Source organism: Pseudomonas sp. 3HC3 (assembly GCF_044904505.1).
Classification (GTDB): Bacteria; Pseudomonadota; Gammaproteobacteria; order Pseudomonadales; family Pseudomonadaceae; genus Aquipseudomonas; species Aquipseudomonas putida_Y.
In genome coordinates this window covers 1-92,631 of the sequence record NZ_JADDRH010000021.1, presented here as the reverse complement: position 1 = coordinate 92,631, position 92,631 = coordinate 1, and the positions used below count along the sequence as shown (strand labels likewise).

General features: G+C 61.9%; 89 protein-coding genes and 1 pseudogene. 46 read left to right on the top strand and 44 right to left on the bottom strand.

All coding sequences use genetic code 11. The features are described 5' to 3' along the window. Positions 1–131 precede the first annotated feature (131 nt). Positions 132–401 (top strand): annotated as a pseudogene (locus INQ47_RS22040) (EamA family transporter); the annotation flags it as partial. A gap of 60 nt (positions 402–461) precedes the next feature. Further along, positions 462–878, top strand: a complete 417-nt coding sequence (locus INQ47_RS22035; RefSeq protein ID WP_404702585.1) for an EamA family transporter — start codon at positions 462–464, stop codon at positions 876–878. Between the two features lie 322 nt (positions 879–1,200). Here the strand turns inward: INQ47_RS22035 and INQ47_RS22030 are convergent, their stop codons facing one another. The 9 genes from INQ47_RS22030 to INQ47_RS21990 form a co-directional block, all read right to left on the bottom strand. Then, on the bottom strand, positions 1,201–2,169 hold the full coding sequence (locus INQ47_RS22030) for a peptide ABC transporter ATP-binding protein (RefSeq protein WP_028697406.1): 969 nt from the start codon (positions 2,167–2,169) through the stop codon (positions 1,201–1,203). Beyond that, on the bottom strand, positions 2,169–3,137 hold the full coding sequence (locus INQ47_RS22025; protein ID WP_010952089.1) for an ABC transporter ATP-binding protein: 969 nt from the start codon (positions 3,135–3,137) through the stop codon (positions 2,169–2,171). Before INQ47_RS22025 ends, INQ47_RS22030 begins: the two co-directional genes overlap by 1 nt. A 10-nt stretch (positions 3,138–3,147) precedes the next feature. Beyond that, positions 3,148–4,074, bottom strand: a complete 927-nt coding sequence (locus tag INQ47_RS22020) for an ABC transporter permease subunit (RefSeq protein ID WP_009685150.1) — start codon at positions 4,072–4,074, stop codon at positions 3,148–3,150. A gap of 10 nt (positions 4,075–4,084) precedes the next feature. Beyond that, positions 4,085–5,095 (bottom strand): ABC transporter permease subunit, encoded by a 1,011-nt coding sequence (locus INQ47_RS22015; protein ID WP_021781800.1) that lies wholly within the window; start codon positions 5,093–5,095, stop codon positions 4,085–4,087. A gap of 91 nt (positions 5,096–5,186) precedes the next feature. After that, entirely contained in the window at positions 5,187–6,797 is a 1,611-nt protein-coding gene (locus INQ47_RS22010; RefSeq protein WP_404702584.1) for an ABC transporter substrate-binding protein, read from the bottom strand. A 78-nt stretch (positions 6,798–6,875) separates the two neighbouring features. Then, positions 6,876–8,255, bottom strand: coding sequence for an OprD family porin (locus INQ47_RS22005; RefSeq protein ID WP_021781802.1), 1,380 nt, complete (start codon positions 8,253–8,255; stop codon positions 6,876–6,878). Positions 8,256–8,483: 228 nt separating this feature from the next. Then, entirely contained in the window at positions 8,484–10,076 is a 1,593-nt protein-coding gene (locus tag INQ47_RS22000; RefSeq protein ID WP_404702583.1) for an ABC transporter substrate-binding protein, read from the bottom strand. A gap of 145 nt (positions 10,077–10,221) precedes the next feature. Then, on the bottom strand, positions 10,222–11,847 hold the full coding sequence (locus INQ47_RS21995; RefSeq protein ID WP_021781804.1) for an ABC transporter substrate-binding protein: 1,626 nt from the start codon (positions 11,845–11,847) through the stop codon (positions 10,222–10,224). A 388-nt stretch (positions 11,848–12,235) separates the two neighbouring features. Then, on the bottom strand, positions 12,236–12,952 hold the full coding sequence (locus INQ47_RS21990; protein ID WP_021781805.1) for an SIMPL domain-containing protein: 717 nt from the start codon (positions 12,950–12,952) through the stop codon (positions 12,236–12,238). A 202-nt stretch (positions 12,953–13,154) separates the two neighbouring features. Here INQ47_RS21990 and INQ47_RS21985 point away from each other — a divergent pair, with 202 nt between their 5' ends. The 7 genes from INQ47_RS21985 to INQ47_RS21955 all read left to right on the top strand — a co-directional run bounded on the left by INQ47_RS21985 (position 13,155) and on the right by INQ47_RS21955 (position 18,867). Further along, positions 13,155–14,411, top strand: a complete 1,257-nt coding sequence (locus INQ47_RS21985) for an ATP-binding protein (protein WP_252460151.1) — start codon at positions 13,155–13,157, stop codon at positions 14,409–14,411. Further along, positions 14,411–14,971: a response regulator transcription factor gene (locus tag INQ47_RS21980; RefSeq protein WP_003255244.1), complete on the top strand. Its 561-nt coding sequence runs from the start codon at positions 14,411–14,413 to the stop codon at positions 14,969–14,971. The genes INQ47_RS21985 and INQ47_RS21980 overlap by 1 nt, the downstream gene beginning before the upstream one ends. 108 nt (positions 14,972–15,079) lie before the next feature. Further along, positions 15,080–16,159, top strand: coding sequence for a serine hydrolase (locus INQ47_RS21975; protein ID WP_176683789.1), 1,080 nt, complete (start codon positions 15,080–15,082; stop codon positions 16,157–16,159). Then, positions 16,156–16,452: an amidase gene (locus tag INQ47_RS21970; protein WP_176683788.1), complete on the top strand. Its 297-nt coding sequence runs from the start codon at positions 16,156–16,158 to the stop codon at positions 16,450–16,452. The genes INQ47_RS21975 and INQ47_RS21970 overlap by 4 nt, the downstream gene beginning before the upstream one ends. A 44-nt stretch (positions 16,453–16,496) precedes the next feature. Beyond that, positions 16,497–17,078 carry a YceI family protein gene (locus tag INQ47_RS21965; RefSeq protein ID WP_176683787.1) on the top strand — a complete coding sequence of 194 codons (582 nt, stop codon included), beginning with the start codon at positions 16,497–16,499 and terminating at the stop codon, positions 17,076–17,078. Position 17,079: 1 nt separating this feature from the next. Beyond that, a complete protein-coding gene (locus INQ47_RS21960) occupies positions 17,080–18,237 on the top strand; it encodes a phosphatidylserine/phosphatidylglycerophosphate/cardiolipin synthase family protein (RefSeq protein WP_404702582.1) in 1,158 nt (385 codons plus the stop codon). A 51-nt stretch (positions 18,238–18,288) separates the two neighbouring features. Then, on the top strand, positions 18,289–18,867 hold the full coding sequence (locus INQ47_RS21955; RefSeq protein WP_252460157.1) for a DJ-1/PfpI family protein: 579 nt from the start codon (positions 18,289–18,291) through the stop codon (positions 18,865–18,867). A gap of 30 nt (positions 18,868–18,897) precedes the next feature. Here INQ47_RS21955 and INQ47_RS21950 read toward each other — a convergent pair whose 3' ends face one another. After that, positions 18,898–19,296 carry a nuclear transport factor 2 family protein gene (locus tag INQ47_RS21950; RefSeq protein WP_021781812.1) on the bottom strand — a complete coding sequence of 133 codons (399 nt, stop codon included), beginning with the start codon at positions 19,294–19,296 and terminating at the stop codon, positions 18,898–18,900. Positions 19,297–19,411: 115 nt separating this feature from the next. On the opposite strand from INQ47_RS21950, the gene INQ47_RS21945 reads away from it, so the two are divergent. Continuing rightward, positions 19,412–20,002 (top strand): GNAT family N-acetyltransferase, encoded by a 591-nt coding sequence (locus INQ47_RS21945; protein WP_003255235.1) that lies wholly within the window; start codon positions 19,412–19,414, stop codon positions 20,000–20,002. Then, on the top strand, positions 19,999–20,871 hold the full coding sequence (locus tag INQ47_RS21940; protein ID WP_404702581.1) for a carbon-nitrogen hydrolase family protein: 873 nt from the start codon (positions 19,999–20,001) through the stop codon (positions 20,869–20,871). The genes INQ47_RS21945 and INQ47_RS21940 overlap by 4 nt, the downstream gene beginning before the upstream one ends. 121 nt (positions 20,872–20,992) lie before the next feature. On the opposite strand, the gene INQ47_RS21935 is transcribed toward INQ47_RS21940, so the two are convergent. Together INQ47_RS21935 and INQ47_RS21930 are read right to left on the bottom strand one after the other, a co-directional pair. Next, positions 20,993–22,516 carry a fumarate hydratase gene (locus INQ47_RS21935; RefSeq protein WP_003255232.1) on the bottom strand — a complete coding sequence of 508 codons (1,524 nt, stop codon included), beginning with the start codon at positions 22,514–22,516 and terminating at the stop codon, positions 20,993–20,995. A 348-nt stretch (positions 22,517–22,864) separates the two neighbouring features. Continuing rightward, positions 22,865–24,112 carry a hypothetical protein gene (locus INQ47_RS21930; RefSeq protein WP_404702580.1) on the bottom strand — a complete coding sequence of 416 codons (1,248 nt, stop codon included), beginning with the start codon at positions 24,110–24,112 and terminating at the stop codon, positions 22,865–22,867. Between the two features lie 179 nt (positions 24,113–24,291). On the opposite strand from INQ47_RS21930, the gene INQ47_RS21925 reads away from it, so the two are divergent. Then, the gene (locus tag INQ47_RS21925) at positions 24,292–25,212 is read left to right on the top strand and encodes an iron-sulfur-binding ferredoxin reductase (RefSeq protein WP_404702579.1); all 921 of its coding nucleotides are present in this window, start codon (positions 24,292–24,294) and stop codon (positions 25,210–25,212) included. Between the two features lie 47 nt (positions 25,213–25,259). On the opposite strand, the gene INQ47_RS21920 is transcribed toward INQ47_RS21925, so the two are convergent. Then, positions 25,260–25,988, bottom strand: coding sequence for a phosphatase PAP2 family protein (locus tag INQ47_RS21920; RefSeq protein WP_404702578.1), 729 nt, complete (start codon positions 25,986–25,988; stop codon positions 25,260–25,262). Between the two features lie 183 nt (positions 25,989–26,171). On the opposite strand from INQ47_RS21920, the gene colR reads away from it, so the two are divergent. The 5 genes from colR to INQ47_RS21895 all read left to right on the top strand — a co-directional run bounded on the left by colR (position 26,172) and on the right by INQ47_RS21895 (position 29,878). Further along, positions 26,172–26,855, top strand: a complete 684-nt coding sequence (gene colR / locus INQ47_RS21915) for a two-component system response regulator ColR (protein WP_003255215.1) — start codon at positions 26,172–26,174, stop codon at positions 26,853–26,855. Continuing rightward, complete coding sequence (locus tag INQ47_RS21910; protein WP_404702577.1) at positions 26,845–28,155, top strand: sensor histidine kinase; 1,311 nt, start codon at positions 26,845–26,847, stop codon at positions 28,153–28,155. The genes colR and INQ47_RS21910 overlap by 11 nt, the downstream gene beginning before the upstream one ends. Positions 28,156–28,262: 107 nt before the next feature. Further along, on the top strand, positions 28,263–28,943 hold the full coding sequence (locus tag INQ47_RS21905; RefSeq protein ID WP_404702576.1) for a class I SAM-dependent methyltransferase: 681 nt from the start codon (positions 28,263–28,265) through the stop codon (positions 28,941–28,943). 6 nt (positions 28,944–28,949) lie between these two features. Then, a complete protein-coding gene (locus INQ47_RS21900) occupies positions 28,950–29,648 on the top strand; it encodes a lipopolysaccharide kinase InaA family protein (protein ID WP_404702575.1) in 699 nt (232 codons plus the stop codon). After that, a complete protein-coding gene (locus INQ47_RS21895) occupies positions 29,648–29,878 on the top strand; it encodes a hypothetical protein (protein ID WP_021781819.1) in 231 nt (76 codons plus the stop codon). Before INQ47_RS21900 ends, INQ47_RS21895 begins: the two co-directional genes overlap by 1 nt. Before the next feature lie 108 nt (positions 29,879–29,986). Here the strand turns inward: INQ47_RS21895 and INQ47_RS21890 are convergent, their stop codons facing one another. The 11 genes from INQ47_RS21890 to INQ47_RS21840 all read right to left on the bottom strand — a co-directional run bounded on the left by INQ47_RS21890 (position 29,987) and on the right by INQ47_RS21840 (position 44,418). Continuing rightward, a complete protein-coding gene (locus INQ47_RS21890; protein ID WP_404702574.1) occupies positions 29,987–33,031 on the bottom strand; it encodes a multidrug efflux RND transporter permease subunit in 3,045 nt (1,014 codons plus the stop codon). 12 nt (positions 33,032–33,043) lie between these two features. Then, positions 33,044–34,192, bottom strand: a complete 1,149-nt coding sequence (locus INQ47_RS21885; RefSeq protein ID WP_252460162.1) for an efflux RND transporter periplasmic adaptor subunit — start codon at positions 34,190–34,192, stop codon at positions 33,044–33,046. 218 nt (positions 34,193–34,410) lie between these two features. After that, complete coding sequence (locus INQ47_RS21880; protein ID WP_252458813.1) at positions 34,411–35,508, bottom strand: DUF1513 domain-containing protein; 1,098 nt, start codon at positions 35,506–35,508, stop codon at positions 34,411–34,413. 2 nt (positions 35,509–35,510) lie between these two features. Next, positions 35,511–36,575 carry an imelysin family protein gene (locus tag INQ47_RS21875; RefSeq protein ID WP_252458814.1) on the bottom strand — a complete coding sequence of 355 codons (1,065 nt, stop codon included), beginning with the start codon at positions 36,573–36,575 and terminating at the stop codon, positions 35,511–35,513. A gap of 19 nt (positions 36,576–36,594) precedes the next feature. Next, positions 36,595–38,022, bottom strand: a complete 1,428-nt coding sequence (locus INQ47_RS21870; RefSeq protein ID WP_404702573.1) for a di-heme oxidoredictase family protein — start codon at positions 38,020–38,022, stop codon at positions 36,595–36,597. 109 nt (positions 38,023–38,131) lie between these two features. Beyond that, the gene (locus INQ47_RS21865) at positions 38,132–38,518 is read right to left on the bottom strand and encodes a hypothetical protein (RefSeq protein ID WP_252458816.1); all 387 of its coding nucleotides are present in this window, start codon (positions 38,516–38,518) and stop codon (positions 38,132–38,134) included. Positions 38,519–38,531: 13 nt separating this feature from the next. Continuing rightward, positions 38,532–39,014: a hypothetical protein gene (locus INQ47_RS21860; protein ID WP_252458817.1), complete on the bottom strand. Its 483-nt coding sequence runs from the start codon at positions 39,012–39,014 to the stop codon at positions 38,532–38,534. 141 nt (positions 39,015–39,155) lie between these two features. Next, positions 39,156–40,490, bottom strand: a complete 1,335-nt coding sequence (locus INQ47_RS21855) for an imelysin family protein (RefSeq protein WP_252458818.1) — start codon at positions 40,488–40,490, stop codon at positions 39,156–39,158. A gap of 158 nt (positions 40,491–40,648) precedes the next feature. After that, positions 40,649–42,700 carry a putative bifunctional diguanylate cyclase/phosphodiesterase gene (locus INQ47_RS21850; protein WP_404702572.1) on the bottom strand — a complete coding sequence of 684 codons (2,052 nt, stop codon included), beginning with the start codon at positions 42,698–42,700 and terminating at the stop codon, positions 40,649–40,651. A 250-nt stretch (positions 42,701–42,950) separates the two neighbouring features. Then, positions 42,951–43,547 (bottom strand): superoxide dismutase, encoded by a 597-nt coding sequence (locus INQ47_RS21845; RefSeq protein ID WP_404702571.1) that lies wholly within the window; start codon positions 43,545–43,547, stop codon positions 42,951–42,953. Positions 43,548–43,818: 271 nt separating this feature from the next. Beyond that, positions 43,819–44,418 (bottom strand): LysE/ArgO family amino acid transporter, encoded by a 600-nt coding sequence (locus INQ47_RS21840; RefSeq protein ID WP_003255185.1) that lies wholly within the window; start codon positions 44,416–44,418, stop codon positions 43,819–43,821. 101 nt (positions 44,419–44,519) lie between these two features. On the opposite strand from INQ47_RS21840, the gene INQ47_RS21835 reads away from it, so the two are divergent. The 3 genes from INQ47_RS21835 (at position 44,520) to INQ47_RS21825 (ending at position 47,395) form a co-directional block, all read left to right on the top strand. Beyond that, on the top strand, positions 44,520–45,410 hold the full coding sequence (locus tag INQ47_RS21835) for a LysR family transcriptional regulator ArgP (RefSeq protein WP_176683769.1): 891 nt from the start codon (positions 44,520–44,522) through the stop codon (positions 45,408–45,410). A gap of 49 nt (positions 45,411–45,459) precedes the next feature. After that, positions 45,460–46,452, top strand: a complete 993-nt coding sequence (locus INQ47_RS21830; protein ID WP_404702570.1) for an NAD-dependent epimerase/dehydratase family protein — start codon at positions 45,460–45,462, stop codon at positions 46,450–46,452. A gap of 73 nt (positions 46,453–46,525) precedes the next feature. After that, on the top strand, positions 46,526–47,395 hold the full coding sequence (locus INQ47_RS21825; protein WP_404702569.1) for an ATPase: 870 nt from the start codon (positions 46,526–46,528) through the stop codon (positions 47,393–47,395). 109 nt (positions 47,396–47,504) lie between these two features. Here INQ47_RS21825 and INQ47_RS21820 read toward each other — a convergent pair whose 3' ends face one another. Beyond that, entirely contained in the window at positions 47,505–48,554 is a 1,050-nt protein-coding gene (locus INQ47_RS21820; RefSeq protein WP_176683766.1) for an alkene reductase, read from the bottom strand. 17 nt (positions 48,555–48,571) lie between these two features. Next, positions 48,572–48,874: a helix-turn-helix transcriptional regulator gene (locus INQ47_RS21815; RefSeq protein ID WP_003255178.1), complete on the bottom strand. Its 303-nt coding sequence runs from the start codon at positions 48,872–48,874 to the stop codon at positions 48,572–48,574. A 150-nt stretch (positions 48,875–49,024) separates the two neighbouring features. On the opposite strand from INQ47_RS21815, the gene INQ47_RS21810 reads away from it, so the two are divergent. Beyond that, positions 49,025–49,609, top strand: coding sequence for an ACP phosphodiesterase (locus INQ47_RS21810; protein WP_404702568.1), 585 nt, complete (start codon positions 49,025–49,027; stop codon positions 49,607–49,609). 108 nt (positions 49,610–49,717) lie between these two features. Here the strand turns inward: INQ47_RS21810 and INQ47_RS21805 are convergent, their stop codons facing one another. Together INQ47_RS21805 and olsB are read right to left on the bottom strand one after the other, a co-directional pair. Further along, positions 49,718–50,506: a lysophospholipid acyltransferase family protein gene (locus tag INQ47_RS21805; RefSeq protein ID WP_404702567.1), complete on the bottom strand. Its 789-nt coding sequence runs from the start codon at positions 50,504–50,506 to the stop codon at positions 49,718–49,720. Next, the gene (gene olsB, locus INQ47_RS21800) at positions 50,506–51,261 is read right to left on the bottom strand and encodes an L-ornithine N(alpha)-acyltransferase (RefSeq protein WP_404702566.1); all 756 of its coding nucleotides are present in this window, start codon (positions 51,259–51,261) and stop codon (positions 50,506–50,508) included. Before olsB ends, INQ47_RS21805 begins: the two co-directional genes overlap by 1 nt. A 160-nt stretch (positions 51,262–51,421) precedes the next feature. Here olsB and INQ47_RS21795 point away from each other — a divergent pair, with 160 nt between their 5' ends. The 3 genes from INQ47_RS21795 (at position 51,422) to INQ47_RS21785 (ending at position 54,863) form a co-directional block, all read left to right on the top strand. Beyond that, positions 51,422–52,309 (top strand): hypothetical protein, encoded by an 888-nt coding sequence (locus INQ47_RS21795; RefSeq protein ID WP_021781836.1) that lies wholly within the window; start codon positions 51,422–51,424, stop codon positions 52,307–52,309. A gap of 194 nt (positions 52,310–52,503) precedes the next feature. Continuing rightward, on the top strand, positions 52,504–53,445 hold the full coding sequence (locus tag INQ47_RS21790; RefSeq protein WP_176683762.1) for an AEC family transporter: 942 nt from the start codon (positions 52,504–52,506) through the stop codon (positions 53,443–53,445). A 56-nt stretch (positions 53,446–53,501) separates the two neighbouring features. Continuing rightward, positions 53,502–54,863 carry an amino acid permease gene (locus INQ47_RS21785; protein WP_404702565.1) on the top strand — a complete coding sequence of 454 codons (1,362 nt, stop codon included), beginning with the start codon at positions 53,502–53,504 and terminating at the stop codon, positions 54,861–54,863. 443 nt (positions 54,864–55,306) lie between these two features. Here the strand turns inward: INQ47_RS21785 and INQ47_RS21780 are convergent, their stop codons facing one another. The 5 genes from INQ47_RS21780 to gatC all read right to left on the bottom strand — a co-directional run bounded on the left by INQ47_RS21780 (position 55,307) and on the right by gatC (position 60,125). Beyond that, on the bottom strand, positions 55,307–56,350 hold the full coding sequence (locus INQ47_RS21780) for a calcium/sodium antiporter (protein ID WP_252461552.1): 1,044 nt from the start codon (positions 56,348–56,350) through the stop codon (positions 55,307–55,309). A 60-nt stretch (positions 56,351–56,410) separates the two neighbouring features. Further along, entirely contained in the window at positions 56,411–56,785 is a 375-nt protein-coding gene (locus INQ47_RS21775) for a septal ring lytic transglycosylase RlpA family protein (protein ID WP_404702564.1), read from the bottom strand. 128 nt (positions 56,786–56,913) lie between these two features. After that, positions 56,914–58,359: an Asp-tRNA(Asn)/Glu-tRNA(Gln) amidotransferase subunit GatB gene (gene gatB / locus INQ47_RS21770; RefSeq protein ID WP_252461554.1), complete on the bottom strand. Its 1,446-nt coding sequence runs from the start codon at positions 58,357–58,359 to the stop codon at positions 56,914–56,916. 11 nt (positions 58,360–58,370) lie between these two features. After that, positions 58,371–59,822, bottom strand: coding sequence for an Asp-tRNA(Asn)/Glu-tRNA(Gln) amidotransferase subunit GatA (gene gatA / locus INQ47_RS21765; protein WP_176683757.1), 1,452 nt, complete (start codon positions 59,820–59,822; stop codon positions 58,371–58,373). A 15-nt stretch (positions 59,823–59,837) separates the two neighbouring features. Beyond that, the gene (gene gatC / locus INQ47_RS21760; RefSeq protein WP_003255165.1) at positions 59,838–60,125 is read right to left on the bottom strand and encodes an Asp-tRNA(Asn)/Glu-tRNA(Gln) amidotransferase subunit GatC; all 288 of its coding nucleotides are present in this window, start codon (positions 60,123–60,125) and stop codon (positions 59,838–59,840) included. Between the two features lie 205 nt (positions 60,126–60,330). On the opposite strand from gatC, the gene mreB reads away from it, so the two are divergent. The 8 genes from mreB to tldD all read left to right on the top strand — a co-directional run bounded on the left by mreB (position 60,331) and on the right by tldD (position 71,436). Further along, entirely contained in the window at positions 60,331–61,368 is a 1,038-nt protein-coding gene (gene mreB / locus INQ47_RS21755; protein ID WP_003255163.1) for a rod shape-determining protein MreB, read from the top strand. A 166-nt stretch (positions 61,369–61,534) separates the two neighbouring features. Next, positions 61,535–62,587 (top strand): rod shape-determining protein MreC, encoded by a 1,053-nt coding sequence (gene mreC, locus INQ47_RS21750; protein WP_289711648.1) that lies wholly within the window; start codon positions 61,535–61,537, stop codon positions 62,585–62,587. Further along, positions 62,587–63,075, top strand: coding sequence for a rod shape-determining protein MreD (gene mreD, locus INQ47_RS21745; protein WP_404702563.1), 489 nt, complete (start codon positions 62,587–62,589; stop codon positions 63,073–63,075). Before mreC ends, mreD begins: the two co-directional genes overlap by 1 nt. 31 nt (positions 63,076–63,106) lie before the next feature. After that, positions 63,107–63,718, top strand: coding sequence for a Maf family protein (locus INQ47_RS21740; RefSeq protein ID WP_404702562.1), 612 nt, complete (start codon positions 63,107–63,109; stop codon positions 63,716–63,718). A 54-nt stretch (positions 63,719–63,772) separates the two neighbouring features. Next, the gene (gene rng, locus INQ47_RS21735; protein ID WP_021781845.1) at positions 63,773–65,230 is read left to right on the top strand and encodes a ribonuclease G; all 1,458 of its coding nucleotides are present in this window, start codon (positions 63,773–63,775) and stop codon (positions 65,228–65,230) included. 82 nt (positions 65,231–65,312) lie between these two features. Then, a complete protein-coding gene (locus tag INQ47_RS21730) occupies positions 65,313–69,134 on the top strand; it encodes a YhdP family protein (RefSeq protein ID WP_404702561.1) in 3,822 nt (1,273 codons plus the stop codon). A gap of 8 nt (positions 69,135–69,142) precedes the next feature. Beyond that, complete coding sequence (locus tag INQ47_RS21725; protein ID WP_404702560.1) at positions 69,143–69,994, top strand: carbon-nitrogen hydrolase family protein; 852 nt, start codon at positions 69,143–69,145, stop codon at positions 69,992–69,994. A 2-nt stretch (positions 69,995–69,996) separates the two neighbouring features. Then, positions 69,997–71,436 carry a metalloprotease TldD gene (gene tldD, locus INQ47_RS21720; protein WP_209967842.1) on the top strand — a complete coding sequence of 480 codons (1,440 nt, stop codon included), beginning with the start codon at positions 69,997–69,999 and terminating at the stop codon, positions 71,434–71,436. Positions 71,437–71,493: 57 nt separating this feature from the next. On the opposite strand, the gene yjgA is transcribed toward tldD, so the two are convergent. After that, entirely contained in the window at positions 71,494–72,015 is a 522-nt protein-coding gene (gene yjgA / locus INQ47_RS21715) for a ribosome biogenesis factor YjgA (RefSeq protein ID WP_003255152.1), read from the bottom strand. 109 nt (positions 72,016–72,124) lie between these two features. Here yjgA and pmbA point away from each other — a divergent pair, with 109 nt between their 5' ends. The 4 genes from pmbA (at position 72,125) to INQ47_RS21695 (ending at position 76,179) form a co-directional block, all read left to right on the top strand. Beyond that, on the top strand, positions 72,125–73,471 hold the full coding sequence (gene pmbA / locus INQ47_RS21710; RefSeq protein WP_404702559.1) for a metalloprotease PmbA: 1,347 nt from the start codon (positions 72,125–72,127) through the stop codon (positions 73,469–73,471). 244 nt (positions 73,472–73,715) lie between these two features. After that, entirely contained in the window at positions 73,716–74,117 is a 402-nt protein-coding gene (locus tag INQ47_RS21705; RefSeq protein ID WP_021781850.1) for a hypothetical protein, read from the top strand. Continuing rightward, on the top strand, positions 74,110–75,486 hold the full coding sequence (locus tag INQ47_RS21700) for a lyase family protein (protein ID WP_252461561.1): 1,377 nt from the start codon (positions 74,110–74,112) through the stop codon (positions 75,484–75,486). The genes INQ47_RS21705 and INQ47_RS21700 overlap by 8 nt, the downstream gene beginning before the upstream one ends. Positions 75,487–75,567: 81 nt before the next feature. After that, entirely contained in the window at positions 75,568–76,179 is a 612-nt protein-coding gene (locus INQ47_RS21695; RefSeq protein WP_404702558.1) for a superoxide dismutase, read from the top strand. A 112-nt stretch (positions 76,180–76,291) separates the two neighbouring features. Here INQ47_RS21695 and INQ47_RS21690 read toward each other — a convergent pair whose 3' ends face one another. The 10 genes from INQ47_RS21690 to INQ47_RS21645 all read right to left on the bottom strand — a co-directional run bounded on the left by INQ47_RS21690 (position 76,292) and on the right by INQ47_RS21645 (position 83,305). Then, the gene (locus tag INQ47_RS21690; RefSeq protein ID WP_010952144.1) at positions 76,292–76,564 is read right to left on the bottom strand and encodes an HPr family phosphocarrier protein; all 273 of its coding nucleotides are present in this window, start codon (positions 76,562–76,564) and stop codon (positions 76,292–76,294) included. Between the two features lie 19 nt (positions 76,565–76,583). Continuing rightward, positions 76,584–77,438 (bottom strand): RNase adapter RapZ, encoded by an 855-nt coding sequence (rapZ, locus tag INQ47_RS21685; protein WP_252461563.1) that lies wholly within the window; start codon positions 77,436–77,438, stop codon positions 76,584–76,586. Positions 77,439–77,440: 2 nt separating this feature from the next. Further along, the gene (gene ptsN, locus INQ47_RS21680) at positions 77,441–77,905 is read right to left on the bottom strand and encodes a PTS IIA-like nitrogen regulatory protein PtsN (protein ID WP_404702557.1); all 465 of its coding nucleotides are present in this window, start codon (positions 77,903–77,905) and stop codon (positions 77,441–77,443) included. Positions 77,906–77,917: 12 nt separating this feature from the next. Then, the gene (gene hpf / locus INQ47_RS21675) at positions 77,918–78,226 is read right to left on the bottom strand and encodes a ribosome hibernation-promoting factor, HPF/YfiA family (RefSeq protein WP_003255135.1); all 309 of its coding nucleotides are present in this window, start codon (positions 78,224–78,226) and stop codon (positions 77,918–77,920) included. A gap of 79 nt (positions 78,227–78,305) precedes the next feature. Then, positions 78,306–79,799 carry an RNA polymerase factor sigma-54 gene (locus INQ47_RS21670; RefSeq protein ID WP_252461564.1) on the bottom strand — a complete coding sequence of 498 codons (1,494 nt, stop codon included), beginning with the start codon at positions 79,797–79,799 and terminating at the stop codon, positions 78,306–78,308. 176 nt (positions 79,800–79,975) lie between these two features. Continuing rightward, on the bottom strand, positions 79,976–80,701 hold the full coding sequence (gene lptB / locus INQ47_RS21665) for an LPS export ABC transporter ATP-binding protein (RefSeq protein ID WP_252461565.1): 726 nt from the start codon (positions 80,699–80,701) through the stop codon (positions 79,976–79,978). Further along, entirely contained in the window at positions 80,702–81,226 is a 525-nt protein-coding gene (gene lptA / locus INQ47_RS21660; RefSeq protein WP_209967834.1) for a lipopolysaccharide transport periplasmic protein LptA, read from the bottom strand. Further along, complete coding sequence (gene lptC, locus INQ47_RS21655; RefSeq protein ID WP_252461566.1) at positions 81,213–81,785, bottom strand: LPS export ABC transporter periplasmic protein LptC; 573 nt, start codon at positions 81,783–81,785, stop codon at positions 81,213–81,215. The genes lptA and lptC overlap by 14 nt, the downstream gene beginning before the upstream one ends. Positions 81,786–81,793: 8 nt before the next feature. Next, complete coding sequence (locus INQ47_RS21650) at positions 81,794–82,318, bottom strand: KdsC family phosphatase (protein WP_392461947.1); 525 nt, start codon at positions 82,316–82,318, stop codon at positions 81,794–81,796. 12 nt (positions 82,319–82,330) lie between these two features. After that, positions 82,331–83,305: an SIS domain-containing protein gene (locus INQ47_RS21645; protein WP_252461568.1), complete on the bottom strand. Its 975-nt coding sequence runs from the start codon at positions 83,303–83,305 to the stop codon at positions 82,331–82,333. A gap of 247 nt (positions 83,306–83,552) precedes the next feature. On the opposite strand from INQ47_RS21645, the gene INQ47_RS21640 reads away from it, so the two are divergent. The 10 genes from INQ47_RS21640 to hisC all read left to right on the top strand — a co-directional run bounded on the left by INQ47_RS21640 (position 83,553) and on the right by hisC (position 91,640). Then, positions 83,553–84,362, top strand: coding sequence for an ATP-binding cassette domain-containing protein (locus INQ47_RS21640; protein ID WP_012270662.1), 810 nt, complete (start codon positions 83,553–83,555; stop codon positions 84,360–84,362). After that, on the top strand, positions 84,362–85,159 hold the full coding sequence (gene mlaE, locus INQ47_RS21635) for a lipid asymmetry maintenance ABC transporter permease subunit MlaE (protein ID WP_003255125.1): 798 nt from the start codon (positions 84,362–84,364) through the stop codon (positions 85,157–85,159). Before INQ47_RS21640 ends, mlaE begins: the two co-directional genes overlap by 1 nt. Next, positions 85,159–85,644 (top strand): outer membrane lipid asymmetry maintenance protein MlaD, encoded by a 486-nt coding sequence (mlaD, locus tag INQ47_RS21630; protein WP_003255124.1) that lies wholly within the window; start codon positions 85,159–85,161, stop codon positions 85,642–85,644. The genes mlaE and mlaD overlap by 1 nt, the downstream gene beginning before the upstream one ends. Positions 85,645–85,653: 9 nt before the next feature. After that, positions 85,654–86,301, top strand: coding sequence for a phospholipid-binding protein MlaC (locus INQ47_RS21625; protein WP_404702556.1), 648 nt, complete (start codon positions 85,654–85,656; stop codon positions 86,299–86,301). Further along, positions 86,298–86,600: a lipid asymmetry maintenance protein MlaB gene (locus INQ47_RS21620; protein WP_021781860.1), complete on the top strand. Its 303-nt coding sequence runs from the start codon at positions 86,298–86,300 to the stop codon at positions 86,598–86,600. Before INQ47_RS21625 ends, INQ47_RS21620 begins: the two co-directional genes overlap by 4 nt. 117 nt (positions 86,601–86,717) lie before the next feature. Continuing rightward, positions 86,718–86,957, top strand: a complete 240-nt coding sequence (locus tag INQ47_RS21615; protein WP_003255121.1) for a BolA family protein — start codon at positions 86,718–86,720, stop codon at positions 86,955–86,957. 23 nt (positions 86,958–86,980) lie between these two features. Further along, the gene (gene murA, locus INQ47_RS21610; RefSeq protein WP_176683737.1) at positions 86,981–88,246 is read left to right on the top strand and encodes a UDP-N-acetylglucosamine 1-carboxyvinyltransferase; all 1,266 of its coding nucleotides are present in this window, start codon (positions 86,981–86,983) and stop codon (positions 88,244–88,246) included. A gap of 90 nt (positions 88,247–88,336) precedes the next feature. Further along, positions 88,337–88,972, top strand: coding sequence for an ATP phosphoribosyltransferase (gene hisG, locus INQ47_RS21605; protein ID WP_021781861.1), 636 nt, complete (start codon positions 88,337–88,339; stop codon positions 88,970–88,972). A 293-nt stretch (positions 88,973–89,265) separates the two neighbouring features. After that, positions 89,266–90,591 carry a histidinol dehydrogenase gene (hisD, locus tag INQ47_RS21600; RefSeq protein ID WP_021781862.1) on the top strand — a complete coding sequence of 442 codons (1,326 nt, stop codon included), beginning with the start codon at positions 89,266–89,268 and terminating at the stop codon, positions 90,589–90,591. Positions 90,592–90,593: 2 nt separating this feature from the next. Further along, complete coding sequence (gene hisC, locus INQ47_RS21595) at positions 90,594–91,640, top strand: histidinol-phosphate transaminase (protein ID WP_404702555.1); 1,047 nt, start codon at positions 90,594–90,596, stop codon at positions 91,638–91,640. Positions 91,641–92,631 lie beyond the last annotated feature (991 nt).

Here is a 92,631-nt window from a genome sequence, read left to right as displayed (position 1 = left end):
TCCGACTTTTCAGTTTCGGAAAGGGTAATGACGGTTGCTGGCCGGCCCATGTCGATGCCCTTGGAGAGTTGGCTTCTACAGAGCCTAGCTCAGATTCTCGGCGGTATTTGTGAAACACCACACTAGGGCTTTTATTGATGGCAATCATTATTGCCACTTCAGCCGATCAGTGGCAAAAATTTACTTCTGCGCCCTGGCTCACGATAGGGTTAGGAATCGTCGCCTCTCTATGCACCGTAGTAGGAGCGCTGGCGCTTTCAAAAGCTTTCGCTATTGGCAAGACAGCAATCGTGGCGCCCCTGGTCACTTCGTATGGTGTTTTTACAACGCTGTTGGCATGGCTGGGTGGTGACGCCCTCTCCGCTTGGGAGGTGGTCGGTATCCTTGTCTGCTTTTTCGGCGTTCTGTTGGCCTGCCGCAGCGATAATGGTGGTGGTTTCGATCGTAAGGTTACCAGTGTGATGTCTGTGTGGTTTGCTTTGTTGGCGGCCATGCTTTACGGCATCAGCTTCTGGATTCAGGGGAAGTTTACCTTGCCGGCGCTGGGGCCGGTGAACATGCTGGCGCTAGGGTATGCGGTGGGGGTCATGTTCTTGATCCGTGAAGCCGTCAGGTTCCTGCGGGACCATACGACAATAATGCTGAAGACCTATGGCTCACTGTGCGGGGCCAGTCTTTTCAACTTGGGAGGGTTTTCTGCGTTTTCTTGGGGGGCTCTAAATGGCTCGGTGTCCGTTGTCACCGTCATCAGCACGTTATCGGGTGGTATCGCCGCGATCCTGGGGTACTTCTTTTTTCGCGAGCGGCTATCAGTTATCCAGATCGGTGGTGTTAGCCTAGTGTTGTCAGGGGCTTTGCTGCTGCACCTGTATGGGTGACATTTTCTTCGGTATATAAATTGTAGATTTTTGGGGGAATGTGCCAATGGCGTATTTCTTCGCCGTGGGCCTGTAGATATGAGTCATCATATTAATGGACTGTCAAATCTATCCTCGTCCACAAATGGATTCAGCTCCACAATCAAAAAGCCTTGGCACTTCAGCTGCGCTCCTCCCGCCGCATCCTCAGATGCTCGGCGCTGAAACGCATGCTCAGTCCTCCACTATTAGCCCTGCTAAGTGAGCGGTGGTCAGGAAGCGTGACTGGGCAGCGCAGCAAACTGCTGTTTTTCGCATTGAGGGCTGCCCAGTTTTCTAACAGTTAAAGAAACTGCTCGGCATAGTGACAAGCCACCTGCCGCGTACTCACCTGCCTCAGCGCCGGCACCTCCTTGGCACACCGCTCGGTCGCATGCGGGCAGCGTTTGTGGAATGCACACCCATCCGGCGGGTTCAGCGGGTTGGGCAGCTCTCCGGCGATGCGAATCTTCGGCTTCAACGGGTCTGGATGAATCGCCGGTGTCGCCGACAGCAACGCCTGGGTATACGGGTGCAGCGGCTTCGCGTAGATGTCCTCCTTCGGCCCCATCTCCGCCGGCCGCCCCAGGTACATCACCAGTACCTGATCCGCCACATGCCGTACCACCGCCAGGTTGTGCGAGATGAACACGTAGGCGGTGTTGAACTCCTTCTGCAGATCCATGAACAAGTTCAGCACCTGCGCCTGAATCGACACGTCCAGCGCCGAGGTTGGCTCGTCCGCCACCAGCACTTTCGGCTGCAGCATCATCGCCCGTGCCAGGGCAATGCGCTGGCGCTGGCCGCCGGAAAACATGTGCGGGTAGCGCTGATAGTGCTCGGGGCGCAGGCCGACCTGCTCCATCATCTTCTGCACCTTGTCGCGGCGCTCGGCCTTGCTCAGCGAAGTGTTGATCAACAGCGGTTCGGCCAGTTGGTCGCCGATCTTCTGCCGTGGGTTGAGCGAGGCATAGGGGCTCTGGAACACCATCTGCACATCGCGGCGCAGTTGCTTGCGCTCTGCTTTGCTGGCGCCCTTCACCTCGGTGCCGGCTATTTGCAGCGAGCCGGACGAAGGCTCTTCGATCAGGGTCAGGGCGCGGGCCAGGGTCGACTTGCCACAGCCGGACTCGCCGACCACGGCCAGGGTCTTGCCGGCCTCCAGTTCGAACGACACGCCATTGAGCGCGCGCACCAGCGCGTGGCCCTTGAACAGCCCGCGGGACACTTCGTAATGCCGGGTCAGCTCCCGTGCGGTAAGTACGACGGCCATCACGCCACCTCCTGATTTAGCGGGTAGAAGCAACGCACCAGGCTGTGGGCCTGTGGGTCGAGGGGCGGGCGCTGGCGCCGGCAATTGTCCTGTACATAGGGGCAGCGTGGTGACAGCAGGCAGCCGACCGGGCGGTCGTAGCGGCCGGGGACGATGCCAGGCAGTGTGGCCAGGCGCTCGGCGCCAATGCTGTGCTCGGGGATCGCGGCGAGCAGGGCTTCGCTGTAAGGGTGGGCGGGCACATCGAACAGTTCTGGCACCTGGCCGACTTCCACGGCTTGGCCGGCGTACATCACGCACACCCGCCTGGCGGTTTCGGCAACCACGGCGAGGTCGTGGGTGATCAGGATGAGCGCCATGTTGCGCTCCTTCTGCAGGTTGACCAGCAGTTCCATGATCTGTGCCTGGATGGTCACGTCGAGGGCCGTGGTCGGTTCGTCGGCGATCAGCAGCTTGGGCTCGCCGGCAATGGCCATGGCAATCGCCACACGTTGGCTCATGCCGCCTGACAGCTGGTGCGGGTAAGCGTCCAGGCGGCTTTCTGCGGCCGGGATCTCGACCTTCTTCAAGAGCTCCAGAGCACGCTGGCGGGCAGCCTTGCCCTTAAGGCCTAAGTGCTGGCGCAGCACTTCCTCGATCTGGAAGCCCACGGTGTAGCTGGGGTTGAGCGCGGTCATCGGGTCCTGGAAGACCATGGCGATGTCCTTGCCCACCACCTTGCGCCGCTGACGGCCGCTGAGCTTGAGCATATCAGTGCCGTCGAAGGTCAGTGAGTCGGCGGTGATGCGCCCGGGAGCGTCGATCAGGCCCATCAGGGCCATCATGGTGACCGACTTGCCCGAGCCGGACTCGCCGACGATGGCCAGGATCTCGCCAGCGTCCACTTTCAGGTCCAGGCCGTCTACCACCGGTACTGCATTGGCGTCGCCGAAGCGCACGTTCAGGTTGTTGATCTGCAACAGTGACATGGCGTTCTCCTCAGGCGGCGTTCTTGAGTTTCGGGTCCAGCGCATCGCGCAGGCCGTCGCCCATCAGGTTGATTGCCAGCACACTGAGCAGAATGGTCAGGCCAGGCAGGCTCACTACCCACCAGGCGCGCTCGATGTAGTCTCGGGCCGAAGCCAGCATGGTGCCCCACTCGGGGGTTGGCGGCTGTACGCCGAGGCCCAGGAAACCCAGTGCGGCGGCGTCAAGGATGGCCGAGGAGAAGCTGAGGGTGGCCTGCACGATCAGCGGGGCCATGCAGTTGGGCAGCACGGTGACGAACATCAGCCGTGGCAGGCCGGCACCGGCCAGGCGTGCGGCGGTGACGTAGTCGCGGTTGAGTTCACCCATCACCGCGGCGCGGGTCAGGCGCACATAAGAGGGCAGCGAGACGATGGCGATGGCGATCACGGTGTTGATCAGGCCAGGGCCGAGGATGGCGACGATGGCCACGGCCAGCAACAGCGACGGTAAGGCCAGCATCACGTCCATCAGGCGCATGATCGACGGGCCGAGCAACTGCGGGAAAAAGCCGGCCAGCAGCCCAAGGAGAATGCCCGGGATCAGTGACATCACCACTGACGACAGGCCGATCAGCAGCGACAGCCGTGCACCTTGAATCAGCCGCGAAAGCAGATCACGGCCCAGTTCGTCGGTGCCCAGAATGAACTGCCAGGTGCCGCCTTCCAGCCACACCGGCGGGGTCAGCAGGAAGTCGCGGTACTGCTCGCTCGGGTCATGTGGGGCGACCCAAGGCGCGAACAGTGCGCAGAACACTACCAGGCACATGAAGGCCAGGCCCATTACCGCGCCCTTGTTGCGCGCGAAGGCTTGCCAGAATTCTTTGTACGGGGAGGGGTAAAGCAGGCTCTGGTCCACCGGGCTGGCCGGCGACACGGATTTTGGAATCGGGCTAGTCATGGCAAAGGCCTCAGCGCTGATGACGGATGCGTGGGTTGGCCAGGCCGTAGAGGATGTCCACGACGAAGTTGACCAGAATCACCAGGCAGGCGATCAACAGGATGCCGTTCTGGACCACGGGGTAGTCACGGGCACCGATGGCTTCGATCAGCCATTTGCCGATGCCCGGCCAGGAAAAGATGGTTTCGGTCAGCACCGCACCGGCCAGCAGCGTGCCGACCTGCAGGCCGAACACGGTCAGCACCGGGATCAGCGCATTGCGCAGGCCATGCACGAACACCACTCGGGCCGGCGACAGGCCTTTGGCGCGGGCGGTGCGGATGTAGTCCTCACGCAGCACTTCGAGCATCGACGAGCGGGTCATGCGGGCGATCACTGCCAACGGGATGGTACCGAGCACGATGGCCGGCAGGATCAGGTGCATCACTGCGTCCTTGAACGCGCCTTCTTCATCGCTGAGCAGGGTATCGATGAGCATGAAGCCGGTTTTCGGCTCGATGTCGTAGAGCAGGTTGATACGCCCGGATACCGGGGTCCAGCCCAGGCTTACGGAGAAGAACATGATCAGGATCAGGCCCCACCAGAAAATCGGCATTGAGTAGCCGGCCAGTGATATGCCCATGACACCGTGGTCGAACAATGAACCGCGCTTGAGTGCAGCGATTACCCCGGCCAGCAGGCCGACGATGCCGGCGAACAGCAGGGCGGCGAAGGCCAGTTCAAGGGTGGCCGGGAACAGGGTGAGGAACTCGCGCCACACGCTTTCGCGGGTGCGCAGCGATTCGCCAAGGTCACCCTGGGCAAGTTTGCCGACGTAGTCCAGGTACTGGACCGGCAGTGGCTTGTTCAGGCCCAGGCGTTCCATGGCCTGGGCATGCATTTCGGGGTCGACCCTGCGCTCGCCCATCATCACTTCCACCGGGTCGCCGGGGATCAGGCGTATGAGCGCGAAAGTCAGCAAGGTGATGCCGAAAAAGGTCGGTATCAGCAGGCCAAGGCGCCGGGCAATAAAACTCAACATTGTCGGGGTTACCTCATCAGGCCGTGGGGCGATCAGCCCGCTACGGCAGTGCCGCCGGTCCCCGTGTGGGGTGCCGGCGGTCGTTGTTGTTCTACTTCACCTTGGTCGTGGCGAAGTTATTGTTGGTCAGAGGGCTGATCACGTAGCCCTCCACGTTGTCACGCATGGCCGTGAACACCTTGGGGTGGGCCATGCTGATCCAGGGTTGGTCGTCATCGTACACTTTCAATGCCTCGCTATAGAGCCTTGCGCGCTCGTCGTTGTCGATCACCTCGCGGGCACGGGTGATCAGCTCCTGGAATTTCGAGTTGCACCAGCGCGCGTAGTTCTCACCGTTCTTGGCCGCCTCGCAACTGAGCAGCGGGCCAAGGAAATTGTCCGGGTCGCCGTTGTCGCCTGCCCAGCCGGTTGACACCAGGTCGGCTTCGCCCTGCTTGGCGCGGCGTAGCATCTCGGCCCATTCCATTACGCGGATATCCAGCTTCAGGCCGATCTGCTTGAGGTCGGCTTGCAGCATTTCGGCGGACAGGCGCGGGTTGGGGTTGGTCATGCCGCCGCCGTTGCGGGTGAACAGGGTGATTACCGTGCCCTCGGGTACACCGGCCTGCCTGAGCAGGGCGCGGGCTTTATCGAGGTCGCGCGGTGGGTTCTGGTTGTGGGTGTTGTAGCCGATCATGGTGGGTGGGTAAGGGTTTACACCCACCAGTGCGTTGCCTTTGCCAAACAGTTGGTCAACATGGGTCTGGCGGTCGAAGGCCATGTTGATGGCTTTACGTACACGCACGTCGTTGAGGTATTTGTGCTGGGTATTCATGGCGATATAACCGGTGACCAACGCTTCGGTCTCTGCGACCTTGAGGTTGGCGTCGGCTTTTATCGACGGCACGTCCTCAGGTTTGGGGTACAACGCCACCTGGCACTCGTTGGCGCGCAGTTTCTGCAGGCGCACGTTGCTATCGGTAGCGATGGCGAATATCAGGGCGTCGGCTGACGGCTTGCCGCGAAAGTAATCCGGGTTAGGTTTGAAGCGGACCTGCGCATCCTTGTTGTAGCGCTGGAAGATGAACGGGCCGGTGCCGATCGGCTTGCTGTTCAGCTCTGCGGTCTTGCCGGCCTTGAGCAACTGGTCGCCGTATTCGGCGGAGTAGATCGAGGTGAACCCCATCGCCATGTCCCGCAGGAACGGCGCTTCCGGGCGGGAGAGGGTGATCACCACCGTGTGGTCGTCGGTTTTGTCCACCGACTTGAGCAGCTGCCTGAAGGCCATGCTTTCGAAATACGGGTAGCCGACGCTGGTCTTGTCGTGCCATGGGTGGGCGGGGTCGAGCTGGCGGCGCAGGCTCCACAGCACATCGTCGGCGTTGAATTCACGGGTAGGGGTGAAGTACTCGGTACTGTGGAACTTCACCCCCTGGCGCAGGTGAAACGTGTAGGTCAGGCCGTCGGCTGAAATGTCCCAGCGCTCGGCCAGGGCCGGCTGGATATCGGTGGTGCCGGGCTTGAAGTCGACCAGGCGATTGAACAGGGTTTCGGACGAGGCATCGAAGGTGACCCCAGTGGTGTACTGAACAACGTCGAACCCTTCCGGGCTGGCTTCGGTACACACCACCAGCGGCTTGGCGGCCAGATGCGTGGCACTGCCCAGTATCAGCGCGGCCAGGGTAAGGCGCAGTGCTGGCATTTTTCTGAAAGCTGTCTGCATAGGTTGAAGTCTCCCTGCGGGCATTGATTCCAGCGTAGCTGCCACGGCCGGCAGCGAATCCGGCCGTGGCGCCAGCGCTCAAAGGATGTTGAACGGAATGGTGGTGACCACGCGGAACTCATCCAGGCTGCCATCGCCCTGTGCCTTGCTGGCGCGATGGGTGGTGTAGGTGGCACGGATGCTGGTGTCTTTCAGCGGCCCGCTCTGCAGCGCATAGCTGGTGCCGATACCCCACTCATAGTGGGTTTCGCCATCCAGGCCATTCACGTCGTAGGCAGTGCCACGGTAGTGGGTGCCGTCGATACCCCAGCCGCGGGCGTTGTACAGGTTGAACTTCAAGCCAGGCACGCCATAGGGCGCCATGTTCAGCACATAGGAAATCTGCAGCGATTTCTCGTTGGGGCCGTTGAAGTCCGACAGCAGCGAGTTGGCCAGGAAGATGCCGTTGGTTTCGTGCAGGTAGTCAAAGTACTCGTTGCCGTTGACCTGCTGCCAGGAGGCGCTGAGGGTGTGGGCCTGATGGGTCAGGCCCAGTGACAGGCTGTAGGTGTCGTTGTCGATCTTGCCCATTTTCTGGCTGCCGGCGTCGACGGTCTTGTAGTAGTTCAGGCCGGTGCTCAGGCTGAGCACTGCGCTGTCGCCGAGCACATGGTTGGCGCCGAAGTAGTACTGGTTCCAGAAGTCGTCGACCTTGGTGGCGTACAGGCTGGTACTCAGGCTCTTGAACGGCTGGTAGTTGATGCCGGCGGTGCTGGCACGGTCGGTTTCCACGCCGGTGGCACTGTACTCGCTGCGGAACTTGCTGAGGCTCTGTTCGGTACGTGGCGAGACGCGGTCGAAAGTACCCAGGTCGATGCTGAGGTTGTCGAATTCGGCGCTGTGCAGGAATGCGCCCTGGAAGCTCGAGGGCAGGGCGCGGTTGCCGATGTAGGCGATCATCGGCGTGTCCACCGACTGGCGGCCGAGGGTAAGGGTGGTGTTCGACACACGCGCCTTGATATTGCCCAGGCCCAGTTTGCTCCACTGGCCGATGGGGTCGCCATCGCTGTGGGTGAGGGTGCGGTTGTTGGGGCCGGCAATGGCTTCGCGGCTCTGCTGCAGGGCGATGGCGTTGTAGCCGGCGGCCTCGACGGCGAAGCCCACGGTGCCCTGGGTGAAGCCGGAGCTGTAGTTGAGGATGGTGCCCTGTACCCAGTTTTCACGGCTGTGGGTGTCGTGGCGGGTGCCGTCGTTCTTGTAGTACTTCCACAGCGGCGCGCGTGCGGCGCGTTCGCGGGCATACCAGTTGCGGGTGCTGCCGGACAGGCTTTGGCCGTCGATGAAGCCGCTGGCTTGCGCTTGCTCGCTGGTGCTTTTGAGGGTGAGCGGGAGGTAGTCCTGGCTCTGCGGATCTGCCTGGGCCACAGTGGAAAAGGCACTGATGGATAACGCCAGTGCGGTCAAGGTGAATACTTTCAAGGTTAAAGCTCCCTTTCTTTTCTAGTTATGGCCGGCCTTGTGGGCCGGGTGATTGCTGCTGTGTTGCCAGGGTTGCCGCGGGATCACCGGGCAGAATCGGGGTGTTGTGTTGGCCGTACTGGCCTCTTCGCGGGCAAGCCCGCTCCCACAGGTAGGGCGCAGTGTCCGAACCTGTCGAGATCCTGTGGGAGCGGGCTTGCCCGCGAAGAGGCCGGTACTGGCTAACGCTTAATCAACACTCACACCGGAAAAATCATTGCGCCCAAACGGGCTGACCTTGAACTGGGAAACCTTGACGCTAAGCGGCTGGTTCACTGTGGAATGCGCCACCGGGGTAATCGGTACCTGCTGCTTGAGCCGCTGCTGGGCCTGCTGGTAGAGGGCGGTGCGCTGGGTACGGTCGGTCACCTGCTTGCCCTGCTTGACCAGGCTGTCGTACTGCGGGTCGCACCACTGCGAGTAGTTGTTGCTGCCGATGGCATCGCAGCTGTATAGGGTGCCCAGCCAGTTGTCCGGGTCGCCGTTGTCACCGGTCCAGCCGATCAGGGCGACGTCGTGCTCACCGTTTTTCATGCGTTTGAGGTATTCGCCCCATTCGTAGCTGACGATGCGCACCTTGAACCCGAGTTTGCTCCAGTCGGCTTGGAGCATTTCGGCCATCAGCTTGGCATTGGGGTTGTACGGGCGCTGCACCGGCATGGCCCACAGGGTGATCTCGGTGCCAGGTTTGACACCCGCCTGTTGCAGCAGCTGTCTGGCCTTTTCCGGCGCGTACGGGGCGTCCTTGATGTTGTCGTCATAGGACCACTGGGTCGGCGGCATGGCGTTGACCGCCAGTTGGCCGGCGTCCTGATAAACCGCCTGGATGATGGCTTTCTTGTTAACCGCCATGTCCATTGCCTGGCGCACTTCCAGGCGGTCGAATGGTGGGTGCTGGGTGTTGTAGGCGATGTAGCCGAGGTTGAAGCCTGGTTGCTGGAGCACCTGCAGCGTGTTGTCGGCCTTGAGCGCCGGCAGGTCGGCCGGGCGCGGGTGCAGGGTGACCTGGCATTCGTTGCGGCGTAGCTTCTGGATGCGCACCGAGGGGTCGGTATTGATCGAGAACACCAGGTTGTCGATCTTCACTTCGTTCGCTGCCCAATAGTCCTTGTTGCCCTTGTAGCGGATCTGCGAATCCTTCTGGTAGCGCTGGAACACGAACGGCCCGGTACCGATAGGCTGCTGATTGATGTCGCTGGGGCGTCCACTGGCCAGTAACTGCTCGGCGTATTCAGCGGAGAGAATGGAGGCGAAGCTCATGGCCAGGTTCTGGATGAACGCGGCATCGACCGTGTTCAGGGTGAACACCACGGTCATCGGGTCGATCTTCTCGACACGGGCGATGTTCTTGTCCAGGCCCATGCCGATGAAATAGGGGAACTCGGTAGGGTAGGCCTGACGGAACCGATGACCCTTGTCGAGCATGCGGTTGAAGGTGAACAGCACATCGTCGGCGTTGAACGCGCGGCTCGGGCTGAAGGCCTTGTTGCTGTGGAACTTGACCCCTTCACGCAGGTGGAAGGTGTAGCGCAGGCCGTCGTCAGACACCTCCCAGCGGGTCGCCAGGGCCGGGTGCACGGCGGTACCGCCACGTTCGAACTCGACCAGGCGGTTGTAGATGGGTTCGGCGGCGTCGTTGTCGGTGGCGCTGGTGTACTGAGCGGTGTCGAAGCCAGCTGGGCTGCCCTCGGAGCAGAACACCAGATTGTTAGCCAAAACGGCCGGGGATTGGCTGATCAGGCCCAGGGCCAGCAGGGTCGAAAAGCGTTTGGCGAAGCGCATGGCAGTTCCTTTTTCATCTGTTTGCGCCGCCTCGGGGTGCGAATGGCGGCAACAGTTAGCCGACCCCGCAGCGGATAGCTGCAGGACGACATGAAAGGGTGGCAAGGAGGGGGGCACCCGCCGCTCAGCGGGTGCCACGGTCAGCCTATTTGTCCACGCTTACGCCGTAGAAGGAATTCAGCGCAAACGGGCTGATCTTGAAGTCCTTCACCTTGGCGCTCATGGGTTGGTAGACAGTGGAGTGGGCGATCGGGGTGATCGGTACCTGCTCCTTGAGGATGTGCTGCGCCTTCTGGTACAGCTCGGTGCGCTTGGCCTGGTCGGACGTGGCCTTGGCCTGCTTGATCAGGTCGTCGTAGGGCTTGTAGCACCACTTGGAGAAGTTGTTGCCATCGACGGCATCGCAACCGTAGAGGGTACCCAGCCAGTTGTCCGGGTCACCATTGTCACCGCTCCAGCCAATCAGCATGGCACCCTGTTCGCCACCTTTGGAGCGCTTGATGTACTCGCCCCATTCATAACTGACGATCTTCGCCTTGATACCGATCTTGGCCCAGTCGGACTGGAGCATTTCGGCCATCAGTTTGGCATTGGGGTTGTACGGGCGTTGCACGGGCATGGCCCACAGGGTGATTTCGGTGCCTTCCTTGATGCCGGCTTCCTTGAGCAGTTGCTTGGCTTTCTCGGGGTCGAAGGCGGCGTCCTTGATGCTGTCGTCATAGGACCACTGCGTGGGCGGCATGGCGTTGACCGCCAACTGGCCGGCGCCTTGGTACACCGACTCGATGATCTTTTTCTTGTCCACGGCCATGTCCAGCGCCTGTCGGACTTTCAGCTGGGCCATGGGGTTGGCCTCGTTGCTGCCCTTGATCTTGTCCATCACGTTGTAGGCGATGTAGCCGAGGTTGAAACCGGCCTGCTGCGGCATTTGCAGGTTCTTGTCGGCTTTTAGCGGCTCGATGTCGGCCGGGCGTGGGAACAGGGTGACCTGGCACTCGTTCTTTTTAAGCTTCTGCATGCGCACCGAGGCGTCGGTGGTGATGGCAAAGATCAGGTTGTCGATCTTCACGTCCTCGGGCTTCCAGTAGTCCTTGTTGCCCTTGAAGCGGATCTGCGCGTCCTTCTGGTACTTGCTGAACACGAACGGGCCGGTGCCGATCGGCTTCTGGTTGATGTCGGCGGCCTTGCCGTTCTTGAGCAGCTGGTCGGCGTATTCGGCGGACTGGATCGAGGCAAAGCTCATGGCCAGGTTCTGGATGAACGCGGCGTCAACCTCGTTGAGGGTGAACCTCACCGTGTGCTCGTCAAGTTTCTCCACCTTGGCAATGTTCTTGTCCATGCCCATGTCGGTGAAGTATGGAAACTCGGTGGGGTACGCCTTGCGAAACGGGTTGTCCTTGTCGAGCATACGGTTGAAGGTGAACAGCACGTCGTCGGCGTTGAACGGGCGGCTGGGCTTGAAGTAGTCGGTGGTGTGGAACTTCACCCCTTCGCGCAGGTGGAAGGTATAGGTCTTGCCGTCGTCGGACACCTCCCATTTGGTTGCCAGGCCCGGGATGACCGCAGTGCCGCCGCGCTCGAACTGGGTCAGGCGGTTGAACACGGTCTCTGCCGAGGCGTCGAAGTCGGTCCCGGTGGTGTACTGCCCCGGATCGAAGCCGGCCGGGCTGCCTTCGGAGCAGAACACCAGGTTGGATGCGGCAACGGCCGACGGTGCGCCGCTGAGCAAGCCTGCACCCAGCAGGAACGGAATGACTGCGTGTTTGAGCATGGTGGCCTCATTGTTGTCATTTTTTGGATGAGGTGGCCTCGTGAGCCGACCTGCGGATACTTATGCAGGGGCTGTTCCCAATGCAACAGGTAGGAGGATAGTTGGCGCCAGAAAAGTGGAACGTCCGTACATGGATGTCGCATCGATATAACTTTTGGCGAAGTTAAACGTTTGCGTAGGCGCGATGATGGCATTTTGCGCGATATTTCGGATGGGCAGGAATGTAGGAAGGCACCTATGTGGTGCGTAGGAAACTTCCGAAAATCGTGAAATTGATGCGGTCACCTGTAGGAGCGGGTTTACCCGCGAACACGGGCGAAGCCCGTGCCATCCACCGCAGTGTCTTGTTCGCGAGCCCACCCGCTCCCACAGATGATGCATGGACGCCTTATGGCATCTGCACTTCGATCAGGCCATCGGCGTTCATGCTCACTTCACTGGTGCCCGCCTCGATATCCGGCGCGGGTGCTGCTTCATCAGCCCCCATGGCCTTCATCGCCATCGGCGCGCTACGCAAGTACGGGCGCGGGTAGCCGCTGCTGTTGAGGTTCAGGCTGACCACTTTGTAGCCTTTGCCGCCCAGCGCTTCGGTGGCCAGTTGCGCGCGCGCCTTGAAGGCATCGACCGCATCCTTGAGCAGTGCATCCTCGCTGGCCTTGCGCGTGGCCGGGGCGATGGAGAAGTCCATGCCGCCCATTTTCAGCTCTTGCAACAGATCGGCGGTAAGCTGGGACAAGGCCGGGAAGTTGGCGCTTTCCAGGCGCAGCTCGGCGCGTTCGCGCCAGCCGGTGATCTTCTGGCCCTTGCTGTCATACACCGGGTAGCTATTGCGGCTGCCCTGGCTGATCTTCACGTCCTTGACCTGGCGCGACTGCTGCACGGCCTTGTTCATGGTTTCGGTGATCTGCTTGGCGAGCTTGCCCGGGTCGCTGTTCTGCGCTTCGCTGTACAGGGTCACGACCATCAGGTCGCGCGCCACTTCCTTGCTGACTTCGGCCCGCAGCGATACCTGGTTGAAACGTGGTTCATCGGCGGCCAGTGCCGGCAGGCTGGCGAGCAGGCCACAAGACATGATCAGGGCGGCGCCGCGACGTGGGATTTGCATGTGATACTCCTTGGCATTGAAAGGCGTGGGGGCTGGACATCCATTCCACGCATGGCCCATCGGACCGGCAACAGTGTAGTGGGTTCAAAAGTGCCATCATGAACCTGTGACAAAGTGTGGCGCTTTGCCGCATCGCTGCAGTGAGGCGCCCGGCTTCGGTATACTCCAGCCGATTTTTCTGGAGCACTCATCAGGAGAGCTCATGCTCGCCGACGTACAACCGTTGTCCGCTACCCGCCAGAACCTCTGGCGCCTGACCCTTATTCGGGTCCTGGTCCTGGCTGCCCAGGCCGGCTCGGTGGGCGTTGCCTACTGGACCGAACTGCTGCCGTTGCCCTGGCTGTCGCTGGCCGGCACCTTGGCCTTGTCTTCGCTGCTGTGTGCCTTCACGGCCCTGCGCCTGCGCCTGTCGCTGCCAGTCACCGAACTGGAATACGCCCTGCAGCTGGCCTGTGACCTGCTGATCCATAGCGCCTTGCTGTATTACTCCGGCGGCTCGACCAACCCGTTCGTGTCGTATTACCTGGTGCCGCTGGCGATCGCTGCGGTGACCTTGCCGTGGCTGTATTCGCTGATCCTGTCGGGCATTGCGCTGACGGCCTACAGCTTGCTGCTGGTGCAGTTCTACCCGCTCGAAGGGCTGCCAATGGCGCGGGACAAGATGCAGGTCTACGGCATGTGGCTGAGCATTGCCTTGGCTGCCGCAGTGATCACCTTCTTTGCCGCGCGCATGGCCGAAGAGCTGCGCCGCCAGGAGCAGCTGCGTTCAGAGCGGCGTGAAGAGAGCCTGCGCGACGAGCAACTGCTGGCAGTGGCTACCCAGGCTGCCGGTGCCGCCCATGAGCTGGGTACGCCGCTGGCGACCATGAGCGTGCTGATCAACGAAATGCGCCAGGACCACACCGACCCGCTGTTGCAGGAGGACCTGCAGATCCTCCAGGACCAGGTAAAGCTGTGCAAAGAGACCTTGCAACAGTTGGTGCGCGCAGCCGAAGCCAACCGGCGCCTGGCCATCGTGGAGCAGGATGTGACTGCCTGGCTGGACGAGGCGCTCAACCGCTGGCACCTGATGCGCCCGGAAGCCAGCTACCGCTTCCAGCGCCTGCGCGACGGCAAAGTGCCGCGCCTGGCACCGCCGCCAGACCTGACCCAGGCGCTACTGAACCTGTTGAACAATGCCGCCGATGCCTGCCCTGATGATCTGGAGGTGCGCCTGGACTGGGACGCCCAGGACATCGTCATCAGTATCCACGACCATGGCCCTGGTGTACCGCCGGCCATTGCCGAAGCCATTGGCAAACCTTTTATTACCACCAAGGGCAAAGGCTTCGGCCTGGGCCTGTTCTTGAGCAAGGCCAGCGTGACCCGTGCGGGCGGCTCGGTGAAACTCTATAGTCATGAACAGGGTGGCACCCTGACCGAACTGCGCCTGCCCTATGGCAAGCGAGGAGATGAATGATGAGCGAAGAAAACCAGGTCGAAAGCGAAGAGCTGCCGCACCTGCTGCTGGTGGATGACGATGCCACCTTCACCCGGGTCATGGCCCGGGCCATGAGCCGTCGCGGTTTCCGTGTGAGCACTGCCAGTTCTGCCGAAGAAGGCTTGATTCTGGCCCAGCAGGACCTGCCTGACTACGCCACGCTGGACCTTAAAATGGATGGCGATTCCGGCCTGGTGTTGCTGCCCAAGTTGCTGGAACTGGACCCGGAAATGCGCGTGGTGATCCTGACCGGTTACTCGAGCATTGCCACCGCAGTGGAGGCGGTCAAGCGCGGTGCCTGCAACTACCTGTGCAAGCCGGCTGACGCCGATGACGTGTTGGCAGCACTGCTGTCGGAGCACACCGACCTGGATACCCTGGTGCCGGAAAACCCGATGTCGGTCGATCGCCTGCAGTGGGAACACATCCAGCGCGTGCTGAACGAGCATGAAGGCAACATCTCGGCGACCGCACGGGCGCTGGGCATGCACCGGCGGACGCTGCAGCGCAAGTTGCAGAAGCGGCCGGTTCGGCGCTGATGCTCTATTGATGATGTTGGCCTGTTCGCGGGGGCATCCGCTCCTGCAACTGTGAGAGCGGGCTTGCCCGCGAAGGGCTGCAAGGCAGCCCCAATCAGGGCGAGCACGATGAAGGTACTGTTGGTCCTCCTTGCGATGATTGCAGGTAGCGTCAAGGCTGAGGACTGGCCTGACCCGCAGTGGCAGAACGACCCTGCCTCCCTTGACTGGCGGGCCGTCGACGCTTACGCCTTTCCCGCACGCTCTCCCTCAGAGCGCAACGGCATCCGCACCGACGCTCTGCTGGTCATCCGCGACGGTCGTATCCTCCACGAGCGCTACACAGCGCCCACCCGTGCCGACACCGCGCACCTGACCTGGTCGGTAAGCAAGAGCGTACTGGCCACGATAATGGGCGTGGCCCAGGGCGAAGGCCGCTTCCAGCTGCAAGACCCGGTCAGCCGCTTCTATCCACCTATGCGCGCCCACCCCGGCGTGCGCGTGGCCGACCTGCTGCACTGGGCCAGTGGCCTCGACTGGCAGGAAGACTATGAATATGCACCGCTGAAATCCTCTGTGGTGGCCATGCTGTATACCCGTGGCCGCGCAGACATGGCTGCCTATACGGCAGCGCGGGGTATCGCTGCCAGCCCCGGTCAGCGATTCCTCTACTCCAGCGGCGACAGTAACCTGCTCGCCGCAGCGCTGCGCGGCATGCTCGATGCCGGGCAGTACCCCGACTACCCCTGGCACGCTCTGTTCACCCCGTTGGGTATCGGCAGTGCGGTGTGGGAGCGTGACCGGGCAGGCACCTACGTAGGCTCTTCCTATCTGTACCTCAGTGCCCGCGATTTGGCCCGTATCGGCCTGCTGATGCAGCGCGACGGGCGCTGGCAGGGCCGACAATTGCTGCCTAAAGCCTGGGTAGCCTTCAACCGCACCCCGTTTGCCCAGGCCCAGCCGCTGCCTGGCGAGGCCAACCCTGGTGGCCACTGGTGGCTCAACCAACCGCTGGCTGGCGCCGAACGGCCTTGGCCCAGTGCACCGGCAGACACCTTCGCCGCCCTTGGCCACTGGGGGCAGGCGTTATATGTGCTGCCTGAGCAAAAGCTGGTGATCGTGCGCTATGCCGATGACCGCGACAGCAGCTATCGACACGACGAACTGCTCAAACGGGTGCTGGCGGCACTGGCCGGGGAGGGGGCATGAAGCGGTTATGGCTGCTGGTACTGGCAGGGCTCCTGTACTGGGCCTGGCAGGAACGCCAGGCGCTGGCGGACTTCCCCGGCATCCTCCCGGCCTACTCGGCCAAGGAATACTGTTCCTGCCGCTTTGTCATGGGCTTCGACGAGGCGTACTGCCTGGGGTATGTGAAACAATGGCTGCCACTGAGCCTGCTGGAGGAAAACAGCCAGCAGCGGCAAGTCACCGCTGAAGGCCTGGGGCGGCGTAGCCAGGCGGCCTGGCAAGGCGCCCGTGAGGGCTGCCGCTTGCTGCCATGAATGCAGGCGGGTAAGGTTGGCGGCCTGGTTTCACGAGATCTGTCATGTTCAAGTTGCCCCGCCTGCTGCCTGCCTTATTACTTGCTTTGTGCCTACCCGCTCATGCCAATTGGCACCTGGATGGCGAATCTTCACGGCTGTCCTTCATCACCGGCAAGAATGGCAATACCGCCGAAGTGCATCGCTTTCTGGTGCTGCATGGTACGGTCGACCGCAAGGGTGTGGCCGGTTTGAGGATCGAGATGGACTCGGTGAGCAGCGGTATTCCACTGCGTGACGAGCAAATGCGCGACAACCTGTTCGAGGTCGCGCGCTTCGCCGAGGCCACAGTGAAGACGCAGATCGACCTGCAGCCGATCAATGACCTGGCCGATGGTGCACAGATCGAGTTGCGCCTGCCGCTGACGGTCACCCTGCATGGCCAGTCGCACCGCTACAATGTTTTGTTGCTGGCCACCCGCCTGGATGCGCGGCGCTTCCAGGTGGTGACCCTAGAGCCTCTGGTGCTGCGCGCCGAAGATTTTGGCTTGATGCCGGGCCTGGAAAGCCTGCGCAAGTTTGCCAGGTTGAAGTCCATCAACCCGTCGGTGCCGGTTAGCGCGGTGCTGATCTTCACTGCTCGCTGACATGGCGGGGCCGGTCTTCCCCTGGCGGGATGGCAACCAGTTCGAACTGCTTATCGACGGCCCCGCGTTCTTTCCGCGCATGCTCCTGGCGATCATGCGTGCCGACTTCCAGGTTGACCTGGAACTGTACCTGGTCGAGGCCGGCGCCTGTGCCGAGGCGGTGGTCGACGCGCTGGAGCAGGCCGCCCGGCGTGGCGTGCGGGTGCGCTGCCTGTTCGATGACTACGGTGCATTGGCCTTCAACAGTGCGTTGCGTCAGCGCCTGCTGGACGCTGGCGTGTACTTGCGCTGGTATAACCGCCTGCGCTGGAAGCGTGGCCTGCGTAACCTGTACCGTGATCATCGCAAATTGCTACTGGTGGACGAACGTTGGGCCGTGGTGGGGGGGGCGGGCGTTACCGACGAGTTCTGGAAGCCGGGTGAGGCGACCAGCGAATGGCACGAAGTGATGGTGCAGATGCAGGGGCCGGTGGTGAGCGACTGGCAGTTGCTGTTCGACCGTCAGTGGCACGCCAACACTCGCCGCACCGCCTGGCGCCCTGCTGAAGGCTTTGGCCTGCCGCGTCTGCCCAGGGTGCCTGCGCAGGGACAGGGCATGGGCCGGGTCGCTTATGCCGACGCCCGCCAGCACCAGGACATCCTGCACGCGCTGGTACGGGCACTGAACAGCGGCAAGAAACGGGTATGGCTGGCCACGCCGTACTTCTTGCCGACCTGGAGCGTGCGCCGCTCGTTGCGTCGGGCCGCCAGCAAGGGCCTGGACGTGCGGCTGTTGTTGACCGGTCCGCGCACCGATCACCCCTCGGTACGCTACGCCGGGCATCGTTACTACCCGCGGCTGTTACGCGCGGGCGTACGGATTTTCGAGTACCAGCCGTGCTTCCTGCACCTGAAGATGGCTGTGGTGGACGACTGGGTCAGCGTCGGTTCGTGCAACTTCGACCACTGGAACTTGCGCTTCAACCTTGAAGCCAACATCGAGGCGCTGGACCCGCCGTTGACAGCGGCGGTGGTGGCCAGCTTCGAGCGCGACTTCGCCCTGAGCGAAGAAGTCGATCTCGCTCACTGGCATGCGCGCCCTTTGTGGCGCAGGGTCAAGCAACGGATCTGGGGCTGGCTCGATCGGTTGGTGGTCAACTTCCTCGACCGGCGTGACTGACAACGGCTATCGTGCAGTGACTATTCACGGTTAACCGAAGGAGTGGGCAAGATGACGGCGAAGAAAATTCTCATGCTGGTGGGCGACTACGTCGAGGATTACGAAGCGATGGTGCCGTTCCAGGCCCTGAGCATGGTAGGCCACACGGTGCATGCGGTGTGCCCGGAAAAGCTGGCGGGGCAGACTGTGCGTACCGCGATTCATGACTTCGAGGGTGAACAGACCTACAGCGAAAAGCCCGGGCACAATTTTGCCCTGAATTATGACTTCGTGCGGGTGCGGCCCGAGAGTTATGACGCGCTGCTGATTCCAGGTGGCCGTGCACCAGAGTACCTGCGCCTGAATGAAAAGGTGCTGGAGCTGGTGCGTGCGTTCGACCAGGCCGGCAAGCCGATTGCAGCGGTATGCCATGGTGCCCAGTTGCTGGCGGCGGCTGGGGTGCTGGATGGGCGTGAATGCAGCGCGTACCCGGCATGTGCGCCAGAAGTGCGCCTGGCGGGTGGCACGTTCATCGACATCGCGGTGGACCAGGCGCATGTGGATGGCAACCTGGTGACCGCACCGGCATGGCCAGCGCACCCGGCCTGGCTGGCGGCGTTCCTTCAAGTGCTGGGCACGCGTATTGTCTGACAGGCTTGTTTGAGTGGGCAGCGGGTTGCTTCAGGCAACCTGCTCAACCCAGTCATTGAGGTTGTAGTAGTTGGTCACCCGGGCAATCTTGCCACAGTGAATATAGAAGAACGCCCCCGCCGGCAGCACATAGGTCTGCCCGTTTGCCGCCGGCAAGCCTTCGTCATCGACCAGGTATTCGCCATGCACGGTGAACTCCGCCGCCGCGCGGCTGCCATCGGCGTTCTGCATCACCACGATGTCGGCCAGGCGCTCGCGGTAGCAGCGGTTCATCTTTTCCATGAACGCGGCGAACCTGGCCTTGCCCATCTGACGCTCGCCCTGGTTGATGTCGTGGATCACGTCTTCGCTGAGCAGCGCCAGAAAGCCTGGCATGTCACCCGCGTTGAAGGCGGCGTAGTAAGCATTTACCAGTTCGGTTGCGGTCATGGAACAATTCCTGTCGTGTAGGGAAAAGGCGGGTCGCTAACTCGGATGATAGGGTTTCCCCTCAAGCCCGGCTTAGCCGAGCGCGTCATCCACATCGACAAAACGACCGCCAAACATGGAAATACGCCTGTTGCACGGTGCCGCTATCGCGCCTTACATCGATGACCTCGCTCGCCTGCGCCTTACTGTGTTCCGCGAGTTCCCCTACCTTTACGACGGCACCCCGGAGTACGAGGCCGACTACCTGGCCAACTATGCCCGCTCCGGGCGCAGCCTGGTTGTGCTGGCGCTGGACGACGGCAAAGTGGTCGGCGCTTCTACCGGCCTGCCGCTGGTGGACGTCGCGCCCGAATTCCAGCAGCCATTCCTGGCCCAGGGGCGCGACCCGGCCAGTGTGTACTACTTCGGTGAGTCGCTGGTGTTGCCGGCATACCGCGGTCAGGGCCTGGGGGTTCGCTTCTTCATCGAGCGCGAGTCCTACGCACACAAACTGGCCGAGTTCGATTATTGCGCGTTCTGCGCGGTCGAACGGCCTGGCGCACACCCGCGACGGCCAGCAGAGTACAAACCCTTGCACGGCTTCTGGCGCAACCGCGGCTTCCTGCACGACCCGTCGCTGCGCACCACCTACGCCTGGCGCGACCTGGACGAGCAGGAAAGCTCTGACAAGCTGATGTCATTCTGGCTCAAGGCACTGCCGATATGATTCGCCTGGCGGCCTGCCAGTACGCCATCGAGCTGCATGAGACGTGGGACGCCTACGCCGACCACCTGCAAGGCCTTTGCGCCGAAGCGGTGGAGGCGGGGGCACGCTTGCTGCTGTTGCCGGAGTACGCCGGGCTGGTGCTGAGCGGCCAGCTGAATGCCGGGCAGCGGGAAGACCTGAAGGCATCGATTGCCGGCATCCAGCCGCTGATCGAACCCTGGAAAGCGTTGTGCGAGAGCCTTGCCCGACGCTGGGGGATCTACCTGCAACCGGGCAGTGTGCCGGTGCTGGACGATGATGGGCGCTACCGCAACCGTGCCTGGCTGTTCGGCCCCCAAGGTGTGCTGGGTTATCAGGACAAACTGATGATGACCCGCTTCGAGCGCGAGCAGTGGGACATTGCTGCAGGCCAGGGGCTGCAGGTGTTCGAAACCGAACTAGGGCGCTTGGGCATTCTGATCTGCTACGACAACGAGTTCCCGATGCTGGCCCGTCGCTTGGCCGAGTGTGGTGCCGACCTGATCCTGGCGCCGAGTTGTACCGATACCGAGGCCGGTTACCATCGGGTGCGTATTGGCGCCCAGGCGCGCGCCCTGGAGAACCAGATTGCCGTGTTGCAGAGCCCTACGGTGGGGGTGGCGCCGTGGTCGCCGGCATTGGACGAGAATATTGGTCGGGCAGGCCTGTTCGTGCCGCCGGATCACGGGATGCCAGGGGATGGGGTGCTGGCGTTGAGTGAGCAGTTGAACCCGGACTGCAGCCAGTGGCTGGTGTGCGAGGTAGATCTGGAGGAAGTGCGGCGGGTGAGGCAGGAAGGGCAGGTGTTTACCTGGCGGGACTGGCCGGAGCAGTTCGAGAGAGTCCTGTGATGACAGTGGCGGCCTCTTCGCGGGCAAGCCCGCTCCCACAGTCAAACGCGTAGCCTTCTGGCTTGCGCTGAACTTGTGGGAGCGGGCTTGCCCGCGAAGCAGCCGCCGCAGTTACATCAGGTTACTTCACTTCGACGGCCAGGCTTTCGGCAATCTTGCTCTGCCACAGGGCAGGGCCAGTGATGTGTACCGACTCGCCGTTGCTGTCCACAGCGACGGTTACCGGCATGTCCTTGACCTCGAACTCGTAGATCGCTTCCATGCCCAGCTCGGCGAAGGCCAGTACCTTCGACTTGCGGATGGCCTGGGCGACCAGGTAGGCAGCGCCGCCAACAGCCATCAGGTACACGGCCTTGTTGTCCTTGATCGCCTCGATGGCGGTCGGGCCACGCTCGGACTTGCCGATCATGCCCAGCAGACCAGTCTGCTCGAGGATCTGGCGGGTAAACTTGTCCATACGGGTAGCAGTGGTCGGGCCGGCTGGGCCTACCACTTCGTCACCCACCGGGTCGACCGGGCCGACGTAGTAGATGAAGCGGCCTTTCAGGTCTACCGGCAGCTCTTCGCCACGGTTGAGCATTTCAACCATGCGCTTGTGCGCGGCATCGCGGCCGGTCAGCATCTTGCCGTTGAGCAGGATGGTTTCACCCGGCTTCCAGCTGGCCACTTCTTCTGGGGTGATGTCGTCGAGGTTGACGCGACGGGCGCTCGGGCCAGCTTCCCAGACGATTTCCGGGTAAGCGTCCAGCGACGGCGCTTCCAGTTCTGCCGGGCCGGTGCCATCGAGCACGAAGTGGGCATGGCGGGTGGCGGCGCAGTTGGGGATCATGCACACCGGCAAGGACGCGGCATGGGTCGGGTAGTCCATGATCTTGACGTCGAGCACGGTGGTCAGGCCACCCAAGCCCTGGGCGCCGATGCCCAGCTGGTTGACCTTGTCGAACAGCTCCAGGCGGATTTCTTCCAGGCGGTTCTGTGGGCCACGGGCTTTCAGTTCGTGAATGTCGATGGACTCCATCAACACTTCCTTGGCCATGACCGCGGCCTTCTCGGCGGTACCGCCGATGCCGATGCCGAGCATGCCAGGCGGGCACCAGCCAGCACCCATGGTCGGCACGGTCTTCAGTACCCAGTCGACGATCGAGTCGGACGGGTTGAGCATGGCCATCTTCGACTTGTTTTCCGAGCCGCCGCCCTTGGCTGCAACATCCACTTCGACCTTGTCGCCAGGGACGATGGAGTAGTGGATCACTGCCGGGGTGTTGTCCTTGGTGTTCTTGCGGGCACCGGCCGGGTCGGCCAGGATCGAAGCGCGCAGGACGTTCTCAGGCAGGTTGTAGGCGCGACGCACACCTTCGTTGATCATGTCGTCGACGCTCATGGTGGCGCCGTCCCAGCGCACGTCCATGCCCACGCGGATGAACACGGTGACGATACCGGTGTCCTGGCAGATTGGACGATGGCCGGTGGCGCACATGCGCGAGTTGATCAGGATCTGGGCGATGGAATCGCGTGCAGCAGGCGACTCTTCACGCAGATAGGCCTCGTGCATGGCCTGGATGAAATCGACGGGGTGGTAGTACGAGATGAATTGCAGGGCGTCGGCGACGCTCTGAATCAGGTCGTCTTGCTTGATCACGGTCATGCAGCGCGCTCCTCTTAAAGACGGGAACATTCAAAAAGACGCTCGACATAGCCGACCAGCACGTCGAAACGCCTTGCAAGGCGCCGGCAGGTCAGGCCGACGGAAAAAGGCGCGGCAGTATAGCGCGCATCCGTGCCCGGCACACCTGCGGCCGGTCTGGACCATGGTCGGTAACGGGCAGGCATGGTTTTCCTGCCAAGCGTGACGTCGCAGGCGACAGGTATCCAAGAGGCTGAGTGGTGATAGGGAGTGAGCCGACTGAAGAATATGGATGGTACAGGCCGAGTTCGTGCACGGGTTAAGGTGAACTCGGCCGTTGATCACTACAACGTAGCAGAGGTGATGGAGTCAACTGTCCGTGTTGCAACGGAGTAAAAAGCCCACGCGGGCACGACCGGACTCGAAATCGGTTCCGCAGATGATGGTTTTGCCAGTCACCTCGGCGCTGGATCTCAAGGCAATATCGATGCTGTCACCCAATGCAATGCGTCCCCAGCCGCGGTTTTCACCAAATGCTGTGTCAGGAGTTCCGTCAAGGTTGAAGCGCCCGACGACGACATCAGCTTCTTCACCGCCTAACGTGGAACCGGTGGTGATAATTTTCTCCAAGGAACGGTTGACGTATCCGCTTGTCCACTGCCCGCCCTCACCACCAAAATCGGTGGCGCCACCGAAGCCGGGGATTTTCGAGCCGCTGCGCGTAAAGGCCGTCAGGTAGCCTTTTTGCAGGCCCTCCGAGGCGATGCAAACGATACTGCCTTCATCATTCAGCGTATCCAGATCATGGAAATACAGGCCGCTCTCGAACTCCGATAGTAAATATCCATTCGCACCAAACTCTCCATCTTCCAAACCAGTGTCTTTCAAGCAGACTATGTAGGGGCCACTGTCGCCATTGATTGTAGTGCTGCCGCAGACATAGATTTTTCTGCCTGTGATCAAGCAGACTCTCCCGGAACTTTCGGAACATAGGGGAGGGGTCAGGAATTTATATCCAACCTTATTGAAGCTGGTGTCGTAATTCCCGTCGAAGTTGAACTTCATCAGCACGCTGAGTGACCAGGGGTACTGGTAGGTGACAAAAACTCCGTCTGCACTGGATGTGCTGGAGAGGGTCGGTGCCGCTGCCGGATTCGTTGTCGGATTTGTTGAGGACTTCGGAGGTGGCGGGGGCAGTTCGATGACCTTGTGTCCATGGCTGCCGAATCGGGTGTCCAACTGCCCGTTCGCAGTGAAACGAGCCAGCGCCGGCAACTCCAAGTTGGTCGATGGGTCGCGGCAGGTGCCCGTGATGATGATGTGCTCGCCGTGCAGATGAATGCCTGCGGATGAAGAGTTGAAGCCCTCTTTGAAGGTTCCGGTAGCCAAGCCACCTTTGCCAAACGTAGTATCCAATTTCCCGTTGTGGTCTATGCGCATGAGCGCATAACCCAACGCATCGCCAATACGGGTCTGACCCACGCACAGGCGCCATTTATCATGTTTGGCTGAGACTGTTGAGGCGTTTATTGCCACCAAGTTCGGGTCTGGATAAGCAATGCCTTGTTCGCCATAGCCAGGGTCTAATAGTTCTGATTTTATAGGTGTGAATTTCATGATGGGTACCTCCACGCTTGAGGAGATCCCAGCGTGATGTGTTAGCCATCAAGGTTAAACTGTCAAATTTGTCAGTTGACACTCAATTCGTTGATTGTAAAAAAATAATTCTGCCGTCGCTGTGGTACATTCGCCATGAAACCCGCAATCAGGTTCCTGGTTTTGGAGAAACTGTAATCATGCCCATAATCTGTGTGGGCTTGCGCCGTTGGACTGTGCCCATTGGCAGCAACCTGCTCGATGCCCTCAACGAGGCGGGGCTGAATGTGCCTTACAGTTGCCGCGCCGGCAGTTGCCACGCCTGCCTGGTGCGCTGCCTTGAGGGCCAGCCGGCAGATGCTTTGCCCGAGGCATTGGCATTGGAGAAACACGCCCAGGGCTGGCGTCTGGCTTGCCAGTGCCGGGTAGTCGAGGACCTGCGCGTGGCGTTATACGACCCCTTGCTGGGTGGTGTACCGGCGCAGGTCTGTGCGTTGGACTGGTTTGGCGATGTATTGCGCCTGCGGTTGCGCCCCGATCGGGTGGTGCGTTACCAGGCGGGGCAGCACGTGGTGCTGTGGCTAGGCGCGGTTGCTCGACCTTATTCCTTGGCCAGCCTGCCGGGTGAGGATGATTTTCTCGAGTTTCATATCGATTGCCAGCGGCTTGGTGCCTTTTGCGACAAGGTACGTGGTCTACAGGTCGGCGATCAGATGCGTTTGGGGGAATTCAGAGGCGGAGCCCTTCATTACGACCCAGATTGGCAGGAGCGGCCGCTGTGGTTGCTGGCCTCGGGAACCGGGCTGGCGCCGCTCTGGGGTATCTTGCGCGAAGCGTTGCGCCTGGGGCATCGGGGCGAAATCCGCGTGCTGCATGTGGCGCGGGATCCGGCGGGGCACTATCTGGCGGAGCCGCTGCTGAAGCTGCCAGGGGTGAGTGTCGAGTTGGTGCTGGTGGAACAGATGGATGAAGCGTTGGCCGGGATGCGGCTGTTGTCGCGGCAGACGGTGGTGCTGCTGTGTGGGGCGCCTGGGAGTGTCGAGCGGTTTGCCCGGCGGATGTTCATCGCAGGCGTGCCGCGGGGGCAGGTGTTTGCTGATGTGTTCGTCGAGCATGCCTGAGGGTAGCCTTGTGATGCGGAGGGACCGCAAAGCGGCCCCTCCCTCTTTCATGCGGCGCTGTGCTCGGCGACGGGCACCTCGGCCTGCGCCCGCCGATAGAGAACAAGGTAATACGACCCCAGTCCGATCAACCAGCAGAACACTGCTGTCCACACATTGTGCGACAGGAAGTGCGCCCCCTGCATCATCCTGCCCACCGACAGTATCGACCCTGCTACCAGGGCTACTAAAAACGCCACCCGCGCCAGGCGCGGCTTGCGATCACGCAGCATGAAGAACAAGGCGAACAGGCAGAACCCGGTCGCGGCATGCCCGCCCGGCCAGCACAGCCCAGGCTTGTTGGTAGGCGGCCGTGGTTCCAGCAGCTTGCTGTACGTTTCGGTGCCGCCAAACTGGGTCAGGCTCCAAGGGCACTGCACCTGGGTGACTTTTTTCAGCGGCGTGACAAACGCTGTCGACAAGCCCAGCGCCAGCACCAGGCAGCCTAGTTCACGGCGCCAGCCAAACAGGCGCTTCCAGAAAAGGCTCGCGGCAAAGGTCAGCAGCGATATCACCCCCAACAGGATCACCACTTGCTTGACCCGGTCATGCAGGATGTTTTCCAACACGTAACTGTGGCGGCCAATGAACTGCCCGGCAGCGGGGTCGAAGAACAGGTTGGCGACATCCATGTCGACTGAAGTCAGTTCCAGCAGGAACAGGGCCAGCGCAGTCGCCAGGGGAATCCCCAGGTACAGCCAGTAGTTGATCGGGCGAGGGCGGGTGCGTTGCTGCATGACGGCTCCAGGGCGCGAAAAAGATCGGGTATTGTCGGCCGCCCGCTATCCTGTGTCCGTGAAGGATCAGTGAAAAAACTGTCAAGGGCGGTGAATTTTCCCAAGGGCTGGCACCGTGCAAGCATAGGCCTTAAGCTGCGCCTGCCGCGCACCACAGCGAGAAGCGCCGCACAGGAGAAACCGATGCGCATTCTTTTGGTTGAAGACAACCGCGATATCCTGGCCAACCTGGCCGATTACCTGGGCATGAAGGGCTACACCGTCGACTGTGCCCAGGATGGCCTGTCCGGGCTGCATCTGGCCGCCACCGAGCACTATGACCTGATCGTCCTCGACATCATGCTGCCAGGCATTGATGGTTACACCTTGTGCAAGCGCCTGCGCGAAGATGCCCGCCGTGACACGCCGGTGATCATGCTCACTGCCCGTGACCAGCTGGACGACCGCCTGCAGGGCTTCCGCTCTGGGGCTGACGACTACCTGCTCAAGCCATTTGCCCTGTCGGAGCTGGCGGCGCGCATCGAAGCGGTGCTGCGCCGTGCCCAGGGCGGTGGGCGGCGCACCCTGCAGGTGGCTGACCTCAGCTACGACCTCGATACCCTCGAGGTAACCCGCCAGGGTCGCCTGCTGAAGCTCAACCCGGTCGGCCTCAAGCTGCTGGCGGTACTGATGCAGAAAAGCCCGCACGTACTGCGCCGCGAGGTGCTGGAAGAAGCCTTGTGGGGCGATGACTGCCCCGATAGCGACAGCCTGCGCAGCCATGTGCATCAGCTGCGCCAGGTGATCGACAAACCGTTTGAAAAACCGTTGCTGCATACCGTCCATGGCGTCGGCTATCGCCTCGCCGAGGGCCGCGATGGAGTTTAAGCAAAGCCTTGCCCAGCGCATCATCATCGCCTTTGCCCTGATGAGCGCGCTGGTGGCCGGGGCCTTCGCATTCGGTATCGTCGCCACGGTGCATCTGGTCGAGGAGCGACTGATTTCTTCGGTACTGGGCGGTGATCTGCAGCGCCTGCTGCGTATGGACAGCGTCAGTGACTGGAGTCATCGGCCTCGCCCAGATCAGCTGTTCTACTTCAGTGGTGGGCGTGACGACTTCGAGCTACCCAAGGACCTGCGTCACCTCGACCGCGGTTTCCACGAGGTGTTCCGAGACCAGCTGTCGTACCACGCCATGGTCGAGATCGTCGATGGTCGCCGCTATGTACTGCTGCAGGACCAGAGCGACTTCGAGGAGCGCGAGCGCATACTGTTTGCCGTGGTTGTGGTGGGCTTCGTGCTCAGCCTGGTGCTGGCGGTCATCCTTGGCTGGTTGGTTGCACGTCGGGTAATGGCTCCGGTCATCCGGCTGGCGCGTCAGGTGCGCCACCGCGATCAGTTACTGGGCCTGGCCCCACCGCTGGCACCGGATTATGCGGCAGACGAAGTCGGCCAGCTTGCAGTGGCTTTCGACGACACCCTGGGCCGCTTGCGTGATGCGCTGACCCGCGAGCGGCTGTTCACCAGCGATGTCAGCCACGAGCTACGCACGCCGTTGATGGTGTTGGCTACCTCGTGTGAGCTTCTGATGGAAAACCCTGGCCTTGATGCCCGCGCGCGTAGCCAGGTGGAGCGGGTTGCGCGGGCTACCGAAGAAATGCGCGAGCTGGTCAAGACCTTCCTCATGTTGGCCCGGGCGCAGCGTGATGAGGGTGCAGTGGCGTCACGGGCGACCCTGCGCGAAGTGGCCGATGAGCTCATCGGGGTGTGGCGCGACACCATCGAACAGAAAGGCCTCACCCTGTATTTCGATGGCCGCGTGAGTGCTAGCCCTGTGCTGTACAACGCCACCTTCCTGCAGTCGGTGATGGGCAACCTGCTGCGTAATGCTGCGCACTACACCGACAGTGGGTATATCCGCCTGAGCCTGGAAGCCAACGGTTTCAGCGTAGAAGACAGCGGAGTGGGTATCCCCGAAGAGCAGCGCGAGGCCATGTTCAGGCCGTTCGTGCGCGGCGATGAACGGCGTGGCGAGGGCCTGGGGCTGGGGCTTTCGCTGGTACAGCGGATCTGTGACGACCAGGGTTGGCGTGTCACCCTGACATCCACCTTGCCACATGGCTGCCGCTTCCAGGTGGACCTGAGCAACACCGCGGCCAAAGGTGATACGGACGCCTTGGTCGGGTAATTTCTTGTATCAGGTCAACTGGTACTCAACGTTTTTTTCACACTGGCATGACCTGATTCCAACGCTTGCATACCTAATGTGGGCGCAATGGAGTCAGGAGATGCCCAATGCGTAGCCCCATCAAGCTTGAATTTTCCGAGAAGTACGACAAAGACCATGCGCGCGAGTACTTTCTCAAGCACCAGGACGGCCTGGCGCGACGCCTTTCCCACAAGCGAGATGAGCAATTGGCGCGCCGCGCCTTGGCATTGGCGGGCGAGCCTGGCCTGGTACTCGATCTGCCATGCGGAGCGGGCCGTTTCTGGCCGCTGTTGGCGGAAAAGCCCAATCGGGTAATCATCGGTGCCGACAACTCCGAGGCCATGATTGAGACAGCCTGTGCGGCGCAACCGCCAGAAGTGGTGGCACGGGTACGGCCTTTGCAGACTTCGGCATTTGCCATCGACCTGCCAGATAACGCCGTGGACAGCATTTTCTGCATGCGCTTGTTCCATCACATTGGCGAGTCGGCGCACAGAAAGACCATTCTTTCGGAATTTCAAAGGGTTAGCCGTGATAGTGTGATCCTGTCCCTGTGGGTGGATGGCAACTTCAAGGCCTGGCGCCGGAAAAAGCTGGAGCAGCGCCGTAGCGCCAAGTCCGAACAGGATAATTACCAGAACCGTTTCGTGTTACCTGCCGAAACGGTCGAAGAAGAATTCAGGGCCGCCGGCTTCAGAATCCAGGAACGCCTCGACTTCCTGCCGTTCTATGCCATGTGGCGAGTCTACGTATTGCGTAAGGGGTAGTGTTTGATGGCTGTAGCCCATAAAGGGGAATCGCGGTTCGATTTTTACTGGCGTCAGCAAGGCGAGTGGGTCGAGGAGCCTAACCAGCGCCGCGGCGGCGAAAGTGGCGTGCAACGCCTCAACGATGCCAATGGCAAGCTGTTGTATGCCAAGCGCCAGGTTGGGCATATCTACCGCAGCCTGTTGCACCCTTTTGGTCGGCCGACGGTATTGCGTGAACTCGATGCGCTGAACAGTTTCGAGCAGCTGGGCGTGCGTGTACCGCGCATCGTCTTCTGTGGCGCGCAGCGCGATGCCGAGCACCAGTGGCGCGCGCTGCTGGTCAGCGAAGCGCTGGACGGTTTTGTCGAACTCGACACCTGGCATGCCGAAGGTGCCCGCGAGCATTACCCGCAGGTGGTGCATGAGCGCATGCTCAAGGACCTGGCGGACAACCTGGCGCGGATGCACCTGGGGCACTGGCAACACGGCTGCCTGTATGGCAAGCACGTATTCATCAAGGTGATCGGCGAGGGCGAGCAGGCCCGCGTCGAAGTGGCGCTGCTGGACCTGGAAAAGTGCAGGCGGCGTATCAGTTGCCAGCGTGCGGCCGGCAATGACTTGCGTCAGCTCCGCCGCCATTCGTCGCTCAATGACGCGGAATGGCGGACGCTGCTCTACTTTTACAAGATGGCGTTTGGCAGCGCTGTCAAAGGGTTAGAGTAATGAAACTAGAAATTGCTCGAGCTTTGTTCCTGGTAGCTGGCCTGGCGGTGACCACCGTGGCGGTGGCTGCCTGGGAAGAGCCGAGACCGACGGTGTTCAGCAAGGCAGAAATGGCAGACCAGTGCGCGTTGCCGCGGGATGCAAAACCGCAGCAGGCCCGGACTGAGCCGGACCATGACCTTTTGCTGTTCCTGTTTGGCTTGCGTCAAGGGTTGCGACCATTCGGTTGAACCCTGCGTTAGCGTGAAAAGCCAGAGGCCTCGCGATTGCGGGGCCTCTGGCTTTTTGCGGCTGCGTTGCCGGCCTCCCCGCGGGCATGCCCGCTCCCACAGGTCGGCTCAAGCGATTGCAGGTTCCTTGGCGCTCGCCTTGTGCGCCAGCAGGGTGTAGATACACGGCAACACAAACAAGGTAAACAGCGTGCCAATCGACATCCCGGTGGCAATCACCATACCGATGTCAAAACGGCTGACCGCTCCCGCCCCGGTTGCCAGAATCAGCGGCACCATGCCGAACACCATGGCCGCCGTGGTCATCAGCACCGGCCGCAGGCGAATGGCCGCTGCTTCCTCGATCGCTTCGCGCACGCTCAGGCCCCGCTCCTCACGTAGCTGATTGGCGAACTCGACGATCAGGATACCGTGCTTGCTGATCAGTCCGATCAAAGTCACCAGCCCGACCTGGGTATAGATGTTCATGCTCGACACACCCAGGAACAGCGGCAAAAGCGCGCCACAGATCGACAACGGCACTGTCACCAGAATCACCAACGGGTCGCGGAAGCTCTCGAACTGGGCAGCCAGTACAAGGAAAATGATCGCCAGCGCCAGGCCGAAGGTGACCCACAATGCGCTACCTTCCTGAACGTACTGCCGGGCCACGCCGGCGTAGTCGAAGGCAAAGCCTTCCGGGGCCTCTTCGCGAGCTATGTCCTGCACGGTCTTCAGCGCCTCGCCCAGGCTGACCATGGGTACGCCCTGGATGATTGCAGCGTTCAGTTGCTGGAACTGGTTGAGCTGGCGTGGGCGAGCGCGATCGGTGAGGGTGATCAGGGTCGACAGCGGCAGCAACTGGCCCTGGTCGTTCTTCACGTAGTAATTGTTCAGCCAGCCGGGGTTGTCGCGGTACGGCCGTTCAACCTGGGCGATCACCTTGTAGCTGCGGCCCTCAAGGGTGAATCGGTTGATTTCCGCCTCGCCCAGCAGGGTCGCCAGGGTGCTGCCGATGGTGTCCATCGACACCCCCATCTGTGCCGCCTTTGCCCGGTCGATGTCCACCACCACTTCGGGCTTGTCGAAGGCAAGATCGATATCGAGGAAGGCGAACTTGCCCGATTCCTGAGCGCGCTTCTTGATGCGTTGGGCCACTTCCAACAGTGCCGGGTAGTCGCCAGCGGTATTGATCACGAACTGGAACGGCAAGCCCTCGCCAGTGCCGGGCAACGACGGCAGGTTGAAGCCGAAGATCTGCAGCCCGCTGATTTCCTCGAGTTTGGCCTGCACTAGTGGCAGTAGCTCCATTTGTGTGCGTTCACGCTCGTTCCAAGGCTTGAGCAAAAAACCACCGATACCGGTCTGCACGCCATTGAAACCGTTGATCTGAAACGACGAATAGTATTCGGGGAAGGTCTTGAACAGCGGTGTGAACTCGTCGGTGTAGGCATTGAGATAGTCGAGGTTGGTCGGCTGGGGCGAGCTGCTCATCATGAAGATCACCCCTTGGTCCTCGTTGGGCGCCAGTTCGTTCTGGGTGAATTTGAGCAGCACCGGGATCAGGCACAGGACGATCACGGCAAACACCAGCACCACCGGCCGGCTGTCGAGGGTGGCGTGCAGCAAGCGCTGGTAGCGCCCCTTCAGGCGTTCGAACAGCTGGTCGAGGCGGTGGGCCAGGCCGCTCGGGTTCTGCTCCCGGCGCAGCAGCAGGGCGCACATCATCGGTGACAGGGTAAGGGCAACGATACCGGAAATGATCACCGCCCCGGCCAGCGTCAGGGCAAACTCCTTGAACAGCGCGCCCGTGAGCCCGGTCAGGAAGCCGATCGGTGCATACACCGCGGCAAGGGTGATGGTCATCGACACCACTGGCATGGCGATTTCGCGCGCGCCCTGCAGTGCCGCGTCGAACGGCGACTTGCCTTCTTCCATGTGCCGGTGGATGTTTTCCACCACCACAATGGCATCGTCCACCACCAGGCCGATGGCCAGCACCATGGCTAGCAGGGTCAGCAGGTTGAGCGAGTAGCCCATCATCTGCATGAAAAACAGTACACCGATCATCGACAACGGTATGGTCACCACCGGAATCAGCACCGAGCGCAGGGCACCGAGGAACAGGAACACCACCACGATGACGATCAGCACCGCTTCGCCCAAGGTCTTGATCACTTCGTCGATCGAAGCCTGGATGAACCGCGTGGCGTCGTAGGCAATCGACACTTTCAGTGCCGAGGGCAGCTGGCTTTCCAGCTCTGGCATGATGCGCCGCACTTCCTTGATGACATCCAGCGGGTTGGCGGCCGGGGTGGCCTTGATGCCGATATAGACCGACGGGGTGCCGTCGAACGAGCTGACCGTGTCGTAGTTTTCTGCGCCCATCTCGACCCGCGCCACATCGCCCAGCAGCACGCGGCTGTCACCGCTGGTCTTGAGCGGCAGGGCGGCGAACGCCTCGGCCGACTTCAGCTCGGTACTGGCGTTGACGCTGGTGACCACATATTCGCCTTTGACTTCGCCTGCGGCGGAAAGGAAGTTGTAGCGGCGTACGGCATTGGTCACGTCGGTAGCCGAAAGGCCGAAACCGGCCAGTTTCACCGGGTCCAGCCACAAGCGCATGGCGAACACCTGGTTGCCGAGGATTTCCGCCTCGGCCATGCCCGGCAAAGTGGCCAGCTTGGGCTGGATAACCCGTGACAGGTAGTCGGTGATCTGCGGGTTACTCATTTCCTTGCTGTAGAAGCTGACGTACATCAGCGCCGAGGCGTCGGCAGCTTCCTTGCTCAGTACCGGGTCTTCTGAGTCCTGGGGTAGCTTGTTACGCACCTCATTGGCCTTGGCCAGCAGCTCGGTGAACAGCCGGTCGCTGTCGGCGCCAATGCGCGCGTAAATGGAAATGATCGAGAAGTTCTGCCGGCTCACCGAGGTCATGTAGTCGATGCCTTCGGCACTGGCCAGGCTCTGCTGCAATGGTTGAGTGATGTAGCCCTGGATGGTTTCGGCGTTGGCCCCGGGGTAGGCGGTGGTGACGGTGATCAGGGCGTTTTCCATTTGCGGGTACTGGCGGATCTGCAGCTTGTTCCAGGCCTGGAAGCCGAGCAGCAGAATCAGCAGGCTGACCACGCTGGCCAGCACCGGGCGGCGGATGAACGGGTCGGTGAACGCCATGCCAGCCTCCTGTCAGTCCTTGGCCGCTGCGCCCGGTTCGGGCTTGAGGGCGTTGTCCTGGCCAATGCGTATCGCGGCACCGGGGGTGAGTTTCAGCTGCCCGGCGGTGACCACCTGTTCCCCGGCCTGCAGGCCTTTGCTGACCACAACCACGCCGTCTCGGCGCTCGCCAGTCTGTACCGTGCGCTGTTCGGCGACCAGCAGGGGGTGGCCCTTGTCGTCGTTTTCCTGCTTACCGTTCTTGTCCTTTTTCGGTGAGACGACATACACCGAGTTGCCATACAGGGTGTAGGTAATGGCGCTTTCCGGCACCACCACTTGCGGTTGCGGGTTGGGCAGCAGGATCAACAGGCTGGCGAACATGCCTGGCAGCAGTTTGCCGTCGGGGTTGGCCATGGTGGCGCGTACCAGCAGGTTGCGCGTGGTTTCCTCGACCTTGGGGTTGATGGCGCTGAGGTTGGCGGGGAAGCGCTGGCCCGGGTAGGCGGCCACTTGCACCAGCACCTGCTGGCCCAGGCTCAGGTGTGGCAGGGCCTGTTCCGGCACGTTGAAGTCTACGTACAGGCTGGACGTGTCTTGCAGGGTGGCGATCACCGTGCCGGCGGCCAGGTACTGGCCGATGTCTACCTGGCGGATGCCGATGGTGCCGCTGAAAGGTGCATTGAGTCTCTTCTTGATCTTCTGCGCCCTGAGCTGCTCGACCACTGCCTGGTTGCGCCGGTATTGGGAGGAAAGGCGGTCAAATTCGCCGCGGGAGATGGCCGAATCGCCCACCAGCTGGCTGCCACGGCCGAAATCGACCTTGGCCAGGCCCAGGTCGGCCTGGGCGGTGCCGAGCAGGGCTGTTTCCTGATCGTCGTTGAGCTGCAATAGCAGTTGCCCGGCCTTGACCTGCTGGCCTGAGTCGAAGTGCAGGGATTTGACGATGCCTTCCACCTCCAGGCTCAGATCCACGCCCTGCAGCGCCTTGAGGCTGCCGACAGCGGGCAGGCGCTCTTGCCACTGGCGCTGTTCGGCCATGGCAGCCGCCACGGTGATGGGCGGCCTGGGGGCAGTGAACATCTGGATCTGCTGGTAGATCGAGAAGGCTTTGTAACCCCCCAGGGCCAGCACGATCAGCAGAACCACGGCCAACATGATGAGCATGCGGCGGCGCAGCATAGGTCCGGTTCCTTGGATGCAGTTGTTATTCGCTTCTACACGACAACGGGCGATCCTGCCCACGTGTGGATGGGGGAAGTATTGACTGTTTTTCGGGAGGAGGGGTGTGAAATGCCTGTGCTGGCCTTTTCGCGGCTAAAGCCGCTCCCACAGGGACCGTGTAGAACCCAGTGGGAGCGGCTTTAGCCGCGAAAGAGCCAGTGAATGCAACAGAAAAATCAGACGAGATGCAGGTGGTTGTCCCAGAAACCGGACGGCAGGTTCATCGGTTGCCCGACCAGTTCGGCCTTGCGGCAATCGTAGAACCGGCAACGGCCCTGCCCGGAGGTAACGACAAAGCCGTCCTTCACTGCGCCAACGCCTGCGCAGTCGGGCATCGGGGCATCCAGCCGCACCGCACCGCTGTCCAGGTCCCAGACGAACAGGCGATTGGCCCGCGGCGCCGTCAGCGCCACCAGCCGCAGCTCGCTGTGGATGGCAACGCTTGCGGTGTATTGGGCCATGGCTTGCAGTTGCCGCTCCGGCACCGGAAAGGCCTTGAATGGCTCGCCCGGGCGCTTGATCGCCAGCAGCTCGGCAGTTTCATCGGCATCGCCCATGAACTGCTGGCAGGCGGCGATGGTGCCATCGCTGGCCACTGCCAGGTGTCGCACGCTGTTCATCTGCTGGGCCAGGGTTTCCTTGCTCAGCAGGGTGCCGTCACGCTGCATCAGCACCAGGCTAGGTTGCATGGCATCGAGGTTCATCTCGACACGGCTTTCGGCTTCGGTACGGATACCGCCGTTGGCCACGACCAGCGTTTCGCCGTCGGGCAGCCAGGCAACCTCGTGCGGGCCGATACCGTGGGTCGGTATCTCGCCAGTGTGCACCAGGCGCTCGCCTTCGAAACGGTACACGCCAAGCACGCCCCGCCCCGGGTCGGTGGTGTCGTTCTCGGTGGCATACAGCCATTCGCCGCCTTTGTGCACCACGGCGTGGCCATAGAAGTGCCGGTTAGGCTGCGAGGCTACCGTTTGCAGCAGGCGCCCGTCACGCAGGTCGATCAGGTAGCTTTCGGTACCAGGGCGGCGGGCGACGAACAGGGCGATTGGCTGCTCGGGGTGGTGGATGATGGCATGGCAACGCTGAGCGACCTGGGTGCTGAACACCTGTGTGCCGTCCAGGCGAAAACCTACGGCAAAGTGCTGGCCGTTGCCGTTATCACGCGCCGAGAGCAGCAAGGGTTCGCTGCCTTTGTTGCGGAATAGGCTCCAGCCGCCCAAGGTGAGGGCACTGAGCAATACGCTACCGAGTTTGAGTGCCTGGCGTCGCAGCATGATCAGTCACCGTCGTTGGCATTGAAGCCCAGCTGGATGTTCAGTGCCTTGGCCAGATCGCTTTCGTGCAGGCGGTGGACGACGTTGAGGCTGTCGTAGATCTGGTTGAGGGTTTGTTGACCGGCGTCGTCGGCCAGCAGCTCACCCAGCGTTTTCTGGTTATCGGCCAGCAACTTGAGCGAGGTTGCGTAGGCAGCGTCGATCTTGTCCGCCAGCGCTTTCTGATCGCTGGGCAACAGGCCGCGCAGGCCCTGGTTGTCTACCCCGACCCAGACGGCTTCGGCGGCCTTGAGGCTGGCCTGCAGGCTGTTCATCGAGTTGTGGCTGCGCCAGGCCTCGGCCTGCAGCGGCTGCGGGATGCCCTTGCTCTGACGGCCCATCGGTGCGCCGAGCTTCTTCTTCAGGGTGTCCAGGGCGGTAACCTGGGCGCGCAGCAGATCGGCGATCGCCTCGTGGGAGTCGGCGTAGCGCTGGTTGGGGAACTTGGTCATCTGCGAGAGCATGCCGTCGGTGCTGTTCCAGCCTTTGAGAATTTCCTCTGCCAAAGCCTTCTGGTGCGCGCCGATGGCCACCAGCAGCGGGCAGTAGCGGGCCTTCTGTTCGGCAGTGGCGATGTCCGGCTTGCTGTCGAACAGGATGTACTCATAGGCCGACAGGCCACGTACCACCACGCTGGACTTGCCCAACGCCTCAGCATCAACCGGCTTGTCGCCGTTGACCAGTTGCTCGACCTGACGGCCGACCAGGTTTTTCTTGTCGGGCCAGAATTGTACCTGCCAGGCGCGGTTGCCTTCGGCCAACGGGCCGACCAGCAGCGGCTGAAGCTCGGCCCAGGCTTTTTGTGCGTTGAGGAAGTCGGCGCGGGCTTTGTCCAGGCTTTCCTTGCCTTCGCAGTAGGCCAGGGCGCTGGCAGCCAGCGTACGGTCGGCTTCGACCCAGCGGCTGTAGGTAGGCAGGATTACCTGGTTGGCGATGGCGGCGGAGGTCACTGCTTGCGGGTCTTGTGGCGAGCAGGCACCGAGGGCGAGTGCGGCGAGGCTTGTGAACAACAGTTTGGGTCGGAACATGCCCGGCTCCTTTGCGCGTTTAAAGTGAGTTCAGGAACGCCAGCAACGCGGCGCGCTGCTCGGCATTGAAAGTGAGTACGAAGTTGCGTGCCGCCTCGGCTTCGCCACCGTGCCACAGCACGGCTTCAAGCAGGTTGCGGGCGCGGCCGTCATGCAGGAACTGACTGTGGCCACTGACCGTTTCGCTCAGGCCGATGCCCCACAGCGGCGCGGTGCGCCAGTCCTGGCCGTTGGCGGCAAATTCGGTGCGCTCGTCGGCCAGCCCCGGGCCCATGTCATGCAGCAGCAGGTCGCTGTAGGGGCGGATGACCTGGTTGGCCAACTCTGGTTCGGTGGCGTCGGCGGCGGTGGTGAACTGCGGTGTGTGGCAACCTTGGCAACCCGCCTGGTAGAACAGGTTCTTGCCCGCCAGTACCTGTGGCGAGCCGACGTCGCGGCGGGCCGGCACAGCCAGGTTGCGGGTGTAGAACGTGACCAGGCGCAGGATGTTGTCGCTGACTTCTTTCTCGCCATCGGCCCCGTCGCCGTTGGGCGCAGCCAGGCAGCCGGTTTGTGCCGGGGTGCAATCGTCGTTGGGCTGCAGGGTGCTGGTCAGCCCCATGTCGCCGGCAAAGGCGTGCACGTTCTGCTGGTTGACGTTGGGCTGCCCGGCTTTCCAGCCGAAGCGGCCGATCACTGTTTTGCCCTGGGCATCGTCCCATACACGGTTGGCCCGCCCGCGGATGCCATCGCGGTTGCGGTCGTCCGGGTCTTCGTTGGCCAGCAGGTCGGCTTCGGGGATAGCTTCAAGCAGGCCCAGTCCGATCATTGGTGGTGCCACCCGCGCCGAAAAGCGCGTGTCGGGGTGCATCACACCATAGCCGAGCTGGGTGATTTGCAGGGCCGGCTTGCGCAGCTCGACCTGATGGCCGTCCTTGAATGACACGGTTTCGCTGGTGTAGCTGACCCGCACCTTGCCTTCCGGCGCCACGCCGGGGATGGCCATGTCCTGCAACTGGGTGCCGTAGACCGGCTCTGGTACCACGCCGAGGCGCTCGATCACTTTGGCCAGGTAGGGTTGGTCGGGGATCGACAGGCGCACCAGCATACCCACCGCGTTGCTGTCACCCGGTTCAGGCGGGTGGCCACGTCCATCGCGCACGTGGCAGTTCTGACAGGCGTTGGTATTGAACAGCGGGCCCAGACCATCACGCGCGGTGGTGGTGGACGGGGCAATCACCCAGGGGTTGCGAAAGAAGCTGTTGCCAACGGCGAAGTCCAGGCGCAGCTCTGGCGAGAGGTTAGCCGAGGGCAGGGAATAGGCATTGCGATCGCTGCGCTGCACGGTCGCCTTGCCACCCGATAACGCTTCGCCGGGCTCGGCGTGGGTGAAACGCGGGGCGTCGTCACAGGCGGCCAGGGCACAGGCCAGCAGCAGGGGGGGGAGTCGGGACAGCGACAAGGACATCGAGAATCCTGGGCGTGAGCGAAAAACCGGCGTGCAGCTTAGCAGGCCCAGGATCATTGAATAAGAGCAATTTGCGTTTGCTTGATGAAATTGCTGCGAGCGCAGTTGGTCAGGCCATATAGAGCATGAAGTGTCGGTTGACCAGGTTGACGATCAGGTTCTTGTTGCCGCCACCGCGATTATCGCCGGTGACTTCGATGACTTGTTCGCTGGTGTATTCCATGGAAGAGGCGGTAATGCACTTGACTGCGTCCTCGTGCGCAGGTTGCCAGTAGTCCTGGAATATCCAGATGCTGGTGTCGGCAGACGGGCCGAGGATCAGGCGCAAGGCCTTGTGGTTCTCCGTCGATCTGCCAATCCATGGGATGGCCAGCGAGCCATTCCAGACGTGCTGGGCGCCGACTGCCAGGCTGTTGCTGCGGTTTTCACCGTCGATCAGGGTCAAGGTATAAGGGGTGTTATTGGCGATGGAGCGCAAGTAGGTGACGTTGGCCATGTAGTGTTTCCTTTTAATGTTCAGTTTTCGGGCGTGGTAACGGGCTAGTCGGGGCGCGATAGACATAGGCCGCGAGCAAGGTGATTTCGTTGAACGGGGGGTCGAGCTCGGCGGGATGAAAGCGACCGAGCAGTTGCAGCCCTTGGTCAATGGCGACCGCTTCGAACATTCGGCGATCGGTTTCGTTGGGGTCGTACAGGTAGATCTTGCCGGGGCGGGCAACTACCCTGCACATTTCCTCGGCCACGTGGTGGGTAATCGGAGCGCCCATCAGCGTCACGTGAGGGACTGCATGGTCGTCGAGGGGAAAGTCCGGAGCATCGTATTCGTATACGACGATGAGGTTGGGAATGTGCCCGCCTGCGAACGGCCCGTTGGAGATGAGCTGGCCGGCCTTGTTCAGGTTGTACGCATCGTTGAATCCGGTAATGAGGTCCCCCCCATTCATGCGCTGGACGATTCGGCCTTCGCCCCAGACATCAAGAATCTGCAGCACTGTGCCTCCTGTTAGCTTTGATCGAAGGCCTACAGGATGAGCATCTGCGCGTACGCCAGGCAGCAGGAAGCGTTTTACCCGGCAGCAAACGAAAACGCCCGGCACAAGGCCGGGCGTTTGCGTTGAAGCGCTACAGCAGGATCAGAACTCGTGATCTGCAGTGTCCGGGTTCAGGTTGGCAATACCCAGCTTGCCTGCGGCCTGCTCGATCGACCCGGTCTGCTTGACCAGGGCAGCGATGGCGTCACGTACAACCTGGTTGCCGGCAGCGTTGTCGGCGGCGATCAGCTGGTCGTAGTGCTCGCCTTTGAGGGCATGGTCGACGATTACCTGAAGCTTGGCCTCGGTGGCTTCCAGGTCGGCCTTGAGGGTTGCATCGGCGGCTGGGTCAACCTTGGCGACCAGCGACGACAGGCTAGGGCCGGTCATCTTGGTGCCGTCCGCACGGGTGTACTCGCCCAGGTAGACGTTGCGGATGCCCTTGGCGTCGTAGAAGTGCGAGTAGTGGGTGTTGTCGCTGAAGCAGTCCTGCTCGTCTTCCGGCGAGTTGGCTTCCAGCGAAACTTTCATGCGCTCACCCGCCAGTTCGCCCAGCGACAGGCTGCCCATGCCGAACAGCATCTTGCGCAGGCCGTCGTTGACAGGCTCGGCTTCCAGCTTGGCGCGGTAGTTGTCGGCGACGTTCGGTGCCCAGTTGCCGACCATCTCTTCGAGATCGGTGACCAGCAGGTCGGTAACCGCTTTCAGGTAGGCGCGGCGGCGGTCGTTGTGGCCACCGGTAGCGCCCTGGCCTTCCAGGTAGTCGGATGCCGGACGGTTGCCAGCGCCTGGGCCGGTGCCGTTCAGGTCCTGGCCCCAGAGCAGGAACTCGATGGCGTGATAGCCCGTGGCAACGTTGGCTTCGGAGCCAGCCAGCTCGTTCAGGCCAGCCAGTTTTTCGGGGGTGATGTCCTTGACGTCGACCTTCTCTTCACCCACCTGGATCTCGGTGTTGGCAATGATGTTGGCGCTGGCCGCCGGGTTGCCCAAGGCGTGCTCGTAGCTCTTGTCGACGTAGTCGATCAGGCCTTCGTCCAGGGGCCAAGCGTTCACCTGGCCTTCCCAGTCGTCGATGATGGTGTTGCCAAAGCGGAAGGCTTCGCTCTGCAGGTACGGTACACGCGCGGCGAACCAGGCTTCCTTGGCGGCTTTCAGGGTTTCGTCGTTGGGCTTGGCCAGGAACGCGTCGACTGCGGTCTGCAGCGCCTTGGCAGTGCTCAGCGAGTCGCTGTACACGGCGTAGACCATGTCGGTGTAATGCTTGACCACGGCTTTGCCGGCTGCTTCGTCGACAGCGGCTGGCGCAGCAGCGGTGGTGGCAGCAGCAGGTGCCTGGGCTTGCGCCGCGGCGGCTTTTTCGTCCTTGCCTTCACCGCAACCGGCGAGGGCGATGGCAATGGCCAGCAGACTGGCGGAGGCCAGAGGCATTCGAATCATTGTTGGTTTTCCTGCATCGTGTGGTTGGACCAAGGGGTGGACCGTGCGCCGTGGCACGCGAAACTACAACATCATGCGAAAGATTTGCATTTGCTGTAAAGGGGCGGGCGCGCAATTCATGTAAATCCGGGGCACGGCCTGTAACCGGGCAGGTGGCCTCAGGACACCGAAACCCGGTTGCGTTGCGCTTGTTTGAGGAAGTGGGTCAGTTCGCGGGCTGAAAGGGGTTTGCTGTAGTGGTAGCCCTGGCCCTCGTGGCAACCCTGGGCCACGATGTAGGTTTCCTGCTCGGCCGTTTCCACGCCCTCGGCGATTACCTGCATCCCCAGGCTCTTGCCCAGCTGGATGATGGCGCGAACGATGGTGGCGTCGTCATCGTCGTCGAGCAGGTCCTGAACGAAGCTCTTGTCGATCTTGATCTTGTCCAGCGGCAGCGATTTCAGGTAACTGAGGGACGAGTAGCCGGTGCCGAAGTCGTCGATGGCAATCAGCGCCCCGGAGCGGCGCAGGCTCAACAGGTGCTGGGCTGCGGTACTGATGTCTTCCATCAGGCCGGTTTCAGTGACTTCCAGTTCCAGGCTGCGCGGTGGTAGGCGATAAGCTTGCAGCAGGTTGTTGACCACCCGTGGCAGCTCGCTGTGGTGCAGTTGCACGGTAGACAGGTTGACCGCCATGCGCAGGTCGCTGAAGCCCTGATCGTGCCATTCGCGCAGTTGTCGACAAGCCTGGTCAAGCACCCATTCGCCGATGCTGATGATGCTGCCATTCTGCTCGGCCAAAGGGATGAACTGATCGGGTGGCACCATGCCCAGTTCCGGGTGCTGCCAGCGCAGCAGGGCTTCTACGCCAACCACCCGGTGGTCGCGGTAGCTGATCTGTGGCTGGTACACCAGGTACAGCTGGTTGCGCGACAGGGCTTCACGCAGGTCCTTTTCCAGTTCGCGACGGCGGCGCATCTCGCTGTCGACGCTGGCGATATAGAATTGGTAGCGGTTGCGCGAACGGACCTTGGCCAGGGTCATGGTCTGTTCGGCTTTCTGCAGCAGTTTTTCGGTGCTGTCGCCGTCTTCGGGGAACAGGGTGATGCCGATGGTCGCACGCAGGCGGATTTGCTCGTGGTCGAGGTCGAACGCCACTTCCAGGTCGTCGAGGATGCTCTGCGCCAGTTCGGCAGCCTCGTAGGGCTGCTCGATATTGGCCTGTACCAGGGCGAACTGGTCACCGCCCAGCCGTGCCAGGGCGCCCAATCGGCCGCTGTGGGCGCGTAGCCGGTCGGCCAGGGCCAGCAGCAACTGGTCACCGACCTGGTAGCTGAATTGTTCGTTGATGCCCTTGAAGTCGTCCAGGCCTAAGCACAGCACTGCCACGCGGTGCTGTAGGCGGCCGCCGTCGACGAGGATCTTGTCCAGTTGCTGCTGCAGTTGCTGGCGGTTGGGCAGGCCGGTGAGGAAGTCATACTGGGCCATGCGCTGCAGGCTGTTTTCCGCCTCGTGGCGTAGATGGGTGTTGCGTTCGATCGAGGCCAGCAACTGGTTGGCGGTGTTCACCCACAGCCCCAGTTCGTTTTTCTCGTGGCCCTTGAGCAGCGGTATCTGGTGCTGGCTGGGGCGGTCAGGGTTGATCTGGGTGAGATGCTCGATGATCTTCGACAGCGGTTTGGTGAGCAGCCAGTGGTAGACCAGGTACAGCACCAGGCCCATGGCCATGGCCCGCAGCACCCCGGAAATGAAGATGATTACCGCGTTGATCAGGAAATCTTTACCGTAGGACGAGGTATCGAGGGTAATGCTGAGGTCGCCGTAGTATTCGCTGTAAGGGCCACGGCCGACCAGTTGCGTGGTGTAGGTGCGTTCCTGGCCGAGGATGAGGTCGGTGAGCCAGCGCATGGACATGTCCTGCAGCGGGCGGGACTTTTCTGCCAGCATGGTTTCGTTGGGATGGCCAATGGAGGCCATGCGCACCGATTCGTCCTGGAACAGGCCTTCAATGACCTGCATGCCCATTTCACGGTCGAGGCTGTACACCGCCTGGGTCGAAGGGTCACGGAACATGTCGAGGATGCGCTGGGCATCATTGTTCACGGCTTGGCGGGTCTTGTAGGTGTCGTAGATGATTTGCGCACAGCTGAGCACGACGCCAACCGCCAACGCCGACAGCAGCACGACCCTGAGCAACTTGACCGACAAGCTGTTCCGCAATTCCAGCTTCAATGGGGTTTCCTTAATCCATGCGCATGGCATCATTTTGCCATCAACAATGACGATACACTACCGGCCGACCATTAGCAGTGTATCGGTTGCCTGACCCCGCAACTTGAATGCGCTGTGTCAATCTTCCAGAGGTTTGATGTTAGCGTGGTATGCGGGCTGAGCAAGCAAAACCGTGGCAGCCTCTTTGCGGGCAATACAGGCATAAAAAAACCCGGCACGTGGCCGGGTTTCTTGCTCAAGGCTGAGGGACTCAGGCCTTGAAGGTCTTGCCTTCGAACTGCTCGGCAACGAAGGCCCAGTTGACCAGGTTCCAGAACGCCTCGACGTACTTCGGACGCAGGTTGCGGTAGTCGATGTAGTAGGCGTGTTCCCAGACGTCGCAGGTCAGCAGCGGGGTGTCGCCGTTGGTCAGTGGGCAGCCGGCGCCGATGGTGCTGGCCAGGGCCAGGGAACCGTCAGCTTTCTTCACCAGCCAGCCCCAGCCGGAACCGAAGGTGCCAACCGAAGTCTTGGTGAACTCTTCCTTGAACTTGTCGAAGGAACCGAAAGCGGCGTTGATGGCGTCAGCCAGTGCACCGGTCGGCTGGCCGCCGCCGTTTGGCGACAGGCAGTTCCAGTAGAAGGTGTGGTTCCAGACTTGAGCGGCGTTGTTGAAGATGCCGCCCGAAGAGCTCTTGACGATCTCTTCCAGGGTCTTGCCTTCGAATTCGGTGCCTGGGACCAGGTTGTTCAGGTTCACGACATAGGTGTTGTGGTGCTTGTCGTGGTGATACTCCAGGGTTTCCTTGGAGATGTGCGGCTGCAGGGCATCGTGGGCGTACGGCAGCGGCGGCAATTCAAAAGCCATGGTGGATCTCCTGATTCAGGTCTGTTTGCGGTTTGCGCAAGGCCGATCACGGGCGGCCCGATAAGCGTCGGCGAGTCTGTACTCTTTGCGACGCAAGCGCTGGATCATAGCACCGGGCCCGGCGCATAACCACGCAACAAACATAGGGAATAGAGGTTCCGGAGGGGTAGGGCTGAGCCGACCGGCGGCTCGGCGCTGCGCGGGTGTTGCCTGCAAGACCGACTGCCGCTCGATCTTGCAGTCGATGAATATGTCGCGCCAGGCCCCGAGGTCAGTTGAAGATCAGTTGCGCAGCCACCGCAAACATCATCACTGCCACCATCAGGTCGAGCATCCGCCAGGTCGCCGGCCGCGCCAGCCACGGAGCCAGCCACGCCGCGCCAATGGCCAGGGTCGAGAACCACAGCAGTGAAGCGCTGGCCGCCCCGGCCACGTAGGCGCCAGGGGCGGACTGTTGGGCGCCCAGCGAGCCGATCAGCAACACGGTGTCGAGGTACACGTGCGGGTTCAGCAGGGTCACCGCCAGGGCGCTGAGCAGCACGGCGCGACGTGAGCGAACGCCCTGGCCTTGCTGGTGCTGCAGGCTCTGCTTGGAGCAGGCGCTTCGCAGCGCCTTGGCGCCGTACCAGATCAGGAACACCGCGCCGCCCCAGCGGGCAATCGCCAGCAAGGTCGGATTATGTGCCAGCACGGTGGCCAGGCCGAATACCCCGGCGGCCACGAGGATGGCATCACAGACGATGCACAGTGCTGCCACCGGCAGATGATGCTCACGACGCAGGCTCTGGGCAAGGACGAAGGCGTTCTGGGCGCCGATGGCCATGATCAGGCCGAAGGCCACCAGCATGCCATTGAGATAGCTTTGCCACATGGCAGGGCTCTCCAAAAAGGGTCACGGAAGATGCTGGCCATTGTGATGTTCGGCGCTGTATAAGAAAAACAAATAAAGCTGATCACCCATTAGGAAAATCGATGTTCGACTACAAACTGCTGGCTGCCCTTGCGGCAGTGATCGAACAAGGCGGTTTCGAGCGTGCAGCGCAGGTACTGGGCTTGTCGCAGTCGGCCATTTCCCAGCGCATCAAGTTGCTTGAGGCGCGGGTCGGCCAGCCGGTACTGGTGCGTGCCACGCCGCCCGGCACGACCGAAGTCGGCCGCCAGCTACTCAACCATGTGCAGCAGGTGCGCCTGCTCGAGCGCGACCTGCAGCGCCAGGTACCGGCGCTGGACGAAGAGGGCATGCCGGAGCGCCTGCGCATCGCCCTCAACGCCGATAGCCTGGCCACCTGGTGGGCCGGCGCGGTGGGCAACTTCTGCGCACAACAGAACGTGCTGACCGACCTGGTGGTTGAGGACCAGGAAGTGGGCCTTAAACGCATGCGTGCCGGCGAAGTGGCAGCCTGCCTGTGTGGGAGTGAGCGGCCGGTAGCCGGCGCACGCAGTTTGCCACTGGGGGCCATGCGCTACCGGGCGCTGGCCAGTCCCGTGTTCATGGCGCGGCACTTCCCCCAAGGTTTTGTCGCCAGCCGCTTGGCCCGTACCCCGGCGATCGTGTACGGCCCGGACGATTTTCTGCAGCATCGCTACCTGGCATCGCTGGGCATAGAGGGTGGTTTCCTGCACCACCTGTGCCCTTCATCCGAAGGCTTCCTGCGCATGACCGAGGCTGGGTTGGGGTGGGGCCTGGTGCCCGAACTGCAGGCCCGGGAGCAACTGGCCAGTGGGCAATTGGTGGAAATCTGTCGCGATACCCCCATCGATGTACCGCTGTACTGGCATCATTGGCGCAATGGCGGGCAATTGCTCGCGCAATTGACCGACCACCTGCGGCACACCGCACAACATTGGCTGGTGCCCTTGTAGCCATGGCTGGCGTCAGTTGCATCTGAAATCTGGCAAGACGGAGTGTTACATGCGAATTCTGGTCACCGGCGCGAGTGGCTTCATTGGCGGGCGCTTTGCGCGTTTCGCCCTGGAGCAAGGCCTGGACGTGCGCGTCAGCGGCCGCCGTGCCGAAGGGGTCGAGCACCTGGTCAAGCGTGGCGCACAGTTCATCCCGGGCGATCTGGGTGACGCCGAGCTGGCCCGGCGTTTGTGCCAGGGTGTCGAAGCCGTGGTGCACTGCGCTGGCGCGGTGGGGAACTGGGGGCGCTATCAGGATTTCTACCAGGGCAACGTGGTGGTGACCGAGAACGTGGTCGAGGGCTGCCTGAAGGAGCATGTGCGGCGCCTGGTGCATCTGTCTTCGCCGTCGATCTATTTCAATGGCCGTTCGCGTCTGGACATCCGTGAAGACCAGGTGCCGCGTCGCTTCCTCGATCACTATGGGCAAACCAAGTACCTGGCCGAGCAGAAAGTGTTCGGTGCCCAGGAGTTCGGCCTGGAAGTGCTGGCGCTGCGTCCGCGCTTCGTCACCGGCGCTGGCGATGCCAGTATCTTCCCGCGGCTGATGCAGATGCAGCGCAAAGGGCGTGTGGCGATCATCGGTAATGGCCTGAACAAGGTCGATTTCACCAGTGTCCACAACCTCAACGAGGCGCTGCTGAGTGCATTGTTCGCTGATGACCGGGCGCTGGGTCAGGCTTACAACATAAGCAACGGCCAGCCACTGCCGCTGTGGGACGTGGTCAACTACGTGATGCGCCAGATGCAGCTTCCCCAAGTGACCCGCTACCGTTCCTATGGCCTTGCCTACAGCCTGGCCGCGCTGAATGAGGCGGCGTGCATGTTATGGCCAGGGCGCCCGCAACCGACCTTGTCGCGCCTGGGGATGCAGGTGATGAGCCGTGATTTCACCCTGGATATCAGCCGTGCCCGGCAGTACCTGGACTACCAGCCCAAGGTCAGCCTGTGGACGGCGGTGGATGAATTCTGTGGTTGGTGGAAGCATTTGCCGCCCGGCTGATAATGGTCATCAATGCGCCGCGCTGGCGGTTTATACTCGTGCCTCTTTGTGACTACTGCGGTTGAATGTATCCATGCGTAACCATGCTCACGATGACTTCGATGACGTGCCAGCCTTGCGTGCGGGCACCGTTGATGATGACGAACTGATACCGGCGCATGTGATACGCAGCCGCCAGAAAGCCACCCGCGGGGCCAGCACGGCGCCGTTGTGGGCTTTGATCGGTGCCTCGTTCATCGCGTTGGCGGGCCTGGGCTGGTGGAGTTTCCAGCAGATCTCGCTGATGGAGCAGCAACTGGTGGCGACCCAGGAAAGCTTTGCCCGCATCAGTGAAGAGGCGGCTGGGCGCCTTCAGGCGATCAGTGGCAAGGTGGCGGCCAGCGAGTCAGGCGCCACTACCAGCACTGAGGCATTGAAGTTGCAGCTGCGCCAGTTGCAGAAGGGTGTTGCCGGGCAGACCGGCGACCTGGGCAAGCGTCTGGAGCAGGTGCTGGCCGATACCCGAGAACAGCAGAAGGCCGTGACCGAGCTGCAAAGCCAGTTGCAGGCGCAGTTGACGCTGGTGAATGGCGAGCTGGCGGCGCTGCGTTCGGGCCAGGTCGATGGTGGCAAGCTTGATGCCCAATTGAAGAGCCTGAACGAGCAGGTTGCCGCGCTGAAGGCTGCGCAGGTGGATGGCGGCAAGCTGGACGCCCAGCTCAAGAGTTTGGGGGGCGAGGTGGCAGCGCTGAAGAAGCAGGGCAACCCGAGTGCGGCTATCCAGAGCCTGGAGCAGGACATGGTCGTGCTCAAGAGCCAGATCGACAACCGCCCGGCTGCGGCGTCCTCCAGTGGTGCTTCGGTGAAGGAGTTCGATGCCTTCCGTGCGCAGATGACGCGTAACCTGAACACGCTGCAAAGCCAGATTCAGAACCTGCAGCAACAGATCAACGCTCGTCCGTGACATCAGCTGAGCCTTATTCGCGGGCACGCCCGCTCTCACTGGATCAAGAACAGCTTTCAAGCTTTTCGCTGTACCGGTGGGAGCGGGCGTGCCCGCGAACGGCCCTCGATCACAACCGCGGATAATCGATGTAACCCACCGGCCCCTTGCCATAGAAGGTTTCGGGGTGTGCCTCGTTCAACGGCGCATCCGCTGCCAGCCGTGCCGGCAGGTCGGGGTTGGCGATGAACGGCACACCAAACGCCACGGCATCCGCTTTGCCACTGGCCAAGGCCGCATTGGCACTGGCCTTGTCGAACCGCTCGTTGACGATGTACGGGCCACCGAATGCCTCTTTGATCAGCGGCCCGATGCTGTCGTCGGCTTCCCGCTCCCGTGAGCAGATGAAGGCGATGCCGCGTTTGCCCAGCTCTCGGGCCACATAGGTGAAGGTCTCGGCGCGGTCGGCGTCGCCCATGTCGTGGGCGTCGGTACGCGGTGCCAGGTGCACACCTACGCGCTGCGCGCCCCACACTTCAATGGCCGCATCGGTCACCTCCAGCAACAGGCGCGCGCGGTTTTCCAGCGAGCCACCGTAACGGTCTGTGCGCTGGTTGGTGCTGCTTTGCAGGAACTGGTCGAGCAGGTAACCGTTGGCGCCATGGATCTCCACACCATCAAAACCGGCAGCCTTGGCATTTTCGGCACCACTGCGGTAGGCCTCGACGATGTCGTTGATTTCTTCGGTTTCCAGCGCCCGCGGGGTAGGGTAGTCACTCAGTGGGCGCACCAGGCTCACATGGCCCTTGGGCTGGATCGCGCTGGGGGCCACAGGCAGTTCGCCATTCAGATAGCTGGGGTGGGAGATACGACCCACGTGCCACAGTTGCAGGAAGATGCGACCGCCCGCGGCATGCACGGCCTTTGTCACGTTGTTCCAGCCACGTACCTGTTCATCGTTCCAGATGCCGGGGGTATCTGGGTAGCCGACGCCCATGGGGCTGACCGAAGTCGCCTCGCTGAGGATCAGCCCGGCGCTGGCCCGTTGTACGTAGTATTCGGCCATCAGCGCATTGGGCACGCGGCCTTCATCGGCGCGGCAGCGGGTCAGCGGGGCCATGATGATACGGTTGGGCAGTTGCAGGTCGCCCAGTTTGATCGGATCGAAAAGCGTGGTCATAGCGGTTACCTGCCTTGTCAAAGTGCTTGGCGCAGTTGTTCGAGAAACGCCTGGATGGTGGCTTCGTCGCGTTTGAAGAAGTGCCATTGGCCAATCTTCTGGCTGCTGATAAGCCCGGCGCGCTGCAAAGTGGCCAGGTGGGCAGAGACGGTCGACTGCGACAGGCCGCAGCGTTGGTCGATTTGCCCGGCACACACACCGTTTTCGGTGCTGTGGTACTGGTCTGGGAACTGGGTTGCCGGGTCTTTCAGCCAGCTGAGAATTTCTCGCCTGACCGGGTGGGCCAGTGCTTTTATGATTTCGTCGAGATCGAGTGGCATGGTTTGAGGCTCGCTGTAGCGGTATATCGCGATAGGACGAAATATAATTCGCTGTATTTCGATATACAAATACGAAGGCGTTCTTAGCTGAGCACGAATCGACATATCGCGTTATAACGATATGTTGGGCGGCGGTGCTAGACTGCGCTCATGAACTACCTCGCACACTTGCACCTGGGCGGCCCGGCGCCGCAACAATTGCTTGGCAGCCTTTACGGCGACTTTGTCAAAGGCTCGTTGGAAGGGCGCTTTCCGCCTGCGCTGGAGGCGGCCATCCGGCTGCACCGGCAAATCGACAGTTACACTGACCGGCACCCATTGGTGCTGGCGGCTCTGGCACGTTTTCCGCGCGAGCGGCGGCGTTTTGCCGGCATCGTTCTGGATGTGTTTTTCGACCATTGCCTGGCACGGCACTGGGGCAACTACGCCGATCAGCCGCTGGAGCAGTTCACTGGCGCGTTTTATCGGGTACTGCTGGCAGAGCCCGAGTTGCCTGGGCGGTTGGCGCGGATTGCGCCTTTCATGGCAGCGGATGACTGGCTAGGGGCGTATGGCGATTTTGCCACCCTGGAGCAGGTGTTCAACGGCATTGCCCGACGCTTGTCGCGGCCTGAGGGGATGGTTGGGGTGATGCTGGAGCTGGAGCGGTTGTATGAGCCGCTGCTGGCGGATTTTCGCGAATTCTACCCGCAGTTGCAGGCGTTTGCGGCGGTAGGGCGGATGTCTGACAGTTAGAGGTGTGTGGGTGATACTGGCCTCTTCGTGGGTGAACCCGCTCCTAAACGGGGCTGCCCGTAGGAGCGGGTTCACCCGCGAAAGGGCCAGAACAGGCAGTGCAAGCATTCAGGCAGCCCGCGCCTGCCGACGTGGCGCCATCTCCACGTCTTCAACCCCGAACAGCGTCAGGTGAATCGCCTGCTGTGCCTGCAACGCCAGCACTGCACGTTCCTTGCCCACGCTACCGATAGGCTGCAGCAGGTGGATGCACACCTCGCCTCGCGGCAGGGCAAACAGGCGCATCAGGTGCGACACCAGGTCGTCTTCACCAATGAACGGCGCTACCGGGTCGACCTGGCCATCACGCAGATACTGGATAGCGACTGGCTGCACTGCCACGCCACGGTCGATGGCACCTGCCAGCAGGCGGCCATGAAAGGTGCGCAGCGTGCGGCCGCTGGTGGTGGTGCCTTCGGGGAATATCAGCAGCGGGCGGGCCAGACCCAGTTGCCCGGCGATCTGTTCGCGCAGGCGCTGGCTGTCGCCACCACCACGGCGAATAAATAGCGTGCCGGCCTTTTCCGCCAACCAGCCGGCCACCGGCCAGTGCCGCACTTCGGCCTTGGACAGGAAAGACAGCGGTGTGAGCATGCCAAGCAGGGGTATGTCGGTCCAGGAAACATGGTTGCTGACCCACAGCATCGGCCGCTGTGGAAGTTCGCCAACTACCTTCACGTCGAAGGGTAGGGCGGCGACCAGGCGCTTCATGAACAGGCAGGTCCAGCGCTGGCGCCGTTCGATCGGCGCCTTGAAGCCCAAGCGTTCTCCCAAGGCGATAATGCTGGCCATCAGCATGCCCTGCGTCAGCACCAGCAGCAGTCGGATGAGGCGGGCCAGTACCCGCAACTTCGGCATCAGACCGCCGCCTTGAAGTGGCGGGCGTAGCGTGGGCACAGCTCGTCGCGTTTGAGCAGGATGAATACGTCAGCCACCTGGAAGTCCTCGTCCCAGCATGGTTCGCCGCAAATCTTCGCGCCCAGGCGCATGTAGGCCTTGAGCAGCGGTGGCATTTCGGCAATGACGTTGTTGGGCAGGGCCAGCTTCGGCAGCGGGTTTTTTGGTTCGGCACGCAGGTGTTCGGTGCACAGGTAGCGCTCACGCAGGCGCTGCATCACTGCATGGGCCTGCACGCCGCCGTCCTGCATGGAGATACTGGCGCAGCCCATCAGATAGCTGTAGCGGCCCTCGTTGAGCACCTCGGCCAGTTCACCCCAGAGCACGGCGATGGTGCCGCCGTTGCGGTAGTCGGGGGTCACGCAGGTACGGCCCAGCTCAAGGATCGGGCCTTGCAGCTGCAACAGGCCGTGCAGGCTGAACTCTTCTTCGCTGTAGAAGCGGCCCAGGCTGCTGGCGGCCTGATGATCGAGCAGGCGGGTGGTGGCAACCAGTTCGCCGGTGTTCAGGTCGCGTACACCAATGTGGCGGCAGTGCACGTCGTAGTCGTCCATGTCCAGGCCCTGCTCGGCACCTTTGAGCTTGGCCTTGAATTCTGCGCTGAATACTTTGTAGCGCAAGGCTTGGGCTTCTTGCAGCGCCGTGGCGCCAACCAGGCGTTCGGCTTGCAGACGGCGTTCAGTGCTGTAGTCGCCAGCGGTAGCGATCCGAGTCATTACGAGTCTCCATAAGCCAGCCAAGAAGGGTTGCGGCCGGTCGGCTTTGTTGTGCAAAGTCAGCCTAGGTAGACCCAGTGTCACCCCTGTGAATCTTTGGTGATGCTTGCGTGACACACCCTGAGCCTTAACTGAAAGCCCTCCAGCAAGGAGCTGTTCCATGGCCTGGTTGCAACGACTCAACGATCCGCTTCGCCTCGCGCCGACAGGCACCCTGGGCGAAACCTACGCCGCGCTGCTTGAGCGCCTCGGCCCGGTTGCCCCGTTCGAACTGGCGGTACTGGGCGGGCGTGCAATGGCCACCCCGGGCCTGGCCTTCCTGGTGGGTTACCAGGCTGCCCTTCGCGTGCTGTGGCCCAGTGCGCCGCACAGCCTTGGCGCCTTGTGTGCCACCGAGCGGCGCAGCGTGCGGCCGGCAGACATGCACACACGGCTGGACGCTCTGCGGCTGTCGGGTTGCAAAGACTTCGTTACTGCGGGCCTGGAGGCGGAGTGGTTGCTGGTGGCAGCGCGTAGCGAAGCGGCTGGCGCTGCGCCGCAGTTGAGCCTGGCGGTGGTTTACCCCGGGGAGCCGGGGGTAACACTGGAGCCATTGCCAACCCTGCCGCTGATGCCGGAAGTCGGTCATGGCCGATTGCTGCTGGAGCAGGCGTCGTGCGAGTTGCTGGCCGGTGACGGTTGGGATGCCTATGTGAAGCCGTTCCGTTCGCTGGAGGATTTGTATGTGCTCACGGCGCTGACCGCCTGGTTGTATGGCGTGGGGCAGGAGTGCGCCTGGCCGCAGGGGCTGCGCCTGCAGTTGCTTGGGCTGTTGGCTGGCTGCGCCGAGGGTAGCCGGCAGTGTGCCGATAGCATGGGTTGTCACTTGCTGCTGGGCGGGTTGTTTGCGCAGTTCCAGGCGTTGCGGGGGGAGATCGATGCAGCGTTGGCGACAGGGCCGGTGCATTGGGCGCAAATCTGGCAGCGTGACCAGGGGGTGATGGCACTGGCAGCGTCGGCGCGGGAGAAGCGGCTGAACAAGGCTTGGGTTGCTGCGGGCTTGTCATGAATGGCTGACAGGTATGTGTGAGCCGATGAGTTGCGGCGTGGTACCAGTGGAAGCGCGTTTACGTGCAAAGAGGCCGGTGAAGGCCGCGGAAAACCTGAAAGGCATTTCCTTTTATCGCGCTTGATCCACGCAAATCCCGGCCGTTGACGTATCATTGGCCGCCTGACGGCAACCCCCTCCAGGATCGCTTGCGCATGCTTGCCCTTCTTATCCAGACCCTGAACATCACGGCGCCGGTATTCGCCATGCTGTTCATGGGCGTCCTGCTCAAACGCATACACTTGATCGACGACAACTTCAACCGTGTCGCTTCGCAGCTGGTGTTCAACGTTTGCATGCCGGCGCTGCTGTTCCTCGGCATCTACCACGCCGACCTGGCCGCAGCGGTCAAGCCAGGCGTGCTCCTGTATTTCATCGTCGCCACTTTGGCCGGTTTCGCCATTGCCTGGGGCATGGCCATCTGGCGCAGCCCGATGGCCGACCGGGGCATCTATACCCAGGGCGCATTCCGCGGCAACAATGGTGTGATAGGCCTGGCCCTGGCCGCCAGCCTGTACGGTGACTATGGCATCTCCCTGGGGGCGGTGCTCGCAGGCTTGGTCATCCTCATGTACAACTCGCTGTCCGCGGTGGTGCTGGCGGTGTACAGCCCGGACCTCAAGTCCGATCCGTGGAGCATCTGCAAAAGCATTTTCAGCAACCCGCTGATTATTAGCGTGCTGGTGGCCGCACCGATGGCTTACGGCCAGGTGCCGCTGCCCAACTGGCTGCTGACCTCGGGCGACTACCTGGCACAGATGACGCTGCCGCTGGCGCTGATCTGTATCGGTGGCACGCTGTCGCTGGCAGCGCTGCGTAACTGTGGCCGGCTGGCCATCGATGCCAGCCTGGTGAAGATGCTCTGGCTGCCGCTGCTCGGCACTCTTGGTGCCTGGTTGTGCGGGTTTCGCGGGGCGGAGCTGGGCATCCTGTTCCTGTACATAGGCAGCCCGACCGCTGCAGCCAGCTACGTGATGGCGCGCGCGGCCAACGGCAATCATGAACTGGCCGCGTCGATCATCGTGATTACCACGCTAATGGCGGCGATCACCACCAACATTGGTATTTTCATCTTGCAGTGGGGCGGATGGATCTAGATCCTTGACTGCAAATAACAGCAACAACACTGCCTCACTGAGCTAAAGGACACTTCATGCAAGACCAGAGCACGCCCGAGCGGTTACAGCGCGGGCTGAAGAATCGCCATATCCAGCTGATCGCGCTGGGCGGGGCCATCGGTACCGGCTTGTTCCTGGGCATTGCCCAGACCATTCAGTTGGCCGGCCCCTCCGTGTTGCTGGGCTACGCCATCGCCGGCCTGATGGCCTTCCTGATCATGCGTCAGCTGGGCGAAATGGTGGTGGAAGAGCCGGTCGCCGGCAGCTTCAGCCACTTCGCCCACCAATACTGGAGCGAGTTCGCAGGCTTTGTCTCAGGCTGGAATTACTGGGTGGTGTACGTGCTGGTCGGCATGGCCGAGCTGACGGCAGTCGGTATCTACGTGCAGTACTGGTGGCCGGACTTCCCTACCTGGGCCACGGCGGCGATCTTCTTCGTGGTGATCAACCTGATCAACCTGACCCAGGTAAAAGTTTATGGCGAGATGGAGTTCTGGTTCGCCCTGGTCAAGGTGGTCGCCATCGTCAGCATGATCGGCTTTGGTGCCTGGTTGCTGGGCAGCGGTCATGGTGGCCCGGATGCCAGCGTGGCCAACCTGTGGCAGTACGGCGGCTTCTTCCCTAACGGCGTCACTGGCCTGGTAATGGCTCTGGCGGTGATCATGTTCTCGTTTGGTGGCCTGGAGCTGGTAGGCATCACGGCTGCCGAGGCCGACAACCCGCGCCAGAGCATCCCCAAGGCCACCAACCAGGTGGTGTACCGCATCCTGATTTTCTACATCGGTGCCTTGGCGGTGCTGTTGTCGCTGTACCCTTGGCAGAAGGTGGTGCAGGGCGGCAGCCCGTTCGTGATGATCTTCCACGAACTGGACAGCGACCTGGTGGCGACCATCCTCAATATCGTGGTGTTGACAGCTGCGCTCTCGGTGTACAACAGCTGTGTGTACGCCAATAGCCGTATGCTGTTCGGCCTGGCCAGCCAGGGCGACGCGCCGCGTCAGTTGCTGAAGGTAAGCCGTAGCGGCGTGCCGCTGACCGCGCTGGGCGTCTCGGCCTTTGCGACCGGCATGTGCGTGCTGATCAATTACCTGATGCCGGGAGGGGCCTTCGGCTTGCTGATGGCGTTGGCGGTGTCTGCGCTGGTGATCAACTGGGCGAGCATCAGTATCACCCACCTGAAATTCCGCAAGGCCAAGCTGGCCGCCGGGATCACCCCCTTCTACAAAAGCTTGGGGCACCCACTGACCAACTACCTGTGCCTGGCATTCATTGTGCTGATCCTGGTGGTGATGTACCTGACGCCGCCAATTCGCATCTCGGTAATGCTGATCCCGGCATGGATCGCTGTGCTGTGGGTGGCCTTCAAGCTGAAGAAGGCTCGCCAGGCCAAGGGCTGATCGGGTTTGTTCGTAAGGGGTATGCCGTTAGGTTTTCGGCGCCTGTGAGATCGAGCGCCGCGCGGGCGGCGCTTCGCGGGTAAACCCGCTCCTACGTTTGTTTCGGGCCAGTCCGTTCTGTGCCAGGCGCGCGCGACCGCCTTGTTTGTACGACGCGATATCGAGGCATGCGCCAAAGCGTTCGCGCGCAAATCCCGCAGGAATAATTGGCCCGAAACAAACCGTTCTGTGCCAGGCGCGCGCGACCGCCTTGTTTGTACGACGCGATATCGAGGCATGCGCCAACGCGTTCGCGCGCAAATCCCACAGGAATAATTGGCCCGAAACAAACGTAGGAGCGGGTTTACCCGCGAAGCGCCGCCCGCGCGGCGCTCGATCTCACAGGCGATGAAAGCCTAAAGGCATGCGTCTGGCGGCCCTGACGCGTGCCCCTTCCATGCCCCTCAATGCTGCCTCCGCCAGGCGCGCACGGTGGTGTACAGCAACACTGTGGCGAGCACCGGCAGTACATAGAACAGCATCAAGCGCTCCAGGCGGCCAGCCAGCGGCATACCCATGGTAAAAGCCGCCACATGCAGGCCGTAGGCCAGGTACAGGCAAAGAAGCACCAGGCCTTCGGCGCGAGTGATGCGGTAGCCGGAATAGAACACTGGCAGGCTCAGTATGGCAACGCCGAGCATTACAGGCAGATCGAAAGACAGCGCGTTAGGCGAAATCGACAGTGGCTCCGGGGTGACCAGCGCGGTCAGGCCCAGTACGGCCAGCAAGTTGAACAGGTTACTGCCGATTACAGTGCCCACCGCGATCTCCCGTTCGCCACGCAAGGCGGCGATCAGCGCAGCGGCCAGTTCCGGTAGGGAAGTGCAGATAGCGACGACCGTCAGGCCGATGATGCGCTCGGACAGGCCCAGGTCGGTGGCCACCTCGATGGCAGCTTCCAGCAGCAAGTGGCCCGCCAGGCTCAGCAGGCCGAGGCCTACCAATACCTGCAGCAGTGTACCTGACCAGAAGCGCCCGGCCCCGGACCTGGCGGCGTCTGGGGCCGGGTAGGTGCGTGCGTAGTGGCGCGATTGATGCCAGAGCATTGCCAGGTAACCGGCCAGCCCCAGTAATAGCAGTGCCCCTTCAACCCTGCCCAGGCGGGCATTGGCGGACAGTGCATACACCAGCCCGCTGGCGACGATCATCAATGGGATGTCCAGACGCACCAGCTGGCGTGACACCCGCAGCGGTATGATCAGTGCGGCCAGGCCGAGAATGACCAGTACGTTGAAGATGTTGCTGCCGATCACGCTGCCTACTGCCACATCCGGAGCGCCCTGGTAGGCAGCCTGCAGGCTTACGGTCAATTGTGGCGCGGTACTGCCGAAGGCCACCAGGCTCAGGCCTATGATCAGCGGACGAACATGCAGGCGCTGCGCCAGGCGCAAAGCGGAGCGCACCAGTAGCTCGGCGCCGCCGACCAGCAACAGCAGGGCAACGCCCATTTGCAGCAAGCTAAAAGTGGGAAGGGTGGCCAGGTCGAAAATGGTCGGACTCCTGTCGCGTCAGTCGCTAAGCCCTTGTACCCGCACGCGCGCTGTTCCGCTACGCAGCATGCCGATTTTTTCTGCTGCTGCGCGAGACAGGTCGATCAGGCGGCCGCGGATGTGCGGGCCACGGTCGTTGATACGTACCACCACACTGCGCTGGTTGGCCATGTTGGTGACCAGTACACGCGTGCCGAAAGGCAAGCTGCGGTGGGCGGCGGTAAGGCCGTGCTGGTTGAACGGTTCGCCACTGGCGGTGCGTTTGCCGTGGTGGCGCGACCCGTAGTAGGAAGCGGTGCCCGTCTGGTCGTAACCGCGCGGGTCGATGTCATGGCTGGCGCAACCGGCCAGGAAAGAAAACAGGGCGAGGGTGCCGAGGGATCGTTTTAGCAAGTCAGGTGCTCTCCGGTGCGGCCATTCGCGGGTAAACCCGCTCCTACAGGTGAAGCGTTGGCTTGTGTAGGAGCGGCTTCAGCCGCGAACGAGGGCGAAGCCCTCGCAGCATTACAGGGGGAAAATCATCACCCTTCGAGCTTGGCCTTGAGCAATTGGTTCACCTGCCCCGGGTTGGCCTTGCCTTTGGAAGCTTTCATGGCCTGGCCGACGAAGAAGCCGAACATCTTGCCGCGCTTGGCCTCATCGGCTGCACGATACTGTTCGACCTGCTCGGCATTGGCTGCCAGCATTTCGTCGAGCATTTTGTCGATCGCCCCGGTGTCGGTAACCTGTTTCAGGCCTTTGCTCTCGATGATGCTGTCGGCATCGCCTTCACCGGCGGCCATGGCCTCGAACACGGTCTTGGCAATCTTGCCGCTGATGGTGTTGTCACGAATGCGCAGCAGCATGCCGCCCAGCTGCGCGGCGCTGACTGGCGCCTGATCGATCTCGACACCCAGCTTGTTCAGCAGGCTACCCAGTTCGACCATGACCCAGTTGGCCGCCAGCTTGGCATCACCCCCGATTTTCACCACTTCTTCGAAGTAGTCTGCCTGTTCGCGGCTGGAAGCCAATACGTTGGCGTCGTAGGCCGACAGGCCGTACTGACTCTGGAAACGCTCGACCTTCTGGGGTGGCAGCTCCGGCAGGCCGGCGCGGATGGTTTCGAGGAAGCTGTCCTCGATGACTACCGGCAGCAGGTCGGGGTCGGGGAAGTAACGGTAGTCGTTGGCTTCCTCTTTGCTGCGCATGGAGCGCGTTTCGTCCTTGTTCGGGTCGTACAGGCGGGTTTCCTGCACCACTTTGCCACCGTCTTCGATCAGGTCGATCTGGCGCTGGATTTCGCTGTTGATCGCGCGCTCGATGAAACGGAACGAGTTGACGTTCTTGATTTCGCAGCGAGTGCCGAACTCGGTCTGGCCTTTCGGGCGGATCGATACGTTGCAGTCGCAGCGCAGAGAACCTTCGGCCATGTTGCCGTCGCAGATGCCCAGGTAGCGCACCAGCGCGTGGATCGCCTTGACGTAGGCGACGGCTTCCTTGGCGCTGCGCATGTCAGGCTCGGAGACGATTTCCAGCAGCGGGGTGCCGGCACGGTTCAGGTCGATGCCGGTGGAACCGCTGAAGTCTTCGTGCAGGCTCTTGCCGGCGTCCTCTTCCAGGTGCGCGCGGGTTACGCCGATGCGCTTGATGGTGCCGTCTTCCAGCGCGATGTCCAGGTGGCCCTTGCCGACGATCGGCAGGTCCATCTGGCTGATCTGGTAGCCCTTGGGCAGGTCCGGGTAGAAGTAGTTCTTGCGTGCGAACACGTTGCGCTTGCCGATCTCGGCATCGATGGCCAGGCCGAACATGCACGCCATGCGCACGGCTTCCTCGTTCAGCACCGGCAGTACGCCGGGCATGCCCAGGTCAACCAGGCTGGCCTGAGTATTCGGCTCGGAGCCAAAGGTGGTAGCGCTGCCGGAGAAGATCTTCGACTGGGTGGCGAGCTGAGTGTGAATTTCCAGCCCGATCACAACTTCCCATTGCATGTGTGAATTCCTCAGAAGCCGTTGGGGGCGCGGGTGTGCCAGTCGGTCACCTGTTGGTAGCGGTGCGCGACGTTGAGCAGGCGGCCTTCCTGGAAGTATGGCGCCAGCAGTTGCACGCCGACCGGCAGGCCGTCGACGAAGCCCGCAGGCATCGACAGGCCTGGCAGGCCCGCCAGGTTGGCGGTGATGGTGTAGACGTCTTCGAGATAGGCGGCAACCGGGTCGCTGCTCTTGGCGCCGAGCTTCCAGGCCGGGTTTGGCGTGGTCGGGCCGAGAATCAGGTCGACATCGTTGAAGGCGGCCATGAAGTCGTTCTTGATCAGGCGGCGGATTTGCTGCGCCTTCACGTAATAGGCGTCGTAGTAGCCGGCCGACAGGGCGTAGGTCCCGACCATGATGCGGCGCTGTACTTCAGCGCCGAAGCCTTCGCCGCGTGAGCGCTTGTACAGGTCGGTGAGGTCTTTCGGCTCTTCGCAGCGGTAGCCGAAGCGTACGCCGTCGAAACGCGACAGGTTGGAAGAGGCTTCAGCCGGGGCGATCACGTAGTAGGCCGGAATGGCATGCTGCATGTTCGGCAGGCTGATTTCCTTGACCACTGCACCGAGCTTTTCCAGCTCTTTGACGCTGGCCTGGACCAGGTCGGCGATGCGTGGGTCGAGACCGGCGCCGAAGTACTCTTTCGGCAGGCCGATGCGCAGGCCCTGAAGTGAAGCGTTCAGGTTGGCGCTGTAGTCCGGCACCGGCTCTTCGATGCTGGTGGAGTCCTTGGCGTCGAAACCGGCCATGCCTTGCAGCAGCAGCGCGCAGTCTTCGGCGGTGCGGGCCAGCGGGCCGCCCTGGTCGAGGCTGGAGGCGTAGGCGATCATGCCCCAGCGTGACACACGACCGTACGTCGGCTTGAGGCCGGTGAGGTTGGTCAGTGCCGCGGGCTGGCGGATCGAGCCGCCGGTGTCGGTGCCTGTGGTGGCGGGCAGCAGGCGTGCGGCCACTGCAGCGGCCGAACCACCGGACGAGCCGCCCGGAACGTGCTCAAGGTTCCACGGGTTTTTCACCGCGCCGTAATGGCTGGATTCGTTGGCCGAACCCATGGCGAACTCGTCCATGTTGGTCTTGCCCAGGGTGACCATGCCGGCTTCGGCCAGCTTGGCGACCACGGTGGCGTCATAGGGCGCCTTGAAGTTGTCGAGCATCTTCGAGCCGCAGCTGGTGCGTACGCCGTTGGTGCAGAACAGGTCTTTGTGGGCGATCGGTGCACCCAGCAGCGCGCCGGTTTCGCCAGCGGCGCGCCGGGCATCGGCGGCACGCGCCTGGCCCAGGGCCAGGTCGTCGGTGATGCTGATGAAGCTGTTGATCTGTGGGTCGAGCTGTTTGATGCGCGCCAGCAGCGCGCCAGTCAGCTCTTCGGAAGAAAACGATTTGTCGGCGAGTCCGCGGGCGATCTCGGCCAGGGTCAATTGATGCATGGCAGGCTCTATCCCTTACTCGATGACTTTGGGAACCAGGTACAGACCGCTTTCGGTCGACGGCGCAATGGCCTGGTAGGCGTCGCGCTGGTTGCTTTCGGTGACTTGGTCGGGACGCAGGCGCTGGCTGGCCTCCAGCGGGTGGGCCAGGGGCTCGATGCCAGTGGTATCGACCGCTTGCATCTGGTCGACCAGGCCGAGAATGCTGTTCAGGGCGTCAGTAATGCGTGGCAGTTCGCCATCATTCAGGCCCAGGCGGGCCAGATGGGCGATCTTTTCCACGTCGCAGCGTTCAAGCGCCATGAGGATCTCCAAGGGAAACAAAGAACGGAATTTGGGTCCGCAGTGAGGAACATGTCAGCTTTCTGGCGGTCTAACGGCCGCGAAATTCTGCTGGCGTGCTCGGAAAAACAGCCAATTTAACATATTGGCTCCTTGCCCAAAATCCCTGCCATTGTTAGAGTTTGCCGCACTTTTTTACCCACGCTTTCCCCAGGGTCACTTTCCCATGTTCAAGAAACTGCGTGGCATGTTTTCCAGCGATCTTTCGATCGACCTGGGTACTGCCAACACCCTTATTTACGTGCGTGAGCGCGGTATCGTCCTGAATGAACCCTCGGTTGTTGCCATCCGTACCCATGGCAACCAGAAAAGCGTCGTCGCCGTCGGTACCGAAGCTAAACGCATGCTGGGCCGAACGCCTGGCAACATTGCAGCCATTCGTCCGATGAAGGACGGCGTCATCGCCGACTTCAGCGTCTGCGAAAAAATGTTGCAGTATTTTATCAACAAGGTTCACGAGAACAGCTTCCTGCAGCCAAGCCCGCGCGTGCTGATCTGCGTGCCGTGCAAGTCGACCCAGGTAGAACGCCGCGCCATCCGCGAGTCGGCCCTCGGTGCGGGTGCCCGTGAAGTATTCCTGATCGAAGAGCCGATGGCCGCTGCCATCGGTGCAGGCCTGCCGGTTGAAGAGGCCCGCGGTTCGATGGTCGTCGATATCGGTGGTGGTACCACTGAAATCGCCCTGATCTCGTTGAACGGTGTGGTCTATGCCGAGTCCGTCCGTGTGGGCGGTGACCGCTTCGACGAAGCCATCGTTACCTACGTGCGCCGCAACTACGGCAGCCTGATCGGCGAATCCACCGCCGAACGTATCAAGCAGGAAATCGGTACTGCCTACCCAGGTGGCGAAGTACGTGAAGTCGACGTGCGTGGTCGCAACCTGGCCGAAGGTGTGCCGCGTGCCTTCACCCTGAACTCCAACGAAGTGCTCGAAGCGCTGCAGGAATCGCTGGCGACCATCGTCCAGGCGGTCAAGAGCGCCCTCGAGCAATCGCCGCCGGAACTTGCTTCGGACATCGCCGAGCGCGGCCTGGTGCTGACCGGTGGTGGTGCGCTGCTGCGTGACCTCGACAAACTGCTGGCCCAGGAAACCGGCCTGCCGGTAATCGTCGCCGAGGACCCGCTGACCTGCGTCGCCCGTGGCGGCGGTCGCGCCCTGGAAATGATGGACAAGCACGCAATGGACCTGCTCTCCAGCGAGTGATCCCGCTTGCTGTTCACGAGTGCCCGGTTTACAGGTAGTACGCACAGTGCTACCTGTATGTGCTGCGCTGGTGCCCGTTTGGGGCGCCGTAACCGTCAATCCGCAACCAGGCTGGTGCGTTGTCCCATGTCCAATGACCTCCTGAGTCGTCCACGAGGAACGGCCCATTAAACCGCTTTTCTCCAAGGGCCCTTCGCTGGGCGTTCGCCTGCTCGTTCTGGTGGTGATGTCAGTCGCGCTGATGGTTGTCGACGCGCGCTTTGACGTGCTCAAGCCCGTGCGCAGCCAGATGGGCCTGGTGCTGATGGAGTCGTACTGGATCACCGATTTGCCGCAGCGTGCCTGGCAAGGTGTGGCCGGCCAGTTCGGTAGCCGCACCGAGCTGATTGCCGAAAACGAGAAGCTCAAGACCGAAGCCCTGCTGCTGCAGGGGCGCCTGCAGAAGCTGGCGGCCCTGACCGAGCAGAACGTGCGGCTGCGCGAGTTGCTCAACTCTTCGGCGCTGGTCAACGAAAAGGTCGAAGTGGCCGAGCTGATCGGTGTCGACCCCAACCCGTTTACCCACCGTATTCTGATCAACAAGGGTGAGCGTGATGGTGTTTTCCTGGGCCAGCCGGTGCTCGATGCCCGCGGCCTGATGGGCCAGGTCGTAGAGTTGATGCCCTACACCGCGCGGGTGCTGTTGCTGACCGATACCACCCACAGCATTCCGGTGCAGGTCAACCGCAACGGCCTGCGTGCCATTGCCAGCGGCACTGGCAACCCGGAGCGCCTGGAGTTGCGCCATGTGGCCGACACTGCCGACATCAAGGAAGGCGACCTGCTGGTCAGTTCCGGCATGGGGCAGCGCTTTCCTGCCGGTTATCCGGTGGCCACGGTCAACGAAGTGATCCACGATTCCGGCCAGCCTTTTGCCATCGTCCGTGCCATCCCCACCGCCGCGCTTAACCGCAGCCGCTATATGTTGCTGGTGTTCAGTGACCGGCGTAGCCCGGAGCAGCGCGCCACTGATGCCGCCATTGCCCAGGAAGAGGCTGACCGCAAGGGCTCTGCACCTGCTGGCCAGCCGGCCGCTACCAGTGATCAGGTCGCACCCGCCGCTGGCACGCCTGCCGCGTCGGTCACACCGGCAGCACCAGCCACTTCGGTCGCGCAGCCAGCAGCCCCGTCTGCTGCACCTGCCACGCCGGCCGCACCCGCTCAACCCCGGAGGCAATGATGGCTGCATCACGCCGCAATAACGGCTGGATCATCTGGCTTACTTTCGCCATCGGCCTGCTGCTCAGCGTTTCCCCCATGCCGCAGTTCATGGAGGTGTTCCGGCCCATGTGGTTGGCCTTGCTGGTGTCGTTCTGGACCCTTGCCGTGCCGAACAAAGTCGGCATGACCACGGCATTCGTGCTGGGCCTGGCCGAGGACGTGCTGTATGGCACCCTGCTGGGGCAGAATGCGCTGGTTCTTACCTTCATCACCTTTCTGGTGCTGTCCCTGCAGCAGCGTCTGCGCATCTTCCCCATGTGGCAGCAAAGCCTGGTCATTCTGGTGATCTTTGGTATCGCCCAGTTGATCCAGCTGTGGCTCAGCGCACTGACCGGCAACCGCCTGCCCACCCTGGCGCTGGTCTGGTCGGCGGTGATCAGTGCCTTGCTCTGGCCGTGGATCAGCTTTGCCTTGCGCGACCTGCGTCGACGCTTGCATATCAACTGACGGCACACGCCGCTGACAGGGAGATGTCTGCATGACCCCGCTATATCTGGCTTCCGGCTCGCCCCGTCGTCGTGAACTGCTGATGCAGATCGGCGTGCCGTTCATGGTCATCAGTGCCCCCGTCGATGAATCTCCTCTACCCAACGAAAGCGCCCCTGCCTACGTCGAACGCCTGGCCCGGGCGAAGGCCGCCGCCGGCCTGGCCCGTGTCGACGACCCGGCTGTAGTGCTCGGCGCAGACACTGCCGTGGTGCTCGATGGTCGTATTCTCGGCAAACCGGAAAACCGCGAAGATGCCTTGGCCATGCTGGCTGACCTGTCAGGCCGTGAGCATCAGGTGCTGACTGCTGTCGCCCTGGACGATGGCCAGCGGGTGCACAGTTTTTGCGTTACCAGCAAGGTACGCTTTCGCGTCATCAGCACCGATGAAGCGCAACGCTATTGGGCCAGCGGCGAGCCAGCAGACAAGGCTGGCAGCTATGCCGTGCAGGGGCTGGGTGCGGTTTTCGTCACCGGCCTTTCCGGCAGCTACTCGGCGGTGGTTGGCTTGCCGCTCTGTGAAACGGCCGATTTGCTTGGCCAGTTCGGCATCGCCTGCTGGCAATCGCTCGCACATACGCCAGAGGTAACAAACCCGCAGTAGCCAGCAGTGCGTACGCCATCCATCATTAGAAAGAACCTTTGACGAGAGCCTGCCATGAGTGAAGAGATCCTGATCAACATCACCCCGATGGAGTCACGTGTGGCGGTGGTGGAAAACGGGGTGCTGCAGGAAGTGCACGTCGAGCGCACCCAGCGCCGTGGCATCGTCGGCAATATCTACAAGGGCAAGGTGGTGCGCGTGCTGCCAGGCATGCAGGCGGCCTTCGTCGACATCGGCCTTGAGCGCGCTGCGTTTATCCATGCGTCGGAAATCTCCCAGCGTGAAGGCTCGGCGGTAGAGAACATCACTGCACTGGTACATGAAGGCCAGGCCCTGGTGGTGCAGGTGACCAAGGACCCGATCGGCACCAAGGGTGCGCGCCTGACCACCCAGCTATCAATTCCGTCACGCTACCTGGTGTACATGCCGCGCAGCAGTCATGTTGGTATTTCGCTGAAAATCGAGGACGAAGCCGAGCGTGATCGCCTCAAGCAGGTGGTCAGCGACTGCATGGATAGCGAGAACATCAAGGATGCCGGCGGCTTCATCCTGCGCACCGCCGCCGAAGGCGCGCGTGCCGAGGAGATCTTGCAGGACATTCGCTACCTGCGCCGCCTGTGGGAACAGATTGGCACCCAGATCAAGACCTGTGGCGCGCCCACGGTCATTTATGAAGACCTTGGCCTGGCCCTGCGTACCCTGCGTGACCTGGTCAACCCGAAGATTGAGAAGATCCGCATCGACTCGCGGGAAACCTTCCAGAAGACCACGCAGTTCGTCGGCGAGCTGATGCCGGAAATTGCCGACCGCCTCGAACATTACCCGGGCGAGCGCCCGATCTTTGACCTGTACGGCGTCGAAGACGAGATCCAGCGGGCCCTGGAGCGCAAGGTGCCGTTGAAGTCCGGTGGCTACTTGGTAGTCGACCCGGCCGAAGCGATGACCACCATCGACGTCAACACCGGGGCTTTCGTCGGCCATCGCAACCTCGAAGAAACCATCTTCAAGACCAACCTCGAGGCCGCTACCGCCATCGCCAGGCAACTGCGCCTGCGCAACATTGGCGGCATCATCATCATCGACTTCATCGACATGGAAGACGAAGATCACCAGCGCCAGGTACTGCGTACTCTGGAAAAACAGCTGGAGCGTGATCACGCCAAGACCAACATCATCGGCATCACCGAACTGGGGCTGGTGCAGATGACCCGCAAGCGCACGCGGGAAAGCCTGGAGCAGGTGCTGTGCGAGCCGTGCCTGGCCTGTCAGGGCCGCGGCAAGCTGAAAACACCCGAGACCATCTGTTACGAAATATTCCGCGAGATCCTGCGGGAGGCCCGTGCCTATCAGGCTGAAGGCTACCGTGTGCTGGCCAACCAGAAGGTGGTCGACCGCCTGCTGGATGAAGAATCAGGCAACGTGGCGGAACTGGAGGCCTTCATCGGTCGAACCATTCGCTTCCAGGTCGAGTCGATGTATTCGCAGGAACAGTACGACGTGGTGCTGCTCTGAGGCCTTCTGAAACACGCCACTGCGTCGTCGGGCTGGCAAAACCGGCAGTACCGGCCATCATGGATAAACGACTTGGAGGGCCATGGCCATGGGACGTCTGAACCGCGTTCTTGTCGCTCTGACCCGCTGGGGGTTGGGCATATGTGCCCTGCTGACAGTATTGGTGGCGCTATATGTCAGCCTTGGCCGTGAACTGGTGCCGCTGGTAGCCGAGTACCGTGCCGATGTAGAAAGCAAGGCCGAGCAGGCGCTGGGCCTGCCTGTGCATGTCGGTGCCCTGGAAGGGCACTGGAGCGGACTGGCCCCCGTGTTGCGGGTGCGCGACCTGCAATTGGGCGAAGGCGCCAAGGCGCTGCGGCTGGACGAGGTCATGGTGGTGCCCGACATCTGGGCCAGCCTCACCGCCCGCGAAGTGCGCCTGGCGCGCATTCAGCTGGGTGGGCTGCAACTGATCCTTCGCGAGAACGAGCAGGGCGCCTGGAGCCTCGAAGGCCTGCCTAAAAAGGACGATGCACCGCTCGACCCTGCCGACCTGCTGCAGCGCTTGCGCCAGCTGGGGCGCATCGATGTGTTCGACAGTCTGGTCACCCTGCACCCCTGGCAGCGCGACCCGCTGACCCTGACTTATGTGAGTGCCGGCCTGCAGGCCGGTGCCACACGCCAGGCCTTGGACCTGCGTGCCACCCTGCCTGACGGCCAGCCCCTGGCGCTGAGCCTGAATAGCCATATGTCGGCCGAAACTTGGCGCGATGGCGAGGTAGAAGCCTATGTAAGCCTGCCGCAAAGTGACTGGGCACATTGGTTGCCACCCAGCGTGTCAGGGCAGTGGCATGCGGATACCCTGCGGGCAGGCGGTGAGTTCTGGATCGGCTGGGGCAAGGGGCAGTTGCAAAGGGCCGTCGTAAGGCTCAATGCACCCAGGCTGCAGGGGGCCTATGCCGGGCGCAAGGCTGCCGACCTGAATAACCTCGCTTTGGGCGCCTGGTTCCAGCGCCGGGAGCAAGGCTTCGATGTGGTCGTCGACTCGTTGGCCATGGACCTCGGCAAGGCTCGCTGGGAGTCTCACCTGCAGTTGCAGCAGCGTCCCGGCCAGAACGCAGCCGATGAGAGCTGGCAGTTACAGGCGGACCGCCTCGACCTCACCCCGCTGAACCCGCTGATCGATGCCCTGGCACCGCTGCCGGACAAGGTAAAGGATGTGGTCGATGGCTTGAAGGTGACCGGTACGTTGCGCAATGTGCGCCTCGAGGCCAGGCCCAAGGCCGAGGGTGACCAGCGCCTGCAGTTCGCAGCCAACCTGGAGAAGGTAGGCTTCGATGCTTATCACAACGCCCCGGCGGCCGGTAACGTCAGTGGCAGCATCAGTGGTGACCTGGGCCATGGCGAGCTGCGCCTGGATACCGATGCGTTCATGTTGCATCTGTACCCGATCTTCGCCAAGCCCTGGCACTACCAGAAGGCGAATGCGCGCCTGACCTGGACCTTGGACAAAGACGGTTTCACCCTGATTGCGCCCTATCTCAAGGTGGTGGGCGAAGAGGGCAAGATCGCCGGCGACTTCCTGATTCGCCTGTTGTTCGAGGAAGGCCGCGAGGACTACATGGACCTGCGCGTCGGCCTGACCGAAGGCGATGGCCGCTATACCGCCAAGTATCTGCCCGAAGTGCTCAGCCCGGCCCTCGACGAATGGCTGCGCAGCGCTATCGTCAAAGGTGCTGTGGACGAGGGCTACTTCCAGTATCAGGGCTCGCTGAACCATGGCGCAGCGCCGGAGGCGCGCAGCATCAGCCTGTTCTTCAAGGTGCATGACGCTGCCCTGGACTTCCAGCCTGGTTGGCCACAGGTGCAGCATGTGGATGGCGATGTGTTCATCGAGGACAGTGGCGTGCGCATCATGGCCCGGCGAGGCGTGCTGCTCGACACCAAGGTCAGCGATGTGAAAGTCGATATTCCGCATGTCGACGGTGACCAGCACAGTCACCTTTACCTGGATGGCGACTTCGACGGTAGCCTGAGTGATGGCCTGAAGATTCTCAAGGAAGCGCCAATCGGCACCGGTGAGATTTTCGCCGGTTGGGAAGGTGAGGGGCCGCTGAAGGGCAAGGTCAAGCTCGATATCCCGCTGGCCCATGGGCAGCGCCCAAAAGTGCAGGTGGACTTCGCCACCAGCGATGCGCGCCTGAAGGTTGCCCCGCCGAGCCTGGAGTTGAACCGCCTGAAGGGCGACTTCAGCTTCGACTTCGACAAGGGCCTGAGTGGCAAGGGCATCAGCCTACAGGCCTTCGGCAAGCCGGTAACGGCTCGAATCACCGCTGAAGGTCAGGCTGGGCAGATGCAGACCCGCATCAATGCCAATGGCCAGGTATCGCTCAAGACGCTGACTGACTGGCTGCAATTCAACCAGGCTTTGCCGGCATCCGGTGACCTGCCGTATCAGTTGCAGCTCAGTCTGGGGAGCCGGGACAACCACCTGAGTGTCACTTCCAGCCTCAAGGGCCTGGCCATCGACCTGCCGGCTCCGTTTGGCAAAGCGGCAGCAGATACCCGAGACAGCCGTTTCGACATGAGCCTTCAGGGCCCGGAGCGGCAATTCGATGCCGCCTACGCCGACCTTGCCCGCTTCGCCTATGCCGCACCGGCCGAGAAGTTGACTCAGGGCCGTGGCGAGCTAGTGCTGGGCACAGGCGACGCCCGGGTACCTGCCAGCCAGGGGCTGAGGGTACGCGGGCGCCTGGAGACGCTGGACCTGGCCCCCTGGCAGGAACACGCTGCCCGGCTGGCTGGCGACGACCCGGGTGGCAGCGCGCGGCAGAACCTGCAAAGCGTTGACCTGAGCATCGGCCAGTTGAAAGCCTTCGGCATGGATCTGAACCAGGCCGTGGTTCGCCTGGCCCGGGCCGGCCCGGCCTGGGATTTGCGTCTCGACAGCAAGGAAGTCATCGGTAACGCACGCGTTCCGGATGCCAAGGGCGCGCCCATGGTCGTGCGCATGCAGACCTTGCGCCTGCCTGCCGCCAGCGCCGCTGAACAGCAGGCTGAAGACGGTCCCGACCCGCTGTCCTCATTCGATCCGCGCAAAGTCCCGGCACTGGACCTGAGCATCGACAAGCTCTATCGCGGTGACGATCTTTATGGCAGCGCCTCGATCAAGCTGCGGCCGACCGCACGTGGCGTTAAAGCCAGTGATATCGACCTCGACCTCAAGGGGTTGCGCATCGATGGCGGTGGTGGCTGGGAGGGTGAAACGGGCAAAACCAGCAGTTGGTACAAAGGGCGCCTTGACGGCAAGAACCTGGCGGATGTGCTCAAAGCCTGGGGCTTTGCCCCGACTGTGACCAGCCGCGACTTCCGCCTGGATGTGGATGGCCGCTGGCCGGGTTCGCCGGCCGCGGTGGGCCTGAAACGCTTCTCGGGCAGCATGGATGCAGCGCTGCGCAGCGGCCAGTTCGTCGAGGTCGAAGGCAGCGCACAGGCACTGCGGGTGTTCGGCCTGCTCAACTTCAACTCGATTGGCCGGCGCCTGCGTCTGGACTTTTCCGACCTGTTTGACAAGGGCCTGGCCTATGACCGGGTCAAGGGCTTGCTGGTGGCCAGTAGTGGCGTGTACGTGACCCGCAATCCGATTACCGTGACCGGCCCGTCGAGCAACTTCGAGCTCGACGGCACGCTGGACATGGTCAGCGACCGGGTCGATGCCGACCTGCAGGTGAGCCTGCCGGTGACCAACAACCTGCCGCTGGCTGCGTTGATCGTCGGTGCGCCGGCTGTGGGCGGTGCGCTGTTCCTGGTCGATCGGCTGATCGGTGACCGCGTGTCACGCTTTGCCAGCGTGCACTACCGTGTCGAAGGGCCGTGGAAAGAGCCTAGAATCACATTTGTGAAACCTTTCGAGAAATCCCGCTAGGAGTACCCATGAAGGCAGCGGTAATCCAGATGGTCAGCCAGGACGAGGTGCAGGCCAACCTGCAGCGTGCCGGTGCCCTGTTGGAGCAGGCCGCGTCGGGCGGCGCACGGTTGGCGGTGCTGCCGGAAAACTTTGCCGCCATGGGGCGCAAGGACGCTGCTGCCATCGGCCGTGCCGAAGCCTTGGGGGAAGGGCCTATTCTGCCATGGTTGAAACGCGCCGCCCGCGACCTCAAGTTATGGATTGTTGCCGGTACCTTGCCATTGCCACCGTTCGGCCAGCCCGATGCCAAGGCCCATGCGTGCTCGCTGTTGATCGATGAACACGGCGAGGTGGTGGCGCGGTATGACAAGCTGCACCTGTTTGACGTGGATGTGGCCGACAACCGGGGCCGCTACCGCGAGTCGGATGACTACGCGCAGGGTGCTCAGGTGGTGGTGGCTGATACGCCGGTCGGGCGGCTTGGGCTTAGCGTGTGCTACGACCTGCGCTTTCCCGAACTGTACAGCGCGCTGCGCGCCGCCGGCGCGGAGCTGATCACCGCACCGGCAGCTTTTACTGCAGTGACCGGCGCGGCACATTGGGAGGTGCTGGTGCGAGCCCGGGCCATCGAAACCCAGTGTTACCTGCTGGCTGCGGCACAGGGCGGCGCCCACCCTGGCCCACGGGAAACCCATGGCCATGCGATGATCGTCGACCCTTGGGGGCGCATTCTCGCAGAACAGGCGCAAGGTGAAGCGGTACTGCTTGCCGAGCGCGACATTGAAGAACAAGCGTCCATTCGGGCGCGCATGCCGGTGTTATCGCACCGGCGCTTTTTTTCGCAGGGCGCGTTGCGGCCTGCGCACACCTCGGAGTGACTATGAGCCAGATGTTATCCACCGTCAGTGAGCAGCTCCTGGCCCCAGGCGGCTTGACCCTGGACAGCCTGCAGAGCGTGCTGGGTGAGTTGGCTGGCCCCGGCATCGACGCCGCCGACCTGTATTTCCAGGGCCAGATCTCGGAAACCTGGGCGCTGGAAGACGGCATCGTCAAAGAGGGCAGCTTCAACCTCGACCAGGGCGTGGGCGTGCGTGCCCAGTCCGGCGAAAAAACCGGCTTCGCCTACAGCAATGCGATCAATCTTGAAGCGCTGACCTCGGCAGCCCGTGCTGCACGTTCGATTTCCCGTGCCGGACAGAACGGCACGGTGCAAGCCTTCCGCAGTCAGGAGGTGGCCGCCCTGTATGCCGCGGACAACCCGCTGGACGTGCTCAGCCGTGCTGAAAAGGTCGAGCTGCTTAAACGTGTGGATGCCGCCACCCGTGCCCTGGACCCGCGCATTCAGCAGGTCAGCGTGAGCATGGCCGGGGTTTGGGAGCGTATTCTGATTGCTGCGGCCGATGGCAGCCTGGCCGCCGACGTACGCCCGCTGGTGCGCTTCAATGTCAGCGTCATCGTCGAGCAGAATGGCCGTCGCGAACGCGGTGGGCAGGGCGGTGGCGGGCGTACCGATTACCGCTTCTTCACCGAAGAGCGGGTGATGGGCTACGCCCGTGAGGCCCTGCGCCAGGCCCTGGTGAACCTGGAAGCAATCCCGGCGCCGGCCGGTACCTTGCCGGTGGTGTTGGGCCCGGGCTGGTCGGGCGTGCTGTTGCACGAGGCCGTCGGTCATGGCCTGGAAGGCGACTTCAACCGCAAGGGCAGTTCGGCGTTCAGCGGCCGTATTGGCGAGAAAGTGGCGTCGAGCCTGTGCACCATCGTTGACGATGGCACCCTTGAAGGCCGACGTGGCTCTCTGAGCGTGGACGACGAAGGCACCCCGACCGAATGCACCACGTTGATCGAGAATGGTGTGCTCAAGGGCTACATGCAGGACAAGTTGAACGCGCGCTTGATGGGCATGGCTGTGACCGGCAACGGCCGTCGTGAATCCTACGCGCACCTGCCGATGCCACGCATGACCAACACCTACATGCGTGCCGGCGAAAGCGACCCGCAGGAGATCATCGCGTCGGTGAAGAAGGGTATCTACTGCGCCAACCTCGGTGGTGGGCAGGTGGATATCACCAGCGGCAAGTTCGTGTTCTCCACGAGTGAGGCCTACCTGATCGAAGACGGCAAGATTACCGCGCCGGTGAAGGGCGCAACCTTGATCGGCAATGGTCCCGAGGCGATGAGCCGGGTTTCGATGGTCGGTAACGACCTGGCACTGGACAGCGGGGTAGGGACGTGCGGCAAGGACGGGCAGTCGGTGCCGGTCGGGGTGGGCCAACCTACCTTGAAACTGGATGCGATTACCGTGGGCGGTACCGGGGCTTGATGGTTTCGGGAGCCGCTGTGGGAGTGGGGATACCCGCTCCCACAGGGGCCCAGTCTGTCAGCGTAGCCCGCGCTGCAGCTCGTCGAGGTCGCGAATGTACTTGAACACCTTGCGCGCGGCGGCAGGCGGCTTGTTCCGCGCCTTCTCGTGCTGGGCATGGCGCACCAGCGAGCGCAGTTGCTGGCGGTCGGTGTCGGGGTACTCGTTGACGAAGCGCTCGAGGTCTTCGTCGTTACCGTCGATCAACCGGTCACGCCAGCGCTCCAAACTGTGGAAGCGCTCGTTGTACTGGCGAGTCGAGCTGTCCATCTGCTCGAGCAAGGCGTGGATGGCATCGAGGTCTTGCACGCGCATGAGCTTGCCGACGAACGACATGTGGCGTTTACGGGCGCCATGAGCGGTGTGCTTGCTGGCCTCGGCCAGTGCCTTGCGCAGCTCGTCGGTCAATGGCAGGCGCGCCAAGGTATCGGCCTTGAGCGTGGTAAGCCGCTCGCCGAGTTCGACCAGCGCATGCAGTTCGCGCTTGATCTGGGTTTTGCTTTTTTCGCCGTCGAAGGCGTCGTCGTTTGAATCAACCATGGTGGCAGTCCGCTAGAAATCGCCGCCATGATAACCAGTCGGGGGCCGCTTGTCCGGCCCGGTCGTAGAATGACCCCAGGCCGTACGCAGAATTTGAGTGGAGAGAACCATGAGTGCAGTCCAGAGCGTAGGTCCGAAAGACTTGCCAGCATTGCAGGAACAGGTCGAGGCGATCATCGCCGAGGCGCGTCGTCAGGGGGCCAGTGCCTGCGAGGTGGCGGTGTCGCTGGAGCAGGGGCTGTCCACCACCGTACGCCAGCGTGAGGTCGAAACGGTCGAGTTCAACCGCGACCAGGGCTTTGGTATCACCCTCTATGTCGGCCAGCGTAAAGGTTCGGCCAGCACCTCTGCCAGTGGCGCGGAGGCGATTCGCGAGACCGTCGCTGCAGCGCTGGCAATTGCCAGGCATACCTCCGAGGATGAATGCTCGGGCTTGGCCGACGCGGCGCTGATGGCGCGTGAAATCCCTGATCTGGACCTATACCACGACTGGGATATCGAGCCTGAGAAGGCCATTGAAATGGCCCTGGCCTGCGAGGCGGCGGCGTTCGACGCCGACCCGCGCATCCTCAACGCCGATGGCACCACCCTCAATACCCACCAAGGCTGCCGCGTGTATGGCAACAGCCATGGATTCATCGGTGGTTACGCCTCGACCCGGCACAGCCTGAGCTGCGTGATGATTGCCGAAGGCGACGGGCAGATGCAGCGTGACTACTGGTACGACGTGAACCGCCAGGGCAACCTGCTGGCCGACCCGAGCAGCATCGGCCTGCGCGCTGCCCAGCGTGCCGCTAGCCGCCTTGGCGCCCGACCGGTGCCGACTTGCGAGGTGCCGGTGTTGTTCTCGGCCGAACTGGCCGGTGGCCTGTTTGGCAGCTTCCTGTCGGCCATTTCCGGTGGCAACCTGTACCGCAAGTCATCGTTCCTGGAAGGTACTCTTGGCCAGCGCCTGTTCCCTTCCTGGCTGACCCTGGACGAGCGCCCGCATATTCCGCGCGCGTTGGGCAGCGCCGCGTTCGACGGTGATGGCCTGGCCACCTATGCCAAACCGTTTGTCGACAAAGGCGAGCTGGTGTCGTACTTGCTGGGTACCTATTCCGGGCGCAAGCTGGGTTTGCCAAGTACGGCCAACTCCGGTGGCGTGCACAACCTGTTCGTCAGCCACGGTATCGAAGATCAGGCCGCGCTGATTCGCCGCATGGGCCGCGGGCTGCTGGTGACCGAGCTGATGGGGCATGGCTTGAACATGGTGACGGGGGACTACTCCCGTGGTGCCGCGGGGTTCTGGGTTGAAAATGGCGAGATCCAGCATGCCGTGCAGGAAGTCACCATCGCCGGAAACATGAAGGACATGTTCCAGCAGATTGTCGCGATTGGCAGCGATCTTGAAACCCGCAGCAATATCCATACGGGCTCGGTGCTGATTGAGCGCATGACTGTTGCAGGTAGCTGATCTTTAGCCTGCGCCGGCCCTTTCGCGGGTAAACCCGCTCCTACACGGTGGTGGATGCACCTCGGGGTTGGACACAGGCTGTTGTAGGTGCGGGTTTACCCGTGAGGAGGCCGGCACAGCACTACACCTTTCTCTGCAAATCCGAAGACCCGGCCCTGGCGCCGGGTTTTTGTTTCATCACCTCGCTCTTGAAGTGATTCTGCTTATCATTTAATAATGAATATCATTATCCAGAAACCCGGCGATGATGTTCATGAAACCCGTCCTCCGCGAACTGCCCTACCTGGAAAACTGGCGCTGGCTCAGCCGGCGTATTCGCTGTGCGCTCGAGCCCGACGAGCCGCGCCTGATCGAGCATTACCTGGCCGAAGGCCGCTATCTGGTGTGCTGCACCGAAACCTCGTCATGGACGGTGGCGCTGACAGCGTTTCGCCTGCTGCTGGATACCGCCTGCGATCGCATGTTGCCTTGGCATTGGCGTTGCCTGTGCCTGGATCAGGCATGGCGTCCTCTATTGGACCTGCGCAACCTCGACCGCCAGGAACAGAACCAGCGCTGGCAACCCTACGCCTTGCAGTTGGCCAATTGCCGCCTGCTGCCTTCGATTTCTCCTGATGAACTGATGCAAGGATTTGATGATGAGTGATACCCGTATCGAGCGTGACAGCATGGGTGAGCTGCAGGTGCCGGCCCAGGCGCTGTACGGCGCCCAGACCCAGCGCGCGGTCGACAACTTCCCGATCAGCGGCCAGCGTATGCCGGCACAGTTCATTCGTGCCTTGTTGCTGGCCAAGGCCGCTGCGGCCAAGGCCAACGTCGAACTGGCGCAACTTTCTGCCGGGCAGGGCCTGGCTATCGCCAAGGCGGTCGAGCAACTGCTGGCCGAGGACTTCATCCAGCACTTCCCTGTTGATGTGTTCCAGACCGGCTCTGGCACCAGTTCGAACATGAACGCCAACGAGGTGATCGCCACCCTGGCTACCCACGTACTGGGTGAGGCGGTCAATGCCAATGACCACGTCAACTGTGGCCAGAGCAGCAATGACATTATCCCGACCACCATCCACGTCAGCGCCGCGCTCGCCCTGCACGAGCAGTTGTTGCCAGCCCTGACGCACCTGGTACAGGTGATCGAGGTCAAGTCGGCGCAAGTACATCAGTACGTGAAGACCGGCCGTACTCACCTGATGGACGCAATGCCGGTACGCATGAGCCAGGTGCTGGATGGCTGGGCTGCGCAGATCAATGCTGCCAAGGCGCACATCGAAGCGATGCTGCCGCACTTGCAGGCGCTGGCCCAGGGCGGAACTGCCGTGGGTACCGGCATCAATGCCCATCCACAGTTCGCGGTCGGTTTCGCTCGCCAGCTCAGTGGCCTGACCAAGGTCGAGTTCACGCCCGGCCAGAACCTGTTCGCACTGATCGGCTCGCAGGACACGGCCGTGGCTTTGTCTGGCCAGCTCAAGACCACCGCTGTGGCGTTAATGAAAATTGCCAACGATCTGCGCTGGATGAACTCTGGCCCGCTGGCCGGCCTGGGCGAAATCGAACTGCAAGCTCTGCAACCGGGCTCTTCGATCATGCCAGGCAAGGTCAACCCGGTGATCCCGGAAGCCACTGCCATGGTTGCCGCCCAAGTGATTGGCAACGATGCGACCATCGCCGTCGCTGGCCAGGCCGGTAACTTCGAGCTGAACGTGATGCTGCCGGTGATCGCCCGCAACCTGTTGGAAAGCATCGAGCTGATGGCCAATGTCAGCCGCTTGCTGGCCGACAAAGCCATCGCCAGCTTCAAGGTCAACGAAGACAAACTCAAGGAAGCCCTCGCGCGCAACCCGATCCTGGTCACTGCGTTGAATCCGATCATCGGTTACCTCAAGGCCGCCGAAATCGCCAAGACCGCCTACCAGCAGGGGCGCCCAATCATCGATGTTGCGCTGGAGCACACCGATCTGTCCCGCGATCAGCTTGAAGCGCTGCTGGACCCGGAAAAGCTCACCGCCGGGGGAATCTGACACTGCGTCGCCGCCCGGGAGACAGCCACAGTGCACGCACGGATGTGGCACCCAGAACCCATGCCTACGGAATTCACTGACATGCCCCATGCCTTGCCTGCATTGCCATACGCCTACGACGCCCTGGAGCCACACATTGATGCCCAGACAATGGAAATCCACCACACCAAGCATCACCAGACTTACGTCAACGGGCTCAATGCCGCCCTCGAAGGTACCGATTGGGCTGAATGGCCGGTGGAAAAACTGGTCGCTGCCGTTAAGCAACTGCCGGAAAACCTGCGTGGCGCTGTGACCAACCACGGCGGCGGGCACGCCAACCACGGCCTGTTCTGGACCGTCATGTCACCTCAGGGCGGTGGCGAGCCTGTGGGCCAGCTGGCGCAAGCTGTCACTGCACAACTTGGCGGTTTCGAGGCCTTCAAGGAGGCTTTCACCAAGGCCGCGTTGACCCGCTTCGGCAGCGGTTGGGCCTGGCTCAGCGTGACGCCGCAAAAAACGTTGGTGGTGGAGAGCAGCGGCAACCAGGACAGCCCGCTGATGCACGGCAATGCGCCGATCTTAGGCCTGGACGTGTGGGAGCACGCGTACTACCTCAAGTACCAGAATCGTCGCCCGGAATACATCGGTGCCTTCTACAACGTCATTGACTGGGTGGAAGTCGAGCGCCGCTACCTCGAAGCCCTGAAGTGAGTTGGACCGGTATGCGCTCTTGGCGAGCTTTAGGCTGTGTACAGGCTTCTGTCTGATGATGGCGATGGATACCGCGATGTCCTGACATTGTGCAAGCGCAGGTGTGCGGGGGCTATTCGCCTTCGTCAAAGAAGTTGTTGATCAGCTCGACCAGTGCGTCCATGGCGTCGCTGTCCTGCTCGCCCTCGGTATGCAGGTGCACCTGGGTGCCTTTGCCTGCTGCCAGCATCATTACCGCCATGATGCTCTTGCCATCCACCAGCTTGTCCGGGGCGCGGCCAACCCGTACCTGGCAGGGGAAGCGGCCGGCCACACCGACGAACTTGGCTGCCGCCCGGGCATGCAGACCCAGCTTGTTGATGATGGTGATTTCGCGGGCGGGCATCGTGGGGCGGATCCTTGGGCTAGAGGTCGCGATGGCGGACCTGGACGTTTTTCAGGGTTTGCTGCAGCTGTCGACCAAGGCGCTCGGTGATGTACACCGAACGGTGATGGCCGCCAGTGCAGCCGATGGCGATGGTTACGTAGGCGCGGTTGCTGGCAGCGAAGCGGGGCAACCATTTGAGCAGGTAGCTGGAGATGTCGTTGTACATGTCTTCGACATCCGCTTGTGCGGCCAGGTAGTCGATCACGGGTTGATCGAGGCCCGAGTGCTCACGCAGTTCTGGCTTCCAGTAGGGGTTGGGCAAGCAGCGCACGTCAAAAACCAGGTCAGCGTCAACCGGCATCCCTCGCTTGAAACCGAACGACTCGACCAGAAACGCTGTGCCAGGCTCGGGCTGGTTCAGCAGGCGCAGCTTGATCGAGTCACGCAACTGGTACAGGTTCAGGTTGGTGGTGTCGATCTTCAGGTCGGCCAGGTCGGCAATGGGTCCCAACAACTCGCTTTCCACGCGGATCGCTTCCGCGAGCGAGCGGTTCGCATTGGTCAGGGGGTGTCGCCGGCGGGTTTCCGAGAAACGTTTGAGAAGGACCTCTTCATCGGCATCCAGGTACAACACGTCACACTGGATGTGCCGGGCGCGGGCTTCTTCAAGCAGTTCGGGGAAGCGCGTCAGGTGGCTGGGCAGGTTGCGCGCATCGATAGACACCGCCACCTTGGGCTGCAGCAAATCGGTGTTGATCAGTGCATTTTCCGCCAACTGCGGCAGCAGCCCGGCGGGTAAATTGTCGATGCAATAGAAACCGCTGTCTTCCAGGACATCGAGGGCGGTGCTCTTGCCGGAGCCGGACCGGCCGCTGACGATGATCAGGCGCATGTTCAGTGCTCGTTCTGTACGTCCAGGACAACCTGGAGCAGGGCCTCATTGCTGGTGGCCGCACGCAGCCGATCACGGACCTCCTTGCGATCGAGCATGCTGGCGATCTGGCGCAATAGCTCAAGATGGGCATCGGTCGCCGCTTCGGGCACCAGCAGCACAAACAGCAGGTCCACTGGCGCGCCATCGATGGCGTCGTAATCAATAGGGGCTTCCAGGTGCAGCAGGGCGCTGACTGGAGCGGAGCATCCTTCAAGCCGGCAGTGCGGGATGGCGATGCCATTGCCGAAACCGGTAGAGCCGAGCTTTTCCCGGGCTACCAATTTTTCGAAGACGTCCTGCATCTCCAGTTCTGGCACTTGGTCGGCGATGACAGTGGCGACCTTTTCCAAGGCGCGCTTCTTGCTGCCGCCCGGCACGTTCACGAGGGAACGGCCGGGGGTCAGGATGGTTTCAAGTCGGATCATGGATGAGGGGGATCAGCGGGCAGCTGCACCTTGCAGCAGGCTTTGCTGTTTTTCCTTGTGTTTTTTCAGTTGGCGGTCGAGCTTGTCGGCCAAGGCATCGATTGCTGCATACATGTCTTCGTGTTCGGCGTTGGCTACCACTTCGCCGCCGGGAATCTGCAAGGTCGCCTCGACCTTCTGCTGAAGCTTCTCGACTTTCATGATTACCTGCACGTTGGTGATCTTGTCGAAGTGACTCTCCACGCGGGCGAGCTTTTCAAGCACGTAATCGCGCAGTGGCTGGGTGACTTCTACATGCTGTCCACTGATATTGACTTGCATACAGCTTCTCCTTTGTTGCCCGTGCATAAAGAGGCAGGTCTTGCACCTGCCACGAAAACGCTGTGGCACATCTCAGGGGCTACATCAGTCGCTTGCGCTCGCTCGACGGTGCGATGCCGAGTGACTCGCGGTACTTGGCGACGGTGCGACGGGCTACCTGGATGCCTTGTGCCTCCAGTAAACCAGCGATCTTGCTGTCACTCAATGGCTTTTTCTGATTTTCCGCTGCAACCAGTTTCTTGATGATCGCGCGGATCGCCGTGGACGAGCATTCTCCGCCTTCGGAGGTGCTGACATGGCTGGAGAAAAAGTATTTCAGTTCGTAGATGCCACGCGGGGTGTGCATGTATTTCTGCGTGGTAACCCGCGAGATGGTCGATTCGTGCATGCCTACTGCTTCGGCAATGTCGTGCAGCACCAACGGCTTCATCGCTTCGTCGCCGTGGTCGAGGAAGCCGCGCTGGTGCTCGACGATCTGCGTGGCAACTTTCATCAGGGTTTCGTTGCGGCTTTGCAGGCTCTTGATGAACCAGCGCGCTTCCTGCAGCTGGTTGCGCATGAAGGTGTTGTCGGCGCTGGTGTCGGCACGGCGCACGAAGCCGGCGTACTGTGGGTTGACGCGCAGGCGTGGGATGGCTTCCTGGTTCAGCTCTACCAGCCAACGGTCGCTGTCCTTGCGCACGATGACGTCGGGCACCACGTACTCGGGCTCGCTGGACTCGATCTGCGAACCTGGGCGCGGGTTAAGGCTTTGCACCAGTTCGATGACCTGGCGCAGCTCGTCTTCCTTGATTTTCATGCGCCGCATCAGCTGGCTGTAGTCACGGCTGCCGAGCAGGTCGATGAAATCGGTGACCAGACGCTTGGCTTCGGTCATCCACGGGGTTGTAGCAGGCAGTTGGCGCAGTTGCAGCAACAGGCATTCGCCGAGGTTGCGGGCGCCGACACCAGCCGGCTCGAACTGCTGGATGCGGTGCAGTACTGCTTCGACCTCGTCCAGCTCGATATCCAGCTCCGGGTCGAAACCGGCGCAGATTTCTTCGAGTGTGTCTTCCAGGTAGCCCTGGCCGTTAATGCTGTCGATCAGGGTCACGGCAATCAAACGGTCGGTGTCGGACATCGGCGCCAGGTTCAACTGCCACAGCAGGTGGCTTTGCAGGCTCTCGCCGGCCGATGTGCGGGTGGTGAAGTCCCACTCGTCGTCATCGTTGCTCGGCAGGCTGCTGGCGCTGGTCTGGTAGATGTCTTCCCAGGCGGTATCGACCGGGAGCTCGTTGGGGATGCGCTCGCTCCACTCACCGTCTTCCAGATTGTCGGTGCTGACGGTGCTTTCCTGGAAGCTGTTGTCCTGAACTTCGGCGGCCGGCTTGTTCTCGGCGTTATCGGCCATCGGGTCGCTGTTGTCGAAGTCTTCGCCGTCTTCCTGACGTTCGAGCATCGGGTTCGACTCCAGCGCTTCCTGGATTTCCTGTTGGAGGTCCAGGGTAGAGAGCTGGAGCAGGCGGATGGCCTGTTGCAACTGAGGTGTCATCGTCAGTTGCTGGCCCATTTTTAGGACGAGCGATGGTTTCATGGCAGGGGCTTAATACCTTGTTCGCCGGCGCGCATGCGCCATCCACTACACGAGGGCGCCGGAGCGCCAGATCAAGCAAGTTTTATGCCTTAAATTGTAGCGTTTGCCTAGAGTACCGTAACAACTTTACCCGCAGTCTCACGGCTTGCTTGCCAGTACTTCAGGCGCCTTTCGGGTCAGAGGCGGAACTCGTGGCCCAGGTAAACTTCTTTGACCAGGTCGTTTGCCAGGATGGTTTCAGCGTCGCCTTCGGCGATCAGTCGGCCATCGTTGACGATGTAAGCGGTCTCGCAGATATCCAGAGTTTCACGCACGTTGTGGTCGGTAATCAGTACACCGATACCTTTGGCCTTGAGGTGGTGGATGATCTGCTTGATGTCGCCGACCGAAATCGGGTCGACACCGGCGAACGGTTCGTCCAGCAGGATGAACTTGGGTGCGGTCGCCAGAGCGCGGGCAATCTCGACACGGCGGCGTTCGCCACCGGACAGGCTCATACCGAGGTTGTCGCGGATGTGGCTGATGTGGAACTCCTGCAGCAGGCTTTCCAGCTCTTTGCGGCGGCCGTCCCGGTCGAGGTCCTTGCGGGTCTCGAGGATGGCCATGATGTTGTCGGCTACCGACAGCTTGCGGAAGATCGAGGCTTCCTGGGGCAGGTAGCCGATGCCGGCGCGCGCGCGGCCGTGCATGGGTTGGTAGCTCACATCGAGGTTATCGATCAGTACGCGGCCCTGTTCGGCCTGGACCAGACCGACAATCATGTAGAAGCAAGTGGTCTTGCCGGCGCCGTTGGGGCCGAGCAGGCCGACGATCTGGCCGCTGTCGATCGACAGGCTGACATCACGTACTACCTGCCGCCCCTTGTAGCTCTTTGCCAGGTGCTGGGCTTTGAGGGTTGCCATTTACTCGGCCTTCTTCTTGGGCTGGATCACCATGTCGATACGCTGACGGGGTGTTGTCACGTTGCTACCGCGACCGGCGGTCGCCACCTGGGTCTGGGTGTTGTAGACGATCTTCTCGCCTTCGGTGGTGTTGCCTTCGTTCTCGACCTTGGCGCGGTCGGTGAGAATTACCAGGTCCTTCTGCGCCTGGTACTGGATGGTCACGCCCCAGCCTTTCATCTTGTCTGGCTTGGCTGCGCTCTGCTGCTGCTCGAAGTAGGCCAGGTTGCCCACCGAGGTCACTACGTCGATATCGCCGGAGGCGGAGCGGGTAATGGTCACGGTGTTGCCTTTGATCATCATCGAACCCTGGGTGATGATCACGTCGCCGGTGTAAGTGGCCACACCTTGCTTGTCATCCAGGTGGGCGTTGTCGGCCTGGATGCGGATAGGCTGGTCACGGTCGTTCGGCAGGGCGAGGGCGCTCGCGCTTCCCAGTGCTGCGCTCAGGCTGAGCAAAAGGGGGAGGGTTTTAACGAGCCTCATACTGTCCTCTTACGTTAGAGAGCAAGTCCATCTTGCCTTCTTTCAAATACGCTTTCATGCCTTTGCCCGTAGTTGTGCCTCCGGCGCCGTCGATTCTAACGGCTTGCTCGGTCTGCGCATATTGCTTCTGCGGGAACACGGTCATGCGTGAGCTGGTAATGATGGTTTCACGCTGCTTTTCATCGGTGCGGGCAATCCGTACCTTGTCGATCAGTTCGACCTCGGTACCGTCCGGATTGACCTCGGCGCGTGTGCTCTGCACATGCCACGGGTATTCGGTGCCGCGGTACAGGTGCAGGTCCGGTGTGGTCACTTGTGTGATTTCGCTGGTCTTGAGGTGTTCGATCCTGTCGGCGGTCATTTCGTATTGCAGCTTGCCGTCGGGCAGGAACTGCACGCTGTGGGCGTTGATCGCGTAGTAGTCGATGGCGCTTTCATCGACTTGGGCCACGGGCTTGTCGAGGAAGCTTTCGGGGCTGACATTCCAGTAGCCAATGGCTACCAACAGGGCGGCTATCGCCCCGAGCAGCACAATGTTTCGGGCTTTCTTGCTGAGCATGGGCAGCCTTACAGGTAGTTGGCGTTGGCAGCGTCCAGGGTGCCCTGGGCGTGCATGATCAGTTCGCAGAATTCACGGGCCGCGCCTTCGCCACCACGTGCCTGGGTCACGCCGTGGGCGTGCTGGCGTACGAATGGTGCGGCGTTGGCTACGGCCATGCCCAGAGCCACCCGGCGAATCACCGGCAGGTCGGGCAGGTCGTCGCCCAGGTAAGCCACTTGATCATAGCTTAGGCCCAGTTCGGCGAGCAGGCCGTCAAGTACCACCAATTTGTCCTCCCGGCCTTGGTAGAGGTGCGGGATGCCGAGGTTCCTGGCCCGGCGTTCGACCACTGGCGTCTTGCGCCCGCTGATGATCGCGGTAGTCACGCCCGAGGCCATGAGCATCTTGATGCCCTGGCCGTCGAGGGTATTGAACGTCTTGAATTCGCTGCCATCCTCGAGGAAATACAGGCGCCCGTCGGTGAGCACGCCGTCCACGTCGAATACAGCAAGCTTGATGCCTTTTCCGCGTTGCATGAGGTCCTGGTTCATTCCATCGCTCCTTTACATTACGCCGGCGCGCAGCAGGTCATGCATGTTCAGGGCGCCGGTCGGGCGGTCTTCACGGTCCACCACCACCAGAGCGTTGATCTTGTGGTCTTCCATTATCTTCAGGGCTTCGGCGGCGAGCATGTCGGCACGGGCAGTCTTGCCATGAACGGTCATGACCTGATCGATCAGGGTGGTGTGCACATCGATATTGCGGTCCAGGCTGCGGCGCAGGTCACCGTCGGTGAAGATCCCGGCCAGCTTGCCATCGGCTTCGACGATCACGGTCATGCCCAAACCTTTGTGGGACATTTCCAGCAGCGCGTCCTTGAGCAGGGTGCCGCGTGGTACTTGAGGCAGATCGACGCCGGCGTGCATCACGTTCTCGACCTTCAGCAGCAGGCGGCGGCCCAGCGCACCCCCGGGGTGCGAGAAAGCAAAGTCCTCGGCGGTGAAGCCGCGGGCCTCAAGCAGGGCGATGGCCAGACAATCGCCCAGCACCAGCGATGCGGTGGTCGAGGAAGTGGGTGCCAGGTTAAGTGGGCAGGCCTCTTGCTCGACGCGGGCGTCAAGGTTGACCTCGGCGGCCTGGGCCAGCGGCGAATCGGGGTTACCGGTCAGGCTGACCAGCTTGATCCCCAGGCGCTTGATCAGTGGTAGCAGGGTGACGATTTCGGCGGTGCTACCGGAGTTCGACAGCGCAAGGATGACATCATCACGGGTGATCATGCCCATGTCGCCATGGCTGGCTTCGGCCGGATGTACGAAAAATGCCGGGGTGCCGGTGCTGGCCAGGGTTGCGGCGATCTTGTTGCCGATGTGCCCGGACTTGCCCATGCCGACCACGACGACCCGGCCTTTGCTGTTCAAAATCAGTTCGCAGGCCTTGACGAAATTGTCGTCGATGCGCGCCAAAAGGGCCTCCACGGCCTCGAGTTCCAGGCGCAGAGTGCGTTGGGCGGATTGGATCAGCTCGCTGGATTGGCTCATGTCGAAAAAGCAATGCCTGATGAAAGGGCGACGATTATACGCGTAATGATGAAAACCCTCACCTCCTCGATTGCTGCAGCAAATACCACCAAAGCCTGTCCCGGGGCTGAACGGCTGGTTGTCCGGCCTTGGGGCGGCGCTGTCAGCGGTGCTATAGTTCGCCGCTATTCGGCCTGTCAGGATGCGTGTGCCTTCCAGATGGAGGCCGGCGTCCACTAGGACGAGGCTGCATTAGCAAGGAGTCTAGATGAGTGTGGATAGCGCCTATGCGGTCGAGTTGAAGGGTGTAACCTTCAAACGTGGTTCGCGCAGCATTTTCAGCAACGTCGACATCCGCATCCCGCGCGGCAAGGTCACCGGCATCATGGGACCATCGGGTTGCGGCAAGACCACGTTGCTCCGCCTGATGGGTGCGCAACTGCGCCCCTCCAGCGGTGAAGTATGGGTGGCCGGCCAGAACCTGCCGACGCTGTCGCGCAGCGACCTGTTCGACGCCCGTAAGCAGATGGGGGTGCTGTTCCAGAGCGGCGCGTTGTTCACCGACCTCGATGTGTTCGAGAACGTCGCGTTCCCGCTGCGCGTGCATACTCAGCTGTCGGACGAAATGATCCGTGACATCGTGCTGATGAAACTGCAGGCCGTGGGGCTGCGCGGTGCCATCGACCTGATGCCCGACGAGCTGTCCGGTGGCATGAAGCGCCGTGTGGCGCTGGCCCGGGCGATTGCCCTGGACCCGCAGATCCTCATGTACGACGAGCCGTTCGTCGGCCAGGACCCGATCGCCATGGGGGTGCTGGTGCGCCTGATTCGCCTGCTCAACGATGCCCTTGGCATCACCAGCATCGTGGTTTCCCATGACCTGGCAGAAACCGCCAGCATCGCCGATTACATCTACGTGGTAGGTGACGGCCAGGTGCTGGGCCAGGGGACGCCTGATGAGCTGATGGGCTCGGACAATCCACGGATCCGCCAATTCATGAAAGGCGACCCGGATGGCCCGGTTCCCTTCCACTTTCCCGCGCCTGATTACCGCGCCGACCTGCTGGGGGCGCGTTGATGCGCAGAAAATCCTTACTCGAACGTGTCCGCCTGCTGGGCCGGTCGGCAATCGACGTGCTGGCCGTGCTCGGGCGTTCGTGCCTGTTCCTGTTCCATGCGCTGGTCGGTCGCGGCGGCATTGGCGGCGGCTTCCAGCTGCTGACCAAGCAGTTGTACTCGGTGGGCGTGCTGTCACTGGCGATCGTCGTCGTGTCCGGGGTGTTCATCGGCATGGTGCTGGCGCTGCAGGGCTACAGCATCCTGACCAAGTACGGCTCGGAGCAGGCGGTGGGGCAGATGGTCGCCCTGACCCTGCTGCGTGAACTTGGGCCGGTGGTAACGGCATTGCTGTTTGCCGGCCGTGCCGGTTCCGCATTGACCGCCGAAATCGGCAACATGAAGTCCACCGAGCAGTTGTCGAGCCTTGAAATGATCGGTGTCGACCCGCTCAAGTACATCGTTGCGCCACGCCTGTGGGCGGGTTTCATCTCGCTGCCGTTGCTGGCGCTGATCTTCAGCGTGGTCGGTATCTGGGGTGGCTCGTGGGTGGCGGTGGACTGGCTGGGCGTCTACGAGGGCTCGTTCTGGGCCAACATGCAGAACAGCGTTTCTTTCACTGACGACGTGCTCAACGGGCTGGTCAAGAGCCTGGTGTTTGCTTTCGTCTCGACCTGGATAGCCGTATTCCAGGGGTACGACTGTGAGCCCACCTCAGAAGGGATCAGTCGTGCAACCACCAAGACCGTGGTCTATGCCTCGTTGGCAGTGCTGGGTCTGGACTTTATTCTGACCGCCTTGATGTTTGGAGATTTCTGATGCAAAACCGCACCCTGGAAATCGGTGTCGGCCTGTTCCTCCTGGCCGGGATCCTGGCGCTGCTGCTGCTGGCCCTGCGTGTCAGCGGGCTGTCGGCCAGCCCGACCACTGATACCTATAAAGTTTATGCTTACTTCGACAATATCGCCGGTTTGACGGTCAGAGCTAAGGTGACCATGGCCGGTGTGACCATCGGCAAGGTCACCGCCATCGATCTGGACCGTGATTCCTACACCGGTCGGGTGACGTTGCAACTGGACAAGTCGGTCGATAACCTGCCGACCGACTCCACTGCCTCGATCCTGACCGCCGGTTTGCTTGGTGAGAAGTACATCGGCATCAGCGTGGGCGGTGAAGACGATGTCCTCAAGGATGGCTCAACCATCCATGACACTCAGTCGGCACTGGTGCTGGAAGATCTGATTGGCAAGTTCCTGCTCAACTCTGTTGGCAAGGAACCGAAAGAAGCGCAACCGGCTAATTAAGGAGTATCCATGATTTCGATCCTGCGACGTGGCCTGCTAGTGCTACTGGCGGCCTTCCCCCTGCTGGCCCTGGCTGCGCAGACACCGCACGATGTGGTTCAGGGCACCACCAATGAACTGCTCGGTGACCTCAAGGCCAACAAGGAGCAGTACAAGTCCAACCCCAACGCCTTCTATGACTCGCTCAACCGCATTCTCGGCCCGGTGGTGGATGCTGACGGTATCTCGCGCAGCATCATGACCGTGAAATACTCCCGCAAGGCGACCCCGGAGCAGATGCAGCGCTTCCAGGAGAACTTCAAGCGCAGCCTGATGCAGTTCTATGGCAATGCCCTGCTCGAATACAACAACCAGGGCATCACCGTCGACCCGGCTAAGGCCGATGACGGCAAGCGCGCCAGTGTCGGCATGAAGGTCACCGGCAACAACGGTGCCGTGTACCCCGTGCAGTACACCCTGCAGAACATTGGCGGCGAGTGGAAGGTGCGTAACGTGATCGTCAACGGCATCAACATCGGCAAGCTGTTCCGTGACCAGTTCGCCGATGCCATGCAGCGCAACGGCAACGACCTGGACAAGACCATAGACGGCTGGGCCGGCGAAGTGGCCAAGGCCAAGCAGACTGCCGACAACTCGCCAGAGAAGAGCGTCAAATGAGCGAGGCTGCTGTAAGCATGGCCGAGCCGGGCGTGCTGCGTCTGGCTGGCGTGCTGGATTACCGCAGCGGCCCGGCCTTGCGCAAGCAAGGCAAGGTGCTGATCGATGGCTCGCGCGAGCCGCGGCTGGTGCTTGATTGCTCGGCTGTCGAGAAGTCGTCGAGTGTCGGCCTGTCGCTGTTGCTTGCGTACATTCGTGATGCTCAGGCCACCGGCAAGGCGTGCGAGGTGCGTAGCATGCCCGACGACATGCGGGAAATTGCCGAGGTCTATGATCTCGATGAAGTGCTGGCAAGCTAGTGGCCAGGCACGGATGATGGCCCCTCGGTCAGCGAAGCCTTCGTTGGGCTTCGCAGGCGAGGGGCTTTTTTGTATGATGGCCGACCCGTGCGCATCGGGCGCCGATTGAGGTTGAGCATGCAGGCCGTAGAAGTTAAGAGCTTCCTTGAAGAGAAATTGCCGGGTTCCCGGGTCGAAGTTGAAGGCGAAGGCTGCAACTTCCAGTTGAACGTGATCAGCGACGAGTTGGCTGGCCTGAGTCCGGTCAAACGCCAGCAGGCGATCTATGCTCACCTGAATCCGTGGATCGCCAATGGCAGCATCCATGCGGTAACCATGAAATTTTTCAGCAGCGCAGCCTGGGCTGAGCGCACCTGAGCCAACTTGGCGGCGAGACTCCAATGGACAAACTGATTATTACTGGCGGCGCTCGCCTTGACGGCGAGATCCGCATTTCGGGTGCGAAAAACGCAGCCCTGCCGATTCTGGCAGCGACCCTGCTGGCCGATGGCCCGGTCACCGTGGGCAACCTGCCGCACCTGCACGACATCACCACCATGATCGAGCTGTTCGGGCGTATGGGCATTGAGCCTGTGATCGACGAAAAGCTGTCGGTGGAGATCGATCCGCGCACCATCAAAACCCTGGTCGCGCCATACGAACTGGTCAAGACCATGCGCGCTTCGATCCTGGTGCTGGGCCCGATGGTTGCGCGCTTCGGCGAAGCCGAAGTGGCCCTGCCTGGCGGTTGCGCCATTGGCTCGCGCCCGGTCGATCTGCACATCCGTGGCCTTGAGGCCATGGGGGCGAAGATCGAAGTGGAAGGCGGCTACATCAAGGCCAAGGCGCCTGAAGGCGGCCTGCGTGGCGCGCACTTCTTCTTCGACACCGTCAGCGTGACCGGTACCGAGAACATCATGATGGCCGCTGCCTTGGCCAAGGGCCGCAGCGTGTTGCAGAACGCCGCGCGTGAGCCTGAAGTGGTCGACCTGGCCAACTTCATCAACGCCATGGGCGGGAACATTCAGGGCGCAGGTACCGATACCATCACCATCGATGGTGTCGAACGACTGGATTCGGCCAACTACCGCGTGATGCCGGACCGCATCGAGACCGGTACCTACCTGGTCGCCGCTGCCGTGACCGGTGGCCGTGTCAAGGTCAAGGACACCGACCCTACCATCCTTGAAGCCGTGCTGGAAAAACTCAAGGAAGCGGGTGCCGATATCACCACCGGCGAAGACTGGATCGAACTGGACATGCATGGCAAGCGGCCGAAAGCCGTCAACCTGCGTACCGCCCCGTACCCGGCGTTCCCGACCGACATGCAGGCGCAGTTCATCTCGCTGAATGCCATTGCCGAAGGCACTGGCGCGGTGATCGAGACCATCTTCGAAAACCGCTTCATGCACGTTTACGAAATGCACCGCATGGGCGCGCAGATCCAGGTCGAAGGCAACACTGCCATCGTCACTGGCGTCAAGGCGCTGAAGGGTGCCCCGGTCATGGCCACCGACCTGCGTGCTTCCGCCAGCCTGGTGCTGTCGGCGCTGGTTGCCGAAGGCGATACCCTGATCGATCGCATCTACCACATCGACCGTGGTTACGAGTGCATCGAGGAAAAACTGCAGATGCTCGGCGCGAAAATCCGCCGCGTACCGGGCTAATGCCCGCGGGTGCAAGGACGCACCTTTTGAATTGAATGCGGCCAGGTCGATGACCTGGCCGGCAGCAGCCGCTTAAGGACCGACGTTCCAATGTTGACCATCGCGCTTTCCAAAGGCCGTATTCTCGACGATACCTTGCCGTTGCTGGCCGAGGCCGGCATCGTGCCGACCGAAAACCCGGACAAGAGCCGCAAGCTGATCATCCCTACCACGCAGGACGACGTGCGCCTGCTGATCGTGCGTGCCACCGACGTGCCGACCTATGTCGAGCATGGGGCCGCCGACCTGGGTGTGGCCGGCAAGGACGTGCTGATGGAGTACGGCGGCCAGGGCCTGTATGAGCCCCTGGACCTGCAGATTGCCCAATGCAAGCTGATGACCGCGGGCGTAGTCGGCGCAGCCGAGCCCAAAGGGCGCCTGCGCGTGGCCACCAAGTTCGTCAACGTAGCCAAGCGTTACTACGCCGAACAAGGTCGCCAGGTCGACATCATCAAGCTGTATGGCTCGATGGAACTGGCACCGCTGATCAATCTTGCCGACAAGATCATCGACGTGGTCGACACCGGCAACACCCTGCGTGCCAACGGCCTGGAACCCCAGGAACTGATCGCCACGATCAGCTCGCGCCTGGTGGTCAACAAAGCCTCCATGAAAATGCAGCACGCCCGTATCCAGAGCCTGATCGAGACGCTGCGCGGAGCGGTCGAATCGCGACACCGCGGCTAACGCTCTACCTGCTGCGCGCGGCCTTCGCTGTCGCGCCCGTCTATCCGCGTCATAGCCATTTTTCTCGGGTGCCCGCGCGGATGGACTGGTAGCTTGGGATTGTGCGAAAAGTCGCCGAGCGGCGATCATGCAAGGCGAAAACAGGCGAGGAACGGCCGGGGTCGCGCCCGACTTTGCTGGTTGCAAATGAGCATTCCGAGCCTGTTTTTAACGTAGCATGATCGTCGCGCAGGCACTTTTCGCACAATCCCCTAGGGCGCCTGAGCATTCGCTAATATTACGAGGCCCTCGCCATGACCGTGTCCACTGCAATTGCCCGTCTCAACGCTGCTGATCCGGATTTCGCCCGACATCTGGATCATCTGCTGAGCTGGGAAAGTGTGTCCGATGACGCGGTCAATCAGCGCGTGCTCGACATCATCAAGGCCGTGCGTGAGCGCGGTGATGCGGCGCTGGTGGAATTCACCCAGCGCTTCGATGGTGTTGACGCCAAGTCGATTGACGACCTGATCCTCAATCGCGCGCGCCTGGAGCTGGCGCTGACCCGTATCACTCCGGTCCAGCGCGAAGCCCTGGAAAAGGCCGCCAACCGTGTGCGCATCTATCACGAGCGGCAGAAGCAGGATTCCTGGCAGTACACCGAGGCCGACGGCACCGTGCTCGGCCAGAAGGTCACCCCGCTGGACCGTGCTGGCCTGTATGTGCCGGGCGGCAAGGCGTCGTATCCGTCGTCGGTGCTGATGAACGCCATCCCGGCCAAGGTTGCCGGCGTGGCTGAAGTGGTGATGGTAGTACCGACCCCGCGGGGTGAGGTCAACGAACTGGTGCTGGCGGCTGCCTGCATCGCCGGTGTCGACCGGGTGTTCACCGTCGGTGGTGCCCAGGCCGTGGCTGCGCTGGCCTACGGCACTGAAAGCGTGCCGCAGGTGGACAAGATCGTCGGTCCGGGCAACATCTACGTTGCCACCGCCAAGCGCCACGTGTTCGGCCAGGTAGGCATCGACATGATCGCCGGCCCCTCGGAAATTCTCGTGGTATGCGACGGCCAGACCGACCCGGACTGGATCGCCATGGACCTGTTCTCCCAGGCCGAGCACGACGAAGACGCCCAGGCCATTCTGGTCAGCCCGGATGCCGCCTTCCTCGATCGCGTGGCTGCCAGCATCGACAAGCTGATGCCGACCATGGAGCGTGCCGATATCATCGAGAAGTCGATCAATGGCCGTGGTGCGCTGATCCAGGTGCGAGATATGCAGCAGGCCATGGAAGTGGCCAACCGCATCGCACCGGAGCACCTGGAGCTGTCGGTGGCCGACCCGCAAGCCTGGCTGCCACACATTCGCCACGCTGGCGCGATCTTCATGGGCCGCCACACCAGCGAAGCGCTGGGCGATTACTGCGCTGGCCCTAACCACGTGCTGCCCACTTCAGGTACCGCGCGTTTTTCGTCGCCGCTGGGGGTGTATGACTTCCAGAAGCGTTCGTCGATCATCTTCTGCTCCGAGCAGGGCGCGTCCGAGCTGGGTCACACTGCCTCGGTCCTTGCCCGAGGCGAGTCGCTCACTGCCCACGCCCGTAGTGCCGAATACCGTATCCTGACCCAAGACAAGGGGAACTGAGCATGAGTCGATTCTGGAGCCCCTTCGTCAAGGACCTGGTGCCTTATGTGCCGGGCGAGCAACCCAAGCTGGCGCGCCTGGTCAAGCTGAACACCAACGAAAACCCCTATGGCCCGTCGCCCAAGGCGCTGGAGGCCATGCGCGACGAACTTAACGATAACCTGCGCCTGTACCCCGACCCGAACGGTGACCGTCTCAAGCAAGCGGTGGCCGAGTACTACGGCGTGACCCCGGCGCAAGTGTTTGTCGGCAACGGCTCGGACGAGGTGCTGGCGCACATCTTCCACGGCCTGTTCCAGCACGATGCGCCCCTGCTGTTCCCGGACATCAGCTACAGCTTCTACCCGGTCTACTGCGGCCTTTACGGCATTGCCTTCGAACAGGTGGCGTTGGATGAGCAGTTCCAGATACGCATCGAGGACTACAAAAAGCCCAACGCTGGCATCATCTTCCCCAACCCCAATGCGCCGACCGGTTGCCTGATGCCGTTGCAGGTGGTAGAGCAGTTGCTGCAGGCCAACCGTGATTCGGTGGTGGTGGTGGATGAGGCCTACATTGATTTCGGTGGTGAAACGGCGATCAGCCTGGTGGACCGCTACGATAACCTGCTGGTTACCCAGACGCTGTCGAAGTCGCGCTCGCTGGCGGGTCTGCGAGTTGGCCTGGCGGTGGGGCACCCGGACCTGATTGAGGCGCTGGAGCGGATCAAGAACAGCTTCAACTCCTACCCGCTGGACCGTGCAGCTATCGTCGGCGCGGCGGTGGCGTTCGAAGACCGAGAGTATTTCGAGGAAACCTGCCGCAAGGTGATAGACAGCCGCGAGGAACTGGTCGGGCAGTTGCAGGCCAAGGGCTTTGAGGTGCTGCCGTCGGCTGCCAACTTCATCTTCGCCCGTCACCCGCAGCAGGATGCCGGCGAGCTGGCGGCACGCTTGCGCGAGCAGGGCGTGATCGTGCGCCACTTCAAGCAGCCGCGTATTGCCCAGTTCCTGCGGATTACCATCGGTACGCCGGAAATGAACCAGGCCCTGCTGGATGCGTTGAGCTGACGGCAGTCCACCCTGTGGGAACGGGCATGCTCGCGAAACAGAATGGCACGGGCTTCGCCCGTGTTCGCGGGTAAGCCCTCCAATGCACTGCGCCCAATCACCAATGTGTGCCCACCCCCGATCGGTGTGTAGGAGCGGGTTCACCCGCGAATACGGTGACGGCTGCGATGGTGAATGACCGGGGATATTGGCCAGCAGGTCCGACCCTTTCGCGGGTGAACCCGCTCCTACGACGTCCTGTGTCCAACCCCTGATGTGTGTCCGCCACCGATCAGATGTAGGAGCGGGTTCACCCGCGAATACGGTGGTGGCTGCGACGTTGAATGACCGGGATATTGGCCAGCAGGGTCGGCCTCTTCGCGGGTGAACCCGCTCCTACGACGGCCTGTGTCCAACCCCTGATGTGTGTCCGCCACCGATCAGATGTAGGAGCGGGTTCACCCGCGAATACGGTGGTGGCTGCGACGTTGAATGACCGGGGATATTGGCCAGCAGGTCCGGCCCTTTCGCGGGTGAACCCGCTCCTACGACGGCCTGTGTCCAACCACCGATGTGTGTCCGCCACCGATCAGGAGCGGGTTCACCCGCGAATACGGTGGTGGCTGCGATGGTGAATGACCGGGGATATTGGCCAGCAGGTCCGGCCCTTTCGCGGGTGAACCCGCTCCTACGACGGCCTGTGTCCAACCCCTGATGTGTGTCCGCCACCGATCAGGTGTAGGAGCGGGTTCACCCGCGAATACGGTGGTGGCTGCGATGGTGAATGACCGGGGATATTGGCCAGCAGGTCCGACCCTTTCGCGGGTGAACCCGCTCCTACGACGGCCTGTGTCCAACCCCTGATGTGTGTCCGCCACCGATCAGGTGTAATCGATGGACTCGCCCCCGCCGAGGCATCACAGTGCCACGGTGGTGTTCGAAGAAGCCAACGGCAGCGAGGGCGAGACCATGAAAAAGCATAGTTCGAAACACGATTCCCTGTCTTCCACTG

Excerpts from the sequence above, each read along its gene's own strand:
- INQ47_RS22035 (WP_404702585.1), top strand. The coding sequence starts at position 462 with ATGTCTGTGTGGTTTGCTTTGTTGGCGGCCATGCTTTACGGCATCAGC.
- INQ47_RS22030 (WP_028697406.1), bottom strand. The coding sequence starts at position 2,169 with ATGGCCGTCGTACTTACCGCACGGGAGCTGACCCGGCATTACGAAGTG.
- INQ47_RS22025 (WP_010952089.1), bottom strand. The coding sequence starts at position 3,137 with ATGTCACTGTTGCAGATCAACAACCTGAACGTGCGCTTCGGCGACGCC.
- INQ47_RS22020 (WP_009685150.1), bottom strand. The coding sequence starts at position 4,074 with ATGACTAGCCCGATTCCAAAATCCGTGTCGCCGGCCAGCCCGGTGGAC.
- INQ47_RS22015 (WP_021781800.1), bottom strand. The coding sequence starts at position 5,095 with ATGTTGAGTTTTATTGCCCGGCGCCTTGGCCTGCTGATACCGACCTTT.
- INQ47_RS22010 (WP_404702584.1), bottom strand. The coding sequence starts at position 6,797 with ATGCAGACAGCTTTCAGAAAAATGCCAGCACTGCGCCTTACCCTGGCC.
- INQ47_RS22000 (WP_404702583.1), bottom strand. The coding sequence starts at position 10,076 with ATGCGCTTCGCCAAACGCTTTTCGACCCTGCTGGCCCTGGGCCTGATC.
- INQ47_RS21995 (WP_021781804.1), bottom strand. The coding sequence starts at position 11,847 with ATGCTCAAACACGCAGTCATTCCGTTCCTGCTGGGTGCAGGCTTGCTC.
- INQ47_RS21990 (WP_021781805.1), bottom strand. The coding sequence starts at position 12,952 with ATGCAAATCCCACGTCGCGGCGCCGCCCTGATCATGTCTTGTGGCCTG.
- INQ47_RS21985 (WP_252460151.1), top strand. The coding sequence starts at position 13,155 with ATGCTCGCCGACGTACAACCGTTGTCCGCTACCCGCCAGAACCTCTGG.
- INQ47_RS21980 (WP_003255244.1), top strand. The coding sequence starts at position 14,411 with ATGAGCGAAGAAAACCAGGTCGAAAGCGAAGAGCTGCCGCACCTGCTG.
- INQ47_RS21975 (WP_176683789.1), top strand. The coding sequence starts at position 15,080 with ATGAAGGTACTGTTGGTCCTCCTTGCGATGATTGCAGGTAGCGTCAAG.
- INQ47_RS21970 (WP_176683788.1), top strand. The coding sequence starts at position 16,156 with ATGAAGCGGTTATGGCTGCTGGTACTGGCAGGGCTCCTGTACTGGGCC.
- INQ47_RS21965 (WP_176683787.1), top strand. The coding sequence starts at position 16,497 with ATGTTCAAGTTGCCCCGCCTGCTGCCTGCCTTATTACTTGCTTTGTGC.
- INQ47_RS21960 (WP_404702582.1), top strand. The coding sequence starts at position 17,080 with ATGGCGGGGCCGGTCTTCCCCTGGCGGGATGGCAACCAGTTCGAACTG.
- INQ47_RS21955 (WP_252460157.1), top strand. The coding sequence starts at position 18,289 with ATGACGGCGAAGAAAATTCTCATGCTGGTGGGCGACTACGTCGAGGAT.
- INQ47_RS21950 (WP_021781812.1), bottom strand. The coding sequence starts at position 19,296 with ATGACCGCAACCGAACTGGTAAATGCTTACTACGCCGCCTTCAACGCG.
- INQ47_RS21945 (WP_003255235.1), top strand. The coding sequence starts at position 19,412 with ATGGAAATACGCCTGTTGCACGGTGCCGCTATCGCGCCTTACATCGAT.
- INQ47_RS21940 (WP_404702581.1), top strand. The coding sequence starts at position 19,999 with ATGATTCGCCTGGCGGCCTGCCAGTACGCCATCGAGCTGCATGAGACG.
- INQ47_RS21935 (WP_003255232.1), bottom strand. The coding sequence starts at position 22,516 with ATGACCGTGATCAAGCAAGACGACCTGATTCAGAGCGTCGCCGACGCC.
- INQ47_RS21930 (WP_404702580.1), bottom strand. The coding sequence starts at position 24,112 with ATGAAATTCACACCTATAAAATCAGAACTATTAGACCCTGGCTATGGC.
- INQ47_RS21925 (WP_404702579.1), top strand. The coding sequence starts at position 24,292 with ATGCCCATAATCTGTGTGGGCTTGCGCCGTTGGACTGTGCCCATTGGC.
- INQ47_RS21920 (WP_404702578.1), bottom strand. The coding sequence starts at position 25,988 with ATGCAGCAACGCACCCGCCCTCGCCCGATCAACTACTGGCTGTACCTG.
- colR (WP_003255215.1), top strand. The coding sequence starts at position 26,172 with ATGCGCATTCTTTTGGTTGAAGACAACCGCGATATCCTGGCCAACCTG.
- INQ47_RS21910 (WP_404702577.1), top strand. The coding sequence starts at position 26,845 with ATGGAGTTTAAGCAAAGCCTTGCCCAGCGCATCATCATCGCCTTTGCC.
- INQ47_RS21905 (WP_404702576.1), top strand. The coding sequence starts at position 28,263 with ATGCGTAGCCCCATCAAGCTTGAATTTTCCGAGAAGTACGACAAAGAC.
- INQ47_RS21900 (WP_404702575.1), top strand. The coding sequence starts at position 28,950 with ATGGCTGTAGCCCATAAAGGGGAATCGCGGTTCGATTTTTACTGGCGT.
- INQ47_RS21895 (WP_021781819.1), top strand. The coding sequence starts at position 29,648 with ATGAAACTAGAAATTGCTCGAGCTTTGTTCCTGGTAGCTGGCCTGGCG.
- INQ47_RS21890 (WP_404702574.1), bottom strand. The coding sequence starts at position 33,031 with ATGGCGTTCACCGACCCGTTCATCCGCCGCCCGGTGCTGGCCAGCGTG.
- INQ47_RS21885 (WP_252460162.1), bottom strand. The coding sequence starts at position 34,192 with ATGCTGCGCCGCCGCATGCTCATCATGTTGGCCGTGGTTCTGCTGATC.
- INQ47_RS21880 (WP_252458813.1), bottom strand. The coding sequence starts at position 35,508 with ATGCTGCGACGCCAGGCACTCAAACTCGGTAGCGTATTGCTCAGTGCC.
- INQ47_RS21875 (WP_252458814.1), bottom strand. The coding sequence starts at position 36,575 with ATGTTCCGACCCAAACTGTTGTTCACAAGCCTCGCCGCACTCGCCCTC.
- INQ47_RS21870 (WP_404702573.1), bottom strand. The coding sequence starts at position 38,022 with ATGTCCTTGTCGCTGTCCCGACTCCCCCCCCTGCTGCTGGCCTGTGCC.
- INQ47_RS21865 (WP_252458816.1), bottom strand. The coding sequence starts at position 38,518 with ATGGCCAACGTCACCTACTTGCGCTCCATCGCCAATAACACCCCTTAT.
- INQ47_RS21855 (WP_252458818.1), bottom strand. The coding sequence starts at position 40,490 with ATGATTCGAATGCCTCTGGCCTCCGCCAGTCTGCTGGCCATTGCCATC.
- INQ47_RS21845 (WP_404702571.1), bottom strand. The coding sequence starts at position 43,547 with ATGGCTTTTGAATTGCCGCCGCTGCCGTACGCCCACGATGCCCTGCAG.
- INQ47_RS21840 (WP_003255185.1), bottom strand. The coding sequence starts at position 44,418 with ATGTGGCAAAGCTATCTCAATGGCATGCTGGTGGCCTTCGGCCTGATC.
- INQ47_RS21835 (WP_176683769.1), top strand. The coding sequence starts at position 44,520 with ATGTTCGACTACAAACTGCTGGCTGCCCTTGCGGCAGTGATCGAACAA.
- INQ47_RS21830 (WP_404702570.1), top strand. The coding sequence starts at position 45,460 with ATGCGAATTCTGGTCACCGGCGCGAGTGGCTTCATTGGCGGGCGCTTT.
- INQ47_RS21825 (WP_404702569.1), top strand. The coding sequence starts at position 46,526 with ATGCGTAACCATGCTCACGATGACTTCGATGACGTGCCAGCCTTGCGT.
- INQ47_RS21820 (WP_176683766.1), bottom strand. The coding sequence starts at position 48,554 with ATGACCACGCTTTTCGATCCGATCAAACTGGGCGACCTGCAACTGCCC.
- INQ47_RS21815 (WP_003255178.1), bottom strand. The coding sequence starts at position 48,874 with ATGCCACTCGATCTCGACGAAATCATAAAAGCACTGGCCCACCCGGTC.
- INQ47_RS21810 (WP_404702568.1), top strand. The coding sequence starts at position 49,025 with ATGAACTACCTCGCACACTTGCACCTGGGCGGCCCGGCGCCGCAACAA.
- INQ47_RS21805 (WP_404702567.1), bottom strand. The coding sequence starts at position 50,506 with ATGCCGAAGTTGCGGGTACTGGCCCGCCTCATCCGACTGCTGCTGGTG.
- olsB (WP_404702566.1), bottom strand. The coding sequence starts at position 51,261 with ATGACTCGGATCGCTACCGCTGGCGACTACAGCACTGAACGCCGTCTG.
- INQ47_RS21795 (WP_021781836.1), top strand. The coding sequence starts at position 51,422 with ATGGCCTGGTTGCAACGACTCAACGATCCGCTTCGCCTCGCGCCGACA.
- INQ47_RS21790 (WP_176683762.1), top strand. The coding sequence starts at position 52,504 with ATGCTTGCCCTTCTTATCCAGACCCTGAACATCACGGCGCCGGTATTC.
- INQ47_RS21785 (WP_404702565.1), top strand. The coding sequence starts at position 53,502 with ATGCAAGACCAGAGCACGCCCGAGCGGTTACAGCGCGGGCTGAAGAAT.
- INQ47_RS21780 (WP_252461552.1), bottom strand. The coding sequence starts at position 56,350 with ATGGGCGTTGCCCTGCTGTTGCTGGTCGGCGGCGCCGAGCTACTGGTG.
- gatB (WP_252461554.1), bottom strand. The coding sequence starts at position 58,359 with ATGCAATGGGAAGTTGTGATCGGGCTGGAAATTCACACTCAGCTCGCC.
- gatA (WP_176683757.1), bottom strand. The coding sequence starts at position 59,822 with ATGCATCAATTGACCCTGGCCGAGATCGCCCGCGGACTCGCCGACAAA.
- gatC (WP_003255165.1), bottom strand. The coding sequence starts at position 60,125 with ATGGCGCTTGAACGCTGCGACGTGGAAAAGATCGCCCATCTGGCCCGC.
- mreB (WP_003255163.1), top strand. The coding sequence starts at position 60,331 with ATGTTCAAGAAACTGCGTGGCATGTTTTCCAGCGATCTTTCGATCGAC.
- mreD (WP_404702563.1), top strand. The coding sequence starts at position 62,587 with ATGGCTGCATCACGCCGCAATAACGGCTGGATCATCTGGCTTACTTTC.
- INQ47_RS21740 (WP_404702562.1), top strand. The coding sequence starts at position 63,107 with ATGACCCCGCTATATCTGGCTTCCGGCTCGCCCCGTCGTCGTGAACTG.
- rng (WP_021781845.1), top strand. The coding sequence starts at position 63,773 with ATGAGTGAAGAGATCCTGATCAACATCACCCCGATGGAGTCACGTGTG.
- INQ47_RS21730 (WP_404702561.1), top strand. The coding sequence starts at position 65,313 with ATGGCCATGGGACGTCTGAACCGCGTTCTTGTCGCTCTGACCCGCTGG.
- INQ47_RS21725 (WP_404702560.1), top strand. The coding sequence starts at position 69,143 with ATGAAGGCAGCGGTAATCCAGATGGTCAGCCAGGACGAGGTGCAGGCC.
- tldD (WP_209967842.1), top strand. The coding sequence starts at position 69,997 with ATGAGCCAGATGTTATCCACCGTCAGTGAGCAGCTCCTGGCCCCAGGC.
- yjgA (WP_003255152.1), bottom strand. The coding sequence starts at position 72,015 with ATGGTTGATTCAAACGACGACGCCTTCGACGGCGAAAAAAGCAAAACC.
- pmbA (WP_404702559.1), top strand. The coding sequence starts at position 72,125 with ATGAGTGCAGTCCAGAGCGTAGGTCCGAAAGACTTGCCAGCATTGCAG.
- INQ47_RS21705 (WP_021781850.1), top strand. The coding sequence starts at position 73,716 with ATGATGTTCATGAAACCCGTCCTCCGCGAACTGCCCTACCTGGAAAAC.
- INQ47_RS21700 (WP_252461561.1), top strand. The coding sequence starts at position 74,110 with ATGAGTGATACCCGTATCGAGCGTGACAGCATGGGTGAGCTGCAGGTG.
- INQ47_RS21695 (WP_404702558.1), top strand. The coding sequence starts at position 75,568 with ATGCCCCATGCCTTGCCTGCATTGCCATACGCCTACGACGCCCTGGAG.
- INQ47_RS21690 (WP_010952144.1), bottom strand. The coding sequence starts at position 76,564 with ATGCCCGCCCGCGAAATCACCATCATCAACAAGCTGGGTCTGCATGCC.
- rapZ (WP_252461563.1), bottom strand. The coding sequence starts at position 77,438 with ATGCGCCTGATCATCGTCAGCGGCCGGTCCGGCTCCGGCAAGAGCACC.
- ptsN (WP_404702557.1), bottom strand. The coding sequence starts at position 77,905 with ATGATCCGACTTGAAACCATCCTGACCCCCGGCCGTTCCCTCGTGAAC.
- hpf (WP_003255135.1), bottom strand. The coding sequence starts at position 78,226 with ATGCAAGTCAATATCAGTGGACAGCATGTAGAAGTCACCCAGCCACTG.
- INQ47_RS21670 (WP_252461564.1), bottom strand. The coding sequence starts at position 79,799 with ATGAAACCATCGCTCGTCCTAAAAATGGGCCAGCAACTGACGATGACA.
- lptB (WP_252461565.1), bottom strand. The coding sequence starts at position 80,701 with ATGGCAACCCTCAAAGCCCAGCACCTGGCAAAGAGCTACAAGGGGCGG.
- lptA (WP_209967834.1), bottom strand. The coding sequence starts at position 81,226 with ATGAGGCTCGTTAAAACCCTCCCCCTTTTGCTCAGCCTGAGCGCAGCA.
- lptC (WP_252461566.1), bottom strand. The coding sequence starts at position 81,785 with ATGCTCAGCAAGAAAGCCCGAAACATTGTGCTGCTCGGGGCGATAGCC.
- INQ47_RS21650 (WP_392461947.1), bottom strand. The coding sequence starts at position 82,318 with ATGAACCAGGACCTCATGCAACGCGGAAAAGGCATCAAGCTTGCTGTA.
- INQ47_RS21645 (WP_252461568.1), bottom strand. The coding sequence starts at position 83,305 with ATGAGCCAATCCAGCGAGCTGATCCAATCCGCCCAACGCACTCTGCGC.
- INQ47_RS21640 (WP_012270662.1), top strand. The coding sequence starts at position 83,553 with ATGAGTGTGGATAGCGCCTATGCGGTCGAGTTGAAGGGTGTAACCTTC.
- mlaE (WP_003255125.1), top strand. The coding sequence starts at position 84,362 with ATGCGCAGAAAATCCTTACTCGAACGTGTCCGCCTGCTGGGCCGGTCG.
- mlaD (WP_003255124.1), top strand. The coding sequence starts at position 85,159 with ATGCAAAACCGCACCCTGGAAATCGGTGTCGGCCTGTTCCTCCTGGCC.
- INQ47_RS21625 (WP_404702556.1), top strand. The coding sequence starts at position 85,654 with ATGATTTCGATCCTGCGACGTGGCCTGCTAGTGCTACTGGCGGCCTTC.
- INQ47_RS21620 (WP_021781860.1), top strand. The coding sequence starts at position 86,298 with ATGAGCGAGGCTGCTGTAAGCATGGCCGAGCCGGGCGTGCTGCGTCTG.
- INQ47_RS21615 (WP_003255121.1), top strand. The coding sequence starts at position 86,718 with ATGCAGGCCGTAGAAGTTAAGAGCTTCCTTGAAGAGAAATTGCCGGGT.
- murA (WP_176683737.1), top strand. The coding sequence starts at position 86,981 with ATGGACAAACTGATTATTACTGGCGGCGCTCGCCTTGACGGCGAGATC.
- hisG (WP_021781861.1), top strand. The coding sequence starts at position 88,337 with ATGTTGACCATCGCGCTTTCCAAAGGCCGTATTCTCGACGATACCTTG.
- hisD (WP_021781862.1), top strand. The coding sequence starts at position 89,266 with ATGACCGTGTCCACTGCAATTGCCCGTCTCAACGCTGCTGATCCGGAT.
- hisC (WP_404702555.1), top strand. The coding sequence starts at position 90,594 with ATGAGTCGATTCTGGAGCCCCTTCGTCAAGGACCTGGTGCCTTATGTG.